The organism is Arthrobacter sp. UYEF21 (assembly GCF_040546085.1).
In the GTDB taxonomy this organism is placed as follows: domain Bacteria; phylum Actinomycetota; class Actinomycetes; order Actinomycetales; family Micrococcaceae; genus Arthrobacter.
In genome coordinates, this window is sequence record NZ_JBEPNF010000001.1 from 171,753 (window position 1) to 285,747 (window position 113,995).

General features: G+C 63.1%; 110 protein-coding genes, 1 tRNA gene, 1 other RNA gene, 3 pseudogenes and 1 riboswitch (2 of these 116 only partly in view). Of the genes and pseudogenes, 75 read left to right on the plus strand and 40 right to left on the minus strand.

All coding sequences use genetic code 11. The features are described 5' to 3' along the window. The 4 genes from ABIB27_RS00745 to ABIB27_RS00760 all read left to right on the plus strand — a co-directional run. Positions 1–351: the 3' end of a hypothetical protein gene (locus ABIB27_RS00745; protein ID WP_354253346.1), read on the plus strand. Its footprint begins 486 nt before the window's first position; only the last 351 of its 837 coding nucleotides appear in the window; the start codon falls outside the window, past its left edge; it ends in the stop codon at positions 349–351. Between the two features lie 33 nt (positions 352–384). Continuing rightward, on the plus strand, positions 385–1,215 hold the full coding sequence (locus tag ABIB27_RS00750; RefSeq protein ID WP_354253347.1) for a hypothetical protein: 831 nt from the start codon (positions 385–387) through the stop codon (positions 1,213–1,215). Positions 1,216–1,531: 316 nt separating this feature from the next. Further along, positions 1,532–1,876, plus strand: a complete 345-nt coding sequence (locus ABIB27_RS00755) for a terminase (protein WP_354253348.1) — start codon at positions 1,532–1,534, stop codon at positions 1,874–1,876. 23 nt (positions 1,877–1,899) lie between these two features. Further along, positions 1,900–2,115 (plus strand): hypothetical protein, encoded by a 216-nt coding sequence (locus ABIB27_RS00760; protein ID WP_354253349.1) that lies wholly within the window; start codon positions 1,900–1,902, stop codon positions 2,113–2,115. Between the two features lie 396 nt (positions 2,116–2,511). On the opposite strand, the gene ABIB27_RS00765 is transcribed toward ABIB27_RS00760, so the two are convergent. Continuing rightward, the gene (locus ABIB27_RS00765; RefSeq protein WP_354253350.1) at positions 2,512–2,643 is read right to left on the minus strand and encodes a hypothetical protein; all 132 of its coding nucleotides are present in this window, start codon (positions 2,641–2,643) and stop codon (positions 2,512–2,514) included. A gap of 115 nt (positions 2,644–2,758) precedes the next feature. On the opposite strand from ABIB27_RS00765, the gene ABIB27_RS00770 reads away from it, so the two are divergent. Then, on the plus strand, positions 2,759–2,887 hold the full coding sequence (locus tag ABIB27_RS00770) for a hypothetical protein (RefSeq protein ID WP_354253351.1): 129 nt from the start codon (positions 2,759–2,761) through the stop codon (positions 2,885–2,887). Positions 2,888–3,038: 151 nt separating this feature from the next. Here the strand turns inward: ABIB27_RS00770 and ABIB27_RS00775 are convergent, their stop codons facing one another. The 3 genes from ABIB27_RS00775 to ABIB27_RS00785 form a co-directional block, all read right to left on the minus strand. Further along, positions 3,039–3,371 (minus strand): hypothetical protein, encoded by a 333-nt coding sequence (locus ABIB27_RS00775; RefSeq protein WP_354253352.1) that lies wholly within the window; start codon positions 3,369–3,371, stop codon positions 3,039–3,041. Between the two features lie 409 nt (positions 3,372–3,780). Continuing rightward, complete coding sequence (locus ABIB27_RS00780; protein ID WP_354253353.1) at positions 3,781–3,960, minus strand: hypothetical protein; 180 nt, start codon at positions 3,958–3,960, stop codon at positions 3,781–3,783. Next, the gene (locus tag ABIB27_RS00785) at positions 3,957–4,088 is read right to left on the minus strand and encodes a hypothetical protein (protein WP_354253354.1); all 132 of its coding nucleotides are present in this window, start codon (positions 4,086–4,088) and stop codon (positions 3,957–3,959) included. Before ABIB27_RS00785 ends, ABIB27_RS00780 begins: the two co-directional genes overlap by 4 nt. A 90-nt stretch (positions 4,089–4,178) precedes the next feature. On the opposite strand from ABIB27_RS00785, the pseudogene ABIB27_RS00790 reads away from it, so the two are divergent. The 3 genes and pseudogenes from ABIB27_RS00790 to ABIB27_RS00800 all read left to right on the plus strand — a co-directional run. Then, a pseudogene (locus tag ABIB27_RS00790) lies at positions 4,179–4,325 on the plus strand (CpaF family protein); the annotation flags it as partial. 49 nt (positions 4,326–4,374) lie between these two features. After that, a complete protein-coding gene (locus tag ABIB27_RS00795) occupies positions 4,375–5,970 on the plus strand; it encodes a recombinase family protein (RefSeq protein WP_354253355.1) in 1,596 nt (531 codons plus the stop codon). Positions 5,971–6,182: 212 nt separating this feature from the next. Further along, positions 6,183–6,752 carry a recombinase family protein gene (locus tag ABIB27_RS00800; RefSeq protein ID WP_354253356.1) on the plus strand — a complete coding sequence of 190 codons (570 nt, stop codon included), beginning with the start codon at positions 6,183–6,185 and terminating at the stop codon, positions 6,750–6,752. Here the strand turns inward: ABIB27_RS00800 and ABIB27_RS00805 are convergent. Both ABIB27_RS00805 and ABIB27_RS00810 read right to left on the minus strand, forming a co-directional pair. Beyond that, entirely contained in the window at positions 6,726–7,178 is a 453-nt protein-coding gene (locus ABIB27_RS00805) for a hypothetical protein (RefSeq protein WP_354253357.1), read from the minus strand. The two genes, ABIB27_RS00800 and ABIB27_RS00805, sit on opposite strands and share 27 nt — an antisense overlap. A gap of 225 nt (positions 7,179–7,403) precedes the next feature. Continuing rightward, positions 7,404–7,985: a hypothetical protein gene (locus ABIB27_RS00810; RefSeq protein ID WP_354253358.1), complete on the minus strand. Its 582-nt coding sequence runs from the start codon at positions 7,983–7,985 to the stop codon at positions 7,404–7,406. Between the two features lie 75 nt (positions 7,986–8,060). On the opposite strand from ABIB27_RS00810, the gene ABIB27_RS00815 reads away from it, so the two are divergent. The 7 genes from ABIB27_RS00815 (at position 8,061) to ABIB27_RS00845 (ending at position 17,700) form a co-directional block, all read left to right on the plus strand. Then, complete coding sequence (locus ABIB27_RS00815) at positions 8,061–8,819, plus strand: hypothetical protein (protein WP_354253359.1); 759 nt, start codon at positions 8,061–8,063, stop codon at positions 8,817–8,819. Next, on the plus strand, positions 8,791–9,198 hold the full coding sequence (locus tag ABIB27_RS00820) for a hypothetical protein (protein WP_354253360.1): 408 nt from the start codon (positions 8,791–8,793) through the stop codon (positions 9,196–9,198). Before ABIB27_RS00815 ends, ABIB27_RS00820 begins: the two co-directional genes overlap by 29 nt. 121 nt (positions 9,199–9,319) lie before the next feature. Further along, the gene (locus ABIB27_RS00825; protein WP_354253361.1) at positions 9,320–10,039 is read left to right on the plus strand and encodes a hypothetical protein; all 720 of its coding nucleotides are present in this window, start codon (positions 9,320–9,322) and stop codon (positions 10,037–10,039) included. Positions 10,040–10,198: 159 nt separating this feature from the next. Then, on the plus strand, positions 10,199–11,782 hold the full coding sequence (locus ABIB27_RS00830) for a site-specific DNA-methyltransferase (protein WP_354253362.1): 1,584 nt from the start codon (positions 10,199–10,201) through the stop codon (positions 11,780–11,782). Next, positions 11,779–14,211, plus strand: coding sequence for a DEAD/DEAH box helicase (locus ABIB27_RS00835; RefSeq protein ID WP_354253363.1), 2,433 nt, complete (start codon positions 11,779–11,781; stop codon positions 14,209–14,211). Before ABIB27_RS00830 ends, ABIB27_RS00835 begins: the two co-directional genes overlap by 4 nt. A gap of 79 nt (positions 14,212–14,290) precedes the next feature. Continuing rightward, complete coding sequence (locus ABIB27_RS00840; RefSeq protein ID WP_354253364.1) at positions 14,291–16,021, plus strand: ATP-dependent nuclease; 1,731 nt, start codon at positions 14,291–14,293, stop codon at positions 16,019–16,021. Further along, a complete protein-coding gene (locus ABIB27_RS00845; RefSeq protein WP_354253365.1) occupies positions 16,015–17,700 on the plus strand; it encodes a UvrD-helicase domain-containing protein in 1,686 nt (561 codons plus the stop codon). Before ABIB27_RS00840 ends, ABIB27_RS00845 begins: the two co-directional genes overlap by 7 nt. A 74-nt stretch (positions 17,701–17,774) precedes the next feature. Here the strand turns inward: ABIB27_RS00845 and ABIB27_RS00850 are convergent, their stop codons facing one another. Further along, positions 17,775–18,065 carry a helix-turn-helix domain-containing protein gene (locus tag ABIB27_RS00850; protein ID WP_354253366.1) on the minus strand — a complete coding sequence of 97 codons (291 nt, stop codon included), beginning with the start codon at positions 18,063–18,065 and terminating at the stop codon, positions 17,775–17,777. Positions 18,066–19,099: 1,034 nt separating this feature from the next. Here ABIB27_RS00850 and ABIB27_RS00855 point away from each other — a divergent pair. Beyond that, positions 19,100–20,446, plus strand: a complete 1,347-nt coding sequence (locus ABIB27_RS00855) for a hypothetical protein (protein WP_354253367.1) — start codon at positions 19,100–19,102, stop codon at positions 20,444–20,446. A 515-nt stretch (positions 20,447–20,961) separates the two neighbouring features. Then, positions 20,962–22,314 (plus strand): DUF2510 domain-containing protein, encoded by a 1,353-nt coding sequence (locus ABIB27_RS00860; protein ID WP_354253368.1) that lies wholly within the window; start codon positions 20,962–20,964, stop codon positions 22,312–22,314. A gap of 125 nt (positions 22,315–22,439) precedes the next feature. Here the strand turns inward: ABIB27_RS00860 and ABIB27_RS00865 are convergent, their stop codons facing one another. The 5 genes from ABIB27_RS00865 to ABIB27_RS00885 all read right to left on the minus strand — a co-directional run bounded on the left by ABIB27_RS00865 (position 22,440) and on the right by ABIB27_RS00885 (position 28,058). Continuing rightward, positions 22,440–22,928 carry a hypothetical protein gene (locus ABIB27_RS00865; protein WP_354253369.1) on the minus strand — a complete coding sequence of 163 codons (489 nt, stop codon included), beginning with the start codon at positions 22,926–22,928 and terminating at the stop codon, positions 22,440–22,442. A 184-nt stretch (positions 22,929–23,112) separates the two neighbouring features. Further along, complete coding sequence (locus ABIB27_RS00870) at positions 23,113–23,520, minus strand: hypothetical protein (RefSeq protein ID WP_354253370.1); 408 nt, start codon at positions 23,518–23,520, stop codon at positions 23,113–23,115. After that, the gene (locus ABIB27_RS00875) at positions 23,517–23,801 is read right to left on the minus strand and encodes a hypothetical protein (protein WP_354253371.1); all 285 of its coding nucleotides are present in this window, start codon (positions 23,799–23,801) and stop codon (positions 23,517–23,519) included. Before ABIB27_RS00875 ends, ABIB27_RS00870 begins: the two co-directional genes overlap by 4 nt. Positions 23,802–24,619: 818 nt before the next feature. Continuing rightward, entirely contained in the window at positions 24,620–26,569 is a 1,950-nt protein-coding gene (locus ABIB27_RS00880) for a hypothetical protein (protein WP_354253372.1), read from the minus strand. Between the two features lie 145 nt (positions 26,570–26,714). Continuing rightward, the gene (locus ABIB27_RS00885) at positions 26,715–28,058 is read right to left on the minus strand and encodes a replication initiator (RefSeq protein WP_354253373.1); all 1,344 of its coding nucleotides are present in this window, start codon (positions 28,056–28,058) and stop codon (positions 26,715–26,717) included. 678 nt (positions 28,059–28,736) lie between these two features. Here ABIB27_RS00885 and ABIB27_RS00890 point away from each other — a divergent pair. The 14 genes and pseudogenes from ABIB27_RS00890 to ABIB27_RS00955 form a co-directional block, all read left to right on the plus strand. Continuing rightward, positions 28,737–29,561 (plus strand): annotated as a pseudogene (locus ABIB27_RS00890) (TadA family conjugal transfer-associated ATPase); the annotation flags it as partial. Next, the gene (locus tag ABIB27_RS00895; RefSeq protein WP_354213967.1) at positions 29,561–30,415 is read left to right on the plus strand and encodes a type II secretion system F family protein; all 855 of its coding nucleotides are present in this window, start codon (positions 29,561–29,563) and stop codon (positions 30,413–30,415) included. The pseudogene ABIB27_RS00890 and the gene ABIB27_RS00895, both read left to right, overlap by 1 nt. Beyond that, on the plus strand, positions 30,412–31,353 hold the full coding sequence (locus tag ABIB27_RS00900; RefSeq protein WP_354213968.1) for a type II secretion system F family protein: 942 nt from the start codon (positions 30,412–30,414) through the stop codon (positions 31,351–31,353). The genes ABIB27_RS00895 and ABIB27_RS00900 overlap by 4 nt, the downstream gene beginning before the upstream one ends. Positions 31,354–31,433: 80 nt before the next feature. Beyond that, positions 31,434–31,697 carry a hypothetical protein gene (locus ABIB27_RS00905; protein WP_354213969.1) on the plus strand — a complete coding sequence of 88 codons (264 nt, stop codon included), beginning with the start codon at positions 31,434–31,436 and terminating at the stop codon, positions 31,695–31,697. Between the two features lie 3 nt (positions 31,698–31,700). Beyond that, the gene (locus tag ABIB27_RS00910) at positions 31,701–32,084 is read left to right on the plus strand and encodes a TadE/TadG family type IV pilus assembly protein (RefSeq protein WP_354213970.1); all 384 of its coding nucleotides are present in this window, start codon (positions 31,701–31,703) and stop codon (positions 32,082–32,084) included. Continuing rightward, on the plus strand, positions 32,065–32,595 hold the full coding sequence (locus ABIB27_RS00915) for a hypothetical protein (protein WP_354253374.1): 531 nt from the start codon (positions 32,065–32,067) through the stop codon (positions 32,593–32,595). Before ABIB27_RS00910 ends, ABIB27_RS00915 begins: the two co-directional genes overlap by 20 nt. Before the next feature lie 7 nt (positions 32,596–32,602). Continuing rightward, the gene (locus ABIB27_RS00920) at positions 32,603–33,085 is read left to right on the plus strand and encodes a pilus assembly protein TadG-related protein (protein ID WP_354213972.1); all 483 of its coding nucleotides are present in this window, start codon (positions 32,603–32,605) and stop codon (positions 33,083–33,085) included. A gap of 53 nt (positions 33,086–33,138) precedes the next feature. Next, positions 33,139–34,254, plus strand: coding sequence for a peptide chain release factor 2 (gene prfB, locus ABIB27_RS00925; RefSeq protein WP_354213973.1), 1,116 nt, complete (start codon positions 33,139–33,141; stop codon positions 34,252–34,254). Positions 34,255–34,434: 180 nt separating this feature from the next. Beyond that, entirely contained in the window at positions 34,435–35,226 is a 792-nt protein-coding gene (ftsE, locus tag ABIB27_RS00930; protein ID WP_354213974.1) for a cell division ATP-binding protein FtsE, read from the plus strand. Continuing rightward, a complete protein-coding gene (gene ftsX / locus ABIB27_RS00935; protein WP_354213975.1) occupies positions 35,223–36,137 on the plus strand; it encodes a permease-like cell division protein FtsX in 915 nt (304 codons plus the stop codon). Before ftsE ends, ftsX begins: the two co-directional genes overlap by 4 nt. A gap of 27 nt (positions 36,138–36,164) precedes the next feature. Then, a complete protein-coding gene (locus tag ABIB27_RS00940; protein ID WP_354213977.1) occupies positions 36,165–37,607 on the plus strand; it encodes a peptidoglycan DD-metalloendopeptidase family protein in 1,443 nt (480 codons plus the stop codon). Positions 37,608–37,694: 87 nt separating this feature from the next. After that, the gene (gene smpB / locus ABIB27_RS00945; RefSeq protein WP_354213978.1) at positions 37,695–38,168 is read left to right on the plus strand and encodes an SsrA-binding protein SmpB; all 474 of its coding nucleotides are present in this window, start codon (positions 37,695–37,697) and stop codon (positions 38,166–38,168) included. A gap of 97 nt (positions 38,169–38,265) precedes the next feature. After that, positions 38,266–38,634: a transfer-messenger RNA gene (ssrA, locus tag ABIB27_RS00950) on the plus strand. Between the two features lie 247 nt (positions 38,635–38,881). After that, complete coding sequence (locus ABIB27_RS00955; RefSeq protein WP_354213979.1) at positions 38,882–39,862, plus strand: S1C family serine protease; 981 nt, start codon at positions 38,882–38,884, stop codon at positions 39,860–39,862. A 3-nt stretch (positions 39,863–39,865) separates the two neighbouring features. On the opposite strand, the gene ABIB27_RS00960 is transcribed toward ABIB27_RS00955, so the two are convergent. The 11 genes from ABIB27_RS00960 to ABIB27_RS01010 all read right to left on the minus strand — a co-directional run bounded on the left by ABIB27_RS00960 (position 39,866) and on the right by ABIB27_RS01010 (position 48,638). Next, the gene (locus ABIB27_RS00960) at positions 39,866–40,003 is read right to left on the minus strand and encodes a hypothetical protein (protein WP_354213980.1); all 138 of its coding nucleotides are present in this window, start codon (positions 40,001–40,003) and stop codon (positions 39,866–39,868) included. 81 nt (positions 40,004–40,084) lie between these two features. Further along, positions 40,085–40,453, minus strand: coding sequence for a hypothetical protein (locus tag ABIB27_RS00965; protein ID WP_354213981.1), 369 nt, complete (start codon positions 40,451–40,453; stop codon positions 40,085–40,087). 70 nt (positions 40,454–40,523) lie between these two features. Then, on the minus strand, positions 40,524–40,952 hold the full coding sequence (locus ABIB27_RS00970; RefSeq protein ID WP_354213982.1) for a fluoride efflux transporter FluC: 429 nt from the start codon (positions 40,950–40,952) through the stop codon (positions 40,524–40,526). A 17-nt stretch (positions 40,953–40,969) separates the two neighbouring features. Beyond that, on the minus strand, positions 40,970–41,368 hold the full coding sequence (locus tag ABIB27_RS00975) for a fluoride efflux transporter FluC (RefSeq protein WP_354213983.1): 399 nt from the start codon (positions 41,366–41,368) through the stop codon (positions 40,970–40,972). Between the two features lie 32 nt (positions 41,369–41,400). Next, positions 41,401–42,114 carry a metal-dependent transcriptional regulator gene (locus ABIB27_RS00980; RefSeq protein ID WP_354213984.1) on the minus strand — a complete coding sequence of 238 codons (714 nt, stop codon included), beginning with the start codon at positions 42,112–42,114 and terminating at the stop codon, positions 41,401–41,403. 31 nt (positions 42,115–42,145) lie between these two features. Further along, the gene (locus ABIB27_RS00985; RefSeq protein WP_354213985.1) at positions 42,146–42,904 is read right to left on the minus strand and encodes a class I SAM-dependent methyltransferase; all 759 of its coding nucleotides are present in this window, start codon (positions 42,902–42,904) and stop codon (positions 42,146–42,148) included. Between the two features lie 102 nt (positions 42,905–43,006). Further along, complete coding sequence (locus tag ABIB27_RS00990) at positions 43,007–44,428, minus strand: aminotransferase class V-fold PLP-dependent enzyme (protein WP_502909080.1); 1,422 nt, start codon at positions 44,426–44,428, stop codon at positions 43,007–43,009. A gap of 35 nt (positions 44,429–44,463) precedes the next feature. Then, positions 44,464–44,577, minus strand: a riboswitch (SAM riboswitch). A gap of 159 nt (positions 44,578–44,736) precedes the next feature. Next, positions 44,737–45,549, minus strand: coding sequence for a histidinol-phosphatase (gene hisN / locus ABIB27_RS00995; protein ID WP_354213986.1), 813 nt, complete (start codon positions 45,547–45,549; stop codon positions 44,737–44,739). A 55-nt stretch (positions 45,550–45,604) separates the two neighbouring features. Further along, positions 45,605–46,720 (minus strand): ribosome small subunit-dependent GTPase A, encoded by a 1,116-nt coding sequence (gene rsgA / locus ABIB27_RS01000; protein ID WP_354213987.1) that lies wholly within the window; start codon positions 46,718–46,720, stop codon positions 45,605–45,607. Then, positions 46,704–48,095, minus strand: coding sequence for a 3-phosphoshikimate 1-carboxyvinyltransferase (aroA, locus tag ABIB27_RS01005; RefSeq protein ID WP_354213989.1), 1,392 nt, complete (start codon positions 48,093–48,095; stop codon positions 46,704–46,706). Before aroA ends, rsgA begins: the two co-directional genes overlap by 17 nt. A 6-nt stretch (positions 48,096–48,101) precedes the next feature. After that, the gene (locus tag ABIB27_RS01010; protein WP_354213990.1) at positions 48,102–48,638 is read right to left on the minus strand and encodes a DoxX family protein; all 537 of its coding nucleotides are present in this window, start codon (positions 48,636–48,638) and stop codon (positions 48,102–48,104) included. A gap of 243 nt (positions 48,639–48,881) precedes the next feature. Between ABIB27_RS01010 and ABIB27_RS01015 the strand changes: the two genes are divergently transcribed. Next, positions 48,882–49,757, plus strand: coding sequence for a sigma-70 family RNA polymerase sigma factor (locus ABIB27_RS01015; RefSeq protein WP_354214406.1), 876 nt, complete (start codon positions 48,882–48,884; stop codon positions 49,755–49,757). Then, positions 49,754–50,014 (plus strand): mycothiol system anti-sigma-R factor, encoded by a 261-nt coding sequence (gene rsrA, locus ABIB27_RS01020; protein WP_354213991.1) that lies wholly within the window; start codon positions 49,754–49,756, stop codon positions 50,012–50,014. Before ABIB27_RS01015 ends, rsrA begins: the two co-directional genes overlap by 4 nt. 120 nt (positions 50,015–50,134) lie before the next feature. Here the strand turns inward: rsrA and ABIB27_RS19355 are convergent, their stop codons facing one another. The 5 genes from ABIB27_RS19355 to ABIB27_RS01040 form a co-directional block, all read right to left on the minus strand. Next, the gene (locus tag ABIB27_RS19355; RefSeq protein ID WP_104061284.1) at positions 50,135–50,209 is read right to left on the minus strand and encodes a 50S ribosomal protein bL37; all 75 of its coding nucleotides are present in this window, start codon (positions 50,207–50,209) and stop codon (positions 50,135–50,137) included. 105 nt (positions 50,210–50,314) lie between these two features. Next, positions 50,315–50,929, minus strand: coding sequence for a PadR family transcriptional regulator (locus ABIB27_RS01025; RefSeq protein ID WP_354213992.1), 615 nt, complete (start codon positions 50,927–50,929; stop codon positions 50,315–50,317). Further along, the gene (locus ABIB27_RS01030) at positions 50,929–51,771 is read right to left on the minus strand and encodes a DUF4097 family beta strand repeat-containing protein (RefSeq protein ID WP_354213993.1); all 843 of its coding nucleotides are present in this window, start codon (positions 51,769–51,771) and stop codon (positions 50,929–50,931) included. Before ABIB27_RS01030 ends, ABIB27_RS01025 begins: the two co-directional genes overlap by 1 nt. Positions 51,772–51,993: 222 nt before the next feature. Next, positions 51,994–52,593: a GDSL-type esterase/lipase family protein gene (locus tag ABIB27_RS01035; protein ID WP_354213994.1), complete on the minus strand. Its 600-nt coding sequence runs from the start codon at positions 52,591–52,593 to the stop codon at positions 51,994–51,996. 120 nt (positions 52,594–52,713) lie between these two features. Further along, positions 52,714–56,535, minus strand: a complete 3,822-nt coding sequence (locus tag ABIB27_RS01040) for a multifunctional oxoglutarate decarboxylase/oxoglutarate dehydrogenase thiamine pyrophosphate-binding subunit/dihydrolipoyllysine-residue succinyltransferase subunit (protein WP_354253375.1) — start codon at positions 56,533–56,535, stop codon at positions 52,714–52,716. Between the two features lie 464 nt (positions 56,536–56,999). Here ABIB27_RS01040 and ABIB27_RS01045 point away from each other — a divergent pair, with 464 nt between their 5' ends. The 5 genes from ABIB27_RS01045 (at position 57,000) to ABIB27_RS01065 (ending at position 62,206) form a co-directional block, all read left to right on the plus strand. Then, the gene (locus ABIB27_RS01045) at positions 57,000–58,334 is read left to right on the plus strand and encodes a hemolysin family protein (RefSeq protein ID WP_354253376.1); all 1,335 of its coding nucleotides are present in this window, start codon (positions 57,000–57,002) and stop codon (positions 58,332–58,334) included. Continuing rightward, the gene (locus ABIB27_RS01050; protein ID WP_354253377.1) at positions 58,331–59,401 is read left to right on the plus strand and encodes a hemolysin family protein; all 1,071 of its coding nucleotides are present in this window, start codon (positions 58,331–58,333) and stop codon (positions 59,399–59,401) included. The genes ABIB27_RS01045 and ABIB27_RS01050 overlap by 4 nt, the downstream gene beginning before the upstream one ends. Before the next feature lie 128 nt (positions 59,402–59,529). Further along, positions 59,530–60,519, plus strand: a complete 990-nt coding sequence (locus ABIB27_RS01055; protein WP_354253378.1) for a metal ABC transporter solute-binding protein, Zn/Mn family — start codon at positions 59,530–59,532, stop codon at positions 60,517–60,519. Further along, a complete protein-coding gene (locus tag ABIB27_RS01060; protein WP_354253379.1) occupies positions 60,516–61,331 on the plus strand; it encodes a metal ABC transporter ATP-binding protein in 816 nt (271 codons plus the stop codon). Before ABIB27_RS01055 ends, ABIB27_RS01060 begins: the two co-directional genes overlap by 4 nt. After that, entirely contained in the window at positions 61,331–62,206 is an 876-nt protein-coding gene (locus ABIB27_RS01065; RefSeq protein WP_354214000.1) for a metal ABC transporter permease, read from the plus strand. Before ABIB27_RS01060 ends, ABIB27_RS01065 begins: the two co-directional genes overlap by 1 nt. An 18-nt stretch (positions 62,207–62,224) precedes the next feature. On the opposite strand, the gene ABIB27_RS01070 is transcribed toward ABIB27_RS01065, so the two are convergent. Continuing rightward, positions 62,225–62,713, minus strand: coding sequence for a Fur family transcriptional regulator (locus ABIB27_RS01070; RefSeq protein WP_354214001.1), 489 nt, complete (start codon positions 62,711–62,713; stop codon positions 62,225–62,227). Positions 62,714–62,824: 111 nt separating this feature from the next. Between ABIB27_RS01070 and ABIB27_RS01075 the strand changes: the two genes are divergently transcribed. Then, positions 62,825–63,481 carry an MBL fold metallo-hydrolase gene (locus ABIB27_RS01075; RefSeq protein WP_354253380.1) on the plus strand — a complete coding sequence of 219 codons (657 nt, stop codon included), beginning with the start codon at positions 62,825–62,827 and terminating at the stop codon, positions 63,479–63,481. A gap of 4 nt (positions 63,482–63,485) precedes the next feature. Here ABIB27_RS01075 and ABIB27_RS01080 read toward each other — a convergent pair whose 3' ends face one another. Then, entirely contained in the window at positions 63,486–64,562 is a 1,077-nt protein-coding gene (locus tag ABIB27_RS01080) for a PLP-dependent cysteine synthase family protein (RefSeq protein ID WP_354214003.1), read from the minus strand. A 67-nt stretch (positions 64,563–64,629) separates the two neighbouring features. On the opposite strand from ABIB27_RS01080, the gene ABIB27_RS01085 reads away from it, so the two are divergent. The 3 genes from ABIB27_RS01085 (at position 64,630) to ABIB27_RS01095 (ending at position 67,141) form a co-directional block, all read left to right on the plus strand. Beyond that, positions 64,630–65,484 carry a sulfurtransferase gene (locus ABIB27_RS01085; RefSeq protein WP_354253381.1) on the plus strand — a complete coding sequence of 285 codons (855 nt, stop codon included), beginning with the start codon at positions 64,630–64,632 and terminating at the stop codon, positions 65,482–65,484. 74 nt (positions 65,485–65,558) lie between these two features. Beyond that, complete coding sequence (locus ABIB27_RS01090; RefSeq protein ID WP_354253382.1) at positions 65,559–66,716, plus strand: NAD(P)-dependent alcohol dehydrogenase; 1,158 nt, start codon at positions 65,559–65,561, stop codon at positions 66,714–66,716. Next, complete coding sequence (locus ABIB27_RS01095; protein WP_354214006.1) at positions 66,713–67,141, plus strand: HIT family protein; 429 nt, start codon at positions 66,713–66,715, stop codon at positions 67,139–67,141. The genes ABIB27_RS01090 and ABIB27_RS01095 overlap by 4 nt, the downstream gene beginning before the upstream one ends. 43 nt (positions 67,142–67,184) lie before the next feature. Here ABIB27_RS01095 and hrpA read toward each other — a convergent pair whose 3' ends face one another. Beyond that, a complete protein-coding gene (hrpA, locus tag ABIB27_RS01100; RefSeq protein ID WP_354253383.1) occupies positions 67,185–71,132 on the minus strand; it encodes an ATP-dependent RNA helicase HrpA in 3,948 nt (1,315 codons plus the stop codon). A 139-nt stretch (positions 71,133–71,271) separates the two neighbouring features. Between hrpA and ABIB27_RS01105 the strand changes: the two are divergent. After that, positions 71,272–71,739, plus strand: a pseudogene (locus tag ABIB27_RS01105) (helix-turn-helix domain-containing protein); the annotation flags it as partial. Here ABIB27_RS01105 and ABIB27_RS01110 read toward each other — a convergent pair. Both ABIB27_RS01110 and ABIB27_RS01115 read right to left on the minus strand, forming a co-directional pair. Continuing rightward, on the minus strand, positions 71,736–72,035 hold the full coding sequence (locus tag ABIB27_RS01110; protein WP_354214008.1) for a protealysin inhibitor emfourin: 300 nt from the start codon (positions 72,033–72,035) through the stop codon (positions 71,736–71,738). The pseudogene ABIB27_RS01105 and the gene ABIB27_RS01110 sit on opposite strands and share 4 nt — an antisense overlap. Before the next feature lie 53 nt (positions 72,036–72,088). Continuing rightward, complete coding sequence (locus ABIB27_RS01115; RefSeq protein WP_354253384.1) at positions 72,089–73,183, minus strand: M4 family metallopeptidase; 1,095 nt, start codon at positions 73,181–73,183, stop codon at positions 72,089–72,091. A 242-nt stretch (positions 73,184–73,425) separates the two neighbouring features. On the opposite strand from ABIB27_RS01115, the gene ABIB27_RS01120 reads away from it, so the two are divergent. The 3 genes from ABIB27_RS01120 (at position 73,426) to ABIB27_RS01130 (ending at position 76,978) form a co-directional block, all read left to right on the plus strand. Continuing rightward, positions 73,426–75,045: an HNH endonuclease signature motif containing protein gene (locus ABIB27_RS01120; protein WP_354253385.1), complete on the plus strand. Its 1,620-nt coding sequence runs from the start codon at positions 73,426–73,428 to the stop codon at positions 75,043–75,045. Between the two features lie 368 nt (positions 75,046–75,413). Beyond that, entirely contained in the window at positions 75,414–76,043 is a 630-nt protein-coding gene (locus ABIB27_RS01125; protein ID WP_354214407.1) for a DUF6318 family protein, read from the plus strand. 338 nt (positions 76,044–76,381) lie between these two features. Further along, a complete protein-coding gene (locus ABIB27_RS01130) occupies positions 76,382–76,978 on the plus strand; it encodes a PKD domain-containing protein (RefSeq protein ID WP_354214011.1) in 597 nt (198 codons plus the stop codon). A gap of 72 nt (positions 76,979–77,050) precedes the next feature. Here the strand turns inward: ABIB27_RS01130 and ABIB27_RS01135 are convergent. The 4 genes from ABIB27_RS01135 to ABIB27_RS01150 form a co-directional block, all read right to left on the minus strand. Further along, positions 77,051–77,123 (minus strand) — tRNA-Arg (locus ABIB27_RS01135). Between the two features lie 121 nt (positions 77,124–77,244). Further along, positions 77,245–78,822: an FAD-dependent oxidoreductase gene (locus ABIB27_RS01140; RefSeq protein WP_354214012.1), complete on the minus strand. Its 1,578-nt coding sequence runs from the start codon at positions 78,820–78,822 to the stop codon at positions 77,245–77,247. After that, positions 78,819–79,691 carry an FAD:protein FMN transferase gene (locus ABIB27_RS01145; RefSeq protein ID WP_354214013.1) on the minus strand — a complete coding sequence of 291 codons (873 nt, stop codon included), beginning with the start codon at positions 79,689–79,691 and terminating at the stop codon, positions 78,819–78,821. Before ABIB27_RS01145 ends, ABIB27_RS01140 begins: the two co-directional genes overlap by 4 nt. Positions 79,692–79,694: 3 nt before the next feature. After that, positions 79,695–80,168, minus strand: coding sequence for an FMN-binding protein (locus tag ABIB27_RS01150; RefSeq protein ID WP_354214015.1), 474 nt, complete (start codon positions 80,166–80,168; stop codon positions 79,695–79,697). Between the two features lie 216 nt (positions 80,169–80,384). Here ABIB27_RS01150 and argS point away from each other — a divergent pair, with 216 nt between their 5' ends. From argS to ABIB27_RS01275, 25 genes are all read left to right on the plus strand, one after another. After that, a complete protein-coding gene (argS, locus tag ABIB27_RS01155) occupies positions 80,385–82,034 on the plus strand; it encodes an arginine--tRNA ligase (RefSeq protein WP_354214016.1) in 1,650 nt (549 codons plus the stop codon). Between the two features lie 5 nt (positions 82,035–82,039). Beyond that, positions 82,040–83,533: a diaminopimelate decarboxylase gene (gene lysA, locus ABIB27_RS01160; RefSeq protein ID WP_354253492.1), complete on the plus strand. Its 1,494-nt coding sequence runs from the start codon at positions 82,040–82,042 to the stop codon at positions 83,531–83,533. After that, positions 83,534–84,850 carry a homoserine dehydrogenase gene (locus ABIB27_RS01165; protein ID WP_354214017.1) on the plus strand — a complete coding sequence of 439 codons (1,317 nt, stop codon included), beginning with the start codon at positions 83,534–83,536 and terminating at the stop codon, positions 84,848–84,850. Beyond that, a complete protein-coding gene (gene thrC / locus ABIB27_RS01170) occupies positions 84,851–85,957 on the plus strand; it encodes a threonine synthase (RefSeq protein WP_354214018.1) in 1,107 nt (368 codons plus the stop codon). It begins immediately after the preceding gene. A 2-nt stretch (positions 85,958–85,959) separates the two neighbouring features. Beyond that, positions 85,960–86,934 (plus strand): homoserine kinase, encoded by a 975-nt coding sequence (thrB, locus tag ABIB27_RS01175; RefSeq protein WP_354214019.1) that lies wholly within the window; start codon positions 85,960–85,962, stop codon positions 86,932–86,934. Positions 86,935–87,232: 298 nt separating this feature from the next. Continuing rightward, entirely contained in the window at positions 87,233–89,455 is a 2,223-nt protein-coding gene (gene rho / locus ABIB27_RS01180; protein WP_354253386.1) for a transcription termination factor Rho, read from the plus strand. Between the two features lie 228 nt (positions 89,456–89,683). Next, positions 89,684–90,757 (plus strand): peptide chain release factor 1, encoded by a 1,074-nt coding sequence (gene prfA, locus ABIB27_RS01185; protein WP_354214021.1) that lies wholly within the window; start codon positions 89,684–89,686, stop codon positions 90,755–90,757. 24 nt (positions 90,758–90,781) lie between these two features. Continuing rightward, positions 90,782–91,651 (plus strand): peptide chain release factor N(5)-glutamine methyltransferase, encoded by an 870-nt coding sequence (prmC, locus tag ABIB27_RS01190; protein ID WP_354214022.1) that lies wholly within the window; start codon positions 90,782–90,784, stop codon positions 91,649–91,651. Positions 91,652–91,666: 15 nt separating this feature from the next. Beyond that, a complete protein-coding gene (locus ABIB27_RS01195) occupies positions 91,667–92,530 on the plus strand; it encodes an L-threonylcarbamoyladenylate synthase (RefSeq protein ID WP_354214023.1) in 864 nt (287 codons plus the stop codon). Next, complete coding sequence (locus ABIB27_RS01200) at positions 92,527–93,300, plus strand: WecB/TagA/CpsF family glycosyltransferase (RefSeq protein WP_354214024.1); 774 nt, start codon at positions 92,527–92,529, stop codon at positions 93,298–93,300. The genes ABIB27_RS01195 and ABIB27_RS01200 overlap by 4 nt, the downstream gene beginning before the upstream one ends. Continuing rightward, positions 93,297–94,256, plus strand: a complete 960-nt coding sequence (locus ABIB27_RS01205) for a glycosyltransferase (RefSeq protein WP_354214026.1) — start codon at positions 93,297–93,299, stop codon at positions 94,254–94,256. The genes ABIB27_RS01200 and ABIB27_RS01205 overlap by 4 nt, the downstream gene beginning before the upstream one ends. Next, on the plus strand, positions 94,253–95,365 hold the full coding sequence (locus ABIB27_RS01210; protein ID WP_354253387.1) for an MraY family glycosyltransferase: 1,113 nt from the start codon (positions 94,253–94,255) through the stop codon (positions 95,363–95,365). The genes ABIB27_RS01205 and ABIB27_RS01210 overlap by 4 nt, the downstream gene beginning before the upstream one ends. Positions 95,366–95,458: 93 nt before the next feature. Continuing rightward, on the plus strand, positions 95,459–95,941 hold the full coding sequence (locus ABIB27_RS01215; protein WP_354253388.1) for a Cg1360 family ATP-synthase-associated protein: 483 nt from the start codon (positions 95,459–95,461) through the stop codon (positions 95,939–95,941). Beyond that, positions 95,934–96,272, plus strand: coding sequence for a hypothetical protein (locus ABIB27_RS01220; RefSeq protein WP_426938546.1), 339 nt, complete (start codon positions 95,934–95,936; stop codon positions 96,270–96,272). The genes ABIB27_RS01215 and ABIB27_RS01220 overlap by 8 nt, the downstream gene beginning before the upstream one ends. Before the next feature lie 81 nt (positions 96,273–96,353). Beyond that, positions 96,354–97,154 (plus strand): F0F1 ATP synthase subunit A, encoded by an 801-nt coding sequence (gene atpB, locus ABIB27_RS01225; protein WP_354153622.1) that lies wholly within the window; start codon positions 96,354–96,356, stop codon positions 97,152–97,154. 79 nt (positions 97,155–97,233) lie between these two features. Next, positions 97,234–97,452 (plus strand): ATP synthase F0 subunit C, encoded by a 219-nt coding sequence (gene atpE, locus ABIB27_RS01230; protein ID WP_211882710.1) that lies wholly within the window; start codon positions 97,234–97,236, stop codon positions 97,450–97,452. 53 nt (positions 97,453–97,505) lie between these two features. Further along, entirely contained in the window at positions 97,506–98,063 is a 558-nt protein-coding gene (locus tag ABIB27_RS01235; RefSeq protein ID WP_354153623.1) for a F0F1 ATP synthase subunit B, read from the plus strand. Beyond that, the gene (locus ABIB27_RS01240; protein ID WP_354253389.1) at positions 98,063–98,890 is read left to right on the plus strand and encodes a F0F1 ATP synthase subunit delta; all 828 of its coding nucleotides are present in this window, start codon (positions 98,063–98,065) and stop codon (positions 98,888–98,890) included. Before ABIB27_RS01235 ends, ABIB27_RS01240 begins: the two co-directional genes overlap by 1 nt. A gap of 83 nt (positions 98,891–98,973) precedes the next feature. After that, the gene (gene atpA / locus ABIB27_RS01245; RefSeq protein ID WP_185260921.1) at positions 98,974–100,611 is read left to right on the plus strand and encodes a F0F1 ATP synthase subunit alpha; all 1,638 of its coding nucleotides are present in this window, start codon (positions 98,974–98,976) and stop codon (positions 100,609–100,611) included. 75 nt (positions 100,612–100,686) lie between these two features. After that, entirely contained in the window at positions 100,687–101,580 is an 894-nt protein-coding gene (locus ABIB27_RS01250) for a F0F1 ATP synthase subunit gamma (RefSeq protein ID WP_354214032.1), read from the plus strand. 75 nt (positions 101,581–101,655) lie between these two features. Further along, the gene (atpD, locus tag ABIB27_RS01255) at positions 101,656–103,110 is read left to right on the plus strand and encodes a F0F1 ATP synthase subunit beta (protein ID WP_354214034.1); all 1,455 of its coding nucleotides are present in this window, start codon (positions 101,656–101,658) and stop codon (positions 103,108–103,110) included. A 1-nt stretch (position 103,111) separates the two neighbouring features. Beyond that, positions 103,112–103,396, plus strand: a complete 285-nt coding sequence (locus tag ABIB27_RS01260) for a F0F1 ATP synthase subunit epsilon (protein ID WP_354214035.1) — start codon at positions 103,112–103,114, stop codon at positions 103,394–103,396. Between the two features lie 10 nt (positions 103,397–103,406). Beyond that, positions 103,407–103,838, plus strand: coding sequence for a DUF2550 domain-containing protein (locus ABIB27_RS01265; protein WP_354214036.1), 432 nt, complete (start codon positions 103,407–103,409; stop codon positions 103,836–103,838). Positions 103,839–103,842: 4 nt separating this feature from the next. Continuing rightward, entirely contained in the window at positions 103,843–105,150 is a 1,308-nt protein-coding gene (locus ABIB27_RS01270; RefSeq protein ID WP_354253390.1) for an alpha/beta hydrolase-fold protein, read from the plus strand. Beyond that, complete coding sequence (locus ABIB27_RS01275) at positions 105,147–107,717, plus strand: bifunctional lysylphosphatidylglycerol flippase/synthetase MprF (RefSeq protein ID WP_354253391.1); 2,571 nt, start codon at positions 105,147–105,149, stop codon at positions 107,715–107,717. The genes ABIB27_RS01270 and ABIB27_RS01275 overlap by 4 nt, the downstream gene beginning before the upstream one ends. Before the next feature lie 82 nt (positions 107,718–107,799). Here ABIB27_RS01275 and ABIB27_RS01280 read toward each other — a convergent pair whose 3' ends face one another. Both ABIB27_RS01280 and nucS read right to left on the minus strand, forming a co-directional pair. Next, on the minus strand, positions 107,800–108,003 hold the full coding sequence (locus tag ABIB27_RS01280) for a cold-shock protein (protein ID WP_050687909.1): 204 nt from the start codon (positions 108,001–108,003) through the stop codon (positions 107,800–107,802). A gap of 284 nt (positions 108,004–108,287) precedes the next feature. Next, positions 108,288–108,983, minus strand: a complete 696-nt coding sequence (gene nucS / locus ABIB27_RS01285; RefSeq protein ID WP_354214039.1) for an endonuclease NucS — start codon at positions 108,981–108,983, stop codon at positions 108,288–108,290. 37 nt (positions 108,984–109,020) lie between these two features. On the opposite strand from nucS, the gene ABIB27_RS01290 reads away from it, so the two are divergent. Continuing rightward, on the plus strand, positions 109,021–109,389 hold the full coding sequence (locus ABIB27_RS01290) for an Rv1322 family protein (protein ID WP_354214040.1): 369 nt from the start codon (positions 109,021–109,023) through the stop codon (positions 109,387–109,389). A 54-nt stretch (positions 109,390–109,443) separates the two neighbouring features. Beyond that, complete coding sequence (locus tag ABIB27_RS01295; protein ID WP_354214041.1) at positions 109,444–110,244, plus strand: alpha/beta hydrolase; 801 nt, start codon at positions 109,444–109,446, stop codon at positions 110,242–110,244. Between the two features lie 66 nt (positions 110,245–110,310). On the opposite strand, the gene ABIB27_RS01300 is transcribed toward ABIB27_RS01295, so the two are convergent. After that, entirely contained in the window at positions 110,311–111,486 is a 1,176-nt protein-coding gene (locus ABIB27_RS01300) for an AI-2E family transporter (protein WP_354253493.1), read from the minus strand. Between the two features lie 349 nt (positions 111,487–111,835). Here ABIB27_RS01300 and ABIB27_RS01305 point away from each other — a divergent pair, with 349 nt between their 5' ends. Continuing rightward, positions 111,836–113,536, plus strand: coding sequence for a DUF8094 domain-containing protein (locus ABIB27_RS01305; protein ID WP_354253392.1), 1,701 nt, complete (start codon positions 111,836–111,838; stop codon positions 113,534–113,536). A gap of 57 nt (positions 113,537–113,593) precedes the next feature. Continuing rightward, a protein-coding gene (locus tag ABIB27_RS01310; protein ID WP_354253393.1) for a tetratricopeptide repeat protein crosses the window boundary here: on the plus strand, positions 113,594–113,995 show its 5' end (the start). Its footprint extends 624 nt past the window's final position; only the first 402 of its 1,026 coding nucleotides appear in the window; the start codon lies at positions 113,594–113,596; its stop codon lies beyond the right edge, outside the window.

Sequence of the window (113,995 nt, forward strand, 5' to 3'; positions counted from 1 at the left end):
AAGAAAGCCGCCTCTCTTATCGAGGCGTTGACAACCGTCGCAGCCGCAGCCAACGGCGAAACCCTCGCAGCCGGCGGACGGTACGGGCACCTGCTCTACACCAAGCCCACCGCGGCGCAGTTCGACCATCACAGCCTCAGTAGCCACACCACCCACAACAACTACGGCCGCGCCCACAACGTATGGGACCTACTCAACAACGGCGTACCCGTAGAGCTCGCCACCACAGCCGAAGAAGTGAAAGCCCGCGTCAACGCCATCGAACACCCGGAAGCACCACGCGACTACCGCGCCGAGGAAGCCAGGCGCGACGTCGCCCGCGCCCACGCAAAAGCCCTCGGCATCCGCTAACCACACCCCAGACCAACCAAAGGACGAAACCCCATGAACAACAAACTAACAGCCCAGCAGGCCAGCGCCATCATGATTATCCGGCAGGAAGCCCGACACCTAGGGCTAACCATCCCCGCAGACGCGGCCACCACGCCCCAGGCTGTGACCCTCACGGCGCCCAGCGCGGACGAAATCACCGCCGCGGTAGCAAAAGCACTTACGGCCGGCAAAGACCCCGGCAAGGATCCCGCAGTGCAGGCCCTAGTGACGACCGCCTACCTCGCCAACCTCCCCGGCGTCAGCGCCGCACTGGAGGCCAACCGGGACCAGGAAGCACTGGCAGCATTCCAGCAGGCAGCGCCCGCCATCAACGACCAGTTGGCCGAACTGTTCGCCGCCGACGCCGCAACCCTCGAACGGAACAAAGACGCCGTTGGATCCCAGCCCCTCGCCTACCTTGACCCGAACAGCATGAACCTCAACGCGGGCAAAGCAGCGCTAGAGATCATCGACGCAAACAAGAGGATTGCCAAGGTAGTAGCCGTATGGCGCACGCTCCACCACATGCTTACCAACGTCTCAGAGAACCCCTATTCCAAGGCCCTAGTGTTCGGTAACCCCACCTTCCAGCGGTGGGATGACAACCGGCTGCGCATTGCCAAGCCTGACGCGTGGGACCTCGTGCTCATGGGCGTGGAGCTCAGCCTTGCCGAGGACCCGGACGAAGTAGCCGCCCGCTTCCAGTCCCTCGAGCAAGCACAGGTGCAGTACGACGCCGAAGCCCGAGAGTTCCAACAGTTCGGATACGGCGGACGCGCCGCACACATCGCCGGTAACAAGACGGCATTAGACAACCTTGCAGCAGGCATGAAGACCACCTAGCCGCACACCGTGGGCCGGTCACCATGGCCGGCCCACAGCGGGACCACACTGACCACACAGACAGGCGGAGACGGTGCAAGCAGAGGTACCCCAGGCCCCCAACCCTCCCCACCTCCGGCCGCTCGCTACCCCTGCAACAGCGATACATACACGCAGTGCTGGATGATTCGGCCTATCACAGGGCGCTCAGCACCCCCGCCAGGGCCTTGGGACCGGCGGCAGGGCATATTTCACCCCCCACTAGAGCCGATTTAGGGACTTCCGCTAGATCCCGCGGACTATCCGTAACAGGCAAAATGACGAAAGGACCAACGTAATGGAGCACAAAACCCCCGCAGGATTAAAGCCCGGAGGCCGCAAACTCTGGAAATCCGTGACGGATGACTATGAATTGGGCGAGCATGAGCTAAGCATCCTGCTTGAAGCCGCCCGGACTGTGGACGCTCTGGACGAATTGCAGCGCATTGTCAGGGACGAGGGCGTCACCAACGTTTCCCCGCAGGGCGTCAGGGCTCACCCGGCGCTAGTGGAGGCGCGGCAGCAGCGCGTGACCCTCGCCAAGCTCGTGGCTTCCCTCAGGATCCCGCTAGAGGATGAACAGGAAGCCGCCAGGACTCCGCAGAAGCGCTCCGGCGCCCGTGCCCTTTCGGCAGTCCGATGAGGCGCCGGCCGAAGGTTGCACTCTTGGACGACGGCAAGCCGTGGGATGGCATCATTCCGGCGTGGGCGCTGGAGTTCCGCCCCAGCGAGTGGCCCGGACTGAAGCCGTGGGAACAGTGGGACGCGTGGTGGGAAGCCGCCAGGGAATGGGCCGACAAGCATATGCCGAGAGGTTTTGATGAACTGATACCGGCAATGACCGAAGCGCCCTCCCGGCCGTGGAATGAGGCAGACATCTAACGGCCCACGGCGTGAAGCTCGCGGCGGGCTGCAACAGTGCAAGTGCCGAAGTATGGCAGGGGAGCGTTTCTACGTAGCGCAAAGATCCGCCAGCGCCAGCCGCCGACAAAAGGGCCGGAGCACACTAAGAAAAGGAAAGCCTTTCCTCCACTCACGGTCACGGCGGAAAACAAGAACGGCCCCGGATCTCATCAGAGGTTCGGGGCCGCTTTTGTCTAGCATAGGTGTGCTACCAAAAGCCGGGCGGGGATTAGCGGACTGTCCAGCTCATGCAGCCTTTAGCGCAGCGCCATTCCTTGCCGCTGCGGCCACCTAGGGACGTGCCATCGATCTGAGGCCGAAGGCGGACTTCGCCGCCGCACTTGGGGCACTCGCTAGGGATTTGCTCGGCCGCGGTCACGCTCGCTCCTTCTTGAGTTTGTCGGCAATTGTCGCCACTTCGCCCTGAATCAGCATCATCGCGGCGTCAATCCCGTCCAGCTTGTCCAAGATCTTCTGTAGCAATTCGTTGCTTTTGTCCGTATCCATGTTTCCCCCTGCTTAGTTCGGTTGGTGCCGGAAGGGTCAACGTTATCGGCTGCCGGTTGCTGGCCGTGCCTTTTCGTTCCGGCCGATTGTCCTACCCGCCGTCTACGCTTCCGGCATGGTGAAGTTTGATCCCGATGGTTTCCGGGCAATGATGGCGCGAATAGAGGCGGAACAGCTGGAATTGGTCACGCGGTCCCCTTACGAGGAACTGGAGCCCGACTACGAGTTCCTACCCGAGAAGTGACCCCCACCCGGGACCCCCACTAAGCCCTTTTCGCCGTCCCTCCCACGGCAATAGAGATTCACACACAGAGATTCTGAGCTCTTGCAGGGCATAGAACGGCCCCGGACCGATAACCGGAGCCGGGGCAGTTCCTAGGCGCGTACAGCCGTTGTCAGGCGTGCCCAGCCTTGGCCGCAGCAGTCAGAGCAGCCGCCATTTCCAGTGCTTGAGCGGGAGTCAGATTCTGGTCCTTGACCGTCCACGCTTCTATCTGGTGAGTGGCTGTGTCTGCGTCCCAGCCGGCGGCGACTACCCAGGCGTCAGTCTTTGTCTCAGTGCCCACGTAGTAGTCGGAGCAGCCTTCCGCCAGGGTGTAACCGGCCGGCGGCTGAGGCGTAGGGAGCTGTGCTGCAAGCTCTTCCAGCAGTTCCGATGCTTTCATGCCCCTAGCTTCTGCCATCTGTCCAAGTTCGCGGACAGTGGCGGGCAAAGTGATGGATTCCATGGTGAGACCTGTTTTCTTGAGTTGTTCCCGTCCCCCAGCGGGACGCGAGTAGCCTAGCGGCTGGTGGTGACACTTCGGTGCAAGGAGGAAACGGACCTAAAGGACTGGCTTGTCATAGTCCCTCACCCCGTCACGAAACCCGCCGCCCCCGCCCCTTGTCTGCGACATTCCACGCCCGTAGCCCGCCACGGTATCCGGGGCAGGCTGTAGCGCACCTGACCACTAGCGCATTGTGGACAGTAGCCCCGGCGGTTCGGGGCTCTAAGAGGGGTATTACCGCGCCGACACTGGTTAGCGTCTAGGTCAGCAGGAACGACGCAGGCGGAAGCCTGGAACCGCCCAAGGAAACGCGCCCTTGAAAGGATCCCGACCGCCGCGCACTCACTCGAAAATGAGGGCGGCAGGGAGGTTAGGAGGTTTCCGGCGCCGTGGGCGCTACGTGCTCTAACGCCGCCTTGGCCTCGGTCTTAGTGCGGAATCCGCCGAAGGTCACGGCGCCGCAAGTATCACAGCGGGCCGCATAGCCCTTGTGCTGGCCTTGGTCGCCGCTAGTGCCGCGCTCGAACGCTACGGCCTTGTGTTTGCTCATGCTGCACCAAGCCCGGAGAGGATGGCGGCGACAAGCAACGAGGGGACGAGGAAGAGGGAGAACACCAAGATGGCGTGAACGATGAATTGCGCTGTGCCTTGCACGACGCGAGCTGTAAGATTGCTCATGTTGCCGGTCCTATTCACTGGTAACCACGCCCCGGACTGTTTGCAGCAGTGCCGGGGCTCTTTGATGCTTGAAACCTATATGCAATCTTTTCCCCCAACGAAATCTATGTGGCCCGGAACGGCGAGTCCGAACTGACCTCGCTCAGCCTCACCGACCAGCAGGTGCGCGACCTCGTAGAGCGCATGCTCAAGAGCTCGGGCCGGCGGCTGGACATGTCTTCACCCTTTGTGGAAGCGATATTCGCTTTCTAGATAGGTAGGAAAAACATGCCAATAGACTGACGCTATGAACAGCCCCCAGCAGCCCTCAGTCGCCATCTACGCCCGCATATCCAGCGACCGCACCGGGCAGAAAGCTGGTGTCAATCGCCAGTTGGATGATTGCAGGGCTATAGCAGCAGTTCACCGCCTGAACGTTGTCGCCGAGATCGTTGAGAACGACACCTCGGCTTATCGAACCACGCGCAAGGGCTTTGAGCGACTCAAAAAGATGGCAATGTCGGGCGTCATATCAGCGGTCGTTGCCTTCGACTCGGACCGCCTATACCGGTCGATCGGTGATCTCGAATCCATGATCACCGTTGTAGAGAAGGCACCCGAAGGGTTCCAGATTCTGTCTGTCCAGAACGGCGAGATCAATCTCAACACGGCCGGTGGCAGGGCAATGGCTCGCGTCTTGGCTGGGCTTGCCCAGTACGAGGTCGAGCAAAAAGCTCAGCGGCAGGCGCGCGCCCACAAGGATGCTTGGAAGCAGGGGCGATGGTCCGGAGGCAAGGTGCCCATCGGCTACAAGGTCGGCAACGCCGCCGGTGAACTCCTAGTCGATGAGCCAATGGCAGCCATCCTCCGGCAAACAGCCGATCTTGTCCTATACAGGGGATACAAGATCAACGCTGCAACGAAGTACTTCCGGGAAACATCAGGTCGCTTGCACACACGTCCAATCTCCCTACGTGGAGTCCTCACCGGACCGACCGTTGCAGGAATGCGCGAGTACTTGCCTGAGACAGCAAAGCGACGCGGGGTGACAAAAGGAACTCCGCGCAAGGCAAACTGGGCGCCAATCTTTGACCACGCCACATGGACCGCCCTGAAGAAGGAACTCAAGACAACGCCGCTAGGGAGACCTCCAACACCAAGCCTCCTGAGCGGATTCTTGCTCTGCGGAATCTGCGAAACCACACTCGGGTATTCAAAAGCGAGCTACAAGTGCAGTACCAACAGCGGCGGCTGCGGAGGACTGAGCATATCCACCCGAGCGATCGAGAAGCACTTTCTCTCGATCTTTGATTTTGATGAGGGCGATAACGCTCCACTCATCTTGAACCTCTTAGGCGGCGGGCAAAAACAGGTTCAGCCTGTCACTGATGTGAGCGCGGAACTTGATGAGCTACAAAACGAGAGACAGCAGTTGCTGTACTTCCTGCAAAAGAAGTCAGTCAAGGCTGTTGACGTGGACGCGCGGCTGGATGAGATCGCAGCCCGTGAGACAGAGTTGGAAGATCAGCAGGGGGAAGCGCTTGCCGCAAACCTGAAAGTCCAGCAAGTCGAATCCGTCCGGGCTGAATGGGCGAAACTCACGGATAGCGTGGAGGACACCGCCAAAAAGAACTTCGTCATCAGGGGCATGTTCAAAGCTTGCCTCGTCAACCCTGTCGGGAAGGGTGGCGCCGGACCAAAGCTCGATGTCAACCGACTCCATTTGCTGGCTCATGACCTCGATTCCGACGATGAAGAGCTAGAGGACTGGGAAGTCGATCAATACGATGACGATGACGACGACGACGAGCAAGAGGACGACGGCGACACCCGCCTGACCAACGATGCTTTCGACTTCGACGATGATGACGCCATTCTCCGTGGCGATGTTCTGATGACCTGACCCCGCTGAGTGCCTAATGACGCCGTCCTGCAACTATTGCGGGGCGGCGTCATTCTGTGCTGTGTGCTGAGCGTCCACCGGTGCCTCGTAGCCGTCTCAATAACGAAGGGCTGCGGGACTGGAGCCACAAGCCCTGAGCGCGTCTCACAACTCATCTCAGAAGTCGTTTGTCCCAAAAGCTAATTGTCAGTGGGTATCGATACGTTTTTGCCATGACAACGACATTGATTGGCTATGCACGAGTTTCCACCAACGATCAGCGACTCGACCTCCAGCTTGACGCGCTGACTGCTGCTGGTTGCGTAAAGACGTACGCAGACAAAGTCTCGGGTTCTACGACATCACGCTCCGAGCTGGACGCCTGCCTCAGCTACCTCCGCGAAGGAGACGTGCTGGTAGTCTACAAACTCGATAGGTTGGGTCGCTCACTCCGCCACCTGCTCACGATCATCGACGATCTCGGGGCACGGGGCATCGGATTCAAGTCCATCAGTGACGGGATCGACACGACCACCTCGACCGGACGCCTCATGTTCAGCGTCATGGGCAGCTTCGCGGAGTTCGAACGCTCCCTGATTCAGGAACGGACGAACGCCGGTCTGAAAGCCGCAAGGGATCGCGGCAAGCTCGGCGGTCGTCCCACGGCGGTCACACCTGAAATAGGAGAGCGGATTGTGAAGCTGCGCGGTGGGGGCAAGAACGCTGACTACATCGCCAAGGAGTTGGGGATCGGGCGCGCCACCGTCTACCGCTACCTAGCGACGCAGGCTCTCGTCGCCTGATTCACGCGCCTCAGCGATCTGTGCCATCTGGGTCACGATGACGCCGTATACGACTCGGTGCGCCAAAGTCCACTCGGAAAGCTCGATGAACTGCTTAGGCGGAAAGTGAACCGCCATTGGTGATGGTCCCGTCTCAGCCACGAATGGGTCGATTCCAAATTGGAACTGGTGGCACGTTGAATCCACGATCCATCCGTTCGCCGATTCCAGCCAATCATGATTGCTCATGTCCCCGGCGCTGCCATTGACGATTCGCCAATCCCCAAAGCCTCGGTCCTGCAAGAGGTTCCCGAACGCGAACGAAGCCACGGTGCAACATCCGTTCGGGAAGAAGTTCATGATTCCCATGGGGGATTCCCAGTCGGTATGCTCAACCGCCTCAATGAAGTCTTGGAGCAGCCTTGATATTTCCTCGCGCTCGTCCACGGCACATCCCCATCTTTCGTTAGCTCCGGCAATCGTACCGGCAGTGGATTCAGCCTTCGTGCCAAGCCTCTGTCATCGGGGCGACACGCCAGTAGAGGGCGCGCAGCTCCTGCTGTACTAGATGACCCTGCCCATACAGCAGCCAGTGCAGGTAAGAAGCGCTATAGGTCTTTGTCGCCGTCTTGCCCTGCGCATACTCCTCAAGACGCAGGAAGCTCTCGTTGCCTAGGGGAGAGGCTGCTTCATCTGCTTCCGCATAGCCCGCGTCGGATGCTTCACCACCCATGCCATTCCGTAGCGGCGGTAGTACCACTTGTGGAAAGGGTCAGCGAAGACGTACACGACGCTCCAGAAGCGCATCTTCAGACTCTTGCGCACCCGCTCGTGTGTGCCTAGGTCTTTCCGGATCGCGGTCTCCAAGCTGTTGTAGGTCCTTGAGCGGGACACTTGCCATTTCTGGAACAACTCGTCGTCCTCGATGTGCTGCGCTCGTCCGGCGGTCTCCAACGTAGCCATGTAAAGTTGCGCCTCATGCCGCACGCGGTAGGGGGCAATGATCATCAGCCTCGCGTTCGTGCTGTCGGCGACCCCGTCCAAGTTGTCGGGAGTCTTCTGCTCCCCGGTGGCTTTATAGTGGTCAAGCGAATTGCTTGACGCGTGCGCTTGACGAAGTAGAGCGGTGTAGACCTCCACCTTCTGGTTTCGAAGCCACTGCTTATGCTCAGTCCGTTTGTTCCACACCAAACCAATAAGTCCCGCCAGCGCCGTAAAGGCAGCCCCCGCCAGCCCAGCGAGCAAGTTCTCCATGCTGCCAACGGTACACATCGGAAAGTACGTTCTCGGGATGCCACATAGGCTGTATCCATGAACAGACTGAGGTCAGTGTCTGGGGAGACCGAGGAAATCACCCAAGCCCTTCAGCTCGGTGTCTACGTTGAGGAACTAGGGCGGCAGGCAGAAATTGCCAGCCGCTTTCTCACGCGGGCTTGGCTGAGGGCGATGCGCACGGAGACTGACACGCACGACACGATGGTCTGGGGCGACCTGCAAGCCTCCCTCTTCGCCTGCATCGTCATTCAGCGGATGCTCCAGCCGGGAGCAGCGTTCCGCCATCCTGAGGCGACCAGAGCGCAGCGGCAGCAACGACTCAAAGAACGTTCGCAGCAGCTCAACGACATCCTCCAGCTAGACGATGATTTCCCGGTGCTCAAAGTCAGGGAGATACGAAACGCCTTCGAACACTTTGATGAGGGACTGGATGCACTGGTCCTCGCGGGCAGGTCCTCTTTGGTCGACTGGCACATCTCCAAAGACGGTCTAAGCATGCGGACGCCCCCCGGTCAGGAAGGTCCGGTCCTGCAAGCATTGCGTGCCTTCCACCCCGCGGCCGGGACTCTGCACTTCGGAGACCTGCTTCTCGATCTTTTCAGCATGGATTGCGCACTGCTGCAACTCAGGGATGAACGTGTACCAAGAGCACTCAAGGAACTAGAAGCTAAATCTGCGACCGGACCGAAGTTCTTTGGTGCATCCCAGCTCATCCACCTCGTGCCTCCGGAGCAGGTCGAGCCGCGCCTAGATCAGTGGCTAAAGGTCCGAGAGGAGATAGGTCATGCCGTTCCCTACCACCCCGCCAAGTGACGGCACTCGCACTTACACCGCAGAGGAGTTGCTGGTTCTCGCGCGATCCACACGCTGGCAGGATCAGGTCACCGCAGCCACAAGGCATTCCATCACCCAAGAAGTCCTCCAAGCCCTGATGGTCCCCGGCATTCATCACGAGGTCACGCTCGCCCTCATAAGCCGTCCCAACGTGTCGGAGGAAGAGCTTTCGTGGCTGGCTGAGCACACTGACTCGCCACACGCGCTAGGTAAGATTGCCGGCCATCCGAGAGCCAGCACGGTAGCGCTCAAGGCAATCCGGGATCGGGCTGCACGGGAGGAATGGGAGGGCTGGGTGCACCTGCGTCGATTCACGTCCATCATGCTCAGCAAACGCGGTGTCACAGACGAAACATAGAAGCGCAGCCGCATTTCGTTCGCCAACTTGAAGGCTGACCGCTACCAACTGGCAGAATACGGTAGTCGGCTATAGATGAATGAAACGTTGGGGGAGCACGATGCCCGAGGGCGATGCAGCAGTGAGTGACGATTTCGACGGCGACGAGCTGAAGCCCCATGCTCGATGGATCTTGGGGATTGGAGGGCTGGGGTGCGCTGTTGCTGGAGCCGTGGCAACCTTTCTTCCTGCGACGAACGCAGCCGGTGTGCCGATCTTGCTTGTCTTGGGCGGGGCATTCGGATACGTCGCTTGTACCGGGCAACAACTCCTTCATCTCAATAAGGACGGCGTGCGGCTGTCTCAAGTACGCCGCCTGCGACGAACGCTTACCGATGTCGTCAACGATGGAGACGTTCCCGTCCATGTCAAGGAGCGCATATTAGAGACTGCACAGGACAACGGCGTCAGCCTGTCCCCCCACGACTATGAGTCGGCTGTTTATGCGCAACTCCGGCAAATGGCGAGCAGCTCTGGATTCTCAATTGATCGCAACGTCCATCTCGCGGACAGAGAATACGATTTCATCCTTCACCGGCCGGATTCAGACAAGAAAGTCTACGTCGAGGTCAAGGCTATGGCGAACATTGCTGCGCGATCGAACTCGATTCGGCGCCTACTAAAAAACAAGGGTCCTGCGATAGACGGAAACTCGCTCTTCATCATCAATGGTCCGGTGTCACCAAGTGTGCGGTTGCAGGCGGAGCTGTTCGGCGTGAGTCTAGTTGTGTGGTCGCCGGGCACAGATTTTGAAGATGCAGCAGGCGACGCACTCTTCCGTGCTGGCATGACACGGCTTTAGTCCTCCGTGGAGTCGACGTTCCGTCAAGCATGATCTGCGTCCTGCCCTCGGATGGCAGGACGGCACCGCCGATGTGTGCTCGTCAGACGACCTCCGTAGACTGGGTTCGATGTTATTGCGGTCTGTCGATCGACGATGGACCGGTACAAGGAGGAATGCATGCAGCCCACGGGACGATTGACACTCTCATGGGTCGGCAAAGACGGTGCGCTTCTCAACACAGACTCTGGCGGGTACGAGTGGGTCGCGCGAGATGACGGACGCGCAACTGAGGTCAGGTTGCTCGATGAAGTCGACCAATCAGGTGAAGTCGCAAACCTGCCGTCGGACAACCTGCTGATAGTCGGAGACTCTTCCGCCGCCATGCGGTCAGTGTTGAAAACACCAGAGTATGCAGCCGAGTATCAGGGCAAGGTAAAGCTCGTTTACATCGACCCGCCGTTCAATACCGGGCAAGCCTTCGAGCACTACGATGATTCGCTGGAACACTCCGTTTGGCTGACCATGATAAGGGATCGACTGCTTTTGATCCGTGAGCTTCTCTCGGATGATGGCAGTGTTTGGGTCCACCTCGACGATGCCGAGATGGCGTACTGCCGCGTCATCATGGATGAGGTCTTTGGACGCTCGAACTTCGTAGCGACTGTGACTTGGGAGAAAGCGGACTCTCCCCGCAACTCCGCCCGGCAGTTCAGCTCGGATGTCGACTACATCTTGATCTACTCAAAGAACCCTGACTGGACACCCAACCGTCTTCCGAGGACCGGTGAGTCGGACGCGATCTATGCCAATCCGGATGATGATCCTAGAGGGCTCTGGTATCCCGGCGACCCATTCGCCAACAAACCCTATTCGCTCGGCACCTACACGATAGAGGGACCCACGGGAAGGCAGTTCTCACCGCCCAAAGGCAGGTACTGGAGGGTGTCGCAGGAGAAGCTTGAGTCCCTCAATGCGGAGGGCAGAATATGGTGGGGTCCCAAGGGCTCGGCGCGTCCGAGTATCAAGAGGTATCTGAGCGAAGTTCGCGACTTGGTGCCACGTACACACTGGCTCAAAGAAGACGTCGGTAGCAACCGCTCGTCGAAAAACGAAATGCGCCGCTTGTTTCAGGACGAATCTTCCTTCGCAACGCCAAAGCCAGAACGTCTGCTCCAACGCGTGCTGCACATTGGCTCCCAAGAGGGCGATATCGTTCTCGACTGCTTCGCGGGCTCAGGCACTACGGCTGCCGTCGCACACAAGATGAATCGCCGCTGGGTCACCGTCGAGTTGGAAGATTCCACGGTGAAGACATTCACGAAGGCTCGCCTCGACAAGGTCGTGTCGGGGACCGACGACGTCGGAATCTCAGAAACGCTTGCTTGGGGCGGTGGCAGTGGATTCCGCGTCCTCAAGGTGGCTGAATCGGCTTACGAAGTCAGCGAGGGGCGAGTCTTCCTGAGATCATGGGTCTCCGGACCGGACTTTGCTCGCTTTGTTTGCGCCCAGCTTGGTTTCGAAGTTGATCACGACGGTGCATTCGCAGGATCGAAGCACCGAACGAAGCTGGCGGTTCTTGATGGTGTTGCCGATGGTGAGTCGGTCCGCGCAATACTTGCGCATCTCGACCCGAGATCAAGGGCTGTCATTGTCGCCAAAGCGATTGCCCCTGAGACGGGTACGGTCTTGAAGGAACTCAGCCCCGGTTCGAGGATACTCAAAGCTCCGGCTGACCTCTACGCACGCAAAGGGACCAAATGACTTGGATTGAATACGATCAGGGGTTGATTGCAGACGTCTCATCACGCATGGACCTTCGACAGCCCAATGAGGAAGCACTGGCGACTGTCATTGAGAACATCCATACAGACGAGTATCGGGAGGTCGTATGTGACCTCGCGACAGGCGTAGGCAAAACGTATATTACGGCAGCCCTCATCGACTATCTTGCTGGGCAGGGCGTTCGGAACGTCCTGATCGTAACTCCCGGTAAGACCATCCAAGACAAGACCATAAACAACTTCACGCCCGGTCACCCCAAGTTCGTGCCCGGAGGAGACTATCAGCCGATTCTTATCACGGCGGAGAACTTCAATCGTGGAGGAATCGGCGATGCCCTTCATGACTCGACGACACTGAAGCTATTTGTCTTCAATGTCCAACAGCTCATCAAACCAGCGACAAACATGTCCCGAAAGACGCGCGTAAACAACGAGTTCATAGGAAGCGACCTCTACAGTCACCTGAAATCGGCGGATGATCTGGTCGTAATCGCCGACGAACACCATGTTTACCGAGGGGCTGCCAAGGCTTTCTCATCGGCGGTGCGTGACCTCTCGCCGCGCGCCCTCGTCGGGCTGACAGCTACGCCAGACAAGGCGGATGAGTCCAAGGTTATCTACAGATACTCGTTGGCTGCGGCGATTGCTGACCATCTGGTCAAGGTTCCCGTCATTGCGTACCGCAAGGACGGACAAACAGATGAGCGAACACAGCTCGCCGATGCTTGTCGCCTGCTGGAGATTAAGGCGGCTGCTTACCGCCAGTGGACCGAGCATTGTCATCTCGAAGTGGTGAATCCGGTGCTTTTCGTCGTCTGCCAAACGGTCGAAGACGCAACGGAGGCGGCGAACCTCTTGGCAACTGACGAGTATTTCGCTGATCCGGACAAGGTTCTACTCATCACCGGGCAGTCATCCGATACTGACTTGCTGGCGCTTTCTGAAGTCGAACGCCCAGAATCTCCCGTTCGGGCGGTCGTCTCGGTGGACAAGCTGAAGGAAGGATGGGACGTCAAGAACATTGCTGTGATCGTCGCTCTTCGTAGGCTGGCATCGGAGACGCTCACCGAACAGATTCTGGGACGAGGACTCCGGCTGCCTTTTGGAAAGCGCGTAGGCGTACCCATGATCGATCAGGTGGATGTGGTCGCTCACGACTCCTACAAGGCTCTGTTGCAGCAGAAGGACTCTTTGATCGAAAGAGTCATTCCCCTTAGCGCGCCTTCCAGCAGCCCAGCGGCGACGATCAGCTTGGAAGCTGCTCCACGATTTGAAGAGTACGGAGAGCAGGGCACACTACGGATTGTGGGTCCCGCTCGAATAATTGAGGGCGACGTACTCGGGGGGTCAGCAGGGTTGCTGATTCAGGAACTGAGCGCCACATTCGAGCAGGGACAGCGGGACACGGTGCAATACAAGGTCCTCGCTCGTGTTCCACATGCGCCGCAGATAAGATTCCCTAGGCGAGAACGCGAAGTTATCGCATCGTCGTTCACCCTCTTGTACGTGACCGACGCTGACGCCTCGACTTCGGGCGCCGCCTTCGCGACAGAAATTGACGTGCCTTTGAACCGTGAGGCGCTAAACGCTACTCGAACTCTGGACGGCGGCGTCAAAATGAGCCGAGAGTCGCAGGATTCGGAGGTGGCAACGCAAAGCTTGATGTCCGTCGACGACGTTGCCACTGATCTCGAAACCCGAGTGCTCAATCTCGGACTGATTGAATCCACGCTTTCAGAAGCGGGGGAAGCGAAGCGCGTGGTCCGAGCCTTCCTTGAAGGTGCTGGCGCCGGCCATCAATCGTCAGTGTCTTGGGGGGTGCAGCGCGCCCAGCTAGCCGCTAACGGGATAGAAAATTTGGTCCGCGCGAAGTTCAATCTTCGACGACTTCAGCCCCAATTCACCCTTCGGGGGGTTGTCCTGCCAGTTGAGGGCGGACCAATGCCTACTGATGTGGCAGACCGGTGGAACGACCACTTCGAACGCGGCCGTTGGTTCACCGGGTGGAACAAGTCCATCATGCCAGTGGCGGCATTTGACGCTAAGACGACGGAGTGGGCTCTGGCAGACATCATGGATCGTAGCAAGAACATCAAGTGGTGGCTTCGACTTCAGACGAATCAGCCTGCATACATTGAACTTCCAGCAGGACGGTACTTTGCCGATTTCATAGCTATAGACGACTCGGGAGTGTACTGGCTGGTTGAGGGCAAGGCTGATACAGAAATGCACTCGCCTGATGTGATTGCCAAACGAGATGCCGCCATGGATTGGGTTGCCGCTGTAAATGACTCTGGGGCTTTCGGCGTTTGGCGATACATGATTTGTTCGGAATCTTCTATTAGGAACTCCGCAGGTGGATGGACGGCGTTGGTGAACGGATCGGCGGTAGCGCCGCTCTTGGCTTGAATGGAAGGGAAGATCCGGGCTCGAATGAGCAAGCTGTCCTGCGATTGCACTTGTGTCCCTGCGGAGGAACGCGCTGTAGATGTCGAGTGGGCATGTCGCGGGGACTGAAGTCCGCACGCTTTGCGATACTGAGACGTTGAAGTGCTGGGGCGACGGGTCACAGCTTTGGTTTCGAACATTGGGGACGTCCGTGAAGCTCAGCTCTGTGCGAATTGAGAACCACAGTCGCTTGGCGGACTGCACTGTAGAGGTGCGGAACCATCTGGTGATTGTTGGTCCGAACGATGTTGGAAAGTCCTCCTTGTTGCGTTGTATGGACCTTCTCCTCGGAGCTTCGACCGCGTCCTTGTACAGCCGCATAAGTCCTGAGGACTTCCGCGACAAATCGAGGAGTTTCGTCGTGGAAGCTATTCTGGTCGACCTGAAGGCAGATGACTATGCTCATTTTCCTGACGAGATTCATGTTCATCCCTCTACAGGGGAGAAGTACCTCCGAATCATGCTCGCAGCCGACCTCGACTCCGAGGAGACTCTCAACATAGATAGGAGCGCCCCGGATGGTTCGACGGGGAGGCAACTTTCACGGGACCAGCTCCAGAGTTTGGGCTGGAAGACGGTAGGCGCCGCTCATTCTTCGTCGCGGGATTTCCGCGATGACCGCAACAGTTCGTTGGACGACATTCTCTCGGCGATTGAACTCGGGGAGGAGGAGGCTGCTTTCAAGGCGGTCGTGAATTCCTTTCAGGGGAAGCTCGACGACTCGGCAGTGCTTGCGCTATTGCGCGCTAAGTTGTCGAAACAGCTTACGAAGGCGCTTCCTGAGGGCATTCGGCAGGATGACCTGAGTTTCGTATCCACCGCGACTGAGGACCTTTTTCGGGACGTACGACTTCAGATTCGCAGGCAAGGCGAGTTGAAGAACATGACGGAGCAGTCCGACGGTGCGCGGGCGCTTTTCGCCATCGCTCTGTATGACCTCGTTGCAGAATCCTCCAATATCGTGGCTGTCGATGAACCCGAGATCCATCTACATCCTTCAAGCCAGCGGAGTTTGGGTCGCCTGCTACGAGACGGCGTCAACCAGAAGATATTGGCGACGCACTCGCCCGACATCGTTGGCATTTTTGAGGTCGACGACGTCGTTGTAGTGAAGCCCGGTGGCGTCATTGTTCAGCCCTCAGCGGGCTTCCTTAACGCTGAAGAGCGATTGCTTGCGCACTGGTGGGTAGCAACCAAGCTGGAGCCCCTCACCTCACGTCGAGTGACGCTGGTGGAGGGACCGGCAGACCGGATCATCGTGCAGAGAGTCGGGGACTTGACGGACCGAGACCTCGATCGGCTTGGGGTCGCTCTGGTGGAACTCGGCGGAGCGGGCGATGTCAAGTATGTCCACAAGCTCTTCGGCAGCTCCGGATTCGATGTGGACATGTCGCTGCTCATTGACCGTGACGCTGTTAGCCAAACCGAGTTGCACCTCGGTTTGGCAGAAGGGGACTTTTCAGCCAACTCGGTCTTTGTATCGGAGACAGACCTAGAGGATGAGTACGTCTCCGCGCTCGGTTACGCCGAGTTGTTCGCCGCCATAGAATCCTCCAAGCTCTTCACCAAGAACGAATTGAGGAACTGCAAACCTTCCGGACCGGGTGGGACTCTGCAACCTTCTGACGTTGCTGAGTTTTGTCGGTACAAGAGCAGCTACAAAGTGCGGGCAGCACTGGTTGCAGCCAGCATTATGGACGAAGCATCTGCGCGCAAAGTCGCCAGTGTTGACGCCATGCTTAGCGACATCGCGGAGCGTACGACTTGGTAAACCCGACAGCCAAGCAAGCCCAAATACGGGACATGACAGAGCTAAGCCTGATGGTCGTCGCTCCTGCGGGTTGCGGCAAAACGGAAGCACTGGCGCTCCGGGTCGCCGGAATTCTCGCTAGAGGTCAGGTCAGCAGCCCTCGACGTGTACTTGTCGTCACTTTTTCCAAGAAGGCTCGCGATAATATTCGCGAACGCCTTGCAGACTACGTCGATGCTCGAACATTGCGCGAAAAGGTGACAATAGCCAATTTGCACGGACTGGCAGCTCGGATCATTCGATCCCACGGAAACGTAATCGGTATTTCGCCCGACGTTCTGATGCCAGACAGTGACTGGGTTGCAGCAGAATGTCGTGCTTTGCGGCTTGGCTACGATCGGACTGATGAAGTACGCAGCGTTCTCCAGCGGGTCAAGTTGCAGTCACTCAACGATGACGAAGTGCTTGAGATGATCCGAGCGCTCGGTGATCCAATCGCAGAAACGATAGAAACCAAACGTCAGCAGGAACGTCGCCTCACGTACGAAGACCTGCCCCGTCTCGCTGAACTCGTTCTCCAGAGTCCGTGGGTCGCAGAAATTTACAATCAGCACTTCGGATGTGTTGTCGTAGACGAATTCCAAGACCTGACTCTTCAACAGCTTCGGATGCTGAAGAGCATTGGCAGCGACAGGATAACGTTCGCGGGCGATTTAGCTCAGGGCATCTACACGTTTGCTGGCGCCGCGCCCAGCGCGGTGCACGAGTCCATTAGAGGAGACTCGAAGGCGCAGATCTCGTTCGCTGAATCGCACCGGTCGTCGCCCTCGGTCTTGGACCTCGTCAATGTCCTTCGAGACCAAACAGGCGGCGAGGAACTCGTCTGCGCTAAACCGGAAAGGTGGACGTCAGGCGGACTGGGAGCCGTCCAGTCCTTCGCTGATGTGGAAAAGGAAGCAGAGTGGGTGTCAAGGTTCGCCCGCTACGTCCTAAAGCGTGCACCCCAGCACAGGGTTGGGGTCATAGCTCGAACAGTCGGAAGAAGACGTTTCGTTGACGAGTTGATGCGAGTAGGAGATCTGCCGTGGCACCGGTGGGATGACCCGCTTTTGGATCGCGAGACCGCGATCGTCACCCAACGAATCCTGTCAAAACTAAAGCTGGAGCAATGGGAGAGCGCGGAGAACCCGATACAGTATCTCCTCAGCATGGGCGACGCGGGCACGATTCAGGACCCCGACGCTAGCAAATCCCTCCGGGAAGCGATGGAGTGGGCACACGACGAACTTGTGCGCGGGACTGAGATCGAGGAACTGCGTGGGCGCGTCAAGATTGGTGACCGATCCGCGTTCACAACTTCTCCCGGTGTCCATTTGCTGAGTGGTCATGCAGGAAAGGGGCAGCAGTTCGATTGGGTTTGTGTTGTTGGAGCGGAAGAAGGTGTTCTGCCCTTCTTCAAAGCAAAATCCTCTGAGGAACTTGCCGAGGAGGCGCGTACGCTCTCAGTGATGATCTCAAGGGCTCGACACGGGGCGCTGGTTCTCCATGCAAAATCCGTTCCGGATAACTCGGGGCGCGTCCGAGGCAAGGAAGAGTCGAGGTACTCACGTCAATTGCGGGCATCTCCGTCGTGCTTAACGGGCGCAGACCTCGTGAGCTGGCTCAGCAACGCAGACTGGGCCGCAATAGCCGCCAGCTAAAGAACTGCCGTGACTAGTGGAGGTTTCGCGTTGTCATCGCCGAGCAAAGCGCTACCTTCCTCGGTGCGGCGTCATCATCCCTGAACGGGGAGGACGCCAAATGTCTCGGGCGGCTGGTCAGTCTGCGGCAGCAAGTCCCGTAGGTCCATGCCTAGGGCGTCCGCCAACCCGTACAGGGTGGAAAGCTTGGGGTTTGAGATTGGCTCAAGAAGCCGCGTGTGCCCCCTGCCAGCTTCGAGGAGCTGGACCTGATTTTTTGTAATCTGGGCTCGTTGAGCAAGTTTCTCTTGGCTAAGACCAAGACTCAGACGGACAGCCCGAATTGTTTCTCCCAAGCGTCGTGAGAGTTCCGGGGACCAAGGCATAATTCGAGCATTCTCGATTAGACCTTAAATGGTCGACCCTATGCATTAGGATTCTGAGATGAAGGGCGTCGTGCATCGAGGACGGCGTCATCGACTTGGGGGAATACGTGCGGACAATCTCGAAGCTATTGCTTACAGCGTTGCTACTTATCGGCGGCGCTAGCGTGCTGGCTGCGCCAGCGCATGCAGCCACGGTTTGCTGGACGGCGTCGAACGGCGCACAGGTTTGTCAGGATGACGGCACGGGTCCGGGGACAGGCGGCGGCAACAATGGTGGCACCGGGAACGGTGGAAGTGGCGGCACTGGTGCGCCCGGAACAATTCCTCCACCACCTCTGCCTCCGGCACCAGCTCCCTACGCTCCGCCAGCTCCCGTACCAGTTCCGGCTCCGTACGTCCCGCCCGCACCGGCACCCGTCTATGTTGCTCCAACTCCCGCCTACCAAGTTCCCGTGCCCGTACAGGGTCAGCCAGCCGTCACGCAGTATCGGTCTCCGGCAGCCCAAGCCGCTCCCGCCGTCGTGGACCCCGCTGCTTCACCAGAGACCGTCAAGGTCGAGCCAGCCCCGACCGGTGTACCCGCGCAGCCCTCGGAGCCGTCTGCTCCCACCACCACCGCAGCACCTAGCCCCGCGCCGACTACGACACTGACGACGGCTGCGGAGCAATTCGAAGCGTCTGCTGTGGTCACCAAAGATGGCGCAGGGAATCCGGCTCTCGTGTTTCTGATTGTCGCCCTTGTTGTCGCCGGCTTTGTCGCCGTAGTTGTCAGTCGACAATTTAGAAAGAGCGGACGCGGCACCCGCTGGATCGGGTGACAGCGACGCTGCCAATGAGAGGTCAGCAGCCGTATCTGGCGTGGAGACTTGCCACGGCTAGGCGGAAAAATCCGGGTGTATCTCGGGGACGGCTGCCTCCGATGTGGATGCGTCGTCTGCGTTGTCCGCAGCCACGACAGCAGTCCAGCTTCAGGTGAGGTCTCTGCGCATCTTCCCCTTCAGACAATCCAATTCAACATAGAGAGAGGCAACCCCTTGGGAAAAATCGGTAGCTCGTTCACGCTGCTCGCACTTGTTTCAGTCATAGGTATGACAGCCTGCGCTTCGGGCGGCACTCAGCCGTTGGGACCGCAGGATGGCGCGGATTCCAAGTCCTCCGCAGCCGAGTCCGGACCGAAGGACAGGAACTTTCAGGACCCGCTGAAAGCCCGCACGGTCACATTTCCTGCGTCATGGCAGGGAGGTGCAGGCTGGTGGGCGACCACCGGTCCCACCGCAAAGGCAGTGTTCTCCGTCGGGAACTACACCGGCTACGTTGAGACTTTCGTACCGGACTCTGGAATGTCCCCTTCACCAGATACCAACAGCGGGCAGGGGGCTTTGGTTGTCGTGGACGGCTCGGGTAGCAGGGTGTACGTCTCGAAGCAGCAGACGGCATTTTCGGTTCAGGGCTCCAGCCTGTCCCGCATTTCGCGAAACGGGAAGGGATACCTTGTGTACATCGAAAATGGGGTGTCACAGGGCGATCCGACCAGCGTCGCTGCGGACAAGGCGACGATCGCGTCCTCAGTCACCGTCATCGATGAGAGCGGCACAGTGCGGTTCTCCAAGGTTCTCGGGCCCAGCGAGTCTGTCTTCGTCGGTGAAGACAAGGCTTATCAGAGGGGCAGCAGAGGCGGAGAGAGCGACATCAACGCCGTCAAAGACGACTCGGTTCGCGTTAGCACGACCGTGAAGACCGGCTCTTCCACTTACTCGGTCACGAAGTCACAGGTGATGAACATTGAGAATGGCGCTTTGTCGCCTGAGCCGACGCTGGCTGGAGCCAAATGGGTTGGAAACTATGACGGAGTTGACCTCTTTCGCGGTGTGAACGGCTTGACCGACGGAAAATGGACTGCTGGAGTTCCGGGGAGGGTGGAGAAGTTCGGCAGCCTGATCCAGATCGTCGGCTGGGACCACTCAGACATCTACTCTGCCGCTCCTACGAGCATGTGCCGGGTTCTGAACCTTCATAGCGGAGAGCCGGTCACGAACCTTGGTGTGCCTGATAAGGAATGCCTCAAGATCGCTGTAAGTAGCCAGAACGGAAACTACGTTGCCTACTCCAAGTACGGCAGCAGAGACGGCGGCATCCTGAATATCGCCGAGGACAAGGTCTTTCCAATTGTCAGCGCAATCAATTTCCGCCCGAGGGGAATCAACAACAGCGGGGACGTGTATGGAGTGAGCGACGATTCCGTCGCCTACTTCAATATGGACGAGGAAGAATCGCCGAAAATTGAGGTGGGCGTCAATGCGGCACCGTATGTAATTGCGGACAGTGGACTGGCGGCATTCTCTGACGACGAAGAGGGCACGTACTTCGTGGTGAAGCAGTAGTGCCTTCGCTCCAGCTCACCGCCACCGTCGTAAGAAAATGTCGAGCAACGTACCCCGAGAGCGCGCAGGGCAATGGCAGCTCTACCTTCGCAAGCGACAGCTCTGTCCGAGCGGCTGTCCCCGCAGCGGGGCAGGTAACCGTCCCATAGGATCGGTCTCTGGTGTGCCAGCGTCTCCCGTGTCATCACGCAAGTAGCACCCCGTCTGCGATGCAGACCGAATGTATGCGGGAATCGGATGTAGTTGCGGTGGTGAATCGGTCAGGCGATGGCGCGCTCGGCTCGATTCTGGTCGTTGTGAGTGTCGCTCTTGTTCTCGCTGGCTTTGTCGCTCTTGTTGTCAGAACTCTTTCTAGGAAGCGCCGTTCCGGGACATGGAACGCGGTGCGCTGAGAACTGAAATAGCAATAAGCGCCAGTTGATTTGCGGCTGGGATTCTTGCTTTCTTCGGAGCGGTTTGGCAGGTGAAGCGGTGCATTCCCAACGCACCGGGATACGCTACGGTTACTAACTTTGATGCGCACTATTTTGGGGGAGACAATGTCGCAGGTCACGAAGTCCGTCGGATGGAAAAACGACCCGGAGGACACGCGGTTCGCCCGCTATTGGGATGGCGATTGGACCGACGACAGAGTGACCTATCTTGAATTGTCCGCTGCGACCGACCACCTTGGGCGCATTCCGGGACCGGAGTACTTCAAGCGAAACGAGCTGGTTTCAGCCGCGCCTACCGAAATGGGATGGTATCCGGATGCTTCGGACAGCACCAGACGGCGGTACTGGGACGGGGCATGGGGGCATGACTCGGTGCCGCTGTCGTGGCTGCTGATGCTCGGCGGCGTCGCCCAATCAGAGGGGATCGGCGTCGTTCCCGCTGCCCGCTTCGTGCCGAACAGCGATAACCCTGACGAGATTGTCTGGTTTGACGGCTCCCGTATAACCGGATTCTATGGGACGCCCGCGAAGATCCTCGCGAACCTTGATTGGGCTCTTCGCAAGAGAGGGATAGCGGTGCCGGAACGCGACCGGATGGACCGGCTCACCGATCCATCGTCGGCGGAGCTGAACGTAATAAACGAAAACGTCGATGCGGCTGACCAAGAATATGAAAGGCAGCGTCTTGAAGCTGCGGCGCGCGCCCGTGCGGCACGTCCGGTCATCCACGAGCCCGAAGATTCTGACCGCCCTGTGTCGAACCACGGGCTACCGGATGACCCTACGTCCAAGGGCTGGATTCAAGACCCGAACAATCCGGATTGCGTCATTTTCTGGAACACCGCAATATGGTCCAAACGTATGCGCATCAGGGACATGATTATCCATTTGCTCAACGAATTGGATGAGGACCTTCCTGAAGCGTGGGATCTCAAGGCAGCCAGAAACACCCGTGCGATGGAGCTGTTCAGCAATATTTCGGCAAGGAGTTGGGGCGAGGCGGGATGGTACATCGACCCGCAGCAGAGTCTCGGGGATCGCAGGGTTCGTTATTGGGACAGCCGGTGGACCGAACATGTCGCCGCAGACCCGGAGGGCTGGTATGACGACCCGATTGACCACGGAAACATCCGCTACTGGCACGGGGACGGCTGGACTGAACACGTTAAGAACAAATCGTTCGAGCAGCAACAGTTCGATGCTAAGGAAGCGGCACGCTACGCAAGAAACCAAGCGGGCAAGAAGCTCGGCAGGGAGTTGCTCGGTATCGCGCTCGGCGGAGCCACGCCCAGCGAGCGTGCTGCAAACAAGAATGCAGCGGCTGCCCAACGTCAGCGCGAATCCGATAGGTGGTATGCACAGCGAAGCCGGGATCGCGCCGACGCAGCCCGGAAAGAGCAGGAAAAGTTTTACCGCAAGCGCAACGGTTGGTGACGACGCCAAGGGCTCGCGACTCTGCGTGCATCGAGCTAGTCGCTGACGCAGTCATCGCGATGACATCGCCCACGGTCACCGCGCCGTAGAGCAAACGTCAGACCGGCGAGTCTACGGACTGCAACCTAGAGCCAGCCACCAGCAATGATGCCCGAGCTTGCCGTACCCGCAGGCATTCCCCGCTGAATCGCATCAGCCAGATCATCGCTGTAGTGCAATGCGGATTTGAAAGCGGGAACCCCGTCCCAAGCAGGGTCGAAGCCGTCACAGTTGTCCCACGCGCGCGCCATCGACAGCAATAGCAGGTACTTCGTGTTTATGTCGCAGATTTTTGCGACCTCTGACAGCGTCGCCCGCTGCGCGCGCAGTCGCCCCGCATAAATCTCGGGACAACCGCTTATCATCAGATAATCAAGAAACGCGGGTGTGCCATCCGCTACCAAAACCTTGGTACCGACCTGCGTCCATACGGTGCCGTCTTCGGCAGGCTCACGCTCAAACGATGTCCAGTACGCTCCCGCTTCGCTGCGAATCGCGAGGACATCAGCCAGATCATTCGCGATGACTAGCCCAAGGAACGCGACCATTTGCTCGTTGGCAATTCGAATATCCATCACAGCCATCCTTCGGCAAAACGTTCAGCGACATCGCCACGCGCAACAGCCGCACGCTCAAATGCCCTCCGGTGCAATTGGATGCAGCCTTGGCATGTCGCTGGCGCATGCGGACCAGCAGTTGCATGTTCATCCAACTGCTCATCCGTCCAACGCCGAATCGGATAACCCGGAGCCACGCTCATCACAGCGCGCCCACAGCAAGCGCCTGAGCGCCGCCAGCAGCAACACTCGTGGCTTCGAGTTGGTGCCGGAGGTACTGCTCACGCGCCTTGTCATAGGCGGCACGACGGTGTGGCACCTCTGTGGTTATCGCAGCGTGCACCGCCATCGCTTCCTTCACCGCACGCATAGCCCTCGACGGGGACACATAGTGGTGCTCAAATGGCTTCGTCGAATTCATTGCACCATCGACATTCAGCAGAGCAACATATGCCTGTCCCTCCGCCACACCGAAACGGGCTTCAGGCAGACTGCCATGCGGAACCACGACCGCGATGAGCGACAGCTTGTCCAGCACGGCGCGGATTTGTTTGGGAGATGCACCTTCCAGTCCGCCGCCACGCATCAATGCGTCCACAAGGGCAATCACAGCACCTCCCGCTCGTATACATAAACCCAGCGCGAACCGTCAGCGCTGCTCGCGTCAAGGTCCAATGCATAGAGACCCCTCGTCGGCGGCATGCAATCACACACCTCGTCATCGTCGTGTCCTGCGGCGTCCTCATAGGCATCACCACAGCAGAGCGCGCCATGGTGCACGGCAGCCACAAACTGGGAAGGGGGAGCGGTCTCGTAGATGTCATCGAAGGTGAAGCCGTCTGCCGGACCAAGGAGGCAAATCTGTTCCGCTGTGGCTGCTGGAAGAGTCATAGCCGGAGGCTATCGTTCACCACCGACAATCTTGCCGCCGCCCCGAAGCCGCGCTCAGCGCCGCCCTCACGACTGGAGACGACTAAGAGGGGCGAAGCTTCGTGCTGGCTTCGAACTCTCCACCACATCAGCACCGCTTCACAGGAAAGATGAAGGAATATCACGAGAGAAAGCGAAGGGGACACTGTTCAGTAGTCACATATTGCACTACCCCTACATGTTTCCGCGTCTACCAAACATCAGCTCTCAGCAGACATGACGACATCACTGAAATTCGTCCGCCCGCCTCGATGCCGCGCGCAGCGCCGCCCATAACCGGAGTGAACAATTAGAGGGGCTTGGACAGCAATGTGTTTGTGTCCATCGCCCCTCGGCTACAAACACTCGCTCGTATTGCAGTCCCCAATGAGTCAATGTTGAAGAACTCGTAGCAGAGAAGAGGCAAGGGAGTCTATGGCACCCCACATATAGGGGGTAACTGAGGGTTCGTGGCTTATCCCGTAGCGCTGGGTCTATCCCCACCAGAAGTGCGGTGAGTATTCGTTCGGGGTGCATATCCCAAGACTGCGAAATCCGAGATGCCACGGACAACTCGGTTAGTTGGGGACGAGTCTGAGTGCACTCCAGCGCCATCGCGTTGATGTGAACCTGCTTTGTCATGTTCGCGTTATCTAGTCGACTTAGAGTTGAAATATTGAGCTTCCTTCGGGCGTAACGCGCGTTTCATTCGCAACTCGCGTGCGGTTTAGCGCGTCGCGACTCCGACTAAGTTCAAAGGATCGAAGCGAGCCCTGCGGTACATGCGAGAGCACTTCAATCTAGGGTAAGTCCAAGTCACCCGCCCGATTCCACTCATCGAGTACGCCTGTCAGCACCAGCCGATAGTTCTGGTCTCCGGCTTGGGGTGGTACGCCTCGGAGCCATCTGATGGCGCCTTGGATTGCTTCGACAACTTCAGTGTCGGACCATGTTTGAGCAGCCGCTCTCAAGGTGCGAAGACGACCAACTTCGCCGATGTCGTCTGCTGCTAAGACTTTCGAGAGATGGCGCGCGATGACGCGTCTCCGCCCCGGTGTATCGAGCACAGGGATGCCGTCCACTTGCACCGATCCAGCGGCTTGGAGGAACTTCAGCGGATCGGACAGTTGTTGCGCCGAAACAGCCCGGAGTGCCGGGACGGCGACCGTCAGTACATGGACATCGGCATTTAGTTCGTAGCGCAGTATCAAAGTATCAACGCTCGACGGCAGCGCATTGCAGATGACCTTTGCAAGAGTGAATTTGCTCCGGTCTGTGTCGCCGATTGTTATCTGCCAAATCGCCGCATCATCCGCTATGGAATGCACTGTGACGTCAAGTGCGGTCAGCAAGAGTCGGACAACAGCAGAAGTCGAAAACCCGTAGAGTTCGAGGTCTCGTACCTGATGTCCGTCCTGCCCGCGTGAGGATACTTCATCGTCCATGACTAGTTGGATCGCGGTGAAGCTCTCGATTAGCGTCATCAACTTGTCGGTCAGGTCCGCGAACGTCAGTATCCCCTGATGACTCTTCAATTTTATTGAAATCGAGTCTTCGTTGACCGTGTAGCTGTGCCCGTGGGATGTCGCGTTACGGAGATTATTGTCCAGCCCGTGAACTAGCCCCGACAGGGCAGGGGTCTTGGAAACGATGTCTGCGATCCCTGTGGCGTTCTGCGTACGCAGCTTGGCGTAGGGCATGGTCTTCTGACCGGACAACAGAAGCAGGGAACCCATGATGGGGATTCCAACCTGTTCAAACACCTCGCTGTAGAGCGCGACAACCTCTCGTACGAGGGACGGTGTGGTTATCCTCCCGGCGACGGTACGTTGAAAACGAACCCAAGCCTGAACAGCCCTCAGTTTGGCTTCGTGAAGGTCAGACAGGAGGACAGCGTCCCCAGCCAGTGAATCCAGTGTCTCGCATTTGCTCTTGCACAACTGAGCGGTTTCCTGAACTACTGTCCGAAATCGGTCCCTGTCAAAATTCGACTCCGAAATCAGGTCACACATTAGGTATGAAAGCCCGGTTCCGACTTCGGGCTTCCGCCCGGACAAATGTGAGAACTCGGTACTTCCTCGTTGCTCCAATTCAGCCACAGACAGTCCGTCATGCCTGACACTGAGCGCCCGAAACAGGTCAATTCCGCCAGCATCTAAGAGGTCAGCAGAGCTGACCTCGCCCAGCGCGGCGTTGATCCTATTCTGGACCGTGCGCCGTGACGTCATCCCGTCGATATGGCTCTGAGCTTGGCGCGCGTGCCGTTGGGCTTCGTGCATGCTTGGGGCTGCGAGGGCGTCGAGGTACCGATTGATCAAGTGACCGAAGTCGTCGATCTGATCCTTGAGGTACTTCATGCGTTCAATGTCGGGACGCTTGCGGGGAATAGTCGCTGCTGCTGCCAGCATGTCGAGCTGGCGGCGCACCAATTGGGTGAGCGTGGCTATTTCTTGAGCGGTTGTCGATCGACGAGCAACCTTCGAAAAGGACCTGAGAACGGGCTCTAGCGCGTTTTCAAGGTAGTTGTCGAGCTGATCCAACGTGACGGTTGGAACCCCTAGCCGTGGCGCCGGTTCGCGAACTGCATCGTCAGCAATAGATGCTCTGATCCCATCCACGATCGTGCGACGGGCATTCACGGCGCCATTCGTTTCCTCGACAGCGGGCTTGCGATCACACTCGGGGCATGGCTGGGCGACCACGCGAACTGCGGCGCCGCAACGGTCACAGGAGGTCTTGTCGTACGACAAGACCATTGTGTTGTCCCTTTTCCCCATCGGTCATCCCCCTGATCCATAGCCACACGCTTAAGCGACTCTAACGTCCAACGAATGTCGCTGGACGTTCTTGCGCTTCTTCGTGACCAGCAAGCGCCGTTTGGCTACTGAGACCTCGTCAACCGTCCCCGACCCCGATAGAGGAACCATGCTGTTTGACCCATAGGGGGAGATCGACGGCAATGGGGAACTGATTTCCATGATCAAGCGGATGAAAAGTATCTATACATATCCAAGGCGTGCGAGTTCGCAGTTGACCCGCGACCTGCTCCGCCGGAACTTGGGTGGGGACTGATATGCCCTGCGCGGGAACGGGCTGATTTTCGGATGGGGTTAAGACGTTGTGTGCCGCTTCCGGCGGCACCATCGGGAGGACTCTACGCCCTGCGAATCGCCACTGGATGTCCGTGTTGGCATGGACCGTTGCGGATTTCTTAGAACCGTAAACAGCTCGTTCCTTGCGCAACGACGTAAAAGTAAGCGTGGTCCAGTTCCGGCTCTTCAGGATTGAATCGCCGACCCATCCGGCTGACGTCTTCCGATACCTCTTGGCTGCGACCGAGGGGCTGATCTCACAGTGTTGCTGTTGCAACGCAATGAGCCGGAATGCGGCGTCCTGCGCGTGGGCAATGTGAAGACCGCGCGCACCTCCCTTATAAGAAAGTTGCATTGGCTGGCGAGTCCCCGTGGTCTTGAGTAGGTATGAGATGCTCACGTCCTCATCCAACTGCGTTGCTACTTCCGCCATGACGTTCGATCCCCACGCCATCTCGAAAGGTAAGCCACCGATAGTAGTGTTGGAGCGGAACCCGGCAAAGAAGTCCTCCACGAGTCCTGAGCGCACTCGTTGACCATCGGTGTATATACCGAGTCTCTCTCTAGCCAGATCGAGGCGAAGAACCGCATGTACATGCATCGCCCCCGACAAGTGGGGTTCGGGCACGCCGAACCAGCTAACGGGCGGGACGGTACCATCCGTCTGTTGGCTGCTGATGATTTTGGTTAGAAGAGCCATGCTGCGAGTCCAAAGCTTACCGAGAGTCGCGTTTGCCCGGACGAGCCGCTCGTAGTCAAAGAGGTGAGTGCTGATGGGGGTGCCAAGTATGGCGTCCCCGGCAGCGTGAATCTTCGAGCAGTGGCAACGCTTAGAACTACCGGCATCCCTGTAATGCACCCGCCCGAAGGCTGGCAGGGTGAGGGTGACCTTTACGTAGGTCATGCCCTCGTGACGGAGACCATCGCGCCCCATGCGGTACGAGTCGCCGTGCCAGAGAGAAGCGCACGAAAAACAGTCGCTGTAGTGACGGGCGTTGCAGCGCTTCATGACCATGCCGACGACCTCGGCGGTTCGGGCATCGATCTTTTCGAGCAGGACTGGCTTCATGCAAGGACCGCATTGTTTGGAAGCACGAGAGAACTGCTGATGCCGCTTCTGGATAAGCGGGAGTATCGGAGTGTCCATGGAGCCCAACCGTCGCGAAAGCGAAATGGTTGGACTACTGAATAGTGCCGAGGCTTCTTAGTAATCCGATGCAACCTCTGAGTGTTACATCGGTGTTCTCTTGTCTATCGAGAACACCATCCGCTGACTGGGTCCGCTCGGGAGTCAGCGTCTAACGACAACGATCTACCAGATCAATTGCCGCCCGGTTTACCGCCGGGAACGTCCCGTGATTCCTCACGAGTAAGTTGTTGCTTGTGGTCCAATTCTAGGACGAATCGGGACGGAAGTTTTTCTGGCTGTACCCAGATCAATTCAACCGCCTCTGGGAGGAATGGGGAATCGATCCACCTTAGATCGGTTTGAGTGCTTCGAATCGCCGTCGGGCAGTAGCTAGAGCCACTGGGTGGCGGCGATTTGCTTAGTCGCCAGTGAAATACTTGACGACTTTCTTACGGCGCGCAGTCGCGCTGTCCGGGAGTTGGAATTGAAGGCTGCCCAGCAACCGCTCGTCATCGAGTGCCTTTGTACCTTCCATCGCGATGCGTGAGTCGACCGTCCCAACTGTTCTTGACCCAGAGACCTTCGCCGCGTCGATCGGGGATATATGTCATCGTCACCCAGTCGTGCCCGATGACTTGTACGCATATCTGTGGTCGCTTGAGCGTCCGGAGTCGACTTGTCGAGAACTGACATATTGTGGACGCCGCCCTGCCCGATGGCTCCAGGCTCCACGTCGTCATCCCCGATGTCACCCGCCGGCATTGGGCAGTGAACATCCGCAAATTTGTGGTGAAGGCCAGCCGGTTGGAGCACCTGGTCGAGTTGGGCACCCTGACGCCGCAGTCCGCCCGGTTCCTTGGGGCCGCGGTCTCCAGCGGACTGAACATCCTGGTCTCGGGCGCCACCCAGGCGGGTAAGACCACCATGCTCAACTGCCTGGCCGCCAGCATCGGCAGCCGGGAACGCGTTATCACTGTTGAAGAAATCTTCGAACTCCAATTTCCGCTCCGGGACGTGGTGGGGCTTCAGTGCCGCCAGCCCAACCTCGAGGGCGAGGGCGAGATTCCGCTGCGCAGGCTTGTCAAGGAAGCGCTCCGGATGCGCCCGGACCGACTTGTGGTGGGCGAGGTCCGTGAAGCCGAGAGCCTGGACATGCTGATCGCTTTAAATAGTGGACTACCAGGGATGTGCACCGTCCATGCAAATTCTGCCCACGACGCCGTGACGAAGATCTGCACGCTGCCGTTGCTCGCCGGCGAAAACATTTCCTCAGCGTTCGTTGTCCCCACGGTGGCGTCCTGCATTGACCTGGTGGTCCACTGCAGCCGCCACGCCAACGGCCGCAGGCAAGTCACCGAGATCCTCTCCCTCGGCCGGCGGGTGGAGAACGGAATCATCGAGTCGTCCATGGTTTTCGCGATGGCGGACGGCCAGCTGCAGCCGCGCGCCAACTCCATGCCGGCGGCGGAGAAGTTTGCCCGCGCCGGGTACGACGTCGCAGCGCTGCTGGAGCCGCGCTGATGGCGCCGCTGTTCGGGGTACTTGCCGGCACGGGCCTGTTCCTTATCTGGTGGTCATTCTGGGACAAGCCGACGGCGGTGAGGCGGCGTCCCAGGGCCAGCCGCATCGAGGATCTGCTCGCCTCCGCCGGAATCGAGAAAGTCACGGCCGCCGGCCTCGTTGCCTCCTGCCTGGGATTGGGCGTCTTTGTGGCACTCATCTTCTTTGTGGTCAGCGGGACTTGGCCCATGTCGCTCTGTTTCGGACTGTTCGGCGCCTGGCTCCCGGTCAGTGTGGTTCGGTGGCGGGCGAACAGAAGGACCGCCGTGCTGCGCCAACTCTGGCCGGATGTGGTTGATCATCTGCGGTCCGCCATCCGCGCGGGTCTTTCGCTGCCGGAGGCTTTGATCCAGCTGGGGGAGAAGGGGCCCGAGGAGCTCCGGCACGTCTTCCGCGACTTCGGGGCGGACTACCGGGCAGGCGGCCAGTTCGATGCATCCCTCAACAAGCTCAAGGACCGGTTGGCCGATCCCGTCGCAGACCGGATCGTCGAGGCGCTCCGGCTGACGCGGGAGGTGGGCGGCTCGGACCTGGGTAAACTGCTTGGCACGCTGGCCGAATTCCTGCGCGAGAACGCCCGCACGCGCAGCGAACTGGAAGCCCGGCAATCCTGGACGGTCAACGCCGCCCGGCTCGCCGTTGCCGCTCCCTGGATTGTGATGCTCCTCCTGGCCACCCGTCCCGAGGCCGTGAGTGCCTACAACACGCCGATGGGCGCCGGCGTCCTGCTCGGCGGCCTGGTGGTCTCGCTCATCTGCTACTCCATCATGCTGCGCATCGGCGCACTGCCGCAGGACGAAAGGGTGCTTCGATGAACGGGCTCTCGGCAGCCGCTGTTGTGTGCGGCATCGTCCTCGGGGTGGGCCTATGGCTGGTTTTTGTCCGTGTCCCCTTTATGCGGCCGCTGACGTTCATTCAGCGCATCGAGCCGCAGCTGAAATCGCAAAACCTGGAATCCCGACTGCTGCGCGCCACCGGACAGAATGCCACACCCTTTGGACCGTTGGAGCGGATTGTGCGGCCCCTGCTTCACGACGGACTCACCGCCCTCGGCCGCCTGAACCTTGGATCAAAGGCGCTGACCCGCCGCCTGGCGCAGGCCGGGATCAACAAATCGACGGTGGATTTTCGGGCCGAGCAGTTGCTCTGGGCCGCCGCGGGCTTCGTCATTTCACTGGCGATCGTAGTGTTGAGCGCGGCGGCCGGTCGCTTTAGTCCCTTTCTCGCCGTTGTGGCCGTCCTCGGAAGCGCCCTTGGCGGCTTTCTCTTCCGCGACTTCTGGCTGGGCGTCCAGATCAGCAAACGGGAGTCCCGGATGATGGCTGAATTCCCCAGCCTCGCGGAGCTGATGGCTCTGGCTGTCGGCGCCGGCGAAAGTGCCACCGGCGCACTGGACCGCGTCTGCCGCAGCGCCAACGGCGAACTGGCCAAGGAATTCTCCAAGATCCTCGCTGAAACCAGGGCAGGGAAACCACTGGTGGAAGCACTCCAGGAGTTTTCTGCCCGGACGGACCTCGGCCCGCTGGTCAGATTTGTGGACGGCATCATCGTCGCGGTCGAACGCGGAACACCCTTGGCAGATGTTTTGCGGGCTCAGGCCCAGGATGTCCGGGACACCGCAAAACGGGACCTGATGGAATCGGCGGGCAAAAAGGAAATCGCCATGATGGTTCCTTTAGTCTTTGGCGTCCTTCCTTTAACAGTGGTGTTCGCAGTGTTCCCCGGCATCGCTGCCATCAGCCTTGGACTGTAGCCATGATCATCACTCCATTGTCAGATCCCCAACCACGTACATCCACCGACCATCCGCAACACTCACTGAATGGGACCACAATGAAAAATCTTGGAATCTCGGGCAGACTGCTGCTCATCACTCTGCTGGCTGGCGTGTGGACGTGGACCAACGGGTCTCCATCGAGAGCGCATAGCCCGCAGCCGACCGGCGCGGCCGGCCCGGACAACCGGGAACGGGGTGATGTGCCCGGGTGGGTGATGATCACGCTGATGTCCGCAGTGCTGGTGGCGGCGCTGCTGGCCCTGGCCGGCCCTGCGCTTGAAACGATGTTCAACCAGGCCATGGACAGGGTCGGAAGATAGGGCATGCCGGACTGGCGCAGGGACGAACGTGGCTCCGCGGTGGTGGACTTTGTGCTGGTGGGCGGGCTGCTCACCATGTTCTTCCTGGCCATCATCCAGCTCACGCTGGTCCTGCACGTCCGCAATACGCTCATTGATGCTGCCGCGTCCGGTGCACGCCATGGAACGCTTGCGGACCGAGGTGCCTCGGATGCCGAGGATCGGGCAGCGATGTTGATTGGGACCGCACTCAATGCCGAGTTCGCCCAGGACATCAGCACCACAGTGGTGACCTTCCAAGGCCTGCGCACTCTCGAAGTGACCATCAAGGCGCCCCTGCCCGTCATCGGGCTCATCGGACCGCGGGACATGCTGGAGGTGAAGGGCCATGCGGCCATCCAGCCGTGACACCGGCCGGGTCCGCCGCAAGATCCGGGCCTGCCCCAAACGGGGCCTCAAGCAGAGGTTCAGCGAGGCACTGTGCCACGGTCGCCGCGGCAACGAGCGCGGGGAGGAGGGCAGCGCCGTCGTCGAATTCACGTTTTTGGCGCTCCTCCTCATGGTGCCGCTCGTGTACTTCATCATCACCGTGGGCCAGATCCAGGGCGGCTCCTTCGCCGTGGTGGGTGCTGCCGACCAGGCCGCGAAAGTCTTTGTGGCCCAGCCGAATGCAGCATCGGCCCAGGCCGCCGCTGAGCAGGCAGCCCTCATCGCGCTGGCGGACTTTGGCCACGAAACTAGCGCCGCGCAGGTCTCCACCCGCTGCGATCCGGCCGACTGCCAGGCCGCCGGGGCGGCCGTAACCATTACCGTGAATCTCACCGTGCCGCTGCCCTTCGTTCCCTTCAACGACGACTTTAGGCTGCAGGTCAGCGAAGTTGAGGCATCGTCCACTCAACTGGTCGGCAGGTTCCGGTGACCGCAGAATGAGCGGCCAGGCCGCCGTCGCAACCGCACCCCCAGGGGGCTCCAAACAGACAGCTGAAGACGGCCAGATGATGGTCATGATCATCGGCTACGTTGTGCTGGCCCTGCTGGTGGTCACCGTGGTCATCGGCATCTCCAGCGTCTACCTCGAACACAAGCGGTTGCTGTCCCTGGCCGACGGCGCCTCGCTGGCTGCTGCTGACAGCTATACCCTGGGTGAGGTCGCGGGGGAGAGCGGGGGCCCGTCCGCCGTCCTGGGCTCCGAGCGCGTCCGGAACGTCGCCGCTGACTTCGTGGCCGGAAGCCCCTCGTCGGCCCGGTTTGACGGGTTGGCCGTGACAGGGGCGAGCGGCAGCCCTGACGGGTCCACCGCCGTCGTGGTTCTCAGCTCGCTGGTCCACCCACCGGTGGTGAACTTCCTGGTGCCGGACGGAATCCGGATCGAAGCGGCATCCACCGCCCGTTCGCGGCTCACCCGCTGAGGTGCAGCGGGGGAGTCCGGGCCTCCGGCCGGATAGCGTAGGCTTAAACAACCATGGCCAATATTGATTTTTCCGCAGAAATCCGCGCCCTTCGCGCCACGTACAACTCCATCGAGCGAGTCAGCGATGTCGAGGCGTTGAAGGAAGACATCGCCGAACTGAGCGAACGCGCGGGCGAACCGGACCTGTGGGATGACCCCGCTGCGGCCCAGAAGATCACCTCACGGCTCTCCCACCGCCAGTCCGAGCTCGAGCGGCTGAACAAGCTGGTGTCGCGGATCGACGATCTGGAAGTTCTGGTGGAACTCGGCCAGGACGAGGACGACGCCGACTCCATGGGCGAAGCGGCCACCGAACTTGAGTCGATCCGGAAATCACTGAAGGACCTGGAAGTAGTGACGCTGCTTTCGGGGGAGTACGATGAACGGGAAGCCGTGGTGTCCATCCGGGCCGGAGCCGGCGGCGTGGACGCCGCAGACTTCGCCGAGATGCTCATGCGCATGTACCTTCGCTGGGCGGAACGCCACGGATACCCCACCACGGTGATGGACACGTCCTACGCCGAAGAGGCAGGCCTCAAGTCCGCAACGTTCGAGGTCAAGGCACCCTATGCGTTCGGCACCCTCAGCGTCGAAGCCGGAACCCACCGGCTGGTGCGGATCAGCCCCTTCGACAACCAGGGCCGCCGCCAGACGTCCTTCGCGGCCGTTGAGGTCATCCCGCTCATCGAGTCCACGGACTCCATCGACATTCCGGACAACGAGATCCGCGTGGATGTGTTCCGTTCCTCCGGCCCAGGCGGGCAGTCCGTTAACACCACCGACTCCGCGGTGCGCCTCACGCACATCCCCACCGGCACCGTGGTGTCCATGCAGAACGAAAAGTCGCAGCTCCAGAACCGGGCCGCCGCCCTGCGCGTCCTGCAGTCCCGCCTCCTGCTCCTGAAGAAGGAACAGGAGGATGCAGAAAAGAAGGCCTTCGCCGGTGACGTCAAGGCGTCCTGGGGCGACCAGATGCGCTCCTACGTCCTGAACCCGTACCAGATGGTCAAGGACCTCCGCACCGAACACGAGGTGGGCAACACGTCTGCGGTGTTCGACGGCGAGATTGACGACTTCATCGACGCCGGGATCCGCTGGCGTACTGACAACCGCAACGCGGAGAAGTAACACCCGGCGGGGCCCACCGCGTAGGCCCGATCCCGCGACACACCCCTGAAACCCCCGAAATCCGGCAAAAAGACTGCGTATAGTCAAGGGGCCGGGGCCTCTTATTCCCCTAAACGAATGCCCGTGCGCCGGCTGCAGATCTGGGCTGCATCAGTAGTGCCCTGCAGGGTAATTAGGGCCATGATCCGATTCGAAAATGTCACCAAGGTCTACGACCAGACGGCCCGGCCTGCGCTGGACGATATCAGCCTTGAGATTGACCGTGGTGAATTCGCCTTCCTCGTGGGCGCCTCCGGATCCGGAAAATCCACCTTCCTCCGTTTGGTTCTCAAGGAAGACCGCGCCTCCTCGGGCGCCGTCTACGTGGCCGGCCAAAACGTCGCCAAGATCTCCAGCTGGCGCGTGCCCAGGCTGCGCCGCGGAATCGGTGTGGTGTTCCAGGACTTCCGGCTCCTTCCGCAGAAGAACGTGTTCGCCAACGTTGCCTTCGCCATGCAAGTCATTGGCAAGAGCCGCAGCGTCATCCGCGATACCGTGCCCGAGGTCCTCAAGACAGTGGGCCTCGAAGGCAAGGAAAACCGCCTTCCGCACGAACTGTCCGGCGGCGAGCAGCAGCGTGTGGCCATTGCCCGCGCCGTGGTCAACCGGCCCGGGATCCTCCTCGCCGACGAACCCACCGGCAACCTTGACCCCACCACGTCGATGGGCATCATGGGCGTGCTGGACAAGATCAACCAGAACGGCACCACGGTGGTTATGGCCACGCACGACGACGACATCGTCAACGAGATGCGCAAACGCGTGGTTGAGCTCAAGAACGGCGTCGTCATCCGCGATGAAGCCAAGGCACTGTACACCTCCATGATTCCGGTGGTGGGCCAGTCACGCCGGCTGCGGGACGCCAGCGGCCGGGACGAGGAGCCGCCCATTCCGGGAGACCGCCAGCCCGGCGCAGGGGAGGGGCAGCGATGAGGCTCGCGTTCATCCTCGGCGAGATCGGCAGCGGCCTGCGCCGCAACGTCTCCATGGTGGTCTCAGTCATCCTGGTCACCTTCGTCTCCCTGACGTTCGTAGGTGCCGCCGGCATGCTGCAGCTTCAAATCAACCAGATGAAAGGCTACTGGTACGACAAAGTGCAGGTGGCCATCTTCCTCTGCAGTGACGGTTCGACGGCGGCCGGTTGCGCCACAGGGCCGGTCACCCCGGAGCAGCAGGACAACCTGCAGACCCTGCTGGAATCACCCGCCGTGGCCCAGTACGTCAACGACTTCCAGTTCGAGTCCAAGGAAGAGGCGTACAAGCACTTCAAGGACCAGTTCTCCAACTCTCCGATCGTCGATTCAGTGACGCCGGACCAGCTTCCCGCTTCCTTCCGGATCAACATGAAGGATCCGCAAAAGTACCAGATCATCAGCGAGACGTTCTCCTCGCAGCCCGGCGTCGAAACGGTCATTGACCAGCGCCAGCTCCTGGAACGGCTGTTCTCGGCCATGAACGCGGCATCGCTTGTGGCTGTCAGCATCGCCGGTGTCATGATTGTCTGCGCCATCCTCCTGATCGCCACCACCATCCGCCTGTCGGCCTTCAGCCGGCGCCGCGAAACCGGAATCATGCGCCTGGTGGGCGCATCCAAGATGGTGATCCAGCTGCCGTTCATCCTCGAGGGCGTGATTGCTGCCGTCATCGGGGCGGCCCTGGCCTCCGGGACGCTGTGGGCCGTAGCGCACTTCTTCCTCGGCGAGTACCTCTCCAAGCAGTATCCGGACACGGCGTTTATCTCGCCCGGGCAGACGCTCATTCTTGCGCCAGCCTTGCTGATCCTTGGCGGATCTTTGGCTGGAATTTCGTCTCTCTTGACCTTGCGCAGATACTTGAAGGTTTAGGCTGTGCAAACCGACCAAGGAATCCTCATGAACGTATTGCACCGAACTGCGCCCCGCCACCGGGCCGAACGCCCGGCAAACACAGGCCTGTCACCGGCACGCCGCCGCAACGGCCTGATCAGCGGCGTCATGGTCCTTATCCTCGCTGCGAGCCTGGGCGCGTCAGCCCCGGCGGCTTACGCCGACGAGCTGGATGACAAGCATGCCGCCCTCGAAGCCGAGGCCGCACGTGTGCAGCAGTCGCTGGAGTTCGTGGATTCCCGCATCGCGAAGGCAGCCGGTGACCTGGTGATCTACCAGGGGCGGTTGCCCGGAGCCCAGCAGGCGCTCTTGGAGGCCCAGGGGCGCGTGGCCGGTGCCGTCAAGGAAGTCGAGGCCCTGACTGCACGGGTTGACCTTGCGCAGCAGAATAAAGCCAAAATCACCCAGCAGCTTGCGGCCGATAAGCAGAAGATCTCCGACACTAAGAAGCTGATCGGCCAGATCGCCACCCAGGCGTACAAGTCCGGCGGCGTACCCTCGAACCTGACGCTGTTCTTCGGCGCAAACAATGGCGGCAGCCTCACCCAGACCATGGACCTCGCTGATCAGGCCATGCGCAGCCAGAACGCCGCCATGGACAAGCTGTCCCAGCAGAGCGCCACCAACGTGAACTCCCAGGCCCGGCTTGAAGCCGTCGAAGCGGAGATCAAGGACCTCAAGGCCAAGGCCGACGCCGCCTTGGAAAAGGAGAAGGCCGCCCGCGACGAGGCTGCTGCGAAGAAGTCACAGGTTGACCAGCTGATCGCCGACACCACCCGCCTCGACGCCGAACTGCAGGCAGCCAAACCCGGTATTCAGAGCCAAATGGCTGCGGTAGAGGCCAGCCAGAGTGCCGTGGCCAACGAGATCGCCGAACGCGACCGCCGGCTCCGGGAAGCCTGGGAAGCCGAACAACGCCGCATCGCCGCTGCTGCCGCTGCCGCTGCCGCCGCCCGGGCCGCCGCGCAGGGCCAGGCTCCGCCGCCGCAGGCACCCTACGCACCGGTGACCGGATCGCCGTCGGCCTTTGGCCTGCGGCACCCGTTCTCGGGTGACGTGCCCATCACGTCCGGCTTCGGCTGGCGCTCAACCCCGCCCGGCACCATCGATTTCTATGGGCAGGGCGGCTACGTCCACACCGGCATCGACTTCGGCGCAGCCTGCGGCACTCCCGTTTATGCGGCGGCGGCCGGCGAGGTTTTCGCCTCAGGCTGGAGTTCCGCGGACGGCGGCGGCTGGCGGGTGAAACTATCCCATGGCGTGGTCCAGGGCAACTCCCTGACCACGATCGTCTATCACAACAGCAGCGTGGTGGTCTCCAACGGCCAGCAGGTGTCGCAGGGCCAGCTCATTGCGTACTCGGGCAACACCGGCAACTCAACGGGCTGCCACGCACACTTTGAAACCTGGCTCAACGGCGTTGCCGTTGACCCGATGCGGCTGCTGTAACGCGCGTCCGCTCCTGCCGTACACTGGTATGACTCCGCGCCGGACCGGCCGGAGCCAACCAAGATCCAAGAACTGAGGAGTTCCCCCGTGCCCAAAGAAAGTGGCCGTAAAGTGGTGGCCACCAACCGCAAGGCCCGGCATGACTACCTCGTGCTGGACACCTACGAGGCCGGCATTGCGCTGATGGGCACCGAGGTGAAGTCCCTGCGTGAGGGGCACGCGTCCATGGTGGACGGGTTCTGCACGTTCTACAACGACGAGTTGTGGATGGAGGGCATTCACATCCCGGAGTACAACCAGGGCAGCTGGACCAACCACGCCGCCCGGCGCCGGCGCAAGTTGCTGCTGCACCGGGAGGAGCTCACCAAGATCTCCCACAAGATCAGGGAATCGGGTTTCACCATCGTTCCACTGCAGCTGTACTTCGTGGACGGCCGCGCCAAAGTGGAGATCGGCGTGGCCCGCGGTAAGCGTGAATACGATAAGCGCCAGACCCTGCGTGAGCAGCAGGACACCCGCGAAGCGCAGCGCGTGATGCGGGAACGTAACCGCCGACGCTAGAGCCCCGGGAGGAATGATTTTCGCCGGGCATGCGTTATGATAAGTAGTCCGGCGGGGTTAGCGCTTGCAACGCTCAGCCGGTTTGATAACAAAATACGGGGATGATCGGTTTCGACGATGTTAGTCGCGACAGGTGAAGCGGGCCGAGGATGCAGAATTATCTCGTAAACGCTGTCTGCAAAAAAATAATCGCCAATTCAAAACGCGATGACTTTGCTCTTGCTGCCTAAGCAGTAAGACAGTCCGTCAGCCCAAGGTTGCTATTGCCCCGGAACCTGACGTCATTTAGATAGCCACTGCTGCTTACCCCCGTCATCGGGGTGAGCGGGACTCTTAGATGACTGGGCCCGGATCGGCCAGCTGTTTGCAGCATGGCCGGGGCCGAGAAAATCCGACGCAAACTGCGCCCGGAGAAGCCCTGACAAAACGACATCGGACGGGGGTTCAATTCCCCCCATCTCCACATTTTGAATGTCGCAAGACATTGCCAAAAGACCCGGACCTTGTGTCCGGGTCTTTTGGCGTTAACAGCCCCCGCGACATGCGCCCCAAGCGTCGGCGCCCCACCCGGCCCGCCGCCGTCGTGCGGTGCTGTTCACCGACGGCGTAGCCTGCGCGGGACTACCTTCCGCTACGCCGTGGTTATCGCCAATAGGACCCGGCGGTACCGAAATCTCCTGCCGGAGTCAACTAAGGCAGCCAGGAGGTGCGCCATGGACCCGGCCCGCGAGCCCCGTGCACAAGAGTACGACGACGGTGCGCTGGATTCGTATTCAAAGACAGTGATGCGGGTGGCTGAGACAGTCACCCCGCACGTTGCGGCCATCGAAATGACCGGGAACCGGCGGAACGGCCGGTTCCGGGTGGGCGCCGGCTCTGCGGTGCTTTTCACCGAAGACGGTTATCTGCTCACAAATTCCCACGTGGTGGCAGGCACACACCAAGGACATGCAGCCTTTGCCGACGGCAGCCGGACTGATCTTGAGTTGGTGGGCGTGGACCCGTTGTCCGATCTCGCGGTGATCCGCGGACGGGCACCAAAGGTGGCCCCAGCACAGTTCGGCGACGCTGAAACGCTGCGTGTGGGCCAACTGGTCATCGCTGTCGGGAACCCCCTGGGACTGGCGGGCTCAGTCACCGCAGGCGTGGTCAGCGGCTTGGGCCGGGCCATTCCCGTGTGGTCGGGCGGTAACCGGCGGGTGATCGAGGACGTTATCCAGACCGATGCGGCGCTCAACGCCGGCAGTTCAGGCGGCGCTCTGGCCGATTCGCACAGCCGGATTGTGGGGATTAACACCGCAGTGGCCGGCGCCGGGCTGGGCCTGGCGGTCCCTATCAATGCCACCACGCGGCGCATCATCTCGGCACTGCTCAAGGACGGCCGCGTCAGGCGGGCCTACCTCGGCGTTGTCAGCACACCGATCAGGCTCGGCGCCGGCGTGGTGATCAGGACGGGACAGCGGGACGGACTGAGGGTAGTGGAAGTGCTGGCCGCCTCGCCGGCGGACCGCGCGGGCCTGCAGGCGGGTGACCTCATCCTGACAGCCGGAAGCCGCCCCGTCAGCAACGCCGAAAGCCTGCAGAAGCTGCTCTTCGCTGACGCGATCGGGCAGCCGCTGGACATCAGGGTGCTGAGGGACGGCAAGGAACTGGAACTTGTGGCCGTACCGGAAGAGATGGCAGGGAACGGGTAACCGCTACCGGCGCTTCTTCAGATGCGCCACCGGATCCGGTGCGCCTTCCAGGGGGCTCTTGGCCTTCTTTTCCGCGCGTTTTTCCTTGATGGTTTTAACTGGCTTCTTGTTCAGCTGCTGGTGCGGTGATTTATCCGGCATGGCGTGCTCCTTACGACGGGGGACGGACTACGTCCCTCTTCGTAAAGTACCCCTGATTTGCGCCGAATGATATGCCCGGAATCAGGCAGGTGCGGGGACGTCCGCGATGCCCACAAAGCGGGTCCCGACGCCGTCGAACTCGCTCCTGATGAACCCCGCCTGAGTGCGCGGCACCTCATCGGGGGCGTGATGCTCGCAGACGACGTAGGTGAAGTCCGGCCACCATTTCTTGGGCCGGGCCGCTTCCTCATAACCGCAGACGGCGCATTCGAGGTGGACCCACACCGGGCGCTTGCCTGTGCGGTTGGCCCGCGACTGGACCAGCCAGGCCGGCGGGTTGTCAAGAATCTCGCCCAGTTCCGCCTCGCTCAGGCGCTTGGGGATGCCATGGCGCTGGGCCATTTCCATCGGTACATCAAGGGCAATTGCCGCGTCACGTCTGCTAATCATCAGAGTCAACGATACGGGACGGCACCAAACCCGGCCGGGCCGGACCTTACGCTCCGTGCGGGTGGCAGGCTCAGGATGCCAGGGCGATGCCCACCGCCGCACCGGCGAAACCTGCAATCAGGTTGGCGCCGACATTAAGGGCTGCAGCGCCGAGCCGCGACTCGCTCAGGAGCCGGACCGTGGCAGTAGTCCAGGAACTGAAGGTGGTCAGCCCGCCGGCAAGGCCAGTTGCGACGGCGGTCTGCCACTCAGGCGTCAAACCGAGTTTTCCGGTGATCCCGATGGACAGCCCGATGATCAGGCAACCCGCGACGTTGACCACCAGCGTGGCCCACGGCCAGTGCCGCGGCGTACTGGCGCGGCCGCCGCTGCCGGTACCGCTGGTGCCACCGACAGCGCTCGGTCCTGGCTGCCCCGTACGGTGCGCAAACCAGCTGTCGACGGCGAACCGCAACAGGGCGCCCCCCATACCGAAGACGCCCACCAGGACTGCACCCATCACAGGACCAAACCCCCTCACGAAGCCACCAGGTCGGCCACGAGCCGCCCCGTCCGCCACCCACCGGCCGCAGCGCCCAGCCCGAGCAGCAGGGACAGCCCCAGATAGCCAAGCCACAGGGGATGCTCACCGGCCCGCGCCAGTTGGTCCATCGAGAAAACCACGGCCGAGAAGGTGGTGAAAGAACCCAACAGCCCCGGTCCAAGCCCTGCCCGGAGCCAGAAGGCGGTATGCGGGCGCGCGATCCACACTGTTGTGAGGGCCGCCAGGACGAAGCTCCCGGCCACGTTGATGCCCAGCGTGGTCCAGGGGATTGCGCCGGCATGTTCCGGAAAGGCGAGCCCCAGGCCATAACGAAGTTCCGTTCCGGCGAGCCCGCCAGCCGCTACGGCCAGCCAGGCGCGCCAGTCAGGCATGCCGTACCTGGTCATTCGGCAGCGTGCTTCATTCAGCGGTCACCGAGCGTGCAGCCGGCGTGGGGGCGGTCGGTGTGGACCCACAGCGCAGCCGTGACTGCGTCGGCCAGGTCGAACTCCCGCGTCGTGCCGGCATTGCTGATCCGCACCACCAGAGCCCCGCCGAAGGGCTTGCGGCCCATGACCTCCACATTGGCGTCGAGGTCGATTTCCTCTGCCGAAAGGTATCGGAGCAGGTCCGGGTTCTCGTCGCTGATCCGGGTGATCCGGCCCGTGTGGCCGGGGTCGAGTTGGCCAAGCAGGTGCGCCTCCGGCATCAGGACTTCCCCATCCGCCGTCGGGATTGGATCCCCGTGGGGGTCGCGTTCGGGGTTGCCCAGTTTTGCTGCCATACGCTCGATAAACGTGTCCGACACCGCATGCTCAAGAAGCTCGGCTTCGTCGTGGACTTCATCCCAGCTGTAGCCGAGTTCCTGGACGAGGTAGGTCTCGATGAGGCGGTGGCGGCGGACCATGGACAGCGCCAGCCGGATACCTGCCGCGGTGAGGGTGATGGCGCTGTACGGTTTGTGGTCCACCAGGCCCTGGTCCTTGAGCTTGCGGACCATCTCCGAGACCGAGGAGTTGGCCACGCCCAGGCGCTGGGCCAGTTGCGAGGAGGTGATGGGCTTGTCCTGCCACTCCGTGAAGCCGTAGATGACCTTGACGTAGTCCTCGATGGAGGAAGAGGGGGCGCTGGACTTCACGGGTCCAAGCCTACCCGGTGGTCCGTGGCCGTCACGCCTTGACGGCCCGCCACGTCAGGGTCAGGTACGGCAGGGCGATGTCGTCGTCGGCGTTGTGCCCCAAATGTTCGTGCAGGTACCAGTCGAGGTTCGCCAGGACCTTGCTCCGGGTGGCTTCGTTGGCACGCAGGTAGTAGCTGCGCGACTTCGTCAGCTCCATAATGTCCGCCGTGCTGAGGCTGTCATCCCAGCGGGTCACGTGGCTCTCGAGGCCCTCGAACTCCGGCCCAACCGCCGGCCGGAAGCCAGGTTTGTAGACGTCTCCGGCGTGCATAATGCGAGACAACCTGTGCACCCAGGGAAGTGACGTGTCCAGCTGGTTCCAAATCAGTCCCAGCGTTCCGCCGGGCCGGAGGATCCGCGCCAGTTCGGTGCTGGCCGGCACCGGATCGCACCAGTGCCACGCCTGGGCAACGCTGACGACGTCGAACGTAGAGTCAGGCAGGCCGGTGGCCTCGGCGGTCCCCTGGGTTGCCGCTACCGCCGGATAGTGGGCCCGCAGCTGTTCCAGCATGTCTGCGGACGGGTCCACGGCGGTGACAGCCAGGCCCCGCTCCAACAGGAGCGCGGCAAATTTGCCGGTACCGGCGCCCACATCGACAGCCTCACGGGCGCCGGCCGGGACCAGCCAGTCGGCGGAATCATCAGGGTAGCCGGGGCGCACCTTTTGATAGTGTTCGCCGCCGTCCTGGAAGCTCTGCCCGAGCTCCAGACGGCGTCCGTGCTCGAGCTTGGGGCCACCCCGTGCCACGTGCGGCCTCCTTCAACTGTGCCCATGCGTATCCTTCGAATTTACCGCATGGCCGCGCATCGTCAGTCAGCCGGTCAGTCCCGGCCTTAGTCGTCAGCGCCCTCAGTCATCGAGGCAGGGAGCGGCTCCGGCCGTGCCGGGGGTGTTCGGTGCCCAGTGCGGGTACGTGCGCGTGTCGTTGGCCGGAACCCAGCGGCCGGAATCCACCACATAGTCCCAGCCCAGGCCCGTGCTGCGGAGCTGTTCGAGGCCGGCCAGGAGCCGCTGGGCGTCCTCCAACCGGGAGCCGACGCCGAAGCTGGCCCGCAGGGATCCCGACGGGAGGCCGAGGCGCTTCAGCAGCGGGTGCGCGCAGAAGCGGCCGTCCCGCAGGCCAACGCCGTGCTCGGCCGAGAGATACGCGGCCACCAATCCGGCGTCGTAACCGGCCACTGAGAAATTCACGACGCCGATGGTGCCGGTGCCAGGGTCTGTGTCCGAGAAGATCTGGTGGACGGTGACGCCGTCGATCTTCCCGAGCCCGTCCACCAGGAATGACCGGATGGCTGCCTCATGGGCGTGCCAGCGGTCCTGGTCCAGCGACGCGATGACCTGCGTGGCGCGGGCCAGCGTGGCGGCCCCCAACACGTTGGGGGAGCCGCCCTCGTGGCGGGCGGGTCCGGTAGCCCAGCTGACGCCGTCGAGCTTTGCCTCCCGGACGGCGCCGCCGCCTGCCAGATGCGGCGTACCGGAGTCGAGCCAGTCGGTGCGTCCCACCAGGACCCCGGCACCAAACGGGGCGTAGAGCTTGTGGCCGGAGAAGGCGAGGTAGTCGACGTCGTCCGCGCTGATGTTGATGCGACGGTGCGGCGCCAGCTGCGCGGCGTCCACCACGATCCGCGCCCCGTATTCGTGGGCGAGGGCGGCCAGTGCCCTAATCGGGAGGATCTCGCCGGTGACGTTGGAGGCGCCGGTGACCGCGAGCAGGCTGACGTTGCCCTGCTCAAGTTCGGCACGGAGGACCTCGATGGTCCCGGCAACCGTGTCGGCGGCGACCACACTGCGGTGCGGGACGCCCTGCCACGGAAGCAGGTTGGCGTGGTGCTCGATGTCCAGGTAGAGAACGTCACCGGTGGGCCGCCCGTCCGTTTGCGGGAGGCAACCCGCGAGGAGGTTCAGCGAGTCAGTGGTGTTCCGCGTGAAGACGACGGAGTCGTCGTGGCGGCCGCCTACGAAGTCCCGGACGATGTTCCGGGCGTTCTCGTAAACGGACGTGCTGATCTGCGACGCATAGCCGGCACCGCGGTGGACGCTGGCATAGAACGGCAGGATCTCGTTGAGGTAGGCGGACACAATGGAGAGTGCGGGGGCGGACGCGCCGTAGTCCAGGTTTGCGTACCTGACGTGACCGCCCTGGATCAGCGGAGCCTGGATTTCCGCACCGGTGACGGCGGACAGCGGGCGTCCCGCAAGGGCGCCTGGTTCGCTGGAAAGACCGGTGGCGACGGTGTTCTGGATGGCGGGGGAGACGGTGGCAGTAGTCACGGGGACCTCACTCAAAAAGGATTCCCGGTCCCGGGAATCCGCGCTTGCCGGGTCCGTTCCGGACCGGCCTGGTCGTCACCCGGGGCACCCCACCGCGAATGGAGGGTTGCCGGCCAGCAAACCGGGGTTTAGCGCTGGCACTCGTGACCTGTTAAGGAGCCTATTTCATCGCTGCGGCCGGAGAAAAGCCCGGCTGAATGTTAAGTCGTTTATTACGTTCATTTACCCAGAAGGCGATTCTTGCGAACATAAGGCGGCGGACGCCCCCTTCAGGAGGCGCCCGCCGTCGATAATTCGGTAAAGTGCGCCTACAGCAGATCGTCCAGGCCGGGATTGAGGCGTTTGAGGACCTCGGAGTGCAGGATCGAGTTGGTGGCCAGCGCATTGCCGCCGAATGGCCCGTCCTGGCCCTCCAATGAGGTGAACCGGCCGCCGGCCTCCACCACGATGGGGACCAGGGCCGCCATGTCGTACAGGTTCAGCTCCGGCTCGCAGGCGATGTCAACGGAGCCTTCGGCCACCATGCAGTAGGACCAGAAATCGCCGTACGCGCGCGTCCGCCAGACGTCCTCGGTCAAGCCCAGGAAGTCATCCAGGTTGCCGCGTTCCTTCCAGCCGCCCAGGCTTGAATAAGACAGCGAGGCATCCGCGAGGTTGGACACATTCGAGACACGGAGCCGGGTTGCTGCGGCAAGGGACCTGCCCATGTAAGCGCCGGCGCCCTTTGCTGCCCACCAGCGTTTGCCCAGCGCGGGTGCGCTGACCACGCCCACCACAGGTTCGCCCTCGTCCACGAGCGCGATTAGCGTGGCCCAGACGGGGACGCCGCGGACAAAATTCTTGGTGCCGTCGATCGGATCAATGATCCAGCGGCGGGAGCCGTGGCCGGAGCTGCCGAATTCCTCACCGAGTACGGCGTCCCGGGGGCGCGAGCGGGACAGCTGGCCGCGGATGGCCTCTTCAGCCGACTTGTCCGCATCAGTGACCGGCGTCAGGTCAGGCTTGGTCTCGATGTGCAGGTCCAGCGCCTTGAAGCGGCTCATGGTCTGGTCATCCACGGAATCTGCCAGCACGTGGGCCAGGCGCAGGTCATCGTTGTAGCTCGAAGCGGGTTGGATCATGGTTCCAAACTACCGTCTAACGGGCTCAGGGTCGGGGACGTCGGGCGCCGGTCCTCTAGCCCACGCTGCCCAGTTCCTTGGATTCCTGGCCTTCCAGCCGCGGGTCGCTGCCCAGCAGGCGCCGCAGCGAAGCAAGCCGGGCCGGGCCGGTGGGACCGGCCTGCCCTTCGGCCACCCACGAGTCCAGCCCGCACTTGACCGCGGCCGCGTTGTGTTTGCAGCCACGCTCGCACGCATCCGTGCCAGGCTCCAGGTCCGGGAACGACCGCAGGATCCGGTCCGGGTCCACGTGCGCCAGGCCGAACGAGCGGATGCCGGGGGTGTCGATGATCCAGCTGCCGGCCGGGGCGCCTGCCAGCTTCAAGGCAAGGGCCGACGACGACGTGTGGCGGCCGCGGCCCGTCACCGCGTTCACGCCGCCCGTGGCCCGTTCGGCGCCGGTGAGAGCGTTCACCATAGTGGACTTGCCCACGCCCGAATGGCCCAGCATCACGGTGACTTTGCCGTCGAGGTAGGCACGTAGCATTGAAACGGCGTCGCCGTCCAGGCGGGCCGAGAGGCCGTCATCGGAACGCGCGTCGATGCCGGAGGCGGCGGAGTCGGCCGTCCGGCTGATGATCACCGGAAAGTCCAGGTGCTCATAGTTGGACAGCAGTTCTGCGGGATCCTTGACATCCGCCTTGGTGACGAGCAGCAGCGGCTCAATGCCGGCGTCGTATGCGGCCACCAGAGCGCGGTCGATGAAGCCGGTGCGCGGCTCCGGGTTCGCGGCGGCCACCACCACCACCAGCTGGTCGGCGTTGGCCACCACGGCACGCTCGATCGGATCCGTGTCATCGGCGCTGCGGCGCAACAAAGTGCGTCGGTCCTGGATCCGGACCAGGCGGGCCAGGGTGTCGGGCTCGCCGGAAACGTCCCCCACCAGCGAGACGAAGTCACCGGCCACCACAGGGGAGCGGCGCAGTTCACGGGCCCGTGCGGCGATGATGATCCGCTCGTCGCCCGAGTCCTCACCCACGACGGCGGTGTACCGGCCGCGGTCCACGGTGATGATGCGGCCCGTGACGGCGTCGTCGTGGCTGGGGCGGTCCTTGGTGCGCGGCCGTGAGCCTTTTTTGCTGGGGCGGATCCGGACGTCGGACTCGTCCCAGGAGTCAGTGCTGCGGGCCACCGCTGGAACCTTCCGTGCCGTCGCCGGCTGCTGTGCCCTGCGCGAGCATGTCCGCCCACATCTGTGGGAACTCCGGCATGGTCTTGGCGGTGGTGGCGATGTCCTGCACCTCGATTCCCGGCACGGCCAGGCCGAGGATTGCCCCGGCCGTGGCCATTCGGTGGTCCGCGTAGGTGTGGACGACGCCGGCGTGCAGCTTGGCCGGGCGGATCACCAGCCCATCGCTGGTTTCCTCGGCATCGCCGCCAAGCAGGTTGATTTCGGTGACCAGCGCTGCCAGCCTGTCCGTCTCGTGGCCGCGAAGGTGGGCGATGCCGGTCAGCTGCGACGGACCGCTGGCCAGGGCACACAGAGCCGCCAGTGTGGGGGCGAGCTCGCTGGTTTCGTCAAACACGGCTCCCTTGATCTCCGGGCCGCCCGTGACGGTCAGGACGCCATCAGCCAGGCTGACCTTCGCGCCCATATCCACCAGGATGGTCCGCCAGAGATCGCCCACCTGGGTGGTTCCGGCCGGCCAGTTCGGGATCCTCACCGTTCCGGCGGAGGCCAGGGCCGCAGCCAGGAAGGGGCCGGCGTTGGAGAGGTCCTGTTCGATGCGCTGGTCAAACGCGCGGATAGGGCCTGGTGCCACCACCCAGTTGTTGGGCACGGAATCGTCCACCGACACCCCGACGCCGCGGAGTACCGCCACCGTCATGTTGATGTGGTCAAGGCTGGGCACCGGTCCGCCCGCGTGCTCCAGATGGAGGCCGTCCGTGAACCGCGCGCCCACCAGCAGGAGGGCCGAAACAAACTGTGACGACGCGCTGGCGTCGATCACCAGGTGGCCGCCGCGGACTTCCCCGGTTCCTTCAACGGTGAACGGCAGCGCCGAGGGGGCCGCGCCGTCGTCCGCTGTCAGGGCCACGCCGAGCGCCTGCAGCGCCTCGATGATGGTGCCCATGGGGCGCTTCCGGGCGTGGGGGTCGCCGTCGAAAACACTGGCGCCCGTCCGCAGGGCCGCAAGCGGCGGGACAAACCGCATCACCGTTCCGGCCAGGCCGCAATCAATGTGCGTCCGTGACGACGGCGCCTCCTGGCTCAGGGGCGTGACCTCCAGGTCCGGTCCAAACGCGCCGTCGCCGGGCACCTCTGTAATGGTGGCGCCCAACTGGCGGAGGGCGTCAATCATGAGGGCGGAGTCGCGGGAATGCAGGGGGGCCCGCAGCCGCGATGGTCCGTCAGCCAGTGCGGCCAGGACAAGGAACCTGTTGGTCAGGGACTTTGAACCCGGCACGGTGACGGTGGCGTTGATCGGCCGGCTCGCAAACGGCGCGGGCCAGTACGGGACGGTATCGGCGGAACCGGGATAATCAGTCGGGGTGGAACCGGTCATCCGTCCTTACGCCCCCGTTGCGTGTTCCACGGCGCGGCGTACGGCCTTGTCCGCCTTGTGGAACTGCTTTCCGGTGGTCTTCCGGGCACCCGCAGCAGACTTCCGGGCGTCGGCAGCGATGTGCTCGGCACGCCAGGCGAGGCCGGGCTTGCCGGCCGTGTCCATCGATGCCAGCAGGGCGCCGCCGCTCAGGGAGACGTTCTTGAGGAGCTGGTTGCGGCGCGCCTCGCGGCCAGCCTTGGTGCTTATATCCGCGCTGCGCCACTCCACAAACGTGTTCAGAAGCGAAATGGCGGTGAGCAGTGTTGCCGCGAGGCGGCTGAACTTACCCAGGCCGAACAGGACGCCTGCACCCACCTGCGTTCCGCCGATCACCCGAGCCAGCATTTTCTCGTCAGCCTGGAACGGCAGGGACGCCGCGGCCTTCCGCAGGAGGGGAGAGAGCTGTTGCGCGGTGTCATCGGCGTTCTTCAGCTTGTCCAGTCCGGCGATAACGAAACTGGATGCCAGCATGGGCCGGGCGAGAGTACGGACAAAGGACATGGATTTCCTCCTGGCTGGACGAACCGCACCGAATGCGGCGGAGTCCGTTCTAGTCTTGCACTTTTGCGGAATATTTGCCCGCCGCCAGCGGTTATGGATTGCGGGTCCGACGAACACCTGTCGGCTCTAATCATGGCCGGACCACTGGTTGCCGGGACAGCGCTGGCCTGCCTCGTGTCAGCTTGAGAGAGAGTGGAGTTGCCCTTGAGGTTTCTGAAGGACGGCCCGGAGACTTCCGGCCCCGTGGCACTGCAGGCCCTGGAATCCGATCCCCCAGAGTACGGAACGCCGCGTGCCAAAGCCGTCACAGTAGACTTGAGCGCAATGAGTACCGTGGATCCGGCCGTTGCGGCCATGTATGAAGCCTCGCGACCTAACGACAATTCCGCTGGCGACGCCAAGCCTGATGCGGCTTCGACTGTGCCTGAAACGCCGGCACCCGAAACAACGGCGCTTGAAGCCGTTGGACCTGGTTCGTCGGAGCAGCCCGTGGACATCGCCACAGAGTCAGCCGAAGAACGGCGCATCCGCTTCGAGCGCGACGCCATGCAGTACGTGGACCAGCTGTACTCGGCTGCCATGCGTATGGCCAGGAATCCCGCCGACGCAGAGGACCTGGTGCAGGAGGCCTACACCAAGGCGTTTTCCGCGTTCCACCAGTACAAACCCGGCACCAACCTCAAGGCCTGGCTGTACCGGATCCTGACCAACACTTACATAAATCTTTACCGCAAGCGGCAGCGCGAGCCGCTGCAGTCTAACTCGGACACTATCGAGGACTGGCAGCTGGCCCGGGCGGAATCGCACACCTCCCGCGGCCTGCGGTCCGCCGAAGCGGAGGCACTGGACCACCTGCCTGACTCTGACGTCAAGCGCGCTCTTCAGTCCATTCCGGAGGAGTTCCGGCTGGCGGTCTATTTTGCCGACGTCGAGGGCTACGCGTACAAGGAAATTTCCGACATCATGAACACGCCCATCGGTACCGTGATGTCCCGGCTTCACCGCGGCCGGAAAATGTTGCGGGACCTGCTGGCGGACTATGCCGCCGAACGAGGATTCAAAGGCGCCGTCGAATCACAGGACACGGCCGCAAGCACAAAACAGGAGAACAGGAAATGAGCGACTGCCAAGGATTGGGCGACTGCGATGACGCCCGGATGCAACGCATCTACGAGTATCTCGACGGAGCATTGACCCGCGAGGACATCACGGAAATCAAGCGACACCTTGACGACTGTCCTGAATGCACCGAGCAATACGACCTGGAGTGCGTGATCCGCAACATGGTCAAGCGCTCCTGCACCGAGGCCGCGCCGGACAACCTGAAGAACGCGATCCTCGACCGGATCCACTCGATCCGGCCCGTGGACGCCTGAACTGGTTGGACGCCCGCACATGGTGGCTGCCTGATACAGAATTGCAGGCATAGACGAAGGACCCCGGAAACCAGGTGGCTTCCGGGGTCCTTCGCCTAAACCGTTACTCCAAGCATTGGCTTAGGCGTTGGGGCGCTTCCCGTGGTTCGCGCCGCCACGCTTACGGTCACGACGTTTACGTGCACGCTTGCTCATAGCTGGCCTCCTTAAATGTTGGTACTCAAAAGAGCTGCCCTCAAGTCTCCCACACCATGGGACACGCCGCGAAACGCGTCCCCCTGAACGACGGCGCCCGGCCGTTCAGCCCGGCAGCGAGTTACGGATGGAAATGCGCGCCTGGTCCAGGACTGCCCTCACCGTCTCCAAAGTAACGGGGCTGAGCGGCTGACGGCTGGCTTGGAGGCGCAGCTCAACGCGGAGATCGTCCCGGAATGCCTGGAGCAGCATCTCGGCCTCCTTGAGTTCGCGGATCCCCTCGGAGGACTGCCGGGTGGCCGCCTTCCTGAAGTCGGCGGCGCGGGCCGTGGAGCGTGCCGCTTCGGCCGTGGCGGCCAGGTCTGCCCGCAGGCCCCGCATGTTGGCGCGGATGTCCGCACGCAGGTTGTCCGCCAGCCGGCGGACCGAGGCGGAAATGTCATTCTCGACGCCGGCGAGTTCGTCCCGGCGCTTGTTCAGTTCCGCGAGCCCTGCTGCAGTGATGCGGTAGTTGGTGCGGCGGCCGGCTGACTCGGTGGCAACGAGCCCCGCCTCCTCAAGTTTCCCGAGGCGGGGGTAGATGGTGCCGGCGCTGGGGGAGTAGGTGCCGCCGAACCGCTCGCTGAGTGCCTTGATCAGCTCATAGCCATGCTTGGGCCCGGACTCCAGCAGCGCCAGGAGGTAGAGCCGCAGTGCACCATGGGCGAACACTGGGGGCATTAGTGCCCTGCTTCCGGATCTTGTGCTTGCTCGTTCCGGGCGGGCTGGCCGTGGAAGATGGACGTTTTGCCGGACACCGAGTTGGTGCGGACCAGCATCAGCTTGCTGTCGGGGCCGGCAATGGTTTCCACCTTGCCGCCGGGCTGTGAGTACTGATGGTCATCGATCACCACAACGCCGCTGGCGGACTTGACCACGATGTCCACGCCGACGTCGTGCGGCAGCCTGATGGTGACATCACCCGAGACGGAATTCGCACCGAAGTCATTCGTGAAGCTGAGCAGATCGAAACTCATGTCACCGCTGACGGTGTTGGCGCGGATGTTGCTGAACCGGCCGGACGCCGTGACCTCGCCGGAGACGCTCTTGGCGGTGAGGACGCCGTCGTGGTTCCGGGCGATGACTTCGCCGCTGACGGTGTTGACGTGCAGCTGCCCGCACGTCCCGTCAGCCATCACGGAGCCAGATACGGTGTTGAGCCGGGTACGGCCGCTGACGCCGGAGACCAGGCCATCTCCGCTTACGGTGCCGGCCTCCACCTCGACGCCTGCGGGCACGGCGATGCTGATGACTGCCGAATTGTTGCTGTTGTGGTTGACGGTCCCCATTAGGTTCTTGAACCAGCCCTGCGGGCCATGGAGCTGATGGCGGACCTCAAGCCTGCCCTCTGTCAGGGAAACTGCGACCGGATCACCCTGGACGTCGTTGATCTCCACACGGGCAACGGAGCCGGCGTGCGCGACGACGTCAAACCTCCCGCGGACCATGCCGAGCTTCAGCGATTTGACATCGTCAACGTCAATGACTTGCGGGCCTGTGACGGTCCAGCTGTTCTCTGCCATGAGCCCTCCAAGGCCGCGATATATCGTGACTGATATCCCAAGATACAACGCGCTGCACGGCAGGTCAAGATATATCGCGAGTGGAGTAAGGCGGATCGCTTCCCACCCCCAACGCTCTCTCACTTGTTGCGGGTTTTCCAGGGACGCTCTCCAGCTGTCTTCAAGACAGTGAGAGAGCGTCCGGTAATAACCTGCAGTAAGTGAGAGAGGGTGTGGCCGGAGCTACTCGGGCGCGTCCATCTTCAGCCACTGGAACCAGCCGCGGTGCAGGACCAGCCAGGCCATCAGCCCATAACCCGCTTGCCCGGGGGTACCGCTGTTTGCGGCGAGGTCCTGGCGCCACTGTTCGTGGTTCAGGAGCGGGGAGAAGGTGTCCACGTACAGGTGCTTGCGCCGTGTGGTGACGTCCGCGAAGGCGGTGTTCAACTCGGCGAGGCGGCGGTTCTGGGCAGGGTCCAGCGTGGGAGGCGGCCCCACCACGAACACCTCGATCCGGTTTTGTGACGCGGTATCGAGGATGTTGGCCAGGTTCAGGCGGCTCCGCGCCGTGGAGAGGCCAAATTCGATGTCCCGGCCCGAAAGGCCGATCACCAGGCGGTTCTCGTGGTGGGCGCCGAAGCGGCGCCCGGCCTCTTCCAGCCAGCGGGCGGCGAGCCCCTCCGTTCCTTCCTGGGGACAAGGGAGGGCATAGCTTTCCATGGCCACGCCGTCCTGCGGAGTGCGGGCCAGTACGCGGCCCAGCCAGCCGAGCGCCCTGGGATCGCCCAGCCCGGCCAGCAGTTCATCTCCAACAGCTGCGAGCCGCAGCTTCCTGTCTTCCACAAGTCCCTCTTAACGTCCGTGCCGACTGTTGCCAATCGGCGTGGCTATGGTCCATCCCATTAAACAGAACTGCCCGGCCGGAGTCTGGTATTTCGACGTCCGGCCGGGCAGCCACTGCTGTTACTTCCGTGCAAATGCCTGCTTCAAGAGCGTATCCTGCTCGACAGCGTGCCGCTTCATGGAGCCGGCGGCCGTGGAGGCCGAGGCCAGACGCGACACAAGTCGGACGCGCCGGTCCAGCGCCTCCGGGAGGTGCAGGCCCATAAACGGCCATGGACCCTGGTTGGCGGGCTCGTCCTGTGCCCAAACAACCTCGGCGTTCGGGTACTTGGCCAGTTCCGCAGCGATCTCCTCGTGGGGCAACGGGTACAGCTGCTCCACGCGGACAATCGCGGTGGTCTTGTCATCGGTCTTCTGCCGCGTGGACAGAAGGTCGTAGTAGAGGCGGCCGGAAACCAGCAGTACGCGTTCGACGGCGTCTGCCGCCAGCTGCTCATGGTCACTGATGACGGGGCGGAAGCCGCCGGTGGTGAAGTCCTCCACGGACGACGCGGCAGCCTTGAGGCGCAGCAGCTGCTTCGGCGTAAAGATGATCAGCGGCTTCCGCGGCCGGCTGTAGGCCTGGCGGCGCAGCAGGTGGAAGTGCGATGCCGCCGTGGTGGGGTTGGCGACGATCATGTTCTCTTCGGCGCACATCAGCAGGAAGCGTTCGATCCGGGCCGAGGAGTGGTCCGGGCCCTGTCCTTCGTAGCCGTGCGGGAGCATCAGGACCAGGGAGGAGCGCTGGCCCCACTTCTGTTCGGCCGAGGAGATGAACTCATCGATGATGGTCTGCGCGCCGTTGACGAAGTCGCCGAACTGCGCTTCCCACAGCACGAGTGCATCCGGGCGTTCCACCGAGTAGCCGTATTCGAAGCCCATGGCCGCGTATTCGGACAGCAGGGAGTCGTAGATCCACAGCTTGGCCTGGTCGTCCGAAAGGTTGCCCAGGGGCAGCCATTCACTGCCGTTGGCGCGGTCGTGGAACACGGCGTGGCGCTGCACAAACGTGCCGCGGCGTGAGTCCTGGCCGGCAAGCCGGACAGGCACGCCTTCCATGATCAGCGAACCGAAGGCCGCGATCTCGCCGAAGCCCCAGTCGATGCCGCCTTCGCGCGACATCTGCTCACGCTTCTCAAGCAGCTGCTTGAGTTTGCCGTGGACGGTGAAACCCTCGGGGATTTCGACGTGTGCCTGGCCGATCCGTGCCAGCGTTTCCACCGAGATGGCGGTGGATGCCGGGGCGTTCGTGCCGAAATCGGCCTGCTGGGCGATGGGACGCTCGATGTCCGAGACGGCGGCAGAATCAGCCGTGATGATCGGGATCGGCGATGTCTGGGCTGCGTGCGTTTCGGCGAAGACCCGCTCCAGCCGCTCCTGGTAGTCGCGGAGCAGTTGCTCTGCTTCTTCCTCGGTGATGTCGCCACGGCCGATGAGCGCCTCGGTGTACAGCTTGCGGACGGAGCGCTTGGCTTCGATCAGGTTGTACATCATGGGCTGGGTCATCGAGGGGTCGTCGCCCTCATTGTGGCCACGGCGGCGGTAGCACACCATGTCGATCACAACGTCCTTGTGGAAGCGCTGGCGGAACTCGTAGGCGAGTTGGCCAATGCGGACCACGGCCTCCGGATCGTCACCGTTCACGTGGAACACCGGTGCCTGGATCATCTTGGCGACGTCCGTGGAGTACGTGGACGAGCGCGACGACGACGGGGCGGTGGTGAAGCCCACCTGGTTGTTGACCACCACGTGGATGGTGCCGCCGGTGCGGTAGCCGCGGAGCTGGGACAGGTTCAGCGTTTCGGCAACCACGCCCTGGCCGGCGAAGGCAGCGTCGCCGTGGACCATGATGGGCAGGACCGGGAAAGCCATGCCCTGGTCCAGGCGGTCCTGCTTGGCGCGGACGATGCCCTCGAGGACGGAGTCCACCGCCTCGAGGTGGGACGGGTTGGCCGCCAGGTAAACCTTGGTCTCGTTGCCGTTCTCGGAGGTGAACGTGCCTTCCGTACCAAGGTGGTACTTCACGTCGCCGGAACCCTGCACGGAGCGGGGATCCTGGGTGCCTTCGAATTCGCGGAACACCTGGGCATAGGTCTTGCCGGCGATATTGGTCAGCACGTTCAGGCGGCCACGGTGGGCCATACCGATCGCGACCTCGTCCAAGCCATCGTCAGCGGCGTCGGAAATGATGGCGTCCAGCAGCGGAATCAGGGATTCGCCGCCTTCGAGGGAGAAGCGCTTCTGGCCGACGAACTTGGTCTGCAGGAAGGTTTCGAACGCTTCTGCTGCGTTGAGCCTGGACACGATGCGCAGCTGCTCTTCGCGGCTGGGCTTCGAGTACTCGTGCTCCAGCTGGTCCTGGAACCATCTGCGCTCTTCAGGCTCCTGGATGTGCATGTACTCGATGCCCGTGGTGCGGCAGTAGGCGTCGCGGAGTACGCCGAGGATGTCGCGGAACTTGAGCATGGGGGCGCCGCCGAAACCGCCGGTGGGCCATTCGCGGTCGAGATCCCAGAGGGTGAGCCCGTAGGTCAGGACGTCGAGGTCCGGGTGCTTGCGCTGGACGTACTCGAGGGGATCTGTGTCCGCCATCAGGTGGCCGCGTACGCGGTAGGAGTGGATCAGTTGCTGGATCCGGGCGACCTTGTTGATTTCGTCAGCGGGGTCAACCTGCAGGTCGAGGCTCCAGCGCACGGGCTCGTACGGGATGCGCAGCGACTCGAAGATTTCGTCGTAGAAGTTCTGGGCGCCGAGGAGCAGCTGGTGTACCAGCTTCAGGAACTCGCCGCTGCCGGCACCCTGGATGACGCGGTGGTCGTAGGTGGAGGTCAGCGTGAGGACCTTGCTGATCGCGTTCTGCGCGATGATCTTTTCGCTCGCGCCCTGGAACTCGGCCGGGTAGTCCAGCGCGCCGACGCCGATGATGGCAGCCTGGCCCTTGGACAGGCGCGGCACGGAGTGGACGGTGCCGATGCCGCCGGGGTTGGTCAGGGACACGGTGGTGCCCGAGTGGTCATCAGCGGTCAGCTTGCCGGCGCGGGCGCGCTTGATCAGGTCCTCGTAGGTGTGCCAGAACTCGGAGAAGTTGAGGGTCTCCGCCTTCTTGATGTTCGGCACCATCAGCAGGCGGGTGCCGTCCGGCTTGGGCATGTCAATGGCGATGCCGAAGTTGACGTGTGCCGGCTGGACAGCAACAGGCTTGCCGTCCACTTCGTCGTAGTAGACGTTCATGGACGGGAACTGCGAGAGCGCCCGGATGACGGCGTAGCCGATCAGGTGGGTGAAGGAGACCTTGCCGCCGCGGGCGCGGGCCAGGTTGGAGTTGATGACAACGCGGTTGTCAATCAGCAGCTTGGCCGGGATGGCACGGACACTCGTGGCGGTGGGGACCTCAAGGCTGGTGACCATGTTGGTGGCAATGGCCTTGGCCGGACCCCGCAGGACGGAGACCACGTCTTCCTCGGGGGCTGTGGGTGCCTTGACGTTCTTGGGCAGCTGCGCGGGAATCGGCGGGGCGCTGGTGCCGGGCTCGGTCTTTTTCGCGCCATCGCGGGCGACCGTTGCGGGGGCTTTCTTTGCCGCTGCCGGAGCCGCTGCCGGAGCGGCTGCCGGTGCTGAAGGCTGTGCTGCAGGCTGTGCGGCCGGCGACGGTGCCGGGGCAGTTACAGCAGGCGCCGCAGCCGGAGCTACGGCAGGCATTTCACGTGTGGCGGGGTTGGCTGCGGCGGCTGACGTGCTCCCGTTGGAAGACGATTCGCTGCCCGAGTCGAAGGATTCGAACAGCGGCCACCACTTGGTGTCCACAGTGTTCTTGTCCTTTTGGTACTGCTCGTACAGTTCGTCAACGAGCCACTCATTTCCGCCAAATTCCTCTGGTAGACGGTGGCTAGGCTGCTCTGGCACTTGAAATACGCCTCTTCCATGAGTTTGGTTTATCTCTGGCCGCCAAGGTGCCTCAGCACAACAATCGAACCAGTCTCTGCGTCCTGAACCCGGACCTTTGCCAGTCTAATGAGCATTCTGTGTTAACTGCCAATAACGGTGACCCAAATCATGGAATGACGTCGAGATCACGAAATGTGGCGGCACCGGGGGCATGCGGAAGGCGCAATCCGCTCCTGTAGACTGACCTTCTTATGGACAGTAAATCTAGGTGCCGGCCTGGGGGCTGTCAGCGGAGCATGAAAAACAGTTTCGCGCAGTCTCCCCGCAGAGCCGGCAAACCCCGAACACGCGCCCATCACTCTCCCTCGGTTCACTCCGGCGGAGCCCCTATGGAAACAGCGTCGGTTTCGGCCGACCATCCTCCGCCGGGCCGTTTCCCCCGGACTCACTCCGTTTCCCCCGGCTTCCAGGCGGGATGCTGAATGGAGTGGTTGCTCCTCGCGGCAGGTTTCCTGCTGATCGCCGGCACCGGCTTTTTTGTCGCCGTCGAGTTTTCCCTGATTGCCCTTGACCAGGCCACGGTCCAGAACGCCATCGACAACGGCGACACCGGGGCCGTGCCGCTGCTCAAGTGCCTGAAATCCCTCTCAACCCAGCTTTCCAGCTGCCAGCTCGGTATCACCCTCACCACGCTCCTGACCGGCTACGTCATGGAACCGTCCGTGGGGCGCCTTCTCGAAGGCCCGCTGGCCGCCGTCGGAATTCCCGATGTGGCGGCGGTATCCGTTTCACTGGTGATTGCCATGGTACTGGCGACGCTCCTGTCCATGCTGCTGGGCGAACTGGTACCGAAAAACATGGCCATCGCGCTGTCCTTCCCGGTGGGTAAGGCGCTGGCGCGGCCGCAGCTCATTTTTACGGCGATCTTCAAGCCCGCCATCGTGTTGTTGAACGGCTTTTCCAACAAGGTGCTGAACGTTTTTGGCCTCGAGGCCAAGGAAGAGATCTCGGGCGCCCGGACGCCTGCCGAGCTGGCCTCCCTGGTGCGGCGTTCCGCCGCCATGGGAACGCTCGACGCCGGGACGGCGAACTTCGTGTCGCGGACCCTGAACTTCTCGGCCCGGACGGCCGCCGACGTTATGACCCCCCGTATCCGGGTGGAAACCATCGACGCCGACCAGCCGGTCTCGGACATCCTGGACGCCGCACGGCGCACCGGTTACTCCCGGTTCCCGGTCATCGGCGACTCCGCCGATGACATCAAGGGACTGGTCCACGTCAAGAAGGCAGTGGCCGTGCCCTGGGACCGGCGCGCCAACCTGGAGGCCGGTGCCATCATGACCGATGTCCTCAGGGTGCCCGAAACCATCCACCTTGATGCGCTCCTGGCCGAACTGCGGGAAGGGAACCTGCAGCTCGCCGTCGTTCTCGATGAATACGGCGGAACCGCCGGCATCGCCACCCTCGAGGACCTTGTGGAGGAAATCGTGGGTGAAGTGTCCGACGAACACGACAAGGTCCGTCCGGGACTGCTCCAGAGCGCCTCCGGGGACTGGTACTTCCCCGGGCTGCTGCGGCCCGACGAACTGTCCGAACAGATCCCGGGACTCACCGTCCCGGATGAGGCTGCCTACGAAACTGTGGGCGGCTATGTCATGAGTGAACTGGGCCGCATTGCCGTCGTCGGGGACACCGCCCCGGTGGGCGGCGGCATCCTGAGCGTGACCCGCATGGACGGCCGAAGGATCGAGCGGATCTGCTTCCACCCGGCTGCTCCTGAGCCTGAGGCCGTTGCGGATGACAGGAGTACGCCATGAGTGACTGGGCAGGAATAGCCTGGCTGGCTGTCCTTCTGCTGGGCAACGCGTTTTTTGTCGGCGCCGAGTTTGCGGTCATGTCAGCGCGGCGGAGCCAGATCGAACCCCTCGCCGACGCCGGTTCCAAACGCGCGCAGACCACGTTGCGCGCCATGGAAAATGTTTCGCTGATGCTGGCCTGTGCACAGCTGGGCATCACAGTGTGTTCGCTGCTGATCCTGCAGGTCGCCGAGCCGGCCATCCACCATCTGATGGCTGCTCCGCTGGAGGCAGTGGGGCTGCCGGTGGAGGTTGCCGACGTGGCGGCGTTTGCCATCGCCCTGATGGTGGTGACCTTCCTCCATGTGACGTTCGGTGAGATGGTCCCAAAGAACATCTCGGTGTCGGCAGCGGATAAAGCTGCCCTGCTGCTCGCGCCGCCGCTGATGTTTGTGGCCCGGCTGGTGAACCCGGTCATCTTTGCGCTGAATTGGTCCGCCAACCACATCCTCAAACTCCTGCGGATTGAACCCAAGGATGAAGTGAACTCGTCCTTCACGCTTGAACAAGTCCAATCGATCGTGCAGGAATCCACCCGTCACGGACTGGTGGATGACGACGCCGGCCTGATCACCGGTGCCCTGGAGTTTTCCGAATATAAGGCGTCCGACATCATGGTGCCCGTGGAGAAACTGGTCATGCTGAAGGAAGCCACCACGCCGGTGGAGTTCGAAAAGGCTGTCAGCAGGACGGGCTTCTCGAGGTTCCCGATGGTGGACGGGGACGGCATACTCTCCGGCTATCTGCACGTGAAGGATGTGCTCTCCATTCCCGACGAGGACTACCAGCACCCCATTGCCGAGAGCAGGATCCGTTCCCTGGCCAACCTGGCCCTGGGCGACGAGGTTGAAACGGCCATGTCGGTCATGCAGCGTACGGGGTCACACCTGGCCCGCGTCATCGGCGCGGACGGCCAGACCCACGGCGTCCTGTTCCTGGAAGACGTGATCGAACAGCTCGTAGGAGAGATCAGGGACGCTACGCAGGCCACCGGCATCAGGCGGCTCGGCCAGCCCAACGGCACCTAGCCTGGCGTGACGACGAGCCGGGCCGGATCAAACGTGCCGGCCCGGCTTTTCTAAATAGGAATCATTCCTATTTAGGAGTAGACTTTGTGAATAGTCAAAGACTCACCCCGTCCTGATCTGAGGTTTCCGTGCGCCACTCCGCTGCCATCCGAACGTCCCTTGCGGCCCTCGCGGGCTTCAGCCTCCTGCTGACCGCGTGCAGTCCTGGTGGCGGGCCGTCCGTCCGGTCCGGCACGGAAGCGTCATCCGGGGCCATCGACGTTGTGGCCTCCACCAACGTCTACGGTGACATCGCCGGAGTGATCGGCGGCGACCAGGTCAACGTCACCGCCATCATCACCAAGACCAGCCAGGATCCGCATTCCTATGAGGCCACCGCGCAGGACCGGCTGGCGGTCTCCAAAGCGGACCTGGTGATCGAGAACGGCGGCGGCTACGACGCCTTCCTGCACAAGATGGCCGATGACAGCAACATCGGGCACGGCAATATTCTCACGGTCGTGGACGTAGCCGGCCTTGCGCCGGAGCAGGAACACGCCGGGACGGCCCCAGCCGCCCGTGAAGCCACCCACGATCACCAGCACGGCCACTTCAATGAACACGCGTGGTACAACCTGGATGCCATGAGCAAACTCGCCGATTCCCTCGCGGCCAAACTTGGCGAACTGCAACCCGGATCAGCCGCCCAATTCACCGCCAACGCCGCCACCTTCAAATCCGGGGTGGCAGGCCTGACCGCCAGGCTCGCTGCACTGAAAATAAAGGGGGCCGGCGGGCCGGTCGCCGTGACGGAACCCGTTCCGGTCTACCTCCTCGAGGCGGCAGGGCTGGAGAACCGGACACCGGAGGACTACACCGCCGCGATTGAGGAAGGCTCGGATGTGCCGCCTGCCGTCCTGAAGGCCGCCACCGAACTGGCAGGATCACCGGACATCAGGTTCCTGGCCTACAACGACCAGACCGCGGGACCGCAGACGGAGGCGTTGAAGAAGGCAGCCGAGGCGGCGGGCGTTCCTGTGATCGATTTCAGCGAAACCCTGCCCGAAGGCAAGACGTACCTGCAGTGGATGACGGACAATGTGGACAACGTCAGCAAAGTTTTGGAGACAAATAGGTGAAACCGGTGGTGAGCCTCCGCGGGGCGTCCCTGCAGTTCGGCAAACGCACGCTGTGGGAGGACCTCGACCTGGACATCAGGCCCGGCGAGTTCTTCGCCGTCCTGGGCCCCAACGGCAGCGGCAAGACCAGTTTCCTTAAAGTACTGCTGGGCCTGCAGAACCTGCAGTCCGGCAGCGCCACCCTCGGTGACCGGCCGGTGGAACGGGGGAGCAGCCTGATCGGCTACATCCCGCAGCAGAAGTCGTTAGCTCCGGACACACCCATGCGGGCCCGCGACCTGGTGGGGCTCGGGGTGGACGGCCACCGGTGGGGCCTGCGGCTGGGCATGTCCCGGGTCAACCGCAGGATTGACGAACTCCTCGAGCTGGTGGGAGCAACCGACTACGCCAAGGTGCCAGTAGGACAGCTCTCCGGGGGCGAGCAGCAGCGCCTTCGCGTCGCCCAGGCGCTGGCCACCGAACCCCAGGTCCTCCTGTGCGACGAACCCCTGTTGTCCCTGGACCTGCACCACCAGCAGGCCGTCAGTTCCCTGATTAACAACCAATGCCACGAGCAGAACAGTGCCGTGGTGTTTGTCACCCATGAAATCAACCCGGTCATCGATTACGTTGACCGGGTGCTGTACCTGGCCGGCGGCCGCTTCATGGTGGGAACACCGGAGGAAGTCATGACCACGGAGGTCCTCTCGGAACTCTATGGCAGCCACGTGGAAGTCATCCACGCGAACGGGCGCATCGTCGTCGTCGGCCTGCCTGACGCCACCACCCACCACCACGACGATGTCCACGCAACGGCGGGGGAGGTGGCCTGATGGATGCGGACAGCATCATCGCTGCGATCTTCAGTTTCGAAAACTACGGCGAACTCCTGGCACTTGTCCAGAACTCGATCTGGGCAGGCGCCATCCTGGGACTGCTCGGCGGCCTGATGGGCACCTTCGTGATGAAGCGGGATTTGGCCTTCGCCGTCCATGGCATCTCCGAACTCTCCTTCGCCGGCGCCGCGTTCGCGCTGCTGATCGGCGCCGATATTGTGTTTGGCTCCCTGATCGGCTCGGTGGCGGCGGCACTGCTCCTGGGCCTGATGGGGGTCAGAGCGCGGGACAAAAACTCGATCATCGGGGTGATCATGCCCTTCGGCCTGGGCCTGGGCATCCTGTTCCTCTCCCTCTATCAGGGCCGCGCCGCCAACAAATTCGGCCTCCTGACGGGACAGATCGTCTCCGTGGACACTGTCCAGCTGCAGGTCCTCGCCGGCGCAGCCGTGGTGGTGGTCGCTGCGCTGGTGCTCATTTGGCGGCCGCTGAACTTCGCCAGCGTGGATCCGGAACTGGCCGAGGCCCGCGGTGTGCCCGTCCGAACCCTCGGAATCGTATTTATGGTGCTGCTGGGTGTGAGCGTGGCGCTGTCCATCCAAGTGGTGGGCGCGCTGCTGGTGCTGGCCTTGCTCATCACGCCGGCGGCGGCGGCCCTGCGGGTGACGTCTTCGCCCGTAGCCCTGGTGATCCTCAGCGTCATCTTTGCCGTCACGGCCACCGTGGGCGGAATCCTGCTTGCCCTGGGCGGACGCATCCCGATCAGCCCCTATGTCACCACCCTGTCATTCCTGATCTACGTGGTGTGCCGCATTATCGGCGGCGCCCGGGACCGGAAAGGCATCAACGGGCGGTTGCTGCAGGCGCGCTGATGCAGCGGTCCTGGGCCCTCAGAGTTTGCCGGCGGCCCGGAGGACAGTGCAGTCGGGGCAGAGGCCGAAAATCTCCACGGTGTGCGCCACCTCGGTAAAGCCGTGTTCGGCGGCGGTCCTGGCAGCCCACGTTTCCACTGCCGGGGCTTCAACCTCTACGGCCTTGCCGCAGTTGCGGCAGAGCAGGTGGTGATGGTGCCCGGTCACGGCGCAGCGCCGGTAGACCGCTTCGCCCTCGCCGTTGCGCAGCACGTCCACCAGGCCGTCGTCGGCGAGGGACTGCAGGATCCGGTAAGCCGTTGCCAGGGACACCGAGACGCCCTTGTTCTGCAGGATGCGGTACAGCTCCTGGGTGCTGACGAAGTCGTCCAGCTCGTCCAGGGCGGTGCTGACGGCCACGCGCTGCTTGGTGACGCGCTGCTCCTTGGCCGGGTTGGCTCCGGCCCCCGCACCGGCACCGTATGGAGCGTTCGACGGCGTCGCGTCAGCTTTGGTGCCGAACGGCATGGAGAAACTCGCTTCCCTAAGGGACGGTGGCAAACATCAAGATTACCAGTCGGCACAGTCCGGCCATCATCACCCCTTGGAACTCCAGGAGCCGGAACCTAGGCTGGCGCTATGAAGCTGACAAAATACACCCATGCCTGTGTCCGGCTCGAAAAGGATGGAAAGGTCCTGGTACTTGATCCGGGAACGTTCTCGGAGACAGCCGAAGCCCTGGACGGCGCGCATGCCGTGCTCATCACCCATGAGCACCCTGATCACGTGGACGTCCCAGCCATAACCCGGGCGCTCGGAACGGCAGCCGGCCTGGCCGTGTTCGCTCCGGCCGGCGTGGCTGCCGCACTGCGGCAGGAAGCGCCGCAGGCAGCTGACCGGATCAACGCCGTTGAACCCGGTTCCACGTTTGACGCTGCCGGCTTCAACGTGCAAAGCTTCGGCGGCCAGCACGCGCTGATCCACCCGCAGATTCCCATGGTGGCCAACATTGGCTACCTGGTGGAAGGGAACGTCTACCACCCGGGGGATTCCTTCATCATCCCGGACGGCCCCAGCGTCCAGACGCTTCTGGTTCCGATCCACGCACCGTGGAACAAAGCCGGCGAAGTGGTGGACTTCGTGATCGGGGTCCGCGCACCGCGCGCATTCCAGATCCATGACGGCCTGCTGAACGAAACGGGCCTGAAGATGGTGGAAGGCCATGTTGCCCGGCTGGGTGGCAAGTACGGCACTACGTTCACGCATCTTGCCCCGCGTGAATCTGTGGAGGTCTGAACGGCTACGCGGTCCAGATGCCGGTCTCGAAAAACCGTCGGATGACGTCCTCATGCGGCTCGGGGTCCAGGCCCTGGGCTGCAAGCCACGCCGGATTGTAGTAGTTGCCCGCGTAGCGGTCGCCGCCGTCGCACATCAACGACACAATGCTGCCGCGCTGTCCTTCGGCGACCATTTCCGCCACCAGTTGCCAGACACCCCACAGGTTGGTGCCGGTGGACGGTCCGGCGTGCAGGCCGGCGAAGGTGTGCAGGTGCCGCATGGCTGCGATGGAGGCGGCATCGGGAACCTGGATCATGTGGTCGATGACGCCGGGCACAAAGCTCGGCTCCATCCGCGGGCGGCCGATGCCTTCAATCCGTGAGGGCAGGCCGGTGGTTTCACCCGTACCGTTCAGCCAACCGGGGTAAAACGCGGAATTCTCCGGGTCGACTACCGCGAGGCGGGTGTCATGGCCGCGGTAGCGCAGGTAACGGCCGATGGTCGCGCTGGTTCCGCCGGTCCCCGCACCCACCACGATCCAGCGGGGGACGGGGCCTTCCTCCAGCTCCAACTGCCCAAAGATGGACTCCGCGATGTTGTTGTTGCCGCGCCAGTCCGTGGCCCGCTCCGCGTACGTGAACTGGTCCATGTAGTGGCCCTTGGATGTGGCAGCAACGTCTGCTGCCGCGGCGTAAACCTCGGACGCATGGTCAACCAACAGGCACGAGCCGCCGAACCGTTCGATCAGGGCGATCTTCTCCCGGCTCGTTGTGCTGGTCATGACGGCGACAAACGGCAGTCCCAAAAGCTGCGCGAAGTATGCCTCGGAGACCGCAGTGCTGCCGCTGGATGCCTCCACGAGGGTGGTACCTTCGTGGATCCAGCCGTTGACCAGGCCGAAGAGGAACAGCGAACGGGCCAGCCGGTGCTTGAGGCTCCCCGAACGGTGCGTGGATTCGTCCTTCAGGTAAAGCTGGACGCCCCAGTGCCGCGGGAGCGGTACCGAGTACAGATGGGTATCAGCGGACCGGTTGTTTTCTGCGTTGACTTTCCTGATGGCCTCGTCGGCCCATGCCCGGTCCGCGCTCGCGTTCTTCACCGGACCAACTCTAGCTAGAGTTGGTCCAGCGACTAAACCTCACCAGCACAATTTGCCAAGGAGAACAATGGGTCCACTAATGGCTGTCCCGGCTTTGGCGGCGCGTTTCGAGGCCGGCCAGCGCACCGTGGTGCTGGATGTCCGCTGGGCTTTGGGTGACCCGCATGGCCGGGAACATTACCTTGAAGCGCATATCCCCGGTGCAGTCTTTGTGGACCTTGCCACCGAGCTTGCTTCGCCTGCAGCGCCGGCGCGGGGACGCCACCCGCTTCCACCGGTGTCGGAATTCCAGGCAGCCGCTCGACGCTGGGGAATCAACAACGGCGACGTTGTGGTGGCCTACGACAACAGCGCTAACATGGCCGCTGCCCGCGTCTGGTGGATGCTCCGCAACGCCGGGTTCCCGGACGTTTACCTGCTCGACGGCGGCCTGGCCGCCTGGCAGGGCGCCGGACTCCCGCTGGAATCCGGAGCAGTGGAGGCGGTGCCGGGGAACGTTTCCCTTTTCGAGGGCGGCATGCGGGCTATTCCGGCAGCCACTGCAGCGGACTGGCCAAAAACGGGCATCCTCCTGGATGCCCGGGCCGGCGAGCGATACCGGGGCGAGTTCGAACCCGTAGATCCGCGTGCCGGGCACATTCCGGGCGCCCTGAGTGCCCCGACGACGGAGAACGTGGACGGCGCCGGGCGTTTCCTGCCGGCATCCGAGTTGCGGCGCCGGTTCGAAAACTTGGGCATCCGGGACGATGTTCCTGTTGCCGTGTACTGCGGCTCGGGTGTGACCGCGGCGCACCAGGTGGCTGCCCTCGAAATCGCAGGATTCCGGGCCGCGCTTTACCCGGGCTCGTTCTCGGAATGGTCGAACAATCCTGATCTTCCCGTGGCAACTGGAAGCACACCCGGTACGCCAGCGGGGCAATGACGGCCCTGCCCTGACGTCCGGGCTGACCGGCCCCGAGTGGAAATGCCGCGGCCTGCGAGGGTAGCGTCGCAGGTATGACCCCAGGACGCCCCGTACCGCCGCCCCTTGCCCGCCCGGTTTTGCCCGCCGATACCCCTGCATCCGATCAGGACGCCGGACTGATGGCGGCCGCGTATGGTGCAGTCTCCGAAGACAGTGGTCTTGTGCCCCTGACGCTGGCCCGCCGTGCCCCCAAAGCGGATGACGTTGAGATCGCCGTCGAATTCTGCGGCCTGTGCCACTCGGATGTGCACGCCACACGCGGTGAATGGGGGAACCAGAATTACCCCCTGGTCCCCGGCCACGAAATCGTGGGAACGGTCAGCCGCGTCGGTTCCGCCGTGGATGACTTCGCGCCGGGCGACCGTGTGGGCGTCGGTTGCATGGTCGATTCCTGCCGCGAATGCGACAGCTGCCTGGACGGCCTGGAACAGTACTGCGAAAACGGGCTGACCGGGACCTACGGCGCCAAGGATCCGCGTAACGGCGATGCCATCACGCAGGGCGGCTACTCGTCCGCCATGGTAGTGGACCGCCGCTACGTGGTCCGCGTGCCTGCCAACCTTGACCCGGCCGCCGTCGCACCGTTGCTCTGCGCCGGCGTCACCACGTTCTCTCCCTTGCGCCACTTCGACGTGGAGCCAGGCGACGTGGTGGGCGTGGTGGGCCTCGGCGGTCTCGGGCATATGGCCGTAAAACTGGCCAAGGCCATGGGGGCCGTGGTCAAGGTCTTCACTACTTCTGAAGGCAAGGTGCCGGCCGCGCTGGAGCTCGGAGCTGACGACGTGATCCTGTCCCGCGACGAGGACGCCATGGCCGCCGCGAACCGCACCATCGACCTCATCATCGACACCGTGGCGGCTCCCCACGATCTCAACCCCTTGTTCCGCACCCTGCGCTTGGACGGTGCGCTGTTCCAGCTGGGCCTGCCTTCCGAGGCCATGCCTCCGGTGAATCCGGGGGCCCTGATCAGGCGGCGGATCGCGTATGCAGGTTCGCTGATCGGCGGCATCGCCGAAACGCAGGAGATGCTCGACTTCTGTGCCGAGCATGGGGTGGTGGCGGACATCGAACTGGTGCGCGCCGACCAGCTGAATGAGGCCTACGACCGAATGGTGGCAGGCGACGTCAAATACCGGTTTGTGCTGGACACCAGCACGCTGCAGGCCCCGGCCGAGAAGGCAGACGCATGAGCACCCTGTTCACCAAGATCATCAACGGCGAGATCCCCGGACGCTTCGTCTGGCGGGAGGCCGATGTTGCGGCCTTCCTGACCACGGGTCCGCTGGCCGATGGGCACACCCTGGTTGTCCCCACCGAAGAGGTGGACCGCTGGACGGACGCTTCCCCGGAAACCCTCGCGAAGGTGATGGAAGTGGCCCGCCGGATCGGTGCCGTCCAGCTGGCGATCTTCCCAGCCGAGCGGGCGGGCCTGATCGTGGCCGGCTATGAGATCAACCACCTGCACGTCCACGTGTGGCCGTCCCGGAGCATGGCTGACTTCGACTTTGCCTCAGCGGACCACAACCCGGACCCGGCAGTTCTGGACGCCAACGCGGAAAAGCTCCGCGCAGGGCTCCGGGCCGCGGGCTACGCGGAGTTCGTGCCCGAGAGCTAGGCCTTGCGCTCGCGCCGGCCTGCCTGACCGTTGACTCGAAGGGCTAGGCCGGCGCGAGTGCTTTGTTCAGGACGGCCCTGATCCGTTTTTCGGAGACAGAGTAGGCGGTTCCCAATTCGACCGCGAAGAGGCTCACCCGGAGCTCTGCGATCATCCAGTGCACCTGGGTCAGTTCGGCACCCACCCGCCGCCCGGGCAACAGGGCCGACACGGCGTCGTCGTAGTCGTCTTCCAGGCGCTGGACGGCGGCCATGTTCAGGGCATCCCGCTGGACGTTGCCGGGAAGCCTTTCGAGGCGTTTCTCGACGGCGGCCAGGTACCGGGGGAGCTGGCTCAGCTGGGCGAAGCCGGTGCGGGCAACGAATCCGGGGAACACCAGCTGTTCGAGCTGGCTTTTGACGTCGTTGAGCGCGCTGATCAAGGCCAGGCTGGTTGTTCCTTTGAGCTGCTTTTCGATCCGCCGGGTGCTGGCCAGGATGCGTTCCACCACGGCCGTCACGCTGAACACAGTGTCGATCAGTTCCGCGCGGACCTGCTCGTAGAGTGCGTCAAAGGACTCGCGGTCCCACGGGACGTCCGGCGGGGTCAGCTTGTCCACTGCGGCGAGGGCGCAGTCGGCGATCAGGGCTGACACCGAACCGTGCGGGTTCTGGCTGAACGTGAGCTTTTCGGTGTTGTTGAGGTGCTCAAGTACGTAGCGGTCCGGCGAAGGAACGCGCAATGCCAGCAGCCGGATCACGCCGCCCCGCATGGCCGCCTGCTGTTCCGACGACGTCTGGAACACGCGCAATGCAACGGACGTTCCTTCGTCCACCAGTGCTGGGTAGCCGGTGACTGTATGGCCGTTGACCACGTTGCTCACCTGCTGCTGGACTGTCCCGAAGGTCCATTCGGTCAGGCCGCCCTGTTCCCTGAAGCCCGTGCCGGCGCCAGCGCCGGAAGAGTTTCCGCCTGCCGATACAGCGGGTCCGGTACCGCCGGCCTTTCCGGCTGACGCGGATTTTCCACGTGACGGCGGCGCGGTGGTCCCGGGCGTCGCCCCCAGAGATTCCGCAATGGCGCGGCGCGTGGCGGGGGCCAGCAGCTCCTGCAGAGCAGCCAAGTCCTTGCCCTCGTCCAGCACCTGGCCCTTGCTGTCCACCACTTTGAAGCTCACCCGCAGGTGGGAGGGAACGGTGTCCCAGTTCCAGGACCCCGGCGGGATGACCTGGCCGCGGATTCGGCGCAGGGCCAGTTCAAGCGATGCTTCCAGCTCATCGCTCGCAGGGTCAAAGTCCGCCTCAAGTGCGGCCACGGCCTGGCGGGCCACGTCCGGGGCCGGGACAAAGTTCTTGCGGATCTGTTTGGGCAGGGATTTGATGAGGGCAGTCACCAATTCCTCGCGCTGGCCGGGGATCAGCCAGCGGAAGGCCTTGTCGTCCAGCTGGTTGAGGAAAAGCACCGGCACTTCGGCCGTGACGCCGTCGGACGGGTTGGGCGGCGAGCCCGGCGCTACAGGGTGGAACTCGTAGGTCAGCGGCAGCTCGAAGCCCTTGTGAAGGAGCGTCTTGGGGTACGCGGCCTCGTCCAGGTTGTCGGCTTCTTCGTTGAGCAGCAGCGACTTGTCGTAGTCCAGGAGGTCCGGGTTCTTCTGCCGGGCGTCCTTCCACCATTTGTCGAAATGGCGCTCGGACACCACGTCGGGGCCGATCCGTGCGTCGTAGAACTCGAACAGCGTTTCGTCGTCCACCAGCAGGTCGCGGCGGCGCATCCTGGCCTCGAGCTCTTCCACTTCCAGGAGCAGGGCGCGGTTGCGGTGGAAGAACTTGTGGTGCGTTTTCCAGTCGCCCTCCACCAAGGCATGCCGGATGAACAGCTCACGGGCCAGCACAGGATCCACGCGGCTGTAGTTGACGCGGCGCTGGGGAATGATGGGCACGCCGTACAGGGTGACCTTCTCATACGCCATGACCGCACCCATTTTGGTGGACCAGTGGGGTTCGCTATAGCTGCGTTTAACCAGGTCCGGCGCCACTTGTTCGGCCCAGACGGGATCGAACTTGGCGGCGACCCTGGCCCACAGCCGGCTTGTTTCCACCAGTTCGGCAGCCATCACGAAGGTGGGGGACTTTTTGAAGAGTGCCGAACCGGGGAAGATTGCGAACCGGCTGCCGCGTGCGCCGGCGTACTCGCGCTTGCGCTCGTCAAGGATGCCGATGTGGCTGAGCAGACCCGACAGCAGGCTGATGTGGACGCCCTCGTGGTTGCCCACAGGATCTGCGAGGCGTTTGTTGTCCAGGCTGATACCCAGCGGGCGGGCCAGCTGGCGGAGCTGGGCGAACAGGTACTGCCACTCGCGCACCCGTAGGTAGTTGATGAACTCGGTCCGGCACAGCCGGCGGAACTGGGTGGACGAGAGTTCCTGCTGCTTCTCCTGGATGTAGTTCCACAGGTTCAGGAAGCCGGTGAAGTCCGAGTTCTCGTCGCGGAAGCGGGCATGTTTCTCGGTGGCGAGCTGCTGCTTGTCTGTGGGACGCTCGCGCGGGTCCTGGATAGTCAACGCTGCGGCCAGGATCATTACTTCGCGGACGCAGCCGCGCTTGCCGGCTTCCACAATCATCCGGCCCAGGCGCGGATCGACCGGCAGTTGGGCAAGCTGCTGCCCGACGGCGGTCAGCCCGCCGCTCTTTGCGTCACCGGGACGGATGGCACCCAAGGCGCCGAGCTCGCGCAGGAGCGTCACGCCGTCGTTGATCGCCCTCGAATCCGGGGGCTCCACAAACGGGAAATTCTCCACGTCCTTGGGCCCGCGGGCAACACCCATGGCGGTCATCTGGAGGATGACGGCAGCAAGGTTGGTGCGCAGGATTTCGGGATCCGTGAACAGCGGCCGGGATTCGAAGTCCTCTTCCGAATACAACCGGATGGCGATGCCGTCGGACACGCGGCCGCACCGGCCGGACCGTTGGTTCGCCGACGCTTGGGACACGCGCTCGATGGGCAGGCGCTGGACTTTGGTCCGGTGCGAGTACCGGGAGATGCGGGCGGTGCCGGTATCGACGACGTACTTAATGCCGGGTACGGTCAGGGACGTCTCCGCCACGTTGGTGGCGAGAATAATGCGGCGTTTGCCGCCAGGGTGGAAGACCTTGTGCTGTTCCTGCAGGCTGAGCCGGGCAAAAAGCGGCAGGACTTCGGTGCCGGCCAGCCGCCGGTTGGACTGGATCCTGGCATTGAGCGCGTCGGCGGCGTCGCGGATCTCGCGCTCGCCGGAGAAGAAGACCAGGATGTCGCCGGGTGCCTCGGTGGCGAGTTCGTCCACGGCGTCGCAGACGGCGTCGAGGGGATCTCGGTCCTCCTCGAGTTCGTCGTCGGACGCTTCGTCATCGGCGCCGCCGGCAGGCTGGGACAGCGGACGGTACCGGATCTCCACCGGGAACGTGCGCCCGGAGACTTCGATGATGGGGGAGGGGTCATCCTCAGAGCCGAAGTGCTTGGCGAAGCGCTCCGGATCGATGGTGGCTGAGGTGATGATGATCTTCAGGTCAGGCCGCTGCGGCAGGATGCGTTTGAGGTAGCCCAGGATGAAGTCGATGTTCAGGCTGCGCTCGTGTGCTTCGTCAATGATGATGGCGTTGTACTTACGCAGCAGTTTGTCGCGCTGGATCTCGGCGAGGAGGATGCCGTCGGTCATCAGTTTGACCTTGGTGGCGCGGCTGACTTCGCCCGTGAACCGCACCTGGAAGCCGACTTCCTGGCCGATCTCCACCCCGAGTTCCTCCGCGATGCGCTCAGCGACCGTGCGGGCAGCGAGCCGCCGCGGCTGGGTGTGCCCGATCAGGCCGTTGTCGCCCAGGCCCAGTTCCAGGCACATTTTGGGGATCTGGGTGGTCTTGCCGGAGCCGGTCTCGCCGGCGATGATGGTCACCTGGTTCGCTGCAATGGCAGCCATCAGGTCCTCGCGGCGCTCGGAAACGGGCAGCTCGGCAGGATAGGAGATATGAAATGTCATGGCTGCAGCCAGTCTACTGGGGCGACGCCTGATTCCGGCCCTCGGAGCCGGCTATGTCTGGGCCGAATAGACGGCGGCCAGGCCCGCGGGATGTCCGCTGTTCATGGATGTATGGGTGGAACACGAAGTGGAGGACGCCCAGGAGGAGAACCTCCCCGAGTCCGTTCTGGAGGCATTGCGCGCCGCAGACGCCCGCGGAGCCTGGGTGATGTCCATCTGCTCCGGCGCCTTCGCACTGGCCCGCGCGGGGCTGCTGAACGGCCGGCGGTTCGGCGCCGATGGAAGAGCTGCTCCGCTGGATGGTGCAGCATCTTGACCAGGATCACACCGTCGGTGACATGGCCACGCGGGTGCACATGTCCGCCAGCACCTTTGCACGCCGGTTCAGGTCCGAAACCGGGGCAACTCCCGCGGCCTGGCTGAACTCCCAACGGGTGCTTAGGGCGCAGGAGCTCCTCGAATCCACGGACCTGAACATTGACGAGGTTGCAAGGGAATCCGGTTTCGGTCATCCGGTGCTGTTGCGGCACCATTTTGCCAAGGTACTGGACACGAGCCCCCAGTCCTCCGCCGGGCATTCCGCGGCCAGCTGGACGCCGTTGTTTAGCGGGATTCTTCAGAAGCTGCCCGTGTGCTGTCCACGAGCACCCGCCAGGGTCCGGTAACCCTTTGCTCCGGCAGGGCCGCGCGGCGTTGGCCCGCCCGGATGGCGTAAATAAAACGGTCCGGCTGGCTGTCCGCCGCTTCGGCTGCTGCTGCGCGTAAGGTCTTGGGCACTGCATCCCACGGGCAGGCCTCGACGATCGGCTGCCACTCGCTCTTGGCGCGCTCCGTCTCGGCTGTCACCGTCCACAGCCGTGTCATTGCGGCGATCCCGCCGGTGCGCTCCACGCTTATCTTCATGGCCTGTTTCCTGGGCTTCCCTACAGCCCGGCTTCTCGGCAGCCGGGCTTGGCTTAAAGCTTGACCTTCACAGTTTCCCACGCCTTGCGGACGGCGTCATGCTCGGCGGAGCCGGACCCGAAAAGCTCGACGGCGGATGCGGCCGTCGCTCTGGCAAAAACGCTGAAGGTGGCCGTGGCAGGCAGTGACCCGCCGGTGAGCGTGTCGTACCAGATCTGGCCCGGCGCTCCCCAGGCGTTGCCGCCCAAAGACTCCGCCGTGAGGTAGAAGGCCCGGTTGGGAATGCCGGAGTTGATGTGGACGCCGCCGTTGTCCGCGCTGGTACGCACGTACGAGTCCATCGAGTCCGGCTGGGGATCCTTACCCAGCACGTCATCGTCGTAAGCGGTGCCTGGCGCTTTCATGGACCGCAGGGCGAAACCTCCCACCTGCGCCGTGAAGAGTCCTTCGCCGATCAGCCAACTCGATTCGGTCACGGACTGCCTTTTCACGTACTGCTCGACGAGCGCACCGAAGACGTCGGACACGGATTCGTTGATAGCACCTGCCTGGTTCCGGTAGGCCAGCCCGGCGGAATATTGGGTGACGCCGTGCGTGAGTTCGTGCCCGATGACGCTCAAAGACCGCGTGAAGCGTTCGAAGACTTCGCCATCGCCATCGCCGAAGACCATCTGCCGGCCGTCCCAGAACGCATTGTCGTAGAGCTTTCCGAAGTGAACGGTCGCGTCGAGGGGGAGGCCTCCGCCGTCGATGGAGTTGCGGCCGAAGATTTCCACAAACAGGCGATGGGTGTTTCCCAGGCCGCTGTAGGCCTCGTCTGTGGACAGATCGCCGGACTCGGGTGACCCTTCCTTGCGCACCAGTTTCCCGGATAGGTTTTCGGAGCCCGCGGCGTCGTAGATGCTCCGGTTGGGAAGGCCTGGCTGGGCCTCGCGCAGTCCCGGCGGCGCGGCGGGCACCGGCGACGTGCGGGCGGACTGGACCGACCGCACGTGGCTCAGTGCTTCCTTGGCCGCCCGTGCGGCGGCCGAGAACTGCGGCGCGTCCTGGCGGGCCAATCGCCGGAGCAGGTAAGGCGGAATGATGAAACAGCGGCCGGTTGATAGAAGCAGGGACGGTGGGCGTTGGGCTGGCGGATGCTGGACCATTGGCTGAATGACGTACCCCCTCGGATCGTAAAAACAGACTACGAGGAGTCACCGACAATCCGACGAAGGCGCACTCGATCAAGAATAAACGGACGCTTCCGTGCTTGGGGCACGACTCCGAGCGTAGGGCGGTCGGGGCTCGAACAAGGGTAGTTCGGCGTATTAGTCCCGCGGGCGGCCATTTATGCACATAGACGATTTTGTTGGCCCACAATGTCGGCCCCTGCTGGGATGCTTTGGGTATGGAAGGCATCCCCGTTTTGGCCGGCAATAGCTCGAAAGCCGATGCCGCCTGTGATGCTCGAATCCAGGACAGCAGCGCGGCCGAGGAGACGGTGGAAGCTTATGATGCTTCCCGTGCCGGGTTGGCTGGCGTGGCGCGCAACGGTTCGGAAGACACCGGATCTTTGAGTGCCCCGTTGGGCGGTGACGCGGATCTGTTGCGCGGGGATTACGACGAGTCCCTGGACGCGCTGGCCGGGATCGTGCGTGAGGAAGCGAAGTTAGCTGCCCGGAAAGTCCGGACGGTTGCCCGGTGCGCCCGCGCTGCCCGGGCCATGGCGCCTCCTGGGTTGTCGCTGCCGGAGGAGACCGCCCAGGAGATGGCTGTGGTGGCTGAGGTGGCGTGTGTGCTGGCGATCCGTGAGGCGGCCGCGGCCGATCTGCTGGCCGAAGCCTACGAACTGACCACCACCTTGCCGTTGACGATGTCCGCGCTGGAGGCGGGGTCGATTTCATGGGCGCATGCCCGGATTATGGTCGATGAGGCCGGCAGCCTGGGCCCGGGCGGGGCGCAGGCGTTGGAGGCCCATTTCCTGGACCCTGATGATCCGAACCCGGCCCGCGGCTGCCCGGCCGGTGAGATGGCCGCTGGACTGTTCCGGCAAAAAGTGCGGATCTGGCGGGAGCGGCACCATCCGGTGAGCATCGAAAAACGCCACACCAAGTGCGCCGCCGATCGGCGGGTGATGTATGCCCCGGACCGGGACGGGATGGCCTGGCTCTCGGCGTACCTGCCGGCCGGTACCGCGTCGGGGATCTGGGACCGCCTGACCAGAGCAGCCCGGGCCATGCAGGGCCCCGAGGAGGCCCGGACCCTCACCCAACTCCGGGCCGACACAGCCGCCAGTTGGCTCCTCCGCACCTCCGGCGGCAGTAACGCCGGCGGCAGTGCTGGCGACAGCATCGTCGGGGCCAGCCGTGACCCTCGTGCAACTGGGCGTGCCAACGGTGCCAGCGGTGCGTTGCCGGTTGCCGACTCCTCCTGCGCCTCCACGGGTGATACTGCGGATGTCCTGTCGCCGAGGGCGCAGGTTTTGGTCACCGTCCCGGTCTTGGCGCTCCTGGGCGTAACGGAGGAACCGGCCATGCTCGACGGGTACGGGCCGATCCCGCCGTCGATGGCCCGGCAACTGATCGCTAACGGCGCCGAGTCTTTCCACCGCGTCCTGATAGACCCGCGCGACGGGGCGCCGCTGGAGATTGGGCGGACCAGCTACCGGGTCACCACAGCCCAACGCCAGTGGCTGCGCCTGCGGGACGGAAAGTGCCCGTTCCCCGGCTGCAGCAACCATTCCCTGGACAACGAAGCGGACCACGTCCTGGCCTGGGCTCTCGGCGGGACCACCGGGATCGCTAACCTCGGACAGCCGTGCCCCCGCCACCACCGGCTCAGACACACCACCGCCTGGAAACCCACCGAACCCACCAAAAACGAACCACCTGGCTGGATCTCACCCGCCGGGCGGCACTACCAAAGCGAACAACCCGACTGGGAACCACCCACCTGGCCGCCGCAATGGCCAGGCTTGCCAACCCTGCTGGGGCAAACACGCCAAAGCACGCCGGTGCCCTTGGAATGATAGCGCGCAGAAAGCGACCTTCCGACACGATGTCAACTGGGAATCCCGCAGCAGCCGTGGCCATGCATTGAGCGTGCCCGAGCGCGTGTAGCCGTGACGGCGCGTCTGGGGTTGAAACGGTTGGGTTGTCGCTACTCGGTATTTCGCCATTGGGCGTGAACGTTCGGGAACGGACCCCATTTGTATTGTTCTTGGCTGCTGTCGCCAGGCACTCGTTATGCAACTGAATCGGCCAATGGTAGTACCGATATCTGTGGATAACTTTGATCGTAGAAATGTGATCTGGTCTACCCTTAAGGCATTGCCCGGAGCTTGCCGTCTTGAAACTATTGGGAGAATAGCGGCCCATGACCTCGCAGAACTTCTATATGTCCCAACGTTGGCGGGCGCTCGCGCTCACTTTCGCAGTGGTAGGAGCACTGGCGTTATCTGGATGTAACGCCGGTGGGGAGCCGAACCAAACTGCCTCGCCATCCCCGGCGGCTACCGAGTCGGTCGTCCCCAGCCCTACGCCGGCGCCCACTGCAACTGCGGCCTACAAACCAGCGTCAGCGAGTGGACCCGCTGAGAACGTCCCGGTGCCGATGCTGCCTGAGGTGGCGAAGACGGAGACGAAGGAAGGCCTGGAGGCATTCACTGCCTACTGGTACTCAACACTTAGCTATGCATACGAGACTGGGGACACCAGGAATCTTGCGACCATCAGCGGGCCAAACTGCGTTTTCTGTTCCGGGCTGAGGGAGGGCATCACGACCGCGTGGAGGGACGGCCGCTGGGTGAACGGAGGAAAGATCGAGACACCCGCTATCACCGCCGAAGTCAATCCTGGATTGTCCGCGTCGGCAGTGGTTCAGGTCCTTCAGCAGGCGATGGAGATAAGGAAGCCCGACGGAAGTCTTTATCAAGACCCGGCTGCGGCAACCAACGTCGGAAGTCGTGCAGGAGCCACCTTCGGGGAAACTGGCTGGCTTATTGCTGACCTCGGACTTATCAGGTAGCAATGGGCAAAGCACTTGGGGGTCTTAATGGTTTTTGCTTAACTTTGCTTTTCATTTCCGTCGGCTCTTCAATTGCGAGGGCCGATGACCCGCCCATCGTGTTTGGGTACGAAGAAAAGGGCTTGACCGTGGCGACGGACGCCTGGACCGTTGATAGAGAGTCGGGCGAGCTTGTACCTATCCCACTGGGCCAAAACTTTACAGACCCAAATATCTACAAGTACGAACTACAGTGCCACCTGGGCGGCGGTGACTTCGATACGCCTTGCCTTGGCAGGCAGTTGGATTGCCGAAATCGGCCGGATGGGAATGACGGCATTCCTGTCATGTGGTACTCAATGCCCCGCGGAGTCCCGGGTGCCGTCTGGGCAATCCACTCCGGCCCAACGTGCCTCTACGACGCTCAGCCCGAGGATCTGCTGCCGAGAATCGCAGCAGACATTCAGCGGGAGTTCGAAAATCTCCCCATCAATGCCGGGACAGTCGTAGCCCAGCCCAGCCCGCACACTCTTCGCGGTGCGGAAACGAACTTCTTCGCGGACTCAGCCGAGCAGCAGTTCGATATCACGATGTTCGGCCAGCAGGTCCATGTAGTCGCCACGCCGGTCCAGTACACGTGGAATTATGGCGACGGGACCATCCTGGGACCTCAACAGTCCAGGGGCGGTCCCCTCCCGCAGGAGCGCTGGGGCGCAAAGACGCGCACGAGCCACGCCTTCCCCGAAACCGGCGATTTCCAAGTGGTGCTCACTGCGTCCTTCCAGGGGACCTACTCAGTCAACACCGGGCCGCCACTACCCATCCCCGGCCAGGGGCAGTTCACCGCACCGCCCCAAACCATCAGCGTCTGGCGGTCCATCACCCGCAACTACGCTGATGACTGCAACCAAAACCCTAGGGGCCAAGGTTGCCCCGGAGCGGCATCCGTCCCGTAGGTCCCGCAGTAGGCCGGACCCAAGACGCAAGAAACCCCCGCTGCTTTCCCGAGCAGCGGGGGTTTCCTTCTGTGCCCTCGATTGGAATCGAACCAACGACCTTCTGCTCCGGAGGCAGACGCTCTATCCCCTGAGCTACGAGGGCAATTCAGGGATCCTGCCGTTGCTGGCGGGACGTCCTAGAGCTTAGCAGGAAGGTGGCCTGCAACGAAAAACGTGGCTCCGCGAGCCGCTCCGGTATGCAGATCCATCAGTGCGCAGAAACCTCAGTAGCCGGAAAATGAGTCCATATGAACGCTGCGTGCGCCCGCGTTCATCGCCGCCTGCCGCAGCGAAGCGACGCTGGCAGGAGACCCGGAGATGTAGACGGTGCGGCCGCCAATGTCCGGAACTATAGCTTTCAGGGTCGCCCCGTCCAGCCGGGCGCACGCGGCAGTCCCACCCGAAAATGCGTTGCCGTCACCCGCAACCGTGGGCCCGGCGTCAGTCATGAACGACGGCGGGGCGGAACCGTCGGCGACGCGGGCAAGGATCCGTGCCCCGGACGCCTCCAGCTCGCTCGCGTAGGCAATTTCTTCCGCGTTCCGCGCCAGCAGCAGAAGAACGGTGTCCCGGTCCCGGCCCGCGCCGGCGGCCAAATGCGCAAGGTACGGGGTGATTCCGATGCCGGCGGCGATGAGCAGTACCGGGGTCCGGGGATCGCGGGGGAGCACAAAGTCACCGCCCACGGACGTCCCTGTCACGCGGTCACCCGGTTGCAGGGCAAGGAGTGCTTTCTTTGCGGCGGACAGGGGTTCGGACATCCGGACGCCGAACTTCACCGTCCCAGAACCCGGAGCGCTGGTCAGGCTGAACACCCGTCGTCGGCCGTTTCCGTCCGAATTGGCGTGCGGCAGGTCCAGCTCCATGTATTGTCCGGGCACAAACCGGACTGGGCGGGACGGTTCGAAGGCGAACTCAGTCGTGCTGGGCGTCAAAGCCCGGGAGCCCGCGAACGTCAGATTTACCCCACCCCGCTGGCCCACTAAGAAGGCCAGCAGGTTCCCCACGAGCAAGGCCAGTTCGGGGGAGTTCGCGATGAAGCCAAAGTTGTACGGCACGGCAAACACCACCCCAACAACCGCAGCAAGCGCGAGCTGCTGCCAGCGGCGCGGCGGCAGGGTCAGCGGCTCGGCCAGCATAAAGCCGACGAAAAAGAGCAGCGGCCGCTGCGCCAGGGCCTGCCACAGCGAGCCGCCGAGGGGCGTCCCCGCCTGCAGGAGTTCCGAAGTCACGATTGACGTGGACACCACCAGGAAGACGGCCGCCATCAGGAATTTCCGCGTGCGGTACAGCACCAGCAGGATGCCGGGTACGAGCAACCACAACATCGCAGGGGTGGCCGCCCACCACGTGGCGACATTCAGCCCGGTCAGCCCGGTCACAAATGCGCCGGCCGCGGCAGGGTTGAAGAGGTGCCGGCCCCGCCAAGCGAGCGCATATTTGGAGGCAGAAGCCAGTACGCAGGCGAGCGCAACGCCAGCCACGTCCATGGGCATGAATGACGGCCAAAACAGGAAATACAGCAGCAGGCCAGTGATCAGCGACGATTCGGAATGCGGCCGCACATGGAACAGCGCAGCCAGCGCGCGGTTGGAGGCATACGTCAGGCCAAGGCAGAGGGCCAGGTGCGTCAGCATCTGCGGGATGCCAAACGTCAGCCAGCCGAGCGCGTTCAGGAGGAGGCTGAACGCGGCCAGGGCGGCCAGGATCAGCAGGATCAGCCGGTACATAGTGTACTTTCCCAGCAGGGTGTCCAGCAGTCCTGCCGGTACAGCAGCCTTCGGAGTTTCAACGGGGCTCATGTGAACAGTGTCCCTTCAAACCCGGCCGAATACGCGGCACTACCGTCTGAAAACATGGTCAGCCAGGAAAAATCGAATGTCTGCTCCAGCTTTGCGCCGGGGACGAAGAACAGGGCCGTTGCCAGTGCGTCGGCCAGCATGGTGCTCGCCGCCATGGTCCAGGTTGCCACGGCCGTGGTGACCGGACGCCCGGTGGTGCCGTCCAGGACGTGATGCAGGCCGTCGCCCCACACACGTCGGTTGGAGGCGCTGGCGCACAAGGCGCCGTCGGAGACTGATACCGTGCCGATTGCTTTCGTGGGGTCGTACGGGTGCTCCAGGGCCACAGTGACGGGGGCCCCCCCGCAGTGGAAGAGGTCCCCGCTGGCATCAATAAGGAAGCTGTCTGCGCCGCCGGACCGCAATTCGGCCGCAAGGAGATCCACCAGTTGGCCCTTCCCAGCGGCTCCGGTGTCGAGGACAAACGGCACAGAAGTGGTCACTACGGCGCCGTCCCAGTCCAGGGCATCTTCCCAACGGGGTGGAGCCACCGGCGACCCTGAAGGCTGCAGCGAGTAGGCAGCGTCGTACCCAAGCCGGTCGAGGCTGCCGCCGATCAGGGGAGTCATGGCACCCGCCGTAATGTCGTACAACGAGCGGTACAGCCGGCCAAGTGCCGCAGCTTCCGCAGGAAGTTCATACCGCCCCGGCTTACGGCCCAGGGCACTGACAGTGGAATCCGGCCGGAAACGGGACCACACGCCGTCGTACTGTTCAACTACCTCAAGCAGCCGGGCGCGGAGGCTGGCCGCGAGCGGTCTGGGTGTGGAAATTTCCCAACGGGTACCGATCCCGTCGAAGCGGAAGGCCTCCCGGTCAGCCTGCGGCACGGCCTACTGGGCCTCCGACTTGATCTTTTCTACCGCCTGGTTGAAGCCGCCGCTGGTGAGGGAGGAGCCCGCAACCTTGGACACTGTGAGCTCGTCGATGCTCTTGCCCACCACTTGCGCCGCGATCCCGCCGGCAAATTCGCCCTGGAACTTGCGGGTGTTCGGATTGGAGGGGTGCTGTGTGATGTTGACGGCAGTGACTGTTCCCGAGGCGAGCGTCAGTTCCACGCCTACGGTTTCGGTGCCGTTCGGCGAGACATACGTGCCATCGGCGCTGTACGTTCCGTCCTGATATAGGGAACCGCTGCCGGCCAGCGAGGATGAGCTGCCCGACGGTGTGGTGGGCCCGGTGGAGCTGGTGTCGGCGGCTGGGGCCGGGGCGCCCTGCGAGGCAGACGGCGCGCAGCCAGCCACCGTCCCAACGAGGGACAGGCCCGCGATTCCGGCGAAAACACTCGTGCGGACTGACGGTCTCATAGCGGGGCTCGTTTCGTGGGCTGGTGCTTACGGTTTACTCAACGTCGGATTCAGCGTAATGGTTCACCCTGTGCAACAGCCGTACGTCCGCTGTACGCGATCACCGCTGTACGCGATCACCGCTGTGCGCGTTCACGCCTGTACGCCATCAGGACCCGGCCGGTCACGCGGGGAGCTCAAATTCGTCCACGTGGCGGCCGCCGGTAGGCTAGAGGGGTGACTCCCGAAGAACTCTCCCTCGCCATATCCGCCTGCCTGAAAGCCGCCGTCGCTGCCGGCGAAATCGGGCTGTCCGCGTCAGCTGTTCCTGAAGACGTCCGCGTGGAGCGACCGAAGAACCGGGATCACGGCGACTGGGCCACCAACATCGCCCTTCAGCTGGCCAAGCAGGCCGGCACCAACCCGCGTGAATTCGCCACGATCCTTAGCGCCCGGCTGAAGACCATCGACGGCGTCTCGGCCGTGGACATCGCCGGCCCCGGCTTCCTGAACATCACCGTGGATGCCGCCGCTGCAGGTGCCCTGGCCAGGGCCATCGTGGAGTCTGGCGTGGAATACGGCACCAACACCGCGCTCGCAGGCCACGTGGTCAACATGGAATTCGTTTCGGCGAACCCCACCGGCCCGCTGCACATCGGCCACACGCGGTGGGCCGCCCTGGGCGACGCCATAGCCCGCGTGCTCCGTGCCTCCGGTGCAGAGGTCACCGCCGAGTACTACATCAACGACGCCGGCTCGCAGATGAACGTCTTCGCGAACTCCGTCTACTCCCGGCTCCACGGCCGCCCCGTGCCCGACGGCGGCTACCCGGGCCAGTACATCGCGGACCTCGGCCATGACGTCCTCACCGAACATCCGGACATCCGCGAACTCACCGAAATCGCCGCGCTTCCGGTCATCCGCTCGGCCGCCTACAAGGCCCAGATGAAGGACATCCAGGACACGCTTGCTGACTTCGGCGTGGCGTTTGACGTCTACTTCTCGGAGCAGGAACTGCACGACGCCGGTGCGATCGAAAGTGCCGTTGCCCGCCTTCGGGAGCAGGGCCACGTGTTCGACGACGGCGGTGCGGTCTGGCTGCGCACCACCGACTTTGGCGATGACAAGGACCGCGTCATGATCCGGGCCAACGGCGAGCCCACCTACTTCGCCGCTGATGCTGCCTACTACCTGTCCAAGAAGGACCGCGGCTTCACCGAAAAGATCTACCTCCTGGGCGCGGACCACCACGGCTACATCAACCGGCTCAAGGCCATCGCTGCGTGCGCGGGCGATGATCCCGAGGTTAACATCGAGGTGCTGATCGGCCAGCTGGTCTCCGTCAACGGTGCCAAGCTGTCCAAACGTGCGGGCAACATCATTGAGCTCAAGGACCTCATCTCCTGGCTCGGCAAGGACGCTGTGCGCTACTCCCTGGCCCGGTTCCCGGCGGATTCCCCGCTCACACTTGACCCTGACCTGCTCAAGAAGCACAGCAACGAGAACCCGGTGTTCTACGTCCAGTACGCCCACGCACGCTCCCGCGGCACCGCCCGCAATGCTGTGGCCGCAGGGGTCGACCGGAGCGCGTTTGACGCTTCGCTGCTGGACCACGCCACGGAAAACGAGCTGCTCTCCTACCTCGGCAGCTACCCCTCGATTGTGGCCAAAGCCGCCGAGCTCCGCGAGCCGCACCGCGTGGCCCGCCACCTCGAGGTCATTGCCGGCGCCTACCACCGCTGGTACGACGCCTGCCGCGTTGCCCCGCAGGGCGAGGAAGCTGTCACCGACGTCAACCGGACCCGCTTGTGGCTCAACGATGCCACCAGCCAGGTGCTGGCCAACGGGCTGGGCCTCCTTGGCGTTTCCGCGCCGGAGCGGATGTGAGCGCACTGACTGTGCAGGCCGGAAACAGCGGGTCCCCCCTGGCACCAGAGTGGCTGGCGGTGCCCGCCGACCTCAACGCCCTCCACGAACCTATGTGGGCAGGAAGCGTCCAGCGTAACGATGGCGGCGAGCTCGCCGTCGGGGGCATCCCCGTCAGCGACCTCAAGGCAAAGTTCGGCACACCGCTGTTCGTCATGGATGAGGCTGATTTCCGGGCCCGGGCCCGGGCGTTCAAGGACTCTTTCGACGCTGCTTTCCAGGACATCTGCGGGGGAGTGGACGTCTACTATGCCGGCAAGTCCTTCTTGTGCACGGCGGTGGTGAAGTGGGTGGAGGAAGAAGGCCTGCGCTTGGACACCGCATCCGGTGGTGAACTGGCGGTGGCAGCACGCGCGGGCATCGAGGGCGCGCGCGTGGCGCTGCACGGCAACAACAAATCGGACGCCGAGATCAACCGGGCCCTGGACATGGGACTTGGCCGGATAGTGGTGGACAGCCTGGACGAGCTGGAGCGAGTGGCCAAAATTGCCGCCAGCCGCGGCGAGCTGGCCAAGGTCATGCTGCGGCTGACCCCAGGGGTGCACGCCCACACCCACGAGTTCATCGCCACCGCCCACGAGGACCAGAAGTTCGGGCTGTCCATGGCGGAGGACACCACCGAACAGGCCGGCCTCTCAGCAGCGGAAGAGGCCGTGGCGGCGGCCACGGGTCACGCGAGCATCGACCTGCTCGGACTGCACTGCCATATTGGTTCCCAGATTTTCGAACCGGACGGTTTCGCGCTGGCTGCCGAGAAGCTCCTGCGCTTCCTTGCTGCCATGCAGGAAAAGTACTCCATCGTGATGACGGAACTGGATTTGGGTGGCGGCTACGGCATCGCCTACACCTCGGTGGACACCCCGCGCCCAGCAGCGGAGATCGCACAGGCTATGGCCGCCGTCGTGCGTTCCACCTGCGCGGACCTGGGCATCAAGTCCCCCCGGATCTCCATCGAACCGGGGCGTGCCATCGTCGGCAGCACCACCTTCACGCTGTATGAGGTGGGAACGCTGAAGACCGTGCGCGTCGACGCACCCTCAGCCGGGGCAGCCGGAACCGGCGAAACCAGCGAAAATGCGGACGAAAACGTTACGCACCCCCGGCGCTATGTGTCAGTTGACGGCGGGATGAGCGACAACGCCCGTCCGGTGCTCTACGACGCGGATTATTCGGCGATTCTGGCCTCGCGCGCCTCCAACGCTGCCCCTCGGCTGTCCCGAGTGGTGGGCAAACATTGCGAGAGCGGCGACATAGTTGTTAGAGATGTATATCTGCCCGAGGACGTGGCAGCCGGTGATCTGCTTGCTGTACCGGGGACCGGCGCCTACTGCTGGGCCCTGTCAAGCAACTACAATTATCTGGCCCGGCCGGGCGTTGTCGCGGTGCGCGACGGATCTGCCCGGCTGATTGTCCGCGGGGAAACCGAAGAAGATCTGCTCAACCGCGACATGGGAGTCTGAATGACCGAATTGCGAACCCTGAAAGTAGCCCTCCTGGGCTGTGGCAACGTTGGGGCCCAGGTTGCGCGGATTCTCATTGAGGACGCCGACGCCCTGGCCGCCCGCACCGGTGCACGCCTGCAGCTCAGCGGCATCGCCGTGCGCAACGTGAACTCCAAACGGGACGTGGAGCTTCCGCAGGAACTCTTCACCACCGACGCCGAGACCCTCGTCAAGGATGCAGACCTGGTCATCGAGCTGATGGGCGGCATTGAGCCGGCCCGCACGCTGATCCTGTCAGCGCTGAGCAACGGCGCCTGCGTGGTCACCGGCAACAAGGCGCTGCTCGCCCAGGACGGGCCCACCCTCTACGAAGAGGCTGACAAAGCCGGCGTGCAGCTGTCCTACGAAGCAGCCGTAGCCGGCGCCATCCCCATCCTGCGCCCCATCCGCGACAGCCTCTCCGGCGACCACATCACCCGGGTGCTGGGCATTGTCAACGGCACCACCAATTTCATCCTGGACCAGATGGATTCCACCGGCGCCCAGTTCGCCGACGCCCTCGCCGAAGCCCAGCGCCTCGGCTACGCGGAAGCTGACCCCACCGCCGACGTTGAAGGCCACGACGCTGCCGCCAAGGCCGCCATCCTGGCCACGCTGTCCTTCCACACCCGGTTCGCCCTCGAAAACGTGCACTGCGAGGGCATCACCTCTGTCACCGCGGCGGACATTGCGGCGGCCAAGGACGCGGGCTTCGTCATCAAACTCCTCGCCATCGCCGAAAAGCTCACCGATTCCGACGGCGTCGAAGGCGTTTCGGTGCGCGTACACCCCACGCTGTTGCCCCGTGAGCACCCGCTTGCTGCCGTCCGCGGCGCGTTCAACGCCGTGTTCATCGAGGCGGAAAACGCCGGCGAACTGATGTTCTACGGCCAGGGAGCCGGCGGCACCCCGACGGCGTCTGCCGTCCTGGGTGACCTCGTCTCCGCGGCCCGCCGGCTGGTGCTGGGTGGACCCCAGCGGACCGAAACCACCACCGGTCACGTGCCCGCACTTCCCATCGACGCGGCAACCACGAGCTACTACATCGGACTGGATGTCGCGGACCAGCCCGGTGTCCTGGCACGCATCGCCCAGCTCTTCGCTGAGCACGGCGTGTCCATCGAAACCATGCGGCAGACCATCCACCGGGACGCCGACTCCAAGGGGGAGTCAGCAGAACTGCGGATCGTCACGCACCGTGCATCCGAGGCTGCCCTTGCAGCCACCGTCGAGGCCGTGAAGGGCCTGGACGTCATCAATTCAGTTACATCCGTTCTGCGGGTAGAAGGAGTCTAAGTGGCTCACCAATGGCGCGGCGTTATCCGCGAATACGCTGACCGTCTGCCCGTGACGGAATCCACCAGGGTGATCACCCTGGGCGAGGGCGGCACCCCGCTGGTCCACGCCCAGAAGCTCTCTGAACTGACGGGTTCCACCGTGTACCTGAAGGTCGAGGGGATGAACCCCACCGGCTCGTTCAAGGACCGCGGCATGACCATGGCCATGACGGCGGCCGTGGCGTCCGGGGCGAAGGCCGTTGTCTGCGCCTCCACCGGCAATACGTCCGCCTCCGCTGCCGCCTACGCTACTGCCGCCGGTTTGAAGTGCGCCGTGCTGGTTCCTGAAGGCAAGATCTCCATGGGCAAGCTGAGCCAGGCCATCGCGCACGGCGCCACGCTGCTGCAGGTGGACGGCAACTTCGACAACTGCCTGGACATCGCCCGGAAGTTGGGGGAGTCCTACCCGGTGTTCCTGGTCAACTCCGTCAACCCCGCCCGTATCCAGGGCCAGAAGACCGGCGCATTTGAGATTGTGGACGCGCTGGGCGATGCCCCGGACATCCATGTCCTGCCCGTCGGGAACGCGGGCAACATCACGGCGTACTGGAAGGGCTACAAGGAGTATTCGGCACCGTTCGAGTCCGCAACGGCCGGCACCCTTCCCGCCGTCTCCACCAAGACCCCGCAGATGTGGGGCTTCCAGGCCGCCGGTGCTGCCCCGTTCGTGGCGGGCCACCCCATCACCGAACCTGACACGATCGCCACGGCCATCCGGATCGGGAACCCGGCTTCCTGGGACGGTGCCATCGCTGCCCGTGATGAGTCCGGCGGGTTTATCGATGCCGTGACTGACGAGCAGATCCTTGAGGCCCACCGCTGGCTGTCCGCCCGCGAAGGCGTTTTCGTCGAGCCAGGCTCCGCCGCGGGTGTGGCCGGACTGCTCAAGAAGCACGCCGCCGGGGAAGTTCCGGCAGGTAAAACCATCGTTATCACCGTCACGGGCCACGGCCTCAAGGACCCCCAGTGGGCCCTGCGTACCGAGGACGGCAGTGAAGTGCAGCCCGTCAAGGTCTCCAACGACGTCGTCACCGTTGCAGCTGAACTGGGACTGGAAGAAAAGTAGCCTTGGAAACCACCACGCCCACCGCCGTTCTCCTTCCCCTCATCGAGGCAGGACAGCGCGTCACCATCAGGGTCCCGGCCACCAGCGCCAACCTTGGTCCGGGATATGACAGCCTCGGCCTTGCCCTGGCACTGCACGACACTTTGACGGTGGAAAGCCTCGAAACCGATGAGCTGCTGTTCGAGCTCAGCGGCGAGGGGGCGGACAGTCTTCCGCGCGACCCCAGCCACCTGGTGGTCAGGGCCATGGAAGCTGCCTTTTCCCGGCTTGGCTTCCGGCATGGCGGGCTCAGGATTACGGCCACAAATGTGAATCCCCATGGCCGCGGCCTGGGGTCGTCGGCATCGGCCGTGGTGGCGGCAGTGTCCGCCGCCAACGCCATGGTGCCCGCCGCGGGACAACGAGGGCGCGACTGGATCCTGCAACTGACCAGCGAGATGGAAGGCCATCCGGACAACGTGGCACCCGCGATTTTTGGCGGATTGGCGCTGTCATGGCAGGACAGTGACCAGTACAGGAGCACGTGCGCCACAGTGGTTGGTTCCGTGATCCCCATTGTGGCAGTTCCTGACTTTGAATTGTCCACCGAGGCCGCGCGGGCACTGCTGCCCGCGTCGGTTGGCCACCACGCCGCTGCGATGAACTCCGGCCGGGCAGCGCTGCTCATCCATGCGCTTACCCGGAAGCCGGAATTCCTGCTCGCCGGAACGGAGGACTACCTCCACCAGAGCTACCGGGCCGAAGCTATGCGACCCAGCGCTTTGCTCATCACGGCGCTGCGCATTGCAGGTCACGCAGCCGTCGTTTCCGGTGCCGGACCCACCGTGCTGGTCCTCGCCAACGGCGAAGCCGAAGCCACTGAAGTGCTTGCGCTGATTGAGTCGTTTACGGCGGCCAACACGCCGGGTATCGGCTGGCGCGTGCTGAAGCTGGCAGTGGACGTCGAAGGTGCTAAGGTGGACATGCACCGGCGTTAATTCCGCCTATCTGATCTGCGGCTCATTCAGTTGCTCATAGATCTCCTACTGCGCAATATTTTCCGGTGCCGCCTGCTTGGTCTGTCGCAGGAATCTGCAGCAAGAAGTGTCTGCCCCTGAACCGACAGCCCAGCGTTCCGCCATTAATCGGTGCGTGAGGTGAATCAGTATCCGGCCCTGCTGGCCGAAATCCAACCGGCAAGGCCGAAACTCCCGGCTGCAGATCTGAACTGCAGCCCAGATCAAATCATCGCGTCCAGCTCCCAGTCTGGACGCCGTCGAGGGGGAAGGATCCTTCGTGACCGAAACCACTGAGCTGTCTTCAGCTGTGGACACATCAACTTCTGCAGCCGGATCGTCAACGGCCGCACCCGCCAAGAGCAGTGGCCTCGCCGGCCTGAAGCTCGCCCAGCTGCAGGCACTTGCCAGCCAGCTGGGGATCTCCGGTGGTTCCCGCATGCGCAAGGGGGACCTGGTTAACGCCATTTCCGCCCACCGCTCAGGCACATCGGCCAGCAAGGCCCCGGCCAGGGCTACCGACAAGGCCACTGACAACCACGTAGCTGCTGCTGCTCCGGTTGCTGCTGCCGGCGACACCTCGGAGGCCCCTGCCGCCGAGGGAACCCGCGCCCGTGGCCGTGGCCGCAGCCGGCGCGCTGTCAGCGACGGCGTTGTGGCGGCTCCCGCCGCAGCCACCGAAGCCCCGGCTGCCGCTCCCGCTGAAGCTCCGGCAGCCGCCCCCGCCGGGTCCGGCGAAGCAGCCGAAGGTGCCGGCGAACGCCGCCAGCCGCGGACCCGCAACCGCCGCCGCGGCGAAGCAGCAGCCATGTCCCCGCAGGCCGGCGAGGCTACCGAAGCGCCGTCCGAGCAGCCTGCCGCTGAACAACGGCAGGCAGACCGCGCCGAGACCCAGCGCACCGAAACCCCGCGCACCGAAGGCCAAAGTGCTGAATCCGGCGAAGGCCAGCGTGCCGACCGTCGCGAAAGCGGCCGCACCCGCGGCGGCCGTGACAGCAACGCCCGTGACTCCGGCACCCGTGACTCCGGCACCCGTGACAGCACCGCCCGCGACACGAATGTCCGGGAGAACGCCGATGGCGGCCGCGACAACGCCGGCAGCCGCGACGCAGGCCAGCGTGAAGGCACCCGCCGTGACGATTCCCGCGACAACGACGATTCCGACGGCGGCAGCCGCCGGAACCGCCGGAACCGGCGTGACCGCAACGACCGCAATGACCGCTCCGGCGGCCAGGACAGCCGGGACAACTCCCGCAACGAGCGTTTCCGCGACCGCAACGACCGCCGTCGGGGACGCGCCCAGGGACCGGACGTCGACGACGTCGAGGTCACCGAGGACGACGTCCTGCTGCCGGTTGCCGGCATCCTGGACGTCCTGGAGAACTACGCGTTCATCCGCACCTCCGGTTACCTGCCGGGCCCGAACGATGTCTACGTGTCCCTCGCCCAGGTCAAGAAGTACAACCTGCGCAAGGGCGACGCCGTCGTTGGCGCCATCCGTGCACCGCGTGAAGGCGAAGACCGCAGCCAGCAGTCCGCCCGCCAGAAGTTCAATGCCCTGGTCCGCGTCACCTCCGTCAACGGAAAAACGCCGGAAGAACTCAAGGACCGCGTCGAATTCGCCAAGCTGGTCCCGCTCTACCCGTCCGAGCGCCTGCGCCTGGAGACCGACCCCAAGAAGATCGGGCCCCGCGTCATCGACCTGGTTGCCCCGATCGGCAAGGGCCAGCGCGGCCTGATCGTCTCCCCGCCGAAGGCCGGCAAGACGCTCATCCTGCAGTCCATCGCCAACGCCATCACCACCAACAATCCTGAGGTCCACCTCATGATGGTGCTCGTTGACGAACGTCCCGAAGAAGTTACGGACATGCAGCGCACCGTCAAGGGCGAGGTCATTGCCTCCACCTTCGACCGTCCCGCAGACGACCACACCACCGTGGCCGAACTCTCCATCGAACGCGCCAAGCGCCTCGTGGAGATGGGCATGGACGTAGTGGTTCTCCTCGACTCCATGACCCGACTGGGCCGCGCCTACAACCTGGCAGCACCGGCCTCCGGCCGTATCCTGTCCGGTGGTGTGGACTCCGCCGCGCTGTACCCGCCGAAGCGCTTCTTCGGTGCAGCCCGCAACATCGAAAACGGTGGCTCACTCACCATCCTGGCAACGGCCCTCGTGGAGACCGGTTCCAAGATGGACGAGGTCATCTTCGAAGAGTTCAAGGGCACCGGCAACATGGAGCTCCGCCTCTCCCGCCAGTTGGCTGACAAGCGCATCTTCCCGGCGGTGGACGTCAACGCGTCCGGCACCCGCCGTGAGGAGAACCTGCTTTCCCCCGAGGAAGTCAAGATCATGTGGAAGCTGCGCCGCGTCCTCTCCGGACTCGAAACGCAGCAGAGCCTTGAGCTGCTGACCAACAAGATCCGGGAGACCCAGAGCAACGTTGAGTTCCTGATGCAGGTCCAGAAGACGACGCTTGGTGCAAAGTCGGATAACGACAAGTAGATTAACCAGGGGTGGGGCCGTCGGTTGTTTCGTCGGCCCCACCCCTTTGTCGTTCGGTTTTTTGCCGCCCCAGCACTTACGCGTGGCGGCCTCCTCCTGACGGACTGGGCCACCACGCTCCGGCAGGCCCGAAGCCACTCCCGGGGCGGCAAAAAACCGACCGACCTGCGTTCGTCCCACCCAACGCGCGGCATTACTAGACTTGTGAGAGTCGAAAGAGGTTTTGAAATGTTTGAGTCCGTACAGGGCCTGCTTGACGAGCATGATGCTATCCAGGCACAGCTGGGGGATCCTGCTGTTTATGCTGATCAGCGGCTGGCCCGGAAGTTGGGGCGGCGCTCGGCCCAACTTAACGGCATTGTTGAGGCCTACCACAAGTGGGAAGGGCTTCGGGATGACCTTTCGGCTGCCAAGGAGATGGCAGCCGAAGACCCTGAGTTCGCTGCCGAGGTGCCTGAGTTGGAGGCGGCCATGGAGGCTACTTCAGCCAAGCTGCGGCGCCTGCTCATCCCGCGCGACCCTGACGATGCCCGCAACGTGATCCTGGAGGTCAAGGGCGGCGAAGGCGGCGACGAAGCTGCGCTGTTCGCCGGCGACCTCCTGCGGATGTACACCCGGTACGCGGAATCACGCGGCTGGAAGACCGAGCTTATCTCGGCCACCGAGTCTGACCTGGGCGGTTACAAAGACGTCCAGATGGCCGTCAAGGGAAGCTCCAACGATCCTGCCGAGGGCGTCTACGCGCGGCTCAAGTTCGAAGGTGGGGTCCACCGTGTGCAGCGGGTGCCCGTCACCGAATCCCAGGGCCGGATCCATACCTCCGCTGCCGGCGTCCTGGTTCTTCCCGAGGTGGACGAGCCCGAAGAGCTGGACATCAACCAGAACGACCTGAAGATCGACGTGTACCGCTCCTCCGGCCCCGGCGGCCAGTCCGTGAACACCACTGACTCCGCTGTCCGCATCACGCACCTTCCCACCGGCATTGTGGTGGCCATGCAGAACGAGAAATCGCAGCTGCAGAACCGCGAAGCAGGCATGCGCGTACTCCGCGCCCGCATCCTGGCGCACCAGCAGGAGATCATCGACGCCGAGAATTCGGCCCAGCGTAAGTCCCAGATCCGTACCATGGACCGTTCCGAGCGCATCCGCACGTACAACTACCCGGAAAACCGGATCGCCGACCACCGCACCGGATATAAGGCGTACAACCTGGACCAGGTCATGAACGGCGACCTGGAGCCGGTCATCCAGTCCGCCATCGAGATGGACGAACAGGCACGCCTGGACGCCATCGGCGAATAGCCTGTTGCTGGAAACAACACAGCCATGACACCAAGACCGGAAGAGTCCCTGGCTGCTGCCGTCAGGGCGGCCACCGCGGTCCTTCGGGACGCCGGCGTCCCCAGTCCCCGCGTCGATGCCGAGCTGTTGGCGGACCACCTGCTGGGGGTGGGGCTCGGCCGGCTCCGGGCCATGATGCTGGGTGATTCCCCCGTGCCGGAGGGATACGCCGAACTTGTGGCCGAACGGGCACAGCGGATCCCGCTGCAGCACATCACGGGCGTGGCCCACTTCAGGTATCTCGAGCTCGCCGTGGGGCCCGGAGTGTTTATCCCGCGTCCCGAAACGGAATCCGTTGTCCAACTGGTCATCGACCACGTCAAGGGCATGGCCCATCCGCGGATTGTGGACCTGGGCACGGGCTCCGGAGCGATTGCCGGCTCCATCGCCCACGAAGTACCCGGCGCTGAAGTCCACGCCGTGGAGTTCAGTGCGTTCGCGCACGCATGGGCCGAGAAAAACCTGGCTCCGCTGGGCGTCAGGCTCATGCTGGGGGACCTGCGCGACGCACTGCCTGAACTCAACGGAACATTCGACGTCGTGGTTTCCAACCCGCCCTACATTCCCGCCGAAGCCATCCCCAATGAACCCGAAGTGGCCCTCCACGATCCTCCCGAAGCCCTGTACGGCGGGGGAGCTGACGGCATGGAACTGCCGACGGCGGCGGCCGCCTCGGCAGCCCGGCTGCTGGTTCCCGGCGGCTACTTCGTGATGGAACACGCCGAAGTCCAGGCCGGCTGGATCGCCGCCATGATGAAGCGCACCGGTGTCTGGACCGAGATCACCACCCACCTGGACCTCAACGGCAAGGAACGCGCCACCAGTGCCGTGCTTGCCGGTCCGCGCCACGACTGATGAAAGAATAGGCCAGTGACCACAACCTACAACTGCACGTCAGAGGACCAGCGCGCCCTGGGCCTGGAGCATGCCCAGCGTGCCATCAGCGAAAAGAAGTGCGTGGTCTTTCCCACCGACACTGTCTACGGGATCGCGGCCGACGCCTTCTCGCCGCAGGCCGTCACCACGCTGCTGGTCGCCAAGGGACGCAGCCGGGCCATGCCGCCGCCCGTACTCATCCCAAGGATCAATGCCCTGGACGGACTGGCGACGGATATTTCCGCAGATGCCCGCAAGCTGGCTGAGGCATTCTGGCCCGGCGGCCTCACCCTGATCCTGCACGCCCAGCCGTCGCTGGACTGGGACCTTGGCGATACCCAGGGAACAGTAGCCCTCCGCATGCCCGCCGACGAAGTGGCCCAGGAGCTCCTGACCCTAACCGGTCCACTCGCGGTGTCCTCCGCCAACCGCACCGGCCAGGCCCCCGCGCAGACCGCAGCCGAAGCGCGGGCCCAGCTCGCGGAATCGGTGGAGGTCTACCTTGAAGGCGGCTTCCGGCCGCTGGAAGGAACGGACGCAGTGGCATCCACCATCGTAGATGCCACCGGGCCCATCCTGCGGGTGGTGCGCAACGGTGCCGTGTCCTTGGACCGGCTCCGGGAGCATGTTCCGGGCGTCCTGGGCCTGGGTGAAATTCCGATGGCTGAGACTGAAGAAGCTGCGCCTGGGGAAGCTGAAGCGGAGAATGCAGCGCAGGACAAGGCTGCTGGGCCCGGGCCTGCAGCCGAACCTGTAGCAGCAGCAGAGCCGGCGGAACGCCAAGAGCCTCAGACGGCCGCAGGTGCACCGGACGTGCGGGCACCCGTAGTGCCCGCCGAAAAGGATCCGGAGGCATGATCCTTGGCCGCGACCGCCTACGACTGCTGGATGTCGAGGTCACTGCCCTGCCGGAACAGCGCATGGCCGGCGTCCTCGGTGACCTCATTGCAACGGGAGGCCGGCGCACGGTAGTCGGTCACAACCTGCACAGCTGCTACCTCTACCACACGCTGCCGGACTTCAAAGCGCTGTATGACTCTGCTGACGTTGTCCTCCTGGACGGCGCTCCGGTCTACGCAGCCTGGAAGCTTCAGGGACACGCGGCCACGGCCGATTCCAGTTTCCGGGTGGGTTCGACTGACTGGATCAAGCACCTGGGTTCTGTGACCGGCCTGGACCGTGTGGCTGTAGTGGGAACAAACAGCCTCAGCAATGCCGCAGCGTGCCGCAAGCTCGAAACACTCCTGCCCGGAACTAAGGTGCTCGGCTGGGCGGGGGAGGACTGGCACCCGGAGCGGGAACTCGCCGTCGTACATGAACTCCGGGACTTTGGACCGAACCTGGTCCTGGTGGGGCTTGGCATGCCGCTGCAGGAATCCTTCCTGTGGCAGCGCCGTGATGAGTTGCCGGACGCCGTCTATGGCGCTGTGGGCGGCGCGCTGGACCAGATCTCCGGACACCAGCGGCTCGCCCCGCGGTGGCTGGGCCGGCTCGGCTTTGAATGGCTCTGGCGCCTGGTCCACTCCCCGCGAAGGGTTTTCGGCCGTGTGTTCTTTGAACCCTGGAAGCTGGCCGTCGTCCTGGCCGGCCGCAAATTACGAGCCATGACTGCAGGGGCAAGCAAATGACCGGAAACGTCGTCGCCGTGGTGGTCACATACAACCGGCGGGAGCTCCTGGAAACCACGCTCCGGGGCATCACGACAGGAACGGTCCTGCCCTCCACGGTAGTCATCGTCGACAATGCGTCCACTGACGGCACTGAGAATTTCCTGGCCGGATACACCGGTCCCGTTGCCACGGATACCATGCGGCTGCAGCAGAACCTGGGCGGCGCCGGAGGGTTTGTAGTAGGCATGGAGCGGGCGGTTTTGGACCACGCAGCGGACTATGTCTGGATCATGGATGACGATACGGAGCCGCAGCCCGGAGCCCTCGCCGAAGCCCTCGGAGCAGCGCAGTCCTACGCCGCGGTGTCCGGCGATGAGCCAAGTTTTGTGGCCAGCCGGGTCGTGTGGACTGATGGCCGCGACCACCCGATGAACAAGATGCGCCCGAGGATTGGTGCCACCGACCAGGAGCGCGAGCTCGCGGGCCGGGCAGGGGGAGTGCAGATCAGGACGGCGTCGTTCGTCTCGATCCTCATCGATGCCGGCGAAATCCGGCGCTATGGCCTTCCCATAGCTGACTACTTCATTTGGAACGACGATTTGGAATACACGGCCCGGATCTCCCGGCACCGGAATGCCATCTCGGTGGAAAAGTCCGTCGCGAACCATCACACCAAGTCCTTTGGGGACGCGGGAGCCGATCCCGGTACACGCTTCTACTACGAAGTGCGCAACAAAATCTGGGTCTATACCCGGTCCGCGGCCCTCACCCCGTGGGAGAAGATCCTGTACTCCGGCGCGTCGGTCCGTAACTGGACCCGGACCGTCGCTCGCTCTCCCAACAAGGGACTGCTCCTCAAGGGGCTCCTGCGGGGACTGCTGCACGGGATGAAAGCGCCGCGCAGCAACGAGCAGGTCCTCAACGGGATCTATCCGCTCCGCGATGTGCGGCTGACCGGGGGACCTGTCGCATGATCATGTACCTGCTCATGGGGCTGACGGCCGCCGTCGTCTCCTATGGGGGCACCTGGGGTGCCCGCGTTGTGGGCAACAGGCTGCAACTCCACATGCCTATCCGCAGCCGTGACATGCACTCGGTCCCGGTGTCCCGGCTGGGTGGTGTGGCCATCTTTCTTGGCGTGCTTGTTGCCCTCATCGTGGCCAGCCAGTCCTTCTTCGTCAAAGACATCTACCGGAACAACTTCTCGCCGTGGGGCGTCCTGGCTGGCGCGGCGGTGATCGTGCTGGTGGGGGTGGCGGATGATCTCCTGGATATCCGCTGGTGGGTCAAGCTCATTGGCCAGAGCGTGGGAGCTTTGGTGGTGGCCATCTGGGGAGTGCGGATGACCATTGTCCCGTGGGTGCCGGAGCCGATTGTCCTCGAGAACGACATGCTCCGCACCGTGCTGACCGCGGGGCTGATCGTCACCACCATGAATGCCTTCAACTTCATTGACGGCCTGGACGGGCTGGCCGCCGGCGTGGCGATCATCGGCGGAACCGCGTTCTTCTTCACGGCTTACTGGGTGCACCGCAACGCCGTCCTGCTGGACTATTCGGACCTCGCCACGCTGGTGACGGCCGTCGTCGTGGGCAGTTGCATCGGTTTCCTGCCGCACAACTGGTTCCCGTCGAAGATCTTTATGGGCGATTCCGGTGCCATGCTCATCGGGCTGCTGTTCGCCGCCGCGGGTATCGTGTCCACCGGCCAGATCACCTCCGGGCTGTATGACAGAGCCAACGGTATCTCCACCGTGATCCCTATTCTGTTGCCGTTCGCGGTGCTCTTCCTGCCGTTGCTGGACCTTGGATTAGCCGTAGTTCGCAGAACGGCCAGGGGGCGTTCGCCCTGGTCCGCAGACCGTGGACACCTCCACCACAAGCTCCTGGACATCGGCTACTCCCACCGGACCGCTGTGATCCTGATGTACCTGTGGACCGCGGTGCTGTCATTCGGCGGCCTGGCTTTTGCTGTATTCCCCTGGCAATACGTCTTGGCCGTTGACCTCTTCGCCTCGCTGGTGATGGGCCTGCTAACGGCATGGCCGTACCTGCGCCGGGGGAGCGACGAGCCGGCCACGTAACCGTGTTCGGATTCATTTCTATCTCGTGTAGAATTTAGGGGCAGCCAAAGCTGCCCCTCCACCCAGCCCCAGGGCGCCGACGATTGGGATCTCATGACCTCCAACGCCGACCCCGGACCCGCGTCCGGCAACGGATCCGTTGGTGGCTCCGGTCCCACCCGGTCGCTGTGGCTGCGCCTCCTGGCCATCAGTTCAGCTGCCGGTGCAGGCGCGCTGATCCTGGTGGGCATCCCGGCGGTGATCCTGAACGGCCTCAGCGGCGTTCTGTCCAGTACTTTGGGCGGCCTCCTGGTGATGCTCTTCTTCGCCGTCAGTCTCCTCGTGGGCCACTTCATGGGGCGCAACAACCCCTCAGGTGCCATCGGAATGTTCGTGGCCACATATTTTGTCAAGGTCGTGGGTTTCGCAATTGTCCTGTTTGTGATCGGAGCGCCTGCCTGGCTTCACGCGCAATGGTTCCTGATTGGTGCCGTTGCCACTGTTGTCTTCTGGCAGGCCGCCGAAATCTATGGCTTCAGCACGGCACGCCTGCAGATTTACAACGACCCCGAGCCCAAGGAGCCGAACGATGTCTGATCGGAAACGACCAGCCGAAAACGGCTCTTCCGCGCCCAAGAACGCTGCTCCCACGATGGGGGTGTCGGCCGAAAACAACGACGGCGGATACAACGCCGGAATGGCCGTCTTTAGCTACATTATTGGCGGAATCATCGTCTGGAGTTTGATAGGGTGGGGTCTGGATAATCTGTGGGGAACCCGCTGGATCGTGCTCGCAGGCGCTCTGCTTGGAGCTCTCGGGGGTTTCTATCTTTCCCACATGCATGGCCTTACCAGTTCCAGAACCACGGCCGGTAAGAGCAGAGCAGACAGCGGCCCGTCCGCGGACGGAAACACAAATGCCAAATAATTTCACAGGGGGAGCTGCGGAGCACAAATCCGCGGGTCCTCGACCAACGCCCAATGATGGACACTGCAGAGAGGAAACGCGTTGATCGCGCTTGCGCTCCCGGCCCAAGATTCAGGAGAGTTTAATCCTCCTGGAATTGAAGAAATGCACCTGCCGGCAATCCTGCCGTGGGGGGTGGCTGACGGATTCTCCAAGCAGATGCTGCTCGTAATCCTGTCGGTCGTCATTATCGCCACATTCTTTCTGCTAGCTGCGCGGAAGCAGCAGCTTGTTCCCGGCAAGCTCCAGTTCGCTGGTGAAATGGCCTATGGCTTTGTGCGTAACAGCATCGCCAAGGACATTATCGGTGGCAAAGACTTTATGAAGTATGTGCCGCTGTTGTTCAGCCTCTTCTTCTTTATCCTCGTAAACAACATTTACGGCGCCATTCCCGTGATTCAGCTGCCGAGCTTCTCGCACGTCGGCGGCGCCTATGTCCTGGCGGGCATTGTGTACGTCACGTGGATTGGCATTGGCATCAAGAAGAACGGCCTGAAGTACTTCAAGCTGGCCACGGTACCCTCCGGTGTACCGGTCTATATTCTCCCGCTCATCATCCCGATCGAGATCATCTCGAACTTCCTGGTCCGGCCCGTCACGCACAGCCTCCGTCTGTTTGCCACCATGCTGGCCGGCCACCTGATCGTCATGATCGCCGGTTCCGGCATTGAGTTCCTCATCATGCAGGAGAGCGTCCTTCTCAAGGGAGCCTCGGTACTCGTCCTGGCCGGTTCCATCGCCATGTACATGCTCGAGGCGCTCATCATGGCCCTCCAGGCGTACGTCTTCACGCTGCTGACTGCCATCTATATCGAAGGCGCGCTGCACGCGGACAGCCACTAAGGCACCTACAATCTTCCCCTCACGGGGATGAAGCAACCCAAACAACCTGCCACATGGGTGGCATCTTGAAAGGAAAACCATGAACGGCTCCATCAACGGCTCCCTCAACCTCATCGGCTACGGCCTCTCCGCCATCGGTGGTGGTATCGGTGTGGGTCTCGTGTTCGCCGCTTACATCAACGGCGTAGCACGTCAGCCGGAGGCCCAGCGCGTCCTGCAGCCGATCGCATTCCTCGGCCTGGCCCTGACTGAAGCCCTCGCCATCCTCGGCCTGGTCTTCGCCTTCGTTCTCAAGTAAACCTTCAGAACCAAGCGAACATCCAGAACCGAGTAGATAAGGACGGGTGAATTATGTATCAAACGATCATCTCAGCCGCCGTGGAAGGCGCCGAGGCGACCAACCCGCTCGTTCCCAACGTCTGGGAAATGGGCGTTGTCCTCGTCGGCTTTGCTGTCCTCATGTTCATCGTGGTCAAGTTCGTTGTCCCGATGTTCGAGAAGACGTTTGCAGAGCGTGCCGAGGCCATTGAAGGTGGCATTGCTAAGGCAGAAAAGGCGCAGGCAGAGGCTTCTGCAGCACTCGAAGAGTACAAGCAGCAGCTCACGGAAGGCCGCGCGGAAGCTAACCGCATCCGCGAGGAAGCCCGTGCTGAAGGCGCCCAGATCCTTGCAGATCTGAAGGAAAAGGCTGCCGCTGAGTCTGCCCGCATCACGGCACAGGCACACGTGCAGATCGAATCGGAGCGCCAGGCCGCAGTTGTGTCCCTGCGCTCCGAGGTAGGCACGCTGGCCACCACGCTGGCAGGCCGCATCGTTGGCGAAGCACTCAACGATGACGAGCGTTCTGCCCGTGTGGTTGACCGCTTCCTGGCAGATCTGGAGAACCAGAACGCAGGTGCAGCTAAGTAATGTCAGGTGTATCGAGCGAATCGCTGACCAAGGCGCTGACCCAACTGGAAGCAAAGCTTCCGTTGGCCTCGCTGCAGTTGGCTAAGGAACTCTTCGGAATCCTGGGAACGGTGGACAGCTCGGCTGGCTTGCGCCGCGCCCTGACTGACCCGTCCCGCACCGGTGACGAAAAGTCGGCGCTTGTCAGGCAGCTGGTTGGCGGAAGAGTCTCCGCTGAGGCTGCGGACATCGCGGGCGGACTGGCCAGTTCACGCTGGGCATCGGCCCGAGATATCGGCGATGCACTCGAGACGCTTGCCGCAACGGTGGTTATCGCCGTTGCTGAAAACAAGTCGGCCGTTTCTGCCTCCGGAATCTCTGGGCTGGAAGAGCTGGAGAACGATCTGTTCTCCTTCAACCAGGCCGTTGCCTCCAACCACGAGGTACAACGTGCTCTGTCTGAGCCGCAGGCCAGTGCTGCAGCGAAGACCGGGTTGGCGCAGAAGTTGCATCCCGGCGCAGGCGAGGAAGCAAACGTCCTCATTGCGCAGGCGGTTTCCCAGCCCCGCGGCATCAAGCCGACCATGCTGGTAGCCCGGTTCGCCGAGCTGGCAGCCAAGCGGCAGCAGCGCTGGATTGCAACGGTCAGTGTCACCCGTCCTTTGACGGAAACGCAGTTCGCCCGCCTCCAGTCAGGGCTTAATTCCCTGTACGCTCGCGAGCTCAAGATCAACCTCACCGTTGATCCTGAACTGATCGGTGGAATCCGCGTCCAGGTGGGTGACGAAGTGCTTGACGCTTCGGTTATAACCCGGCTGGGTCAGCTTCACCGCCAACTGGCCGGTTAGCCGGACAAGCACAACTTAACGAAACGAAACCCCGGTCATCGTGAGCAACGATGATCACGAAAACAGGAGAGCAGGGACTGCAGATGGCCGAATTGACCATCAACGCCGACGACGTCCGTAATGCGTTGAACGAGTTCGCGGCGTCCTACGAACCCGGAAACGCAGAGCGCGTAGAGGTTGGCCGTGTAACAACCGCAGGTGACGGCATCGCCCGTGTTGAGGGCCTTCCCTCGGTCATGGCGAACGAGCTGCTTCGCTTTGAAGACGGCACCCTGGGCCTGGCCCAGAACCTTGACGTCCGCGAGATCGGTGTCATCGTACTCGGTGACTTCACCGGAATCGAAGAGGGCCAGGAAGTCCACCGTACGGGTCAGGTTCTGTCCGTACCGGTAGGCGACGCCTTCCTCGGCCGTGTGGTTGACCCCTTGGGCCAGCCCATCGACGACCTCGGCGAGATCAAGGCCGAAACCACCCGTGCTCTGGAACTCCAGGCGCCCGGCGTGACCCAGCGTAAGTCGGTCCACGAGCCGATGCAGACCGGTCTGAAGGCTATCGACGCCATGATCCCGATCGGCCGCGGCCAGCGTCAGCTGATCATCGGTGACCGCCAGACCGGCAAGTCGGCAATCGCTATCGACACCATCATCAACCAGAAGGCCAACTGGGCTTCCGGCGACGTGACCAAGCAGGTGCGTTGCATCTACGTGGCAATCGGTCAGAAGGCATCCACCATTGCGGCTGTCCGTCAGACCCTTGAGGACAACGGCGCTCTGGAATACACCACCATTGTGGCTTCCCCGGCGTCTGACCCCGCAGGCTTCAAGTACCTGGCACCGTACGCCGGTTCGGCCATCGGCCAGCACTGGATGTACGGCGGCAAACACGTCCTCATCGTGTTTGATGACCTCTCCAAGCAGGCCGAGGCGTACCGTGCAGTGTCACTGCTGCTGCGCCGCCCGCCGGGACGCGAAGCTTACCCGGGCGACGTCTTCTACTTGCACTCCCGCCTGCTGGAGCGTTGTGCCAAGCTCTCTGACGAGCTCGGTGCCGGTTCGATGACCGGCCTGCCACTCATCGAGACCAAGGCAAACGACGTCTCTGCCTACATCCCGACCAACGTGATCTCCATTACCGATGGCCAGATCTTCCTGCAGTCGGACCTCTTCAACGCTAACCAGCGTCCGGCTGTCGACGTGGGTGTCTCTGTGTCCCGCGTTGGTGGTGCTGCACAGGTCAAGTCCATGAAGAAGGTCTCCGGTACTTTGAAGCTGGAATTGGCCCAGTACCGCGACATGCAGGCTTTCGCCATGTTCGCTTCGGACCTTGATGCCGCATCGCGCCAGCAGCTGACCCGTGGTGCCCGCCTGATGGAGCTGCTCAAGCAGGGCCAGTACTCTCCGTTCCCGATCGAGAACCAGGTTGTGTCCATCTGGGCCGGTACCAACGGCTACCTCGACGAGGTTCCGGTTGAGGACATCAACCGCTTTGAGACCGAATTCCTGGAGCACCTCAAGCACAAGTCCTCCATCCTGACCACGCTGGCGCAGACCAACGTTATGGACGATGACACTGCCGAAGCACTGAAGACTGCAATCGTGGCCTTCAAAAAGGGCTTCTTCGGTGAAGGTGACAACCGCCTGGTAGGCGCCGGCCACGAGGAGCACGACGCTATCTCCGAGGGTGACGTTGACCAGGAAAAAATCGTCAAGCAGAAGCGCTAGTTTCGCTGGCAGGGACTGCCGGGACCTTTGAGGTTCCGGCAGTCCCGGCCATCGGGATCTTAGGAAAGGAAAAGTATGGGAGCCCAGATTCGGGTCTACCGCCAGAAGATCAGCTCGACCACGTCGATGCGCAAGATCTTCAAGGCGATGGAACTGATCGCTACCTCGCGCATTGGCAAGGCCCGCGCACGCGTAGCGGCTTCACTGCCTTACGCAAACGCGATTACGCGTGCCGTTTCTGCTGTCGCGAGCCAGAGCGAAATCGACCACCCGTTGGTCACCGAACCGGAGCAGATCCGCCGGGCCGCCGTCCTGGTCATCAGTGCTGACCGCGGCCTTGCCGGTTCCTATTCGGCAAGTGTGCTTAAGCAGGCGGTTGGCCTCAACGAACTGCTCCGCGGAGAGGGCAAAGAAGTCAAGACGTATGTGATGGGCCGCAAGGCGCAGGCGTACTTTGACTTCCGCACCCTTCCTTACGAGCGGGTGTGGACCGGCAACACGGATGCGCCCGAGTTTGGAACTGCACGTGAAGTCGGCGCGGCACTGCTCGAAGCCTTCGCGGCAGACTATGAAGAGGGTGGCGTGGACGAGATCCATGTCGTTTACACCCGCTTCAAGTCCATGGTGATGCAGGAGCCGACGGTTATCCGGCTGCTGCCGCTCGAGGTTGTTGAAGAGCAGGCGGCGTCCGAGTCGGACCTCCTGCCGCTCTACGAATTCGAGCCGGAGGCGGAACAGGTCCTTGATGCCCTGCTGCCGCGCTACATCGAGTCACGCATTTTTGCCGCCATGTTGCAGGCCGCAGCTTCCGAGCTTGCAGCCCGCCAGCGGGCGATGAAGTCTGCCGGCGACAACGCCACGGACCTTATCAAGAAGTACACGCGTCTGCGCAACACAGCCCGACAGGCTGAAATTACGCAGGAGCTTTCTGAAATCGTTGCCGGTGCCGACGCCTTGAACGCGTCCTAGCCCGGTCCGGTCCAGCTGTACCTGCACTAAAGAACAAACTTAACCCCACGCCATCTACTGAGTGAAGTGAGAGAGATGACTGCCACTGCTACCGAACACGTAGCCGCGACGACCGGTGCTACCGGCCGTATTGCACGTGTTATTGGCCCGGTTGTCGACGTCGAATTCCCGGCTGACGCAATCCCCTCGATTTACAACGCACTCACCACCGAGATTACCCTCAACGGTGAGACCAAGACCATCACGTTCGAGGTTGCCCTGCACCTCGGCGACAACGTGATTCGCGCCATCTCCCTGCAGGCAACCGACGGACTGGTCCGCGGTACCGCTGTGGTGGATACCGGTGCCCCCATCTCCGTGCCCGTCGGCGACGTCGTCAAGGGGCACATCTTCAACGTCCTCGGACAGCCGCTTGACGTGACGGAGGCCGAACTCGAGATCACCGAGCGCTGGCCCATTCACCGCAAGGCCCCGGCCTTTGCGACGCTTGAGGGTTCCACCGAGATGATGGAAACCGGCATCAAGGTCATTGACCTTCTCACCCCGTACATCAAGGGTGGAAAGATCGGCCTGTTCGGCGGCGCCGGCGTGGGCAAGACGGTTCTGATCCAGGAAATGATCACCCGTGTGGCCCGTAACTTCGGTGGTACCTCTGTATTCGCCGGTGTTGGCGAGCGTACCCGTGAAGGTAACGACCTCTGGGTCGAAATGGAAGAGGCAGGCGTCCTCAAGGACACCGCCCTTGTATTCGGCCAGATGGATGAGCCGCCGGGAACGCGTCTTCGAGTTGCACTGTCTGCCCTGACCATGGCGGAGTATTTCCGCGATGTGCAGAACCAGGACGTGCTGCTCTTCATCGACAACATCTTCCGCTTCACCCAGGCAGGCTCCGAGGTTTCCACCCTCCTCGGCCGCATGCCGTCGGCCGTGGGCTACCAGCCCAACCTGGCTGACGAGATGGGCCTCCTCCAGGAGCGCATCACGTCCACCAAGGGCCACTCGATCACCTCGATGCAGGCCATCTACGTTCCCGCAGATGACTACACCGACCCGGCCCCGGCCACGACCTTCGCACACCTCGACGCAACCACGGAACTTTCTCGTGAAATTGCTTCCCGTGGTCTGTACCCGGCCGTTGACCCGCTGACGTCGACGTCCCGCATCCTGGACCCGCAGTACATCGGTCAGGCCCACTACAACACGGCTGTCCGCGTGAAGCAGATCCTGCAGAAGAACAAGGAACTCCAGGACATCATCGCCATCCTTGGCGTTGACGAACTGTCGGAAGAGGACAAGATCGTTGTGTCGCGTGCACGCCGTATCCAGCAGTTCCTCTCCCAGAACACCTACACCGCCAAGCAGTTCACCGGCGTCGAGGGCTCTACCGTCACCATCAAGGACACGGTTGAAGGCTTCACTGCCATCTGCGACGGCGAGCTTGACCACATTGCAGAGCAGGCGTTCTTCAACGTCGGCGGCTTGGACGATGTTGAGCGCCAGTGGGCCAAGATCCAGGAACAGACCAAGTAATATGGCTGAGCTTGAGGTTGAGATTGTCGCAGCGGACCACTTCGTGTGGTCCGGAGCGGCCACGATGGTCAAGGCCCGCACCAGTGATGGTGAGATCGGAATCCTGCCCGGCCACTCGCCCCTGCTGGCGATCCTGGCCGAAGGTGAACTGGCCATTGAGCCGGTTTCCGGGAACCGCATTGCCGTGGCTGTTGACGGCGGATTTTTCTCCGTCGACAACAACCGCGTGGTGATTGTTGCTGACAACGCCCAACTGGGTGACGCGGCTACTGCTGGGATCCGCTAGCACGACCCTGATGGACGCGCCCACTTTTACGTTCATCGCCCTGGCAATCACCTTTGGATTGCTGATATTTGCCCTGTGCCTTGTGGGGGTGCGCCGCTTCAATCTGCGGCGTGCCCTCGGCACGGTGGACGCCTCCATTTGCACGGTTGGAAACAGCTGGCAGATGGGGGTTTGTCGTTACCAGGACAACGACCTTGAATGGTTCCGCCTGGCGTCCCTGAGCCTGCGGCCCAAACATAAGTTCAAGCGCAGTTCCCTGGAACTTCTGGGCCGGCGCAAGCCCACCGAAGCCGAGGCAGTCAAGGTACAGCCCGACGTCGTGATCGTGGAACTGCGCTGCGAAGGCCAGGACCTGCGGCTGGCCATGAAGTTCGATGCCTACACGGGTCTATCTTCCTGGCTGGAAGCCGGTCCTGTCATCGGCGTCGGCACGTGGCGCTAGGCACGTGGACTGGGTCGAGGATATCCGGCTGACGGGCGGGCCGCTGTATTGGTCCGCCTGGGTACTTGGTGCTGCCGGAGCGGCGTTCCTGCTTTGGCTTCCGAGGCTTCCTGGCCGCCGCCGCTGGTTACTCAGCGTTGCCGCCGCCCTGGCCGTCACTGCAGGCCTGGTCTTGCTGATCCACTGGATGCTGATCTACCTGACGTCGGTTTTCCCCAACGACGTACCCTACGCCGTTCTGACGTGGGTTTTTGCCGCCGCTGCGTCGCTGCTGGTCCTGCTGCTCCGCGTTCGCTTCGATTCATGGCGGCGCCGAGGGCTCGACGTGGTGGCGTTTGCGGCCGTCCTCCTGCTGTCAACTGTGCAGGTCAACGCCTACTTCGGCCTCAACCGGACCATCGCTGATCTGACGGGCACCGCCATTAGCCGCATCCCTGCCCTTGAACCCGCCCTGATGCACCAGCCCGGAACACCTGCCCTGCCGCTGACCGGGTGGACGGCCGCCGGTACACTGCCTGACAACGGCGTTCTGCGCACCGTGTCCATTCCCGGCACCGCTTCCGGGCTCCAGACGCGTACGTCCTACGTTTATCTTCCGCCGGCCTACTTCGCCGCGAACCGTCCCAGCCTTCCGGTCCTGGTGATGGTTCCCGGCCAGCCCGGTGGTCCCGCTGACTGGCTTACAGGCGGCTCCCTGCTGCCACGGATGGAGAGTTTCGCAGACCGGCACGGGGGAGTGGCGCCCGTGGTGGTGGTGGTGGATCCCAACGGCAGCCAAAACGCCAACAATCTGTGCATGGACAGTGACCTTGCCAAAGCGGACACCTATCTCTCGGTGGATGTGCCTGACTGGATCGTGCACACCCTGGACGTTGACCAGGATCCCCGGCAATGGGCGGTGGGCGGTTTCAGCTTTGGGGCCACGTGCGCCGTTCAGATGGTGACCCGCCATCCCGACCGCTATACAGGTTTCCTCGCCTTCGCCAGCGAACGCGAGCCTGCGGTTGCCAAAGAACGTCAAAAAACTATCGATGCCGCGTTCCATGGGGACACCGAGGCCTTCGATGCCCAGCTTCCCCTGACCCTGCTCGGCGAACGTGACTATTCCGGCAAGGTGGGCTACTTCGCCGCGGGAGCCAACGATCAGGAGTTTGTGGCAAACATGCAGACCCTTGCGACGGCGGCGAGCGGGGCAGGATTCACTGTGCGGACGGACGCGGTTCAAAAGACCGGCCATTCCTGGGACATGTTGACGCCGGGCATGGATAATGGGCTTGAGTTGCTTGCCCAGCACTGGGGGTGGGAGCGTTGAAGACCGTCCGTGAAGCCTCTGCCCCGGCCCTGTTCTGGTCCACCGTGGGGGTGCCGGCTGTTCAGCGGTTCGCCGGCTATCTCCGGTCGGTGCCCCTGACTCTGGGATTCCTTGGTCTGTTCCTGGTGGCGGGACTACTGACCGACAGCTTCCTCGGCGGGCCGCCGGAGGAGCTCCTGCCGCTCGCCGGCGTCAGCGCTCCCGGCCTGCGGGCCGGGAACTGGTGGTCCCTGGTGACGTCACTGTTCTTTGCCACGAATCCGCTGGCTTACGTCGTGGCCTCTGTGATGATCCTGCTGCTTTTGGGCGTGGCGGAGAAGAAGCTTGGCGCACTCCAGACTGCCGCGCTCCTCCTGGCGGGCCAGTTTGCCGCCGTTACCGTGTTCCTGCTGCTGACTCAGCTGGCCCACTATGTGGGGGACGGCTGGCTGGGCCTGATGACGGAGAACGCCCTGATTGGTCCGTACGCCGCAATCCTCGCAGTTTCCATGGCAGCGAGCGGCAGGCTGCCGGTTCTCTGGCGGCGCCGGCTGTGGACGCTCGTTCTTTCCGTGGCACTGCTGCTGGTCCTGTACGTCGGGCATGCGGAGACGGTCATCGGGCTGGTCGGGGCCTTGGTGGGCCTTGCAGTCAGCTGGTGGCAGGAGGTCGACCTCGGCCCCCTCCATGCACCCCGCTCGACGGGCCGCGAGACCAGGAACCTGCTCGCGCTCACGGTAGCCGTCTTCGCCGTCGGACCCATCCTCACAGCTATCGCCCGGACGCCTACGGGTCCGCTGGCCCTGCTACGGGACGTGCTGCTGAATCCGGTGCCCACCTTGGGCCAGCTGGAGGCGAACTGCGGGTCCACCGTGGAGGCCAGTTGTTTGGAGGTGGGGCGCGCGGGCTTCGCGGGCCCCTTTGGGCTGGCCCTGGCCGTCGTTCCGGTAGTCCTGCTCCTGATCTGTGCCGACGGCATGCGCCGTGGACGCAGCATGGCACTTCGTATCACCTTGGTCATCCAGCTGGCAGTTACGGCCCTCGCAGCCGTGTACCTGGGGCTGTTCGCCGTCATTCCGCACTATCCGTCCCGGCCGCAGACCGCCGCCATGGGGTCAGGTTTTGCCCATATCCTGCCCCTGGTCGCGGTACCCCTGGTGCTGTCCGTGCTGCTGTGGGTCAACCGGCGCCAGTTCCGCGTGGAGACCGTCCCCGCGGCCCGTCGCCGGCTGGGCGTGGTGGTGGGCGGTGTGTGGCTGGTCCTGGTTGGTGCCTATTCGTTGGCCTGGCTGGCCGCGGGTGGAATGATGCGCGATGGCGGCCCGCTGGGTCTGCTGGCCGAGTTGTCCAGGCAGTACCTTCCGGTTCCCCTGCCGAACCTCTACCGCAGGGTCTTCGCCGAACGCGACAGCGTGGAGGCGCTGATCTTCGGTTATGCCGGTCCGGTCTTCTGGCTGGTGGCGCTGGTCGGCGTCTGGATAGTGCTGGTAGGGCGCCACCATGTCAGCGATTCGGGGCACGCTGACCGGGCCGCAGCCCGCCGACTGCTCCACGAGGGCGGCGACTCCCTGTCGTGGATGGCCCTTTGGGAACCGAACCGCTATTGGTTTAGCCCCGATGGCCGGGGCGCGGTGGCGTACCAGCAGCACGGCAGCGTGGCCTTGACGCTTGCCGGCCCGTTTGGCCCCCGCACCTCCCGCGAACGGACCGCCGAGGGCTTCATCAACTACTGCGGCGGTCGCGCCCTGGCCCCGGCCTTCTACTCCTGTGACGGCGCATTGTGGCCGTTACTTCGCGGCTTGGGTTTTCAGCGGGTGGCGGTAGCGCAGGAAACCAGGTTGGCCGTCCGGGAACTTGACTTCAAGGGCAAGGAGTGGCAGAACGTTCGCACCGCGCGGAACAGGGCGGTCAAGTCGGGCGTCACCGCTGTCTGGGGGACGTATAACCAACTCCCGTCGGCTCTGCGGGCCAGGCTCAGCGAAGTATCGGAGGAATGGGCCGCAGCCAAGACGGTGCCGGAAATGGGCTTTACCCTGGGCACCATCGATGAACTGATGGACGATGAAGTCCTGTGCTGCCTTGCCGTGGACACGGACGGCAACGTGCATGGGATTACCAGTTGGCTGCCGGTCTACGAGGACGGGAAACTGGTCAGCCGTACCTTGGATGTGATGCGGCGCGGCACTGAAGGATTTCCCGGCGTCATGGAGTTCCTGATCGCCGCGGCGGTGGTGGAACTGCGTGACTCAGTACCCGTGATCTCGCTCTCCGGCTCGCCTCTCGCGAGCCTGCCGGACGGCGCGGAGCCCGGCGACGGGGCGCCCGGGGGCATTGCCCCGCAGGACCCCGTACCCGCCGAGAACCTGGTCCGCATCCTTGACGTGGTGGGCCATGCGCTGGAACCTGTCTACGGGTTCCGGTCCCTGGCCGCCTTCAAATCGCGTTTCCAGCCGGAGTACCGGACCCTGTACCTGTACTACCAGGATCCACTGCAGTTGCCCGCCATTGGCCGGGCACTTACGCGTGCCTACTTGCCGGGCCTCTCCCTGCGGCAGGGCGCACGGCTGGTCCGCGAACTGGTGGGCTGATCCGGCCGGAAACAAGGATCCCCGGCACGGGTGCCGGGGATCCTATTGCTGGAAGCCGCAACGCGGCGACTTCCAGCACGTACTAGACCAGCGTTACGCCGGTAGCCTGGGGGCCCTTGGCGCCCTGACCGATTTCGAACTGAACGCGCTGGTTCTCGTCGAGGGTCTTGAAGCCACCGGTCTGGATCTCGGAGTAGTGAACGAAGACATCGCCATCCGCGTCATCCGGGGTGATGAAGCCGAAGCCCTTTTCAGCGTTAAACCACTTGACGGTTCCCTGTGCCATTTGTTTCTCCTCATGATGGATTTGTCTAAGTCCGGCACACCTCGTGCTGGACTTGGTCACTCCGCGAGAAGAATCCTTCACTGCCGTCCCGATTGAACAGGCCGTGCAGACACTTCGCGCTCGCAACTTGTCTTGCGAGCATGAAAAAACACGTACACAAAGACTGATCTAAGAATTTCATGCCGTCCCCGTCTGGTCAACGGCCAAGCCGGACAATCTTGGGTAAAAACAGCATGAATCCCCTCGTCAGAGGCCTATTCGCACAGATGGGCATGTGCCGGGCGTCAGAACAGCCGGGATTCGGTGTCGTCCACTCCACGCATGGCATCGTAGTCCAACGTGATGCAGTCGATGCCGCGGTCGTTGGCCAGGACTTTGGCCTGGGGCTTGATCTGCTGGGCGGCGAAGATTCCGCGGACAGGTGCCAGCAGCGGATCCCGGTTCAGCAGTTCCAGGTAGCGGGTCAACTGCTCCACGCCATCGATGTCGCCGCGACGCTTCAGTTCGATCGCTACAGTGGCGCCGTTGGCGTCCCGGGCCAGGATGTCCACTGGCCCGATGGCGGTGAAGTATTCGCGTCGGACCAGCGAGAAGCCGCTTCCGAGGGTTTCAATCTGGTCAGCAAGCAGTCGCTGCAGGTCCGCTTCGACGCCGTCCTTGATCAGGCCTGGATCAACCCCCAGATCGTGGGAGGACTCATGGATCTGCTCGTGGATGTTGATGATGAGGCGGTCATCGGTTTTGGCGGACTGGACAGTCCACTGCTCGGTCACGCCAAGCTCCAAGTCAACATCCTCAGGCGTGGACACGCGCAGGGTTGCCGGCGGGCTCATCCAGTTCAGCGGCTTGTAGGAACCGCCGTCTGAATGGACCAGCACGGAGCCGTCGGCCTTGACCAGCAGGAGCCGGGTGGCAAGGGGGAGATGGGCTTTGAGCCGGCCAACATAATCAACTGAACATCGGGCTATGACAAGTCGCACGCCGTACACACTACCGGGGCTAGGGCAGAATGGAGGCATGCCGCGTTCCAACCGTCCCCGCCGCCCTGCCGCCGGAAAGGGTGCGGCCGCCAAGGGGAGCCTTGCCGGCAAGGTGGCCGGCAAGAAGGGCAACGGCGAGGTCCCGGAGCTGGATCTGGAACGCGCACGGGCAGGGATTGCGCGGCGGGAAAGCGCCCCCGACGGCGAGTGGATGGTCAGGACGATGACCGCCAGGAACGCGGAAAAGACCTACATCTGCCCTGGCTGCTCCACTGCAGTTGTTCCCGGCGTGGCCCACCTGGTGGTGTGGAAGGACGACCACCTGTTCGGCGCCGCCGCAGGCCTCGCCGAACGCCGCCACTGGCACACCAACTGCTGGCTGTCCCGGACGTACCGCTACCGCTGAGTTGCGGCAGTGCAGCGGGGACGGGGCCAGCCCGGAGTCGCTATGCTGGCAGGCATGACTTTTGATCCGGCGTCGTACGAATTCAGCCAGCCCACGGGCCCGTCACCCATCCGCGCTTCCACGGTCCTGCCGGCGAAGCGGGAGAACATCGAACTCCACACCGAGGACGGCTACAAACTCGTAGGGGAGTTGGCGCTGCCGGAATCCGGTCCCATCACCGCGACGCTGATCACCTTGCATCCCCTCCCTACCCACGGAGGGTTTATGGACTCCCATGTCTACCGGAAGGCGTCCTACCGGCTCCCGGCCCTGGCCGGGGTGGCCGTGCTTCGCTTCAACACCCGCGGGACCGCATCGCCGCGCGGCACCAGCGCAGGATCGTTCGAAGAGGGGATCGGTGAACGCCTGGACGTGGAGGCGGCCGTGCGCTTCGCCGTCGAACGCCAACTGCCCAACCGCTGGCTGGTGGGATGGTCCTTCGGAACCGAACTGGCGCTGATGTACGGGGCGGTTGAACCGGTGGCAAGCCAGATTGAGGGTGCCGTGCTGCTGTCGCCACCGCTGCACCGGGCCACCGACGCGCACCTGCGGCTCTGGGCGGAGGCCGCGAAGCCACTGACGGTCCTGGTGCCCGAGCATGACGACTACCTCCAGCCCGCCGCTGCTGCTGAACGTTTCAGCCTGGTGCCGCAGGCCCGGGTGGTGGGGGTCGACGGCGCCAAGCACCTGTGGGTGGGGGAGAAGTACGCTTCCCGGGCGCTCAACGAGATCGTGGATGAGGTGACCGAAGCAGGTTCCGGTCCCCACGGCCTAACCACGCAGTGGAACGGTCCGGTGGCTACTTCGGCTGCCTAATATCGGCGCTCGGCGGCTGGTCCGGGTTGCCTGGTCCCGGTGATTGCCAGGGCCGATGGCCGGGTCCTAGTGCTTGTCCTGGCGGGCGATGTAAATCTCCTTGACCAGGAGCAGGATGGCCGCCGCCGTCGGGATGGCGATCAGGGCGCCCAGCACGCCGAGGAGGCTGCCGCCGGCGATGACTGAAATGACGGCGACCGCGCCCGGCACCGCCACGGCTTTCTGCATAATGCGCGGGGAGATGAAGTAGGCCTCGAACTGGAGGTAAGCGAAGTAACAGACGCCGTAGGCGGCAGCCGTCTGCCAGCCCGCGGTCAGTGAGATAACGACTACCACGATGCCTGCGATCATGCCGCCCACCAGGGGGATGAAGGCCAGCAGCGCCACCACAAAGGCCAGCAGGAGGGCAAACGGGACGCCCACGATAGTCATCACTATGAAAGCGAACGTGGCATTCAGCAAGGCCACACAGGCCTGCCCGATAACGTAGTTGCCTACGGACCGGGTGATCTCCTCGGAGAGTGCCTCCACGCGGGCGCGGCGGGACCGCGGCGCCAGCCGGTAGCCCCATTTCTTCATGGCTGGGAGTGCCCCGAGGAAGTACAGGCTCAGCACCAGGACAATGAGGGTGCCGAAGAGTCCGTTCGCCAGGGTGGAGCCGAAGCCCACCACCCCGCCGAAGATCCCGCCCATGGCCTCGGGGTTGTTGACGAACTTATCCAGTTCCTCGTTGATCCGGTCCCGCACCCCGAACTGGTCGTCCAGGCTGCGGAAAAAGTCGGAATCGATGAAGTCCCGGACCCAGGTGGGTGCCTGCTCCACAATTTGGGTCACCTGTTGGACGATGGTGGGAATGAGCGTGGCGAAGAACCCGGCGACAGCGCCGATGAGGACGGTCACCGACACGAGGATGCCCGCCGGGCGGGGGACCTTCCGGTTTTCGAGCCAGCCGACAACCGGTTCCAGGCCCAGGGCGATGAAAAGGGCGGCCACAATCCACAGGAGCAACTGCGTGGTGTTGGAGCCGATCCAGTAGACCAGCAATGCCAGGCCCACACCCACGGTGCCCATGAATCCCACATAGAGGGGGTGCTGCATAGACATGCGGGGGCCCGGACGGCCGAACTGCCGGCCTGATTCGTCGGAGTCCGTGGCCTGGTCTTCGGTGTGGATGTATTCCGGCGGTATCTCAAACCGGAGCCTGGGCTGGGCGCCGGGCAACGGCTGGCGCAGGCGCCGCATCACTACGCCCAGTGCCCGGCCGGCCGTCCCCCTGTGAGTCCGGGGCCCAGGACTTTCCGGCAGTGACGGCCCGGTGCCGGCAGCCGCGTGATTGTCGTGTCCCGTGGAGGACTCTTCCGTCTTGTCAGTCACTGGATTCTGAGGCCTGTTCCGTGCGTGGCGCCGCATGAGCGAGCGGTGTGATGATCATCGCAAACACTATCAGCCGCCCTGTCAGCAGGAGCGAGGGCGCCCGGCAAGAGGATGAAAGGTCCGCTGTCACCGGGGGCTGTGCCCCACCCCAACGGGGGTTCCGGTAACAAAACGGTTACTATTGAAACTAAACCCCCGCTGATGATTGGTGTTTCCTTTGCGTTTCAAGACTGCAGTCGCACTCGTGCTGCTCGGCCTCCTGACACTTCTGGCCGGCGTCGGCCAGAAAACCATTTGGGCTCCCTCCGCGACCTTCACGGCTTCGGCCCCGTCAGATGCCGCCGCGGCACCCCTGACCGTCATCGACCAGAAACTGCGCACCCAGCAGGGCGGAGCGGTGAAGATCAACATCGAGGGCGATGGCAACTTCCTGCTTGCCGTCGGCCGGCCCGACGACGTGGAGGCCTGGGTTGGCAAGACCGCCCACAACACCGTCACGGGGGTTTCCGGGAAGAAGGACGCACTCGTCGTGGAGCACGCCGATGGCGAAGCCACGGCACCGAATCCGGCGGGCTCCGATCTGTGGGTTTCCACCGAGAGCGCAAGCGGCCAGCTGGAATATACGTGGACCCCTCCCGCTGACGGCCAATGGTCGCTGATGCTGGCCGCCGACGGCAGCCAGCCGGCGCCGTCGTCGATCTCCATGACGTTCCCGAATGACACCTCCACCCCGTGGGCCGTCCCCCTGATGGCTATAGGCGGACTGCTGATCCTTGCCGGCATCGCACTGGCATTTCTTTCCGCACGCAAGCGCGACGGTGAAGGCGACAGCCGGGGCAGCCTGTTCGCACGGCGTGCCCGGGCCAACGTTGAGGCCAGGCCCTCCTCACGGCTCAGCATGGTTTCCGGCGGCATGGTGACCGCTGCTGTGACCGCCGCCGTGGTGGCACTATCGGGTGCCCCCGCAAACGCTGCCACGTCGCCCGCCCCGGCCCCCTCCATGGAATCAGCGTCCACCGCCCCGGCCCAGCCGTCCTCGCCCGTGCTCCTGGACGCCCAGTTCCGCCGGATCCTCGAGCAGGTCTCCAGTGCAACGGATGCCGGCGACGCCGCCAGGGACGCCGCCAAACTGGCCGGCCGCGTGGCCGGGACAGAACTTGAGGTCCGCACCCAGAACTACAAGATCCGTTCCCAGGTGGGCACCTATGAAGCCCGGATGCCTGTCCGTTCCACCAAGCTCCTCACCACGGTGGTCACCAGCGACCACAGCTGGCCCCGCTCTGTCCTGGCCGTCACGCAGGGTGACGGCAACGTGGTCCCGCAGCTGCTCGTTTTGGTCCAGCCCTCAGCCCGTGAGAACTACAGGCTGACCGGGACCACTCCGCTGCAGCCGGGAACCACCTTCCCCGCCATCCGCCGGGACGGTACCGATACCTTGCCCGCCAACGGCAAGGACGGTCTCCTGTACAGCGGCGAAGAAGCCCTCGCCGGGCTGGCCGACCGCCTGACCAACTCCGAGTCGAGCTTCAAGGACAAACTGGTGGAGGGGGCATCCTCGCCGTACATCGCTGACACCCTGTCCTACCAGGCCGAGGTGGTTGCGTCGGGCGCCAACGGCAACTTCTCTTTCACCCACAACGTGGTGCCGGAAAGCACCGTGGTGTTCCGGACCGCCGACGGCGGCGCGCTGGTGATGGGCCGGATCAACTTCGGTTTTGATGGCACGCCCAAGGCCTCCGGCGACAAACTCACCATCGGAGACGACGCCGCGGCGCTCGCCGGCGGCAAGGAAACCACCACCGGCATGGTGCTGAACTTTGCTGAATCGATGGCCGTCTACGTGCCGCCGGCCGGCTCCACGGATCCCATGAAGCTGGTTGCCGCTACCCGCGGGCTCGTGGGGGCAAGCTTCAAGTAGCCCCGGAAGCGTACTTCAGTACTCCTGGCAGCGGCCGGAGTGGCTAGAGTGGAAAGCATGAGTTCGCCAGCTTCCCGCCCAGTCCCTCCAGCCGCTGCCAGCCTGCTTAACCTGCGTGGCGCCGTCGACCTTTCCGCCCTGAAACAGCGCCAGGCGCCTCCCGCGGGTGGCGGCAATCCGCCCGTTCCCGGTGGCGCGGGTGCCGTCGCGGGTGCCAGTGCCACCAACGGAACCTCCCCCAACGGAACCCCCGACGGCGGCGCCGCGCCGCTGCGGGTGAACGTCACCGAAGGTAACTTCCAGGAACTCGTGGAGCTTTCGGCCCAGGTACCGGTGGTCTTCGCGCTGTGGGCCGCCTACTCGCCCGAATCCACCTCGATGGTGGACTCGCTGGAGCAGGTCATTAACAGCTATGGCGGCCGCCTGGTGCTCGGCGCCGCGGACATCGACGCCTTCCCG

Excerpts from the sequence above, each read along its gene's own strand:
- ABIB27_RS00750 (WP_354253347.1), top strand. The coding sequence starts at position 385 with ATGAACAACAAACTAACAGCCCAGCAGGCCAGCGCCATCATGATTATC.
- ABIB27_RS00755 (WP_354253348.1), top strand. The coding sequence starts at position 1,532 with ATGGAGCACAAAACCCCCGCAGGATTAAAGCCCGGAGGCCGCAAACTC.
- ABIB27_RS00765 (WP_354253350.1), bottom strand. The coding sequence starts at position 2,643 with ATGGATACGGACAAAAGCAACGAATTGCTACAGAAGATCTTGGACAAG.
- ABIB27_RS00770 (WP_354253351.1), top strand. The coding sequence starts at position 2,759 with ATGGTGAAGTTTGATCCCGATGGTTTCCGGGCAATGATGGCGCGAATA.
- ABIB27_RS00775 (WP_354253352.1), bottom strand. The coding sequence starts at position 3,371 with ATGGAATCCATCACTTTGCCCGCCACTGTCCGCGAACTTGGACAGATG.
- ABIB27_RS00780 (WP_354253353.1), bottom strand. The coding sequence starts at position 3,960 with ATGAGCAAACACAAGGCCGTAGCGTTCGAGCGCGGCACTAGCGGCGAC.
- ABIB27_RS00785 (WP_354253354.1), bottom strand. The coding sequence starts at position 4,088 with ATGAGCAATCTTACAGCTCGCGTCGTGCAAGGCACAGCGCAATTCATC.
- ABIB27_RS00795 (WP_354253355.1), top strand. The coding sequence starts at position 4,375 with ATGAACAGCCCCCAGCAGCCCTCAGTCGCCATCTACGCCCGCATATCC.
- ABIB27_RS00800 (WP_354253356.1), top strand. The coding sequence starts at position 6,183 with ATGACAACGACATTGATTGGCTATGCACGAGTTTCCACCAACGATCAG.
- ABIB27_RS00810 (WP_354253358.1), bottom strand. The coding sequence starts at position 7,985 with ATGGAGAACTTGCTCGCTGGGCTGGCGGGGGCTGCCTTTACGGCGCTG.
- ABIB27_RS00820 (WP_354253360.1), top strand. The coding sequence starts at position 8,791 with ATGCCGTTCCCTACCACCCCGCCAAGTGACGGCACTCGCACTTACACC.
- ABIB27_RS00830 (WP_354253362.1), top strand. The coding sequence starts at position 10,199 with ATGCAGCCCACGGGACGATTGACACTCTCATGGGTCGGCAAAGACGGT.
- ABIB27_RS00835 (WP_354253363.1), top strand. The coding sequence starts at position 11,779 with ATGACTTGGATTGAATACGATCAGGGGTTGATTGCAGACGTCTCATCA.
- ABIB27_RS00840 (WP_354253364.1), top strand. The coding sequence starts at position 14,291 with ATGTCGAGTGGGCATGTCGCGGGGACTGAAGTCCGCACGCTTTGCGAT.
- ABIB27_RS00850 (WP_354253366.1), bottom strand. The coding sequence starts at position 18,065 with ATGCCTTGGTCCCCGGAACTCTCACGACGCTTGGGAGAAACAATTCGG.
- ABIB27_RS00860 (WP_354253368.1), top strand. The coding sequence starts at position 20,962 with ATGCGCACTATTTTGGGGGAGACAATGTCGCAGGTCACGAAGTCCGTC.
- ABIB27_RS00865 (WP_354253369.1), bottom strand. The coding sequence starts at position 22,928 with ATGGATATTCGAATTGCCAACGAGCAAATGGTCGCGTTCCTTGGGCTA.
- ABIB27_RS00875 (WP_354253371.1), bottom strand. The coding sequence starts at position 23,801 with ATGACTCTTCCAGCAGCCACAGCGGAACAGATTTGCCTCCTTGGTCCG.
- ABIB27_RS00885 (WP_354253373.1), bottom strand. The coding sequence starts at position 28,058 with ATGGACACTCCGATACTCCCGCTTATCCAGAAGCGGCATCAGCAGTTC.
- ABIB27_RS00895 (WP_354213967.1), top strand. The coding sequence starts at position 29,561 with ATGGCGCCGCTGTTCGGGGTACTTGCCGGCACGGGCCTGTTCCTTATC.
- ABIB27_RS00900 (WP_354213968.1), top strand. The coding sequence starts at position 30,412 with ATGAACGGGCTCTCGGCAGCCGCTGTTGTGTGCGGCATCGTCCTCGGG.
- ABIB27_RS00905 (WP_354213969.1), top strand. The coding sequence starts at position 31,434 with ATGAAAAATCTTGGAATCTCGGGCAGACTGCTGCTCATCACTCTGCTG.
- ABIB27_RS00910 (WP_354213970.1), top strand. The coding sequence starts at position 31,701 with ATGCCGGACTGGCGCAGGGACGAACGTGGCTCCGCGGTGGTGGACTTT.
- ABIB27_RS00915 (WP_354253374.1), top strand. The coding sequence starts at position 32,065 with ATGCGGCCATCCAGCCGTGACACCGGCCGGGTCCGCCGCAAGATCCGG.
- ABIB27_RS00920 (WP_354213972.1), top strand. The coding sequence starts at position 32,603 with ATGAGCGGCCAGGCCGCCGTCGCAACCGCACCCCCAGGGGGCTCCAAA.
- prfB (WP_354213973.1), top strand. The coding sequence starts at position 33,139 with ATGGCCAATATTGATTTTTCCGCAGAAATCCGCGCCCTTCGCGCCACG.
- ftsE (WP_354213974.1), top strand. The coding sequence starts at position 34,435 with ATGATCCGATTCGAAAATGTCACCAAGGTCTACGACCAGACGGCCCGG.
- ftsX (WP_354213975.1), top strand. The coding sequence starts at position 35,223 with ATGAGGCTCGCGTTCATCCTCGGCGAGATCGGCAGCGGCCTGCGCCGC.
- ABIB27_RS00940 (WP_354213977.1), top strand. The coding sequence starts at position 36,165 with ATGAACGTATTGCACCGAACTGCGCCCCGCCACCGGGCCGAACGCCCG.
- ABIB27_RS00955 (WP_354213979.1), top strand. The coding sequence starts at position 38,882 with ATGGACCCGGCCCGCGAGCCCCGTGCACAAGAGTACGACGACGGTGCG.
- ABIB27_RS00960 (WP_354213980.1), bottom strand. The coding sequence starts at position 40,003 with ATGCCGGATAAATCACCGCACCAGCAGCTGAACAAGAAGCCAGTTAAA.
- ABIB27_RS00965 (WP_354213981.1), bottom strand. The coding sequence starts at position 40,453 with ATGATTAGCAGACGTGACGCGGCAATTGCCCTTGATGTACCGATGGAA.
- ABIB27_RS00970 (WP_354213982.1), bottom strand. The coding sequence starts at position 40,952 with ATGGGTGCAGTCCTGGTGGGCGTCTTCGGTATGGGGGGCGCCCTGTTG.
- ABIB27_RS00975 (WP_354213983.1), bottom strand. The coding sequence starts at position 41,368 with ATGCCTGACTGGCGCGCCTGGCTGGCCGTAGCGGCTGGCGGGCTCGCC.
- hisN (WP_354213986.1), bottom strand. The coding sequence starts at position 45,549 with ATGATCCAACCCGCTTCGAGCTACAACGATGACCTGCGCCTGGCCCAC.
- aroA (WP_354213989.1), bottom strand. The coding sequence starts at position 48,095 with ATGACCGGTTCCACCCCGACTGATTATCCCGGTTCCGCCGATACCGTC.
- ABIB27_RS01010 (WP_354213990.1), bottom strand. The coding sequence starts at position 48,638 with ATGTCCTTTGTCCGTACTCTCGCCCGGCCCATGCTGGCATCCAGTTTC.
- rsrA (WP_354213991.1), top strand. The coding sequence starts at position 49,754 with ATGAGCGACTGCCAAGGATTGGGCGACTGCGATGACGCCCGGATGCAA.
- ABIB27_RS01025 (WP_354213992.1), bottom strand. The coding sequence starts at position 50,929 with ATGCCCCCAGTGTTCGCCCATGGTGCACTGCGGCTCTACCTCCTGGCG.
- ABIB27_RS01030 (WP_354213993.1), bottom strand. The coding sequence starts at position 51,771 with ATGGCAGAGAACAGCTGGACCGTCACAGGCCCGCAAGTCATTGACGTT.
- ABIB27_RS01045 (WP_354253376.1), top strand. The coding sequence starts at position 57,000 with ATGGAGTGGTTGCTCCTCGCGGCAGGTTTCCTGCTGATCGCCGGCACC.
- ABIB27_RS01050 (WP_354253377.1), top strand. The coding sequence starts at position 58,331 with ATGAGTGACTGGGCAGGAATAGCCTGGCTGGCTGTCCTTCTGCTGGGC.
- ABIB27_RS01065 (WP_354214000.1), top strand. The coding sequence starts at position 61,331 with ATGGATGCGGACAGCATCATCGCTGCGATCTTCAGTTTCGAAAACTAC.
- ABIB27_RS01070 (WP_354214001.1), bottom strand. The coding sequence starts at position 62,713 with ATGCCGTTCGGCACCAAAGCTGACGCGACGCCGTCGAACGCTCCATAC.
- ABIB27_RS01075 (WP_354253380.1), top strand. The coding sequence starts at position 62,825 with ATGAAGCTGACAAAATACACCCATGCCTGTGTCCGGCTCGAAAAGGAT.
- ABIB27_RS01085 (WP_354253381.1), top strand. The coding sequence starts at position 64,630 with ATGGGTCCACTAATGGCTGTCCCGGCTTTGGCGGCGCGTTTCGAGGCC.
- ABIB27_RS01090 (WP_354253382.1), top strand. The coding sequence starts at position 65,559 with ATGACCCCAGGACGCCCCGTACCGCCGCCCCTTGCCCGCCCGGTTTTG.
- ABIB27_RS01095 (WP_354214006.1), top strand. The coding sequence starts at position 66,713 with ATGAGCACCCTGTTCACCAAGATCATCAACGGCGAGATCCCCGGACGC.
- hrpA (WP_354253383.1), bottom strand. The coding sequence starts at position 71,132 with ATGACATTTCATATCTCCTATCCTGCCGAGCTGCCCGTTTCCGAGCGC.
- ABIB27_RS01110 (WP_354214008.1), bottom strand. The coding sequence starts at position 72,035 with ATGAAGATAAGCGTGGAGCGCACCGGCGGGATCGCCGCAATGACACGG.
- ABIB27_RS01115 (WP_354253384.1), bottom strand. The coding sequence starts at position 73,183 with ATGGTCCAGCATCCGCCAGCCCAACGCCCACCGTCCCTGCTTCTATCA.
- ABIB27_RS01120 (WP_354253385.1), top strand. The coding sequence starts at position 73,426 with ATGGAAGGCATCCCCGTTTTGGCCGGCAATAGCTCGAAAGCCGATGCC.
- ABIB27_RS01125 (WP_354214407.1), top strand. The coding sequence starts at position 75,414 with ATGTCCCAACGTTGGCGGGCGCTCGCGCTCACTTTCGCAGTGGTAGGA.
- ABIB27_RS01130 (WP_354214011.1), top strand. The coding sequence starts at position 76,382 with ATGCCCCGCGGAGTCCCGGGTGCCGTCTGGGCAATCCACTCCGGCCCA.
- ABIB27_RS01140 (WP_354214012.1), bottom strand. The coding sequence starts at position 78,822 with ATGAGCCCCGTTGAAACTCCGAAGGCTGCTGTACCGGCAGGACTGCTG.
- ABIB27_RS01150 (WP_354214015.1), bottom strand. The coding sequence starts at position 80,168 with ATGAGACCGTCAGTCCGCACGAGTGTTTTCGCCGGAATCGCGGGCCTG.
- ABIB27_RS01165 (WP_354214017.1), top strand. The coding sequence starts at position 83,534 with ATGACCGAATTGCGAACCCTGAAAGTAGCCCTCCTGGGCTGTGGCAAC.
- prfA (WP_354214021.1), top strand. The coding sequence starts at position 89,684 with ATGTTTGAGTCCGTACAGGGCCTGCTTGACGAGCATGATGCTATCCAG.
- prmC (WP_354214022.1), top strand. The coding sequence starts at position 90,782 with ATGACACCAAGACCGGAAGAGTCCCTGGCTGCTGCCGTCAGGGCGGCC.
- ABIB27_RS01200 (WP_354214024.1), top strand. The coding sequence starts at position 92,527 with ATGATCCTTGGCCGCGACCGCCTACGACTGCTGGATGTCGAGGTCACT.
- ABIB27_RS01205 (WP_354214026.1), top strand. The coding sequence starts at position 93,297 with ATGACCGGAAACGTCGTCGCCGTGGTGGTCACATACAACCGGCGGGAG.
- ABIB27_RS01210 (WP_354253387.1), top strand. The coding sequence starts at position 94,253 with ATGATCATGTACCTGCTCATGGGGCTGACGGCCGCCGTCGTCTCCTAT.
- ABIB27_RS01215 (WP_354253388.1), top strand. The coding sequence starts at position 95,459 with ATGACCTCCAACGCCGACCCCGGACCCGCGTCCGGCAACGGATCCGTT.
- ABIB27_RS01220 (WP_426938546.1), top strand. The coding sequence starts at position 95,934 with ATGTCTGATCGGAAACGACCAGCCGAAAACGGCTCTTCCGCGCCCAAG.
- atpE (WP_211882710.1), top strand. The coding sequence starts at position 97,234 with ATGAACGGCTCCATCAACGGCTCCCTCAACCTCATCGGCTACGGCCTC.
- ABIB27_RS01235 (WP_354153623.1), top strand. The coding sequence starts at position 97,506 with ATGTATCAAACGATCATCTCAGCCGCCGTGGAAGGCGCCGAGGCGACC.
- ABIB27_RS01240 (WP_354253389.1), top strand. The coding sequence starts at position 98,063 with ATGTCAGGTGTATCGAGCGAATCGCTGACCAAGGCGCTGACCCAACTG.
- atpA (WP_185260921.1), top strand. The coding sequence starts at position 98,974 with ATGGCCGAATTGACCATCAACGCCGACGACGTCCGTAATGCGTTGAAC.
- ABIB27_RS01250 (WP_354214032.1), top strand. The coding sequence starts at position 100,687 with ATGGGAGCCCAGATTCGGGTCTACCGCCAGAAGATCAGCTCGACCACG.
- atpD (WP_354214034.1), top strand. The coding sequence starts at position 101,656 with ATGACTGCCACTGCTACCGAACACGTAGCCGCGACGACCGGTGCTACC.
- ABIB27_RS01260 (WP_354214035.1), top strand. The coding sequence starts at position 103,112 with ATGGCTGAGCTTGAGGTTGAGATTGTCGCAGCGGACCACTTCGTGTGG.
- ABIB27_RS01265 (WP_354214036.1), top strand. The coding sequence starts at position 103,407 with ATGGACGCGCCCACTTTTACGTTCATCGCCCTGGCAATCACCTTTGGA.
- ABIB27_RS01280 (WP_050687909.1), bottom strand. The coding sequence starts at position 108,003 with ATGGCACAGGGAACCGTCAAGTGGTTTAACGCTGAAAAGGGCTTCGGC.
- ABIB27_RS01290 (WP_354214040.1), top strand. The coding sequence starts at position 109,021 with ATGCCGCGTTCCAACCGTCCCCGCCGCCCTGCCGCCGGAAAGGGTGCG.
- ABIB27_RS01295 (WP_354214041.1), top strand. The coding sequence starts at position 109,444 with ATGACTTTTGATCCGGCGTCGTACGAATTCAGCCAGCCCACGGGCCCG.
- ABIB27_RS01300 (WP_354253493.1), bottom strand. The coding sequence starts at position 111,486 with ATGCGGCGCCTGCGCCAGCCGTTGCCCGGCGCCCAGCCCAGGCTCCGG.